Origin of the sequence: Paraburkholderia haematera (assembly GCF_905220975.1) — a bacterium.
Classification (GTDB): Bacteria; Pseudomonadota; Gammaproteobacteria; order Burkholderiales; family Burkholderiaceae; genus Paraburkholderia; species Paraburkholderia haematera.
This window is the reverse complement of record NZ_CAJNBK010000004.1, coordinates 57,672-173,014: the sequence shown is the minus strand read 5'-3', so window position 1 is coordinate 173,014 and position 115,343 is coordinate 57,672. Positions and strand designations below refer to the sequence as shown.

The following is a 115,343-nucleotide window of genomic DNA, read 5'->3' as shown; positions in this document are numbered from 1 at the left end:
CGGCAAGGGCATGAGCGTGGTGCTCTCGCGTTCGTACATCATTGGCTCGGTCATGCTGTGGATTGCTTACTTCATGGGCCTCGTGATCTTCTACGCCTCGATCAACTGGATGCCGATCCTGCTGAAGGACGCCGGACTCACGCCGCAACGCGCGACGTTGATTTCCGCGCTGTTCCCGCTCGGCGGCGTGGGCGCCGTGCTGTGCGGCGTGCTGATGGACCGCTTCAACGCGAACCGCATCATTGCGGCCTGCTACGCGCTGACCGCTGTGAGCGTGTACTTCATCGGCCAGGCGGTCGGCAACGTGGGCGCGCTGGTGTTCATCGTGTTCGTCGCGGGCGTGCTGATGAATACCGCACAATCGTCGCTGCCGGCGCTGGCCGCCGCGTTTTATCCGACTCAAGGTCGCGGCACGGGCGTGGCGTGGATGCTGGGGATCGGCCGCTTCGGCGGGATCGCGGGCTCGTTCCTCGTGGCCGAGCTGACGCGCCGCCACTTCACGTTCGGCGGCATCTTCGCGACGGTCGCGGTCGCGGGCCTGATCTCGTGCGTGGCCTTATTGATCAAGCAGGCAGCACGCCCGCATGTGACGGCCGAGGCTGGCGCGAAAGCGGAGTCGTTTGGGCATTGATCAGGAGCCGCGCAATCCCGCAGACGCAGGCGGGTTGAATGGGCCGCTACAGGCGGCCCATTGACTTGCTGCTCTTACTGGTTGACGAAAATCAGTCCGTGCGGCGTGCCCAAGCCCGTGAAAACAGGCGTCATCACCCCGGTGGACGTATTCGTTTGCAGGAGGGTGCCCTGGCCCGCGCTGTAAGCCGTGCCGGCCGTGAAGCCTGCGGTTGCATCGATCCGATAGATCAATTGCGCCTTGTTGTCGGCCAGCAGCATGAACGAATTTCCTGACGGCGCCCAACGGGTGTCGTCAACAGGCCACGAATTGCCATACAGCGTCAACGGCAGCACGCTCACCGACTGATTCGCACCGGGGTTGGAGACGAACACCAGTTCCGAATCCTGCTGGCTATCCACGACCAGGTTGCCGCTCGGATCGGCCGCCATCGAATCCGGGTCGGTCATATTGAGCGTGACTTGCGTATTGGTGGGGATGTTGTTCGCTGTCGCGTTGCCCATCAGCACGGGCGTCAGATGGAACGTCTGATGGTCCGAATTCAGCGTGACGCTGTACACCGCCGGCACCGTGCTCACACCGTTGGATGCCGTCGCGGTGGCCGCACCCACGTTCGGATTGGACGCGCTGGTATACACGACGCCGTTGAGCATCTTCATATCGTCCAGGCCGCCGCCGTGGATCGGCGCCGTATCCGGCGTCAACGTCGTCTGGGTATTCGCCGTGGTATCGATCACGATGATCATCGTGTCAGCGTCTTCGTTGGTGCTAACCCAAATGGTGTGCGAATCGTATTCCATCAGGCCGTCGGGGTGCCCCGGCACATTGAATGTGCGCACAACGTTACCGCTCATGTCGTACTCGATTACCTGGCTCTGCGGCGTGGTGCCTGCGACGTTGGTGCCATCCGGATTGTTATTGTTGTCCTGAGCGATGGCGAAGATATTGCCGCCGTGCAGAAGCAGATCGTCCGGGCGAAGCGTGCCGGGCGCCTTGGCGAACACCGAGATCTTGTAGCCCGACTGAGCCGCCGCGACCGATGAGGGAACAGGAATGCTCGATGACGAAGACGGCGTCGTACCCGAAGCGGTCGATACGTTGTCGCTCCCTCCGCATGCGGCAAGCACCGAGACCAAGCCCGCAATACACGTTATTTTGAATGAATTCATGGTATTTGATTATCGTCAGTGGGATATTCACTACCATATCTTTCGCACGCTAAGAATTCATGACGATGAGCCAACGAAACGCCTTCAATCGTTCGCAATTTTTATATCGTATTCCTATTTAATTGCCAGTTATTTCGCCCAACCACAGAAAAATCTCATGCACCTCGTCACGCATAGAAAAATCCTTGGCCGGACCATACAGCACCAACCTTATCTAAACCTTAAGCAAGATGCGGCCTGCCAAACAGCCACGAGTGAGCTAGCGCGGTTAAAAAAAGCGGCACGTCCCACTTCCCGATAAACTACGCGGCTATTTGATTCGTTCGATTGCCGCGATGGGAATACCACCGCTTGCGCACCGTCAACCATTTAACGCCAGGATTTTGGTCATGAAACGCGTAGTTGTATCGGCAGTACTCGTGGCGTGCCTCACCCAGCCGGCCGTGAAGGCCATTGCCCAGACAGTCAGCGATCAGTGTTTTGCGATCGGCGATATCGCCGGCCAGGTAGCATCGTGGCGGGCGCACAAAAAGACGAAAGAGCAGGCGCTTGCTCAAGCGGCAAAGTACTACAAGGGTGAGTCCGACCGGCAAGCGGTCGCTATCATCATCGATAAGATCTACAGCCCGGACGCGCCGCACATGACCCCCGACCAGGCCAGCATGGCGTTCACCTCGGACTGTGCAAACCAGCACAAATCGCAGGCACCCTCGAACTAGTGCCTGCGGTCCGTCCAGAGCATGTCGCTGCGCTGCCTCCAGAGCTACCGCTTGCGAAACGCATCCAGCGACGTCAACGCGTTCCCGTGAAAATCGAACAATGTGTTGTTGTCCCACTGATCGCCCGCCCCGACCTTCCAGCCGACGTTCGGCGTAGGGATCCATTCCGGCTCCCACCAGAACACCCCCTTGCCGTGACCGCCGGGTATCGCCTTCACGATGTCCATCACCGCGTCGATAAATTGCGTCTGACCAGCCGGTGTTTGCGGGAACGTTGTGGAGCCGGTGTTTGTCATCGCGTTGGGTTCCGAATCGCCGTCGCTGGTCGTCCACGGATAGGCGGTCTCGACAACCATCACATCCTTGTCGTAGCGGGTCGCCATATCGTTCGCATTGTTCTGCAGGTCGGCTAGCGAGCCTTGCCACTGCGGATAGTAGGACAGGCCGATCACATCGAACGTGACGCCGCGCTGTACCGCGCTGTCGAACCACCAGCGGCTTGTCGCGTTGTTGCCGCCGCTGTCGAGGTGCAGCATGACCTTGATCCGCTCATCGACCGATTTGACCGCGTCGTGCCCGGCCTTCAGCAACTGCGCGAGGTTGTCCCACTGGTCGTACTTGCCGAGCGGCCACAGCATGCCGCCCGTGATTTCATTGCCGACCTGAACCCACTCCGGATGCACGCCGTCGTGCTTGAGCATCTTGAGGACGTTCGACGTGTACCCGGACAACAGCGCACAGGTTTGCTCGATATCCTTGCCGGCCCAGTCATGAGGCGGATACTGCTTGCCCGGATCGGCCCACCAGTCGCTGTAGTGAAAGTCGATCAGCACGCGCATGCCGAGCGCGGCAGCGCGGCGAGCCAGCACGCGGACATGTTCGGCGTTGTTATAACCGGCTGCGGGGCTTTGGTCTGCCGGAAAAAAATTCGGATTGCCAGGATCATTCCATACTTTGATCCGGATCGAGTCGACGCCGTGACTCTTCAGCATGAAGAGACAGTCGAGCGGGATGCCCTGCTCGTAAAACTTCGCTCCATTGGCTTCGAGCTCCAGCAGCGTCGACACGTCCGCGCCTTTCGCGAACCCATGGCCACGTCCGAACAGGCCCAGTTCGCCGGCCACCGCAGGCACGCCGAGCGTTGCGCCCACACCGGCGGCCGCCCCAGCAGACGCGAGCCATCCCAGCATTTCTCTTCTGTTCATCTGTCATCCTCCATCGATTGAATGGCGGCTCTTTCAAAGGCCGCCTGTTCCGGGTTGAAGCGTTTGAATTTCACCCTCAATTTTTTTCGATACCGCCCTCTTCCAACTTGCTCACGCCTATCGATGCAAGCGGCTACGCGTTCCTCCACGCGCAGACATCGCCGGTTTTCAACAGCGAATGTCCCAGTACAAACGTCGAGTTGGCAGGTGCTGGCGCTTGCACCTGTTCCGGGCCGAAGTTGAACGCGAAGGTCAGATCGCCGCGCCGGCGAAGGCGCAAGCCGTCAGCCAGCCGTTGCGTCCCGACGCCGGCATCCTTCGCGGCCTGCTGCAAAATCTCGCGATGCAGCGCGTGCGACAACCAACTCGCCACGTAGCGAACCTTTCCATAAGCGAGGATCGCCGGCCACGAGTCGTCGAATTGCGCCTCGACGGTCGTCTCGCCATTGGCGCGAACGTGCTCGCGCCAATGCATCGCCTCACCTTGCGTGTCTCCAATCGAAAGCGCCGGCTTAAGCGTCGGGCGCAGCGTTTCGACTTCGAGCACCTGCATCGGCAGAACGCGTTGCAACGCGCCAGGCGGCAAGCTCGCCGGAATAGCAAAGGTCGGGGTCTTCGAGCCGCTCCTCGGACCGAATACCCATTGCGCCGAACTCCGCTCGATCTGGTCCACGAGCGTGTCGTCGACCACGGCGAGGCTCGGTACCACCACCAGTCTGTATGTCGAAAGGTCGGCCTTGCTCGACACGATATCGACATCGAGGCCCAGCTCACGCAGCGCCTCGTAGTAGTCAAACGCGAGCGTCTGATAGTCGAAGGTCTTGCCGTGACGCTGAATTTCGAACATCCACTGCGTCTCATAGTCGAACACGATCGCGGTGGCTGCGCGCGCCGGTGCGCCGAGCGCGGACAGTGCCGCGGACGAAGCAATTTCACGCGCCGCCTGCTGCACTTCGAGGCCGCCAGGCGACAGTTCGTTGTTCGGCAGATTGAGGCCGGAATGCATCTGTTCCTGCGCATACGGACACTGGCGCCAACGGAAATACGACACCAGCTCCGCGCCATGCGCGAACGCTTCGTACGCCCACAGCCTGACCATGCCCTTCGCCGGCACCGGATTCCACGGCGCCCAGTTGACCGGCCCTGCCTGTTGTTCCATCACCCAGAACCGGCCGGCGCCGATCGCGCGATAACGGTCATGATCGAAGGCGGAGACGTCAGGATGCGCGGTGCGTGCGTAACGTGCTTTCTGCTCGTCAGGCAACGCGATCGACTCAGTGCGCGCGATCGGATAGCTGTCCCATGCCGCCACGTCGAGCGCGTTGTCTTCGGCAAAGCGGTAATGATCGAAAGTCGTGAAGAAGCCCATGAAGTTATGCAGCAGATCCGCCCCGGGAGCATGCCGGCGCAGCACGTCGATCTGCTCGCGATGGAATCCCGCCACCTCATCCGACATGAAGCGGCGAAAATCGAGCAGATGGATCGGGTTGGCGTCGGTCGGTGTGAGGTTAGGCAGGCCGATTGCCTCGAACGACGGATACTCCATGCTCCAGAACACGTTGCCCCAAGCCTCGTTCAACGCATCAGCGCTTTCATAACGATGCCGCAGCCACGCCTGAAAACGCGTCAGCGCAGCGGGCGAATAGCTCGGCACGGTCTCGTGACAGCCGAGTTCGTTATCGGTCTGCCACGCGACAATAGAAGGATGCCGTCCGTAGCGCTCCGCCATCGCGGTGACAATGCGAACGCACTCACGCCGATAGGATTCGCTGGAAATGTCGTAGTGACGACGCGAGCCGAAATTCCAGCGCACGCCGTCCGCGCGCACCGGCAACGCGTCGGGGTACGCGTCGATCAGCCACTTCGGCGGCGACGCGGTCGGCGTGCCCAGCACGAGCTTCAGTCCGGCAGCCGCCAGCGTCTCGACCGCTTCGTCGAGCCAGCCCCAGGCGAATTCGCCGGCGCGCGGCTCCATCCGGCTCCACGCGAATTCCGCGATCCGCACATGCGTAATGCCGAGTTCGACCATACGTTTTGCATCGTCGGCCCACATCGAACGCGGCCATTGTTCCGGGTAATAGCAAACACCAAGTTGCATGAGAGAGTCTCTTTGATAGATGACGGCAAACGGGCGATCAGCCTTTGCTTGCACCGAAAGTCAGGCCGGCGACGAAATGCTTCTGCATCAGGAAGAACATCAGCACGGAGGGCAAGGCGGCAAGCACCGATCCGGCGGCGACGAGATTCCATGCCGTCGTCCACTGGCCTTTAAGCGCCGCGACACCCACGGTGATCGGCGCGGCCTCATCGCCCTGCGTGAGGCACAGCGCCCAGAAGTAGTCGTTCCAGACAAACGTGAATACGAGAATGCCGAGCGCGGCGAGCGCGGGCCGGATCAGCGGCAGGACGATACGCAAGTAGATCGTCCATTCGCTCGCCCCTTCCACACGCGCCGCCTCGATCATCTCGAACGGCAACTGCTTGATGAAGTTGCGCAGAAACAGCGTGCAAAAGCCGGTCTGAAACGACACGTGAAAGATCACCAGCGCCCACACGCTATTGAAGAGACCCACTTTCAGCGCCATATCGCGCACCGGAATCATCAGAATCTGGATCGGTACGAAGTTGCCGGCTACAAAGGCGAACAGCACCGCGGTATTGCCCGGAAACCGGTAGGTCGCCAGAGCGAAGCCCGCCATCGACGCCAGCACGATCGCGCCGATCACCGACGGCACCGTGATCAACACGCTATTGGCGAAGTAATGAAGCATCGGCGTTTGCGTGAGCGCCGTGCCGTAGTTTTCGACTAGCGCGAAATGCTTCGGCCAGCCCCAGTAGTCGCCTTGCGACAACTCGTCGGAAGAGCGGATCGACGTGACGAGCACGGCCAGCATTGGCAGCAGCCATACCAATAGCGCGAGCGGCAAAGACGCTTTGTACAGCGCGCGATTGAGCGGTCTCCAGCGTTCGACGGGAAGCGGATACATGACACGTGACTCCTGGAAATCAGCGTTCTTCGCGCAGCATGCGGCGCAGATGGAACACGATGTAGACGAGCATGATGGCGAACAGCACGACGGCAATCGCCGCGGAATAACCTTCGCGGTAGTACTTGATCGCCTGGTCGTACATGTAATAGGCGAGCACGGTTGAACTGTCGAACGGACCACCGCCGCTCATCACCGCGATCAGATCGAAACTGCGCAGCGCGCCGATCACGGTCAGCACGACGGCCATGAAGGTCGCGGGCCGCAGTTGCGGAAGGATCACGTGCCATAGCAGGCGCACGCCCTTCGCGCCCTCCATGCGCGCCGCCTCGACCACTTCCGGATTGATGCCGGTCAGGCCGGTGAGATAGAGCACCATGCAGAACGGCGTTTGTGGCCAGAGCGCGGCGAAGACGATGCCGAAGGTGACGGTATGCGGATCGCCGAGCACAGGAATGCCGTGACCGACGATCAATCGCAGCAAGCCGAAACCGGGATCGTAAAACCAGCTGAACACAAGCCCGACCACCACGCCCGAGAGCACGAATGGTGCGAAAAACAGCGACTTCACGACTCGCATGCCACGGATATGCTGGTTCAGATATAACGCGAACAGCAGCCCGAGCGGCGGCGCCAGGAGGAACAGCGCGAGCCAGATCAGGTTGTTCTGGAGCGCCGTATAGAAGGTGTCCGCGTGGAACAGTTCGATGTAGTTATCGAAACCCGCAAACGTCTTCGGTGTCATGCCGTCCCAGTTGTAAAAACTGAGCGAAATGCTGCTGACGATCGGGTAGACCACGCACAGGCAAAACAACGCACAGCCCGGCAACAGGAAGAAAAGCGCCGCGCGGTGCTGATGACGGCGCGTCGTAGAGACGTGCCGGTGCCGCGCCGTGGGTAAGCGGCGCGCTGCGGAATGAGACATGATCGGGCCTCGTCGGAGATCGAAGGCTGGCGCCAGTTGCCTACGCCACTGGCGCTGCGGGGCTTACTTCTTGTAGATGCGCTGGCGGGTTGCTTCGAGGCGAACGAGCACCGCATCGAGTTGCGACGGATCGCTGTAGAACTGTTGCATTGCCTTCATGCCTTCGTCGGCCATTTCCTTCTGCATATCACGATCGTAGAACTGCGCGATGCCGCCCTTCGTGCTCGCGAGCGTCTGGAAGCCGACCTTCGAAATCGGATCGTCAGGTTCGGTCGCCAGACTGTTCGACGGCAGCGTTCCCCAGCCCTTCGCGAGATCGGCATTGATCTCCGGCCGTTCCATGAAGGCGAGCAGCCTGCGGGCGTCGGCCTTGTTCCTTGCCTTCGCCGGAATCAGCAGGACGTTGACCGGACCGTCCTCGGCCATCGGCACGTTCGCGTCGACGACCGGGAAGCGGAAGAAGCCGGTCTGCGGTTTGACCGATGCCGGAATGCTTGCTGAGAAGAACGTGCCCATCAGCATCATCGACGCCTTGCCGTTCACGAGAAACGGTGCAATCGAATCGAGGTCGTAGGAGAGCGCGTTGTCGATGAAGTAGTGATCGTCGATCAGCGTCTTCCACGCGGCGTAGACCTTTTTAACGCGCGGATCGGTGTAGGGGATTTCACCGGACATCAACTGTTGATGGAATCCATTGCCGTTGATGCGCAGGTCGAGATAGTCGAACCAGGCCGCGAGCGTCCAGCTATCGCGCGCCGCAACGGCAATCGGCGCGACACCACTTGCTTTCAACTTCTTGCAGGCGTCGAGAAATTCATCCCACGTTTTCGGCTCGCCCTTGATGCCGGCTTTCTCGAACAGATCCTTGCGATAGAAGAAACCGTAGGCATCGTAGCCGAGCGGCGCGGCGTACTGCTTGCCCTTATACGTCGATGCTTCTTTCACCGACGCATACTGCTGCGACCAGCCGTTTTTGCTCCAGTCCGACGACAGGTCTTCAAGCAGGCCGCGTTGCGCGTAATACGCCATCCGCTCGCCGTCGTGCCACGACACGACATCCGGCGGATCGGTGGCGAGCCAGCCGCTCATCTGCACCTTGTACGCTTCCTCGGTGATGTAGGTCACCTTGAGGTCGACGTCGGGATTGGCTTTCTTGAACTTGTCGAACGCGTCCTGCCAGGTCGAGCGCTGATTGCCGCGCGCCGATACATTGACGCTCAGCGTGGCCGCGTCGGCCGCAGTGGCGCAGAGAGCGCCCGCGACCAGAGCGGCCGCAATCGACCCGTGTGCCAGACGGCGAAGGCGAAGAGAAATCATCTTATGTCTCCTTGACTACCTTGTTGGCTGACAGCGAACCGCTGCCAGACGATGTACCCGCTCTGTGGCGGAATAGGGTTTTGTGAACTCGGTGGTGCCTTGGGTTGAGATGCGCCAGGCAACTCAAGCGGCAACTCTCTCAGGCTCGAACGTACTGCGACGCAATGCAACGCCCTCAGCATCGAACAGATGACATGCGGCAGGCGGAACGTGAATGCAGATGCGCTCGCCCGATCCAATCAGCGTATCGCCCGGGGCCTTGGCGATGAGCGTGCCGGCCCCGTGATCCGCGTGAATATAGCTGTGCTCGCCGAGTCGTTCGGATAACACCGTGACGCACTGAATGAACTGCTCGTCGCCGGAGAAACGCAGATGTTCCGGGCGCACGCCGAGCGTGACGGGCTGGCCGCGCTGAAGACGTTGACCGTCCACATGAGCGACCAGCCGTTCGCCGCTTTCCGTCAGCGTGACAGCCACCTTCCCCGCTTCGATCGAATCGACCACCGCATCGACGAAATTCATTCGCGGCGAACCAATGAAGCCCGCCACAAAGCGCGACTTCGGATGGTGATACAACTCGAGCGGCGCGCCGGTCTGCGCGATGCTGCCGAAGCGCTCGGCATCTGCTCCTGCGTGCAGCAACACGATTCTGTCGGCCAGCGTCATCGCCTCGACCTGATCGTGGGTCACATAAACCACGCTCGCATTCGCGAAGCGCTGGTGCAGTCGGGCGATTTCGACACGCGTCTGGCCGCGTAATGCGGCGTCGAGATTCGACAACGGTTCGTCGAACAGGAACACGCCCGGTTCGCGCACGATCGCCCGGCCGATCGCAACACGCTGCCGTTGCCCGCCCGAAAGCGCTTTCGGATAACGGTCAAGGAAGGCGTCCAGTTGAAGAATGCGCGCGGCTTCACGCACCTTCCGGTCGATCACGTCTTTGGGTTGCTTCGCGAGTTTCAGGCCAAACGCCATGTTGTCGAACACGGTCATGTGCGGAAACAGCGCGTAGCTTTGGAACACCATCGCCACGCCACGCCCGGCGGCGGGCACATCGTTCATAAGGCGGCCGCCAATGTGCAGCTCGCCTTCGCTCAGGTCCTCGAGACCGGCGATCATTCTCAGCAGGGTCGACTTGCCGCAACCCGAGGGCCCGAGAAATACGCAGAACTCGTGCTGCGCGATCTCGAGATTCACGCGCCGGATCACCGGCGGATGGTCACCGTACGACTTCTGCACGTTCGTAAGACGAATCGTAGCCATGCTTCTGCCCCCCGGATTTAACCGCTTAAATTTCTATGAAAAATAAACGGCTGGCTCTTGTGCAGCAGGCATTTAATCGCTTAAATTCGAGTTTGAGGGAAAAAGTCATGGTGGGTGTCTCCGCTGTGTTTTCCAGCAAGTTATCAACGTCGCCGGTTGCTTGCAACATTTGAATTGCGCTCCCTGAATATGGGATAAACAGAACATGGTCACCCTTTCCGAAGTAGCAAAGCGCGCGCACGTTACCGCCGCCACCGTTTCCAACGTCCTGCGCAACCGCGAGAAGGTCCGCCCGGAGACGGCCGAACGCGTGCTGAAGGCCATCGCCGATCTCGGCTACCGGCCCAATCTGAATGCGCGCGCGCTGGCGGAGGGCCACTCGTCGACCTTGGCCTTGATGCTGTCGAACATCTCGAACCCGTTCTACCCCGAGTTCGTGCTGGCCGCCGAGCGAGCGGCACGCAAAGCGGGATACTTCCTGATGGTTTGCAATACTGACGATGATGCGGAGGTCGGACGTGCGTATCTGAACCAGATCGCCGGCACGCTCGCGGACGGTGTCCTCGTGATGAACACGGACATCAAGTTCAACGAATTGTGCGCGTCGGCCACGCACAGCGCGCCGATCTTGCTGGCGATGTGGGAACACCCGGAGACGCCGCCCGCGCTGCCCTGCATCGCCGTGGATTTCGCTCATGCGGGCGCGCTAGCCGCGAGGCATCTGCTCGAACTGGGTCACCGCGAGATCGGCCTGCTGATCGGCGATGGCTGCGGTGGCTTGCAGGATGCGCGCTCCAATGGATTTCGGGCGGTAATGCGCGAGGCAGGGATCGAAGCAGACGCCGCCGCGGTGCTGCAGATCCGCGACTCGATAGACGCCGGCTACGCCGCCTGCATGCAGTTGATGGCGAACCGCCCTCACCTCACCGCGATTTTCGCGACCAACGATCTGCTGGCGATCGGTGCGGCACAGGCGTTGATCACGCTTGGCCGATCGGTGCCGAACGACGTGTCGGTCATCGGCATCACGGACATTCAACTGGCGCACCAGGTGCACCCAGCGCTCACGACCGTTGCCATTCAAACGGCGAGCGTCGCGGAGTTGTCGATCAACAGTCTGATCCGTTTGATTCAGGCGCCTGAACAGCAGCCTTCGATGGTGCTTGCGCCGCCGCCGCAACTCATTGTGCGGGCCTCGACGGGGCCACGGCGCATGGGTTGAGGCGCGAGAATTTCGCGTACAGCAGGCTGCGCAACGCGAGCGTGGGCAGCCGTCCTTGATCGCAGCACGGCTGGCGTCGCCTTACATTCAGCAGAAAATGCTGCGTGAGGCCGAAAAAAAGCGCGCCACGCACCGTGAAAGCCTCGATTGGCGTTTTCGTCGACTGTCGCGCGCGAGTAGCATTGGAGCACCAATCGGATCGGCCTGATTTGAAGCCTGACATGAAATCTGAAGGAGCAACCCGATGTCTCTCGCATTGACCCGCAAAGACCTGATTCGCCCGCAAAATCTGATCGACGGCAAGTGGATCGAAGCCGTCGACCACGCGCGTTTTCCCGTCACCAATCCCGCCACCGGCGAATTGATCGTCGAAGTCGCGAACAGTGGCGCTTCGGACGCACGTGCCGCCACCGACGCCGCGGCCCGCGCTTTCCCCGCGTGGCGGGACAAGCTGCCGCGCGAGCGCGCGGAGATTCTGCGCCGCTGGCACGCGCTGATCGTGGCCAACACCGAGGACCTCGCGAAGCTGATGTCGACGGAACAAGGCAAGCCGCTCGCGGAAAGCCGTGGCGAAGTCGCCTACGGCGCCTCATACGTCGCATGGTTCGCCGACGAAGCGACGCGCATCTACGGCGATCTGATCCCACAGCAACAGCGCGGCAAACGCATGAGCGCGGTGAAGGAACCGGTCGGCGTGGTCGCCGCGATCACGCCGTGGAATTTCCCGCTGGCGATGATTGCACGCAAGATCGCGCCCGCGCTCGCTGCCGGATGCACGGTCGTGGCCAAGCCCGCGGAAGACACGCCGCTCACCGCACTCGCACTGGCAGCGCTCGCCCAGGAAGCCGGTTTGCCGGACGGCGTGCTGAACATGCTGTCGGCTTCGCGCGAGCAGGGCATTGCGGCGGTGGCCGACTGGCTCGCCGACGCGCGCGTGCGCAAGATCACTTTCACGGGTTCGACGCCGGTCGGCAAGCATCTCGCCCGTGAATCGGCGGGCACGCTCAAGAAGTTGTCGCTGGAATTGGGCGGCAACGCGCCCTTTATCGTATTCGACGACGCCGATCTCGACGCCGCCGTCACCGGTCTGATGGCCTCCAAGTTCCGCAACGGCGGCCAGACTTGCGTATGCCCGAACCGCGTTTATGTGCAAGCCGGCGTGTACGCGCGTTTCGCCGATCTGCTCGCGAAACGCGTCGCCGCGCAGAAGGTTGCGCCCGCAACCGATCCGGACGCCCAGATCGGCCCGATGATCAATGAACGTGCGATCGAGAAAATTGCACGTCACGTCGAAAACGCCGTTGAACACGGTGCAAAAGTGCTGACAGGCGGCAAGCGCCTAACCGGACTCGGCCCGAATTACTATGCGCCGACCGTGCTGACCGATGTGCAGGCCGGCATGCTGGTCTGTTGCGAGGAAACTTTTGGCCCGGTGGCGCCGCTGTTCCGCTTCGATGAGGAAGCCGAGGTGATCCGCCTCGCCAACGACACGCCCTTCGGCCTCGCCGCCTACTTCTATACGCAGGACGTGCGGCGGATTAATCGCGTGGCCGGCCAGCTCGAAGCGGGCGTAATCGGCATTAACGAGGGCGCCGTATCGAGCGAGGCCGCGCCGTTCGGTGGCGTGAAGGAATCGGGCTACGGCCGCGAAGGCTCGAAATACGGGCTCGACGATTACATGTCCATCAAGTATCTCTGCCAGGGCGGGCTGGATTAACACACTCCCGCGCTTGCAGCGCCCTGCTGGTCGCGCTCGGCCTAGCGATGCGCCGCTCCGTCGACGAAAGCGCTGAGTTCGCCGAAGTGCAGGCCACGCGCCGCGACAACCGCATGCCGATCGGCGTCGGCCCGCGCAGCGGAGCGCCTAATGCCCAGGCTTCAACGCCGCATACGTCCCCGGTGTGATTCCATAGGCCCGCTTGAAAAGCCGGTTGAGATGGCTTTGATCGTAAAAGCCCACGGCCGCGGCGGCCGCTGCCGCACTCTGCCCCGCCGCGAGCATGCGTTTGGCCGCGAGTAGCCGCACTTGCGTCGCGTAGGCGTGTGGCGGCAGTCCGAACTCTTTACAGAAAGCACGCGTGAGGTAATAGCGGCTCAGCCCCACCAGTGCCGCCAGTTCGTCCACCGGAATATCGCGCGCGTAGTTGGCGGCGACGTACTCACGCACTTGCGCCATCTTGTGCGCTTCGCGCCGGCCTTCGCCGGGCGCCTGCCGCGATTGCCCATATCGTCCGACCAGCATCCCCATCGCGGCCCACCAGTTCGCCTGCCGCTCCATCAGCGAAACCGCGCCATGTTCGTCGAGACTCGCATGCGCCTTGGCCAGCAGACCGGCCAAGTGCGGATCCTGATAGAGGCCCGGCGGAATCAGAAGCGGTCTGTCGGCGCGCGAGTCGGGCGAAAACACCGCGCCCAGCGCACCCAGGCCCTCCATGTCGAGATAAATGGCGCGATAAATCCATTCGCGGCCTTCCCACACCTCGCCACTGTGATACTCGCCCGGTCCGAACACGAGCACGCTGCCCGGTCCGGCGACGTCGCTGCCGGTGCGCGTATGACATTGGCCCGCGCCGGTTTCCGTCATGACAATGACGAGTTCATCGTGCAGGTGCCGGTCGAATTTGTGTTCGCCGTAGCGGGCACTCGCGAGACACGCGCCGTCGAGCGCGCTATCTCGCCAGCACACCACTTCCGGCTCGCTTTTATCCGATGTCTCCATGGGTCGCTCTCCGGAATGCCCGTTAAACCAGCTCTATTCTCACCCGGCGATTGCGGCGCCCCTTGTTCTCGATCTTCACGATCCGGATCGGTCTCGATTGCGCCGTATTGGTCAGATGCGTGCCGCCGCAGGCCTGCCGGTCGAGGTCACCGATTTCGACGATCCGCACCGTGCCGTCGGAGGTCGGCGGCGGCGCCACCGAGAGGCTGCGGATCAGGCCCTGCGTCGACTTCGCTTCCGCGTCGCTGACGTAGTAGGTTCGCACCTCCATGGCGCTGCGGATCACCTCATTGACGGGCTCCTCCAGCAGGCGCAGCGCGTCGTTATCCGCCTCTGGCAGATCGAAATCCATGCGGGCGGTGCCGTCGGCATTGATTTGCGCGCCGGTCACGAGCGCACCGGCGAAGCGCTGATAGACGAGCGCATTGAGAATATGCGTACCTGTATGAAGCTGGGCGACGGCGGCGCGCCGGGCCGCGTCGACGGCCACGTTCACATCGCCGCTCAGTTCGAGGGGCTCGTCGAGCAGATGCCAGAGCATGCCGTCTTCCGGTGCAATGCCGGTAATGCGGACAGTGCCGTGCGCGTGGGTCAGCGTCGCCGCGTCCGATACCTGACCTCCGCCCCCAGGGTGCAAGGCCGAGCGGCCCAGCACGACGGCGCCGGGCCGCGAGGCGATCACGCTGGTTTCGAACTCGAGTAAGTCCGGCTGCTCATGGCAAAGATAGTGCGGCACCTTGATTTCCTCGCATGAAATGACTGATTACGCCTAGCATACTCAGTCTTACGGGAGGTCGTCTTGGTTAAAAATGCCCTGTGCGGATTGGGAGCGGATCGAGGCCGCCCCATTCGGACCAGACGAAGCGCTCCGAAGCGGCCCGCCGGATGCTTCCGCGATTACACGGATAACGGCTGCTGAAGGAATTGGTAGAGCGGGTCCGGATCGCGCGACGAGATGCCGTTCTGACTCATATAGCTCGACAGCGTGCCTGACGCGTTTTGCGCCATCGAAGACGAATTTTGCTGCAGCGCCTGCTGGATCATCGCATCGGCCGCGCCTCACTGAACCTGTGCGGCGCCGCGTGCAGCCTGCGCTTCGCAGTAGGCCAGGTACTTGTCATAGGCCTGCTGCGGCGGCGTTTTGGCGTACTGCCCGTACAGACGGTCGATAAAGGTCGCCAATTCCGCCTGCGCGTACAGTTGCCGTTCGATCGGCATGGCTGCCGCCACGCGCTGCGCCTTGCGCAACTCGTCTTCCTTGCTGACGCCCGCATCGCGATCCTGCGCGATCAGCTTCGCGTTGTTCGCACGCATCGTGCAGACCTGGGTCATCGCGGACGAAGCCTGCGCCTGCGCGGACAACGGGCTCAGCGCCACGGCCGACGCGAGCAGCGCGGTCACGGCAAGGCCTCGTACGATGGGCAGAAGGCGCTCGCGACGTGGGTCGCTTCGGGTTACGTCGATCATCCGGTCCTCGTTGTGTTCAACGCGTTCGATGCGTTCGATGGTGAAAGCGTCCTGACGGGCAGCATCGCCGCCGCCGTTTCGTCGTCGGCAAAGCGGCTGATCGACAACACGTGATCCAGCGCCCAGACGCAATGAAACCAGCCGGTTGGAATCACCAGCAGATCGCCCGGCTCGAGCACGACGTCCACGCCTTTCGCATCGGCAAAACGTGGAAAGCGCCTCAGGTCGGGCGCGGCTACGTCGACGCGGCAGGGTCGGTAGGTGTTGAATGCATCGAGCGCGTAGACGGCGCTTTCCTGAGCCGGCGCATAGAGCCGCACGCGCTTGCGGCCGTGAATCTGCGCCAGAAACGAATTCGCCAGATCGCAGTGCAAGCGCGTGACCAAGACTGCGCCGCCGGCTCGCCCGAACCAGAGTTGCCCCGCGCCGAACATGTGCGTCGGCAGCATCGGCAGGGCAAAGCGCGCTTCCCATGCGGGCGGCAGCAGGCAGCCTTCCGTGTAAGTAGCGGCGCCTGCGTCGGCCACGCGATGCGCGGCGAAGCCATCGATAAAATTCGCGACGGTTTGAGGGAGGCCACTCGACGGATCCGCGCGCAGCACCGTCGTGCCCTCGAGCGTGCGCCAATCGTCGAGTGTCCAGGCGACTTCGGGCCAGTCCAGCAAGCCGCGCAACACCAGCGGGACGGATGCATCAAGGGTATCCGCGAGTGCCGCGCGCAGCTGCTCGTGCAGGTGGTCGTTGTTGCTGCCGCCGGCCTGCACGGCCGGCACCGTCGCCAGCACTTCGGGTGCGCGCCGCCGGGCTCGCCCCAAGGCCATGCGCGCCGCCGCCGAGGGCCGCTTGAGCAGTTGCAGCCAGTAAGCCGCAAGTCGCTCAGTGCCCTCGATACGTACACCGCCCAGCGCCATTGCCGCGGCACTGCGCGGATCGAAACCCGTGGGGTCGTCGAGCATCGCGCTCAACACAGCGCGGCTCAGTGTGATGCGAGCCGCGGCGTAGTTCGCACCGTCGGGCGGAATCGGTGTGGACACGATCATTGGAGCGAGCGTGAAACGGCGGCTGGCATCCGCGCAATCGCTGACGATCAGATCGACGGCCACCGCTTGCGGCGGCGCCACATAATGCTCACCGAGCCGCGCTTCCAGAAGCGCGATGAGTTCGACATGCGCCATTACGCTCACCATGGTTTGCGCCAATAGACCGCCTGTCCGTTGACACGCATAAGCGGCGCGTCGATGCGATGTGTGGCGCGGTATTCGTCCACGGCGCGCGCGCAACCGGTCGGCAGGCCGTAGTCGTCGACGATCACGAAGCCGCCGGGCGACAAACGCGGATACAGGGCGTCGAGCGCCACGCGGGTCGACTCGTACCAGTCGCCGTCGAGCCGCATCAACGCGAGACGCCCGATCGGCGCATCCGGCAGCGTCTCGGCGAACCAGCCCGGCAGGAAACGCACCCGGCGATCGAGCAGGCCGACGCGCGCGAACGCGTCGCGCACCGTCGCCAGATCGCTACGCAGCAGGCCGACCGCGCGCATCAGGTGATGCCAGATGGCATCGCGCAAATCCGTGGCGGGGTCCGGCGCGGGCAGGCCCGCGAACGAATCGGCTACCCATACGTCGCGGCCAGCGGCGCCGAACGCGGTCAGCACGGCGCGCATCAGAATCGTCACGCCGCCGCGCCATACGCCGGTCTCGATGAAGTCGCCAGGCACGCGTTCGTCGATCGCCACGCGCGCCAACGTCACGACGTTATCGAGCAGCACGTCATCGCACATCGTCAGACGGCGCGACTCGTGGTGCATGTGGTTGAGCGCGTCCGCCATGCGCGACGGTTCGATGCCGGCAATGTCAGCGGCCGAGCGGTGCAGCGGCGCGAGCCATTCGGCGAATACGCGGTCCGCGTCGGCGAGCCGTTCCGCGCAATCGTCGGCGGTGATCGGCGCGGCTCGGGCCGCGGCGGATTGTGCGAGGCCGTCCGTATCGGCGCCACCGCTGATGTAGCGGCGGATCATGGCCAGATAGGCATAGGCACGGTTGTCGTCGGCGGGCAGCATGAAGGGAAGCGGCTCGGAGTCGGACTTGGACAAAGAAGCGGAAGGGAGACTCGGAGGGTTTGGAAGATTCAATTCCATTGCCGGTTCGGGTAGGCGCTCGGGCCGTTATTGGACGCGCTGCGTGCGGAAGACTGCCGCGGGCAAGGTTGAGCGCGGCAGCAAGCCCGAACCAGTATCGGCCGATGTGCGCCCCCGCCTGGATGAATCACGAACGCATGCATGCTCATGCGAACCACCGGGGCGCGTTACGCCGAGGTGTCGATGCTCTGACGCCTTGACGCCTTGACGCCTTGACGCCTTGACGCCTTGACGCCTTGACGCCTTGACGCCTTGACGCCTTGACGCACCAGTATGTGAGCCCACTCCCCTTCTCCCGCCTCACCGCGTGCGGTTTTCAATGCAAGCTTTCGTGTCGCGCCACACAGCGGCGTGCCGGATCAGGTGTGATGGCAGCATCGCCCGCACGCCCCCTTCGCTAATGACTGGTTTCCCGCCCCGCTCTGCGCCGTTACCGCGCCCATCGCCGATCTGCCTCGTAGCAGGCGCGCTGCTCGCGCTCGCCGGCTGCGCGACCCCCCCCAAAACGCCACCGCCGACCGCCGACGAATCCTTGCCTGTGGCCTTGCGCGCCAGCCAGGACGAGGTGCTCCAGGAAGTCATGACCACCCACGGCGACGAAACCTACGTATGCCGGCGCGTCAAGGCCAGCCCACCCGCCAGCGGCGCCACCGGGCAACCGGACACCCTCCCAGGCGTCGCCCGCGACGGTACGCAACTGCTCTGGGATCCTTTGGGATCCGAAGCAATCCTTGTCGACGCCGCCGGCCGAAGTGCCGGCACGGTCGCGCCGGGCCGCTACTTTCTCTCCTACGACGGCAGCTACGTGATCGGCAACGTCACCGCCGAAAGCCAGGTGGGCGCCAATGCGCTGACCTGGGCGCGCTACACGGCCCGCTTCGTCGCGGCCCCGCGCCCCGGCGAAGGCCGTTTCGCCGACGTCAGCTCGATCCAGCGCATCGACACCTCGGGCGGTTTGCCGCCGCAACCGTCGTGTGAGCTCGAAGGCGCGCATCTGCTCGTGCCGTACGGTGCGACCTATATGTTCTACCGCGCCAAAGGCCTCGCACCGGTCGCCTTGTCGGCGAATCAGGCCAGGCAGTAATCGAGGAGTCGACGATGCAATTCGGTTTGTTCATGACGTTGCCCGCCCCTGAGCCCAAGCCCGCAGCCGAGCTTTACCAGCGCGCGATCGCGATGGCCGAGGCCGCCGATACGCTCGGCTTCAGCCACTTGTGGCTCGCAGAACATCACTTCACGAACTACTCGCACTCGTCACGGCCGCTGATGCTGCTCTCGCACATCGCCGCACGCACCCGTCATTTGCGCCTCGGCCCGGCGATCGTACCGGTGCCGCTGCATAATCCGCTCGTGATCGCGGAAGAACTCGCCACGCTCGACGTGCTGAGCGGCGGACGTGTCGAAGCCGGCCTCGGCAGCGGCTATCAACGCTATCAGTACGAGCGCTTCCAGCTCGTCAAAGGCGCGACCTCCGCCCGCGACGACGAAGCAATCGACGTGCTATTGCAGGCACTACGCGAACCCGTGTTTGAGCACCATGGCGAGTACTTCAACATTCCCCGCACCGGCCTCGTACCGCAACCTCTGCAACCTGCGATGCCGGTATGGCTCGTCGTCAATTCGAGCCGGCGGGCGTCAGTCGAGCAGGCGGTGCGGCGGCGCGCGAATCTCTTCACCGGCGTGCTCGAACCCATTTCGAAACTGACCGACGTACGGCGCCACTATCCAGACCTCGCTGATGCGCTCTCGACTGTGCGCATCGGCACGCAGCGGCCGGTGTTCGTCGCGCAGAACGAAGCGCAGGCCCGCGAGGCCGTCGAGCATGCGCGCTGGAACGGACGCGCGACGCTGCGCCTGCGTCACGACATGGGCGACGTGGTGAACGGCATCGTGCCGGACCAACCGCTGCCCGACGAACCATCCGACGACGCGCTGCGTAACGATTTCCTCGTGATCGGCACCGCCGACGAATGTATTCATCAACTGCGCCGGATTCAAGCCGGCCTCGGCTGCGATTACTTCAGTGCGAGCTTCTGGTTCGGTTCGATGCCGCATGAAATGGCGATGGCGTCGATGCGCCGGTTCGCACGCGACGTGATGCCCGCATTCGCCGGCGAAGCGGCTGCGGCGGACCCCCAGCAAGCGCCGGCACCGCGTCCGCAATGGGAATCCACCCTGGCGTGGTGAACGCATTCAGCGCGCATGAAGCGCGTTCTTGCGAACGACGTTTGCAGCCGCCACGTTCGCATCCGCGGTCCTCACTTCGGACTTCCAGCACCGCAATGTGACGTGGCGATGAAAATTCGTCATCGTCGGCGATCGGCCGATGCGACCGTCCTCACCTGGGAGACCGCACGTGGCATTCGGGATTCGCAACCCTTTCTCACGCGGCACGCAGCCAGTTCCGCAACAGCAACAGCCTGCCGGCCCGCAGGCGAATCAGCCGCCGACCGACGCGCCGCTGCCCGACACGCGCGTGGTTGGCGGCCCGCTCGACAAGCTGCGCGCCTTGCGCCACCATCTGCCGGGCGCGTCGGTGCCGCCCCAGGCTCCGCAAGGTGCGCAAGGGCAGCCGCAGAATACGCCGATGCCGCAAGGCTCACCCCTCAACGACCTGACCGGCGGCGGCGCGAACCGCACCTACTCACCGTTCCACGCGCGGACCACCGTGCGCGCGTCACGGCCCGCGCCAGAAATCGCGCTTGGCCCCGGGCAGACTCGCACGCCGAAGGCCAACGCAAGCACGCCGCTTGGCGTGAAATCGCAGCACAGGGCCAACGTGAAGACGTCGGTCGGCGAGAACGAGCGCGCCGAGCCGCAAGCGCACGCCGAGTTGCGCAACGTGGCCGATGCCGACGAGCATCTCCGCGCGAGCTTTCCGGCCGAAACGGGCACCCAGTTCGCAACCGATCGTGACGCGCTGCTGAACGACATTCGAGAAGCGATTCCGCAAAATCAGCGCGGCAACCCGCCGCTCGCGAAGGCGCGCTTTCTCGGTCACGCGCTTGCCGAAGCAACGGGCGGCAACGTGCAACGCGCGAGCGACGTGCTCGGCGTGCTGCAAGGCAGAATCCAGCAACCCAATGCGCAGCAGACGCGCGATGCGTTCGCGACACGCTGCGCGATGGCGCGCTCGCGAGCCGCGTTCGGCGCGCTGCGCGACGTCGAGACAGCGCCGGCGATGGGCGGCAATATTCAGGCGCCCACCGACCGCGACCGCAAGGTCCACGAGGAAGCCGACTGGCAAACGTGGCGCGCCGCCGGCACGCTGTTGTCGGCATGGCCTACCGGCATGGAAAAACCCGGCTCGTTGCGCGAACTCGGCGAAGCGGCCAACGCCATGCTGCCAGCCGCCGAACGCGACGCCAACACGCAGGTCGCGCAAAGCCAGCAGCAGTCCGCAATCAGCCTGGCGCTGGCGCCGCATGCGCAGACCGCGAAGGCGATGCTGTGCGGCAACGCGTTGCTCGGCAATCCGCACGCACAGCCCGAAACGCGTTTTCGTTCGGCGTACCTGGCGCATCGCAACGGCATTGCCGAAGCCGATGTCGGTCAGGTCCAGAACCGCATGTACTCGCTGGTCAAGCACGCGCAGCGCAACGCGACGTCGGCGCGCACTGGTTCGTGGATGAACAAAACAGCGCAGCGTTTTCGCAGCGGCGTCAAGCAAAGCTTCGGCCACGACAAGGACCCCATCTCGGCGCTCGGCATGGGCACTGCCGGCGGTCTGATGGATCATCCGAACAAGGACTTCAGCACGCTGCAATCCATCGACGCGGTGGTCGACACGCTGAATACGCAGGTGGTGAGCGCGCCGCACCGGCGGGTCGGCGAAGCGCCGGACAACGCGACGATGACCGCCGCCGTGCGCGCCGCCGCGCTGCGCCAGTGGAAGGCGGGCATTGGCACCAAGGGCTGGCTGCGCGACGATACGAAATTCGGTCGCCTGCAACGCAAGCAGATTGCCGGCGACGTGGCGACCGCGCTGCACATCGACAAGGATGCGGTGCGCAACAGCCCGGCGTTCCGCGATCTACCCAAGATGAACGCCGAGACGCTGGGTAACTGGGCAACCGACGCGCGCGCGACGATGGACACGCCGATCGGCTCGACTGGCCGCACGCTCCGCGAAAATCTCGACCGCATGCAGGCGATCCGCCAGGATCCGGTGGCGACGCCGGCCACGCCGCAAGGCAACATCGATTCGCTGTGCCATCTGGTCGAAAACGTGCCGAAAACATGGAGCGTGCAGATGTCGAGCGGCGGCGTCTATGGGCTCGACGCGAACATCTCCGAGAACATCGCGACCGCGCTCGGCCTCGTCGGCGCGCCAAGCGCGTCAGTGGCGCCGGACGTGCGCTATCTGAAAGGCCGCCATGCGGTGCTCGAAGTCGGCTCCACCTCGCATCACGGCGAAATGTTCATCGGCACCGACAACCGCAAGTCCGCGCACATCGGTGTGGGCGGCTTCATCGGCTGGTCGCTCGCGGGCGGCAAGGCGATGGCGAGCGGCTACGGGTCTCTGATTGGCGGGCGCGACACCAGCAATCCGCGCGGCGTGGTGATCCGCACGCCGTTCACCCAGACCGGCAGCACCGACCCCGAGGCGTGGCGCGGCAAGATGACCGACGTGGTACGTACGCTCGGCAGCTCCGGTACGGGCGGACAAATGCCAAGCACGAAGGACGAAATGTGGAACGGCATGGCAGACAGGTTCTTTGCCGATCCGGACGTGTCGATCGGCTGGGTCGACAACAAGAGCAGTTCGAACTACGGCGCATTAGCGGTGACGGGCGGTGCGCGTTATGTGACCCCGGCCAACGTCAAGTTCGGGCCGCTTGTGACAGCCGAAGGCGTCCTCAGCAAGAGTCAGGCCCACGCGACCGATCAGAGCGGCGCGCGCAATGTCGACAAATCGAGCAGCAGCCATCGCGCGGCGCTCAACGGCAGCGCCACGCTGGTGGCGAGCGCGCCGCCCGTGCCGACCGGCAACTTCGGTCCGTTCAACTCGCTGTCGTTTTCGAGCGCGCCCATGGTCGGCTTCGGCACGACCTTGATGCAGACCGGCACCGGCTCGACGCTGCGGCTCTACGAAGAGAACGGCGACATCGTGCCCGAGCGCACCTATCGCGACACCGAGTTCACCTCCGTCGGCAATTACCTGCAATACATCGACAGCCGCAATGCTTCATGGGCGCATTCGATGAATAACGACCAGGCGGCATTGGACACGTATCAGAGCAAGGTCAAGCTCAACGCGACGCGCGGCAATCAGTACTATGGCGAGCGGCAGCGCATCGTGCCGCAAGCCGCCGCCGAAATCAACGCGTATCGCGGCACGCTGCGGATGTTCGAGCAGGGCGGACGCACGCCGACCCAGCACGAGCAGCAGGAAATGCTGCGGATTCGCGGCAAGATCGCAAGCCTGCTCGAGGCACCGACAAGCTGGACGAATCATGCGCTGTACAGTTACGAGTCGAATTCGGCGTCGCGCACGTCGGGGCTCTCGTATGTCGGCACGGCGCAAGCGGTCAAGCAGGTCAGTGCGCAGCGGGAACTCAGTTTGCTGGAGACGCGGGTTTGAGTTGAGCGCGCCTAGCCTTCGAGCACGGCGCGCACCCGCTCGCCCATCGCGTCGAATCGGGCCCGTTGCAAGCGCGCGTAGTCGCCATAGGCGCTAACCAACTCGCCGCGCACACCCTCGTCCTGCAGCGACGCGATGGCCGCGAGCGCGGCCTGCGCGCCGTCGCTGTCATCGCAGGCCGCGCTCCATGACGCGCAACCCGCTTCGCTCAAGAGACGCTCGATGCGCGCGTCCATCGACAGCCCGAACACCGGTACGCCATGCGAGATCGCGAGTACGGCCGCGTGATAGCGGGTCGTCACCACACACGCGGCATGCGCAACGGTGGCGGCTACTTCGTCAAGCGTGTGCGGGCCGCGCACGATAATATCGATTGGGAATGGCACGCGGGCCGCGAGATCGGCACACGCGCTGCGGTCGAGTTGCTCCATCCCCACCAGCGTCGGCGTGTAACCCTGCGCCTTCAGGCCCACAGCGATCTGCGCGAAGCGATCGAGATAGGCGTGATAGGCCTCGGCGCGCGCCGCGTCCCAACTGTGAAAATGCAAAGGCCCATAGCGCAGCGGCGATGACTCGCCGCGTGCGTCGAGTTCGCGCGCCCGAGCCGCGTCGGCATGCACCGGCCACCAGAACGGATTGTTCGGACATAGCGCGACACGTCGCGGAGCGGACGCCTCGTTGCGTGCATCGGCCGGCGCCCGATATGTCCACGCGGTATCGGCGCCCCCTTGCGCGACGACGCCGAGCGACGCGAGTTGCGCACGCGCCGCGTCGTTGCGGCAAAAGATCTCGCCGGCCTCCGCATTGCGTTCGACAAAGCGGGTCAGCGCCACGCTCATCGTGCCGCTATCGACGCCATACGCAATCGCCGGCCGCCGATGCGCGTGCGCGAGCGCAATTCCGCCGATCAGCACGCCTGCCAGCGAATCGGAAAACTTTGACGTGTACGTCGAGCCTTCGACGTTCAGCACGAGATCGGCATCGCGCACGGCGGCGTCGAGCGCGTCGGGCAGGTAAGGCAGCGAAGGCGTGAGCCGCGGCGTGCCTGCCAGCAGCGGATGATCGAAACAGTCGCCAAGCGCGAACAGCGTGATGCGGGGCTCGCACGGTGCGAGCAGACGGCGCAACTGGGCAATCGTCTCGATCGTGCGCAGATCGGCGCCGGTGTTGCCCGCCCCGCTGTAGCCGAGCAGCAGCACGCGCGGCGCGGCGCGATTAGCGTCATGAATGGCGTCATGATGGGCGCCGGGATCGCTGCGGCCGGGCGCGCGCCGCGCCGCGTTGATGCGTTGCTGCATGTCGTCGAGAAAGACCTCGTCCGGCGCGGGTGCGCCGGCATATCGATTCAACGCCGCGAGCGAGCGCTGCAGCGGACTCTCGACGATATCCCAATCCATCATGCCGCTCCCAGCGCTTGCGCAAGTTGTTGCATTTGCAGCGCGCCCGAATACGGCTCGACCGCCACTTCGACAATCGTCACGCCGGCGTGAGCGCGTGCCTCGGCGAGCGCCTGGTCCAACGCATCGCGCGCCTCGACACGGCAATGCGCCAGCCCGAACGCCTGGGCCAGTGAGCCGATATCGAGCTGGTAGGGATTGCGGATCGTGCGCCGATAGGCTGGCGCGTGCGCGATCGGCAAAAAATCGAAGATCGCGCCGCCACCGTTGTCGACCACGCAGATGCAGGCCGGCGTGCTCACGCGTTGCGCGCTCGCCAGCGAGGAAAGATCGTGGATCAACGCCTGATCGCCGAGCAGCAACAGACCTGCTTCGCGGCGCGCGAGCGCTTCGCCGAGGAACGTCGCCATCGTGCCGTCGATCCCGCTCACGCCGCGATTTACATAGATGTCCTGGCGCGCGGCGCGCACGTCGTAGCCGATATCGGCGTGACGCATCGACATGGAATTGCCGAGATGGACGAAGCCGAAGCCCGGCGCCGCCAGCACGCGATGAACGGCAGACACTTCGCCCCAGGCGAGCGCTGCGACGCAAGCGCGCCGCTCGCGCGCGCCGTAACTGGCGACGCTCGCCCAGCGGTCGCGCCAGGCAAAGGCGACGGGCGCAGCCGGTTGGGTCGATGCGTTGAGACTGGCGTGGGCATGCGTACGCGTTTGTCCATGCACGGCTTCGCCCAGCGCCGTGGCGATCCCATGCAGCGTCGCGTGAGAAGGCGCGACCAGCACGTCACGCGGATCCAGCGCCGGGTGCAGATAGTCGTGCCTCACACGGCAAGGCGCGATTTTGATCGTGGGCACGTCGGCATGCGTTTCAAGGTACGCGTGCAACACCGGCATGACCGGTGCGAAGCCGAAGCGCACAATCAGTTCCGCGCGCGCCGATTCCATTCGCGCAGCGCCGCCGAGTACATCGAAGGCATTGACGATCAAGGCGCCCTGCGCACCGCGCGCGGCCGATTCCGGCGCCAGCGCGGACGGCCCCGATCGCAGCCCGCTGCCCGCATCGGCGAGGACGGGAAAGCCGCTCGCTGCGGCCAATGCGAAAATTGCCTCGGGTGGCACGCCCGGTTCGGGGCCGACCACGATCAAGCCGTCGAGGCCGTCACTGAGCGGACGGCTGCCGCGCCTCGCAAGCACGCGGGCCATAACGCGTTCGACGATATGTGCGGGAGACGCTTCAGATGCGGTGAGCTCGACGTGGGGAGACGCGGGGCGAACATGCGAAGCCGCAGATGCCTGTGCAGCATGGATGGCATCATGTGGCGCCATCGCTGTTCGCGCAGCGTAAATAGCATCACCCTGTGCCACCGTTGCTCGCGCCGCACGGACCGTCTCGAACGAAACCGGCTGCGTTTCGACCGCATCGTAGACACCCGCCAGCGGGACGTTGAGATGCACGGGACCGCGCGTCGGCCGCTTCGACGATGGGTGTGCATCGACACGTGACAAGCTGTCATCAACGTCGGCCACGCCGTCGACGATAGCGGCAAGCCCAGCCGCGAGCGCGTCACGGGCTTGCGTGAGCGCCTGCAGGGAATCTTCTGGATCGGCGAGATCCACCTGCGCGCGCACGAACGCGCGGGTCGCGCCGAGATGATCGGCCATCTGTCCAAATCCGCTGCCGCGCAATGCACGCGGCCGGTCGCACGTCAGTACGACGAGCGGTACATCGGACGCGTCCGCTTCGGTCAACGCCGGCAATACATTCGCCACCGCCGAGCCGGAAGTCGTGACGATCGCAACCGGTTCGCCGCTCGCCTTCGCGATCCCGAGCGCCACGAACGCGCCACTACGCTCATCCGTGCAGACCATCTCGACGGCGATTCGCGGATGCGCGTCGAGCGCGAGACACATGACGCTCGCGCGTCCGCCGGGACACAACACGGCATGGCGCACACCGGCCGTACTCAACATCTCCACAATGAATTCCACCCACACCGCGTTAAGCGACTCGCCGCTTGCCACGCCGGCTTCAGCTAACAATTCACTCAACGATCCGCTGCCCGTAGCACCCGCTTTGCCGAGCCATTCGCAATCCGTCGCCGCGGCTTCGCCACGCGATCGATCCCCACTCGCTGTCACATCAAGAGCGAAACCCATCAAGCCACCGCTTGCGAGGTGCCCGCCACCGGCGTAATCGCAATCGTGCGAGCGGGCGCACACGCCTCGCCCCGCTCCGCTGCGATCAACCGCTCCATCACGCGCCGCGCGCGAATCGCACCGGCGTCGATCGGCAACAGCGCCGGCTGCATCGCCCAGAAGTCGCGGTCGCCGAGATTCTTCTGCTGCGCTTCGAGCATCGGCAGATCCTCGAGCTCGAACGGCTTCATCAGCCCTTCGACGGCATAGCGCACCAGTCCGCGCGCCGCGTCGCCCATTTCCTTCGGCAGACCGAACGCGAAGAAGTAATGCGTCGTGCTGGCGGTTTCCGGCGTGAGCCAATGCGCGGACGGCGCGATCAGCCCCGCTTCGCGCGGCATCCCGGCAGCGGTCACGCCGACCACGATCGAAAGCAGTCCGGGCGGCGTCCAGCGCACGTCCATCCAGCGATCCACCCGCGTGCCGGGCGGAATCCCGAACCCTTGCGCGACGAACGGTTGCAGCGCTTCGTCGTAAGTGCTGCGGCGCACCCAGACGATGTCGTCGAGATTGCCCGACTGCACGTCGCCGCGCGCAATCGCCTCGCTGCCCAGCGTATCGGGATGAAGAAACTGGAAGTGGCTCAGATCGAGCAGATTGTCGGCGCTTAGCTGATAGTGCGCACGCGTATGCAGATAACCGTCGTGCGTGACGTTGGCGGCGGGATCGACGAACGGGAACGACGGCAGCAATCCCGCGTCGGCGCGTGCCGGGTCGCCCGGCCAGAACCAGATCGCGCCGTAGCGTTCGAGCGACGGGTACGCACGCACCTTCGCGCCCGCCGGCACCCGCCCGTCGCCATGCGGATTGTGCACGCACTGCCCGCTCGCGTTGAAGCGCAGGCCGTGATACGGACATTCGAGCACGCCGTCGACGATACGGCCTTGCGACAGCGGTGCGAAACGATGCGCACAACGATCGTCGAGTGAGATCGCGCGCTGTTCGGCATCGCGATACAGCACCACGGGCCGGCCGAGCAGCGTGCGCGACAACGGAGCCTCGGCGCGAACCTCGTGTGCGAAAGCGGCGACATACCACGCGTTTAACAGAAAGGACATGAGCGCACTCGCGATGGAATCAATACAGGAAAAAAGCACCGCGTGGCGCCGCCGCACGGCCGTCCCATGCGAGTGTAATTAACCGGCTATCCCACAGATTCAACAAAGCTCATGAAAATGCGAAGCCGCTTTGCTTAAAATACGCTTAGCAAATGCTCAACAAAAGTAAATACGGCTTGCAATGCTGAAAGGTACTGCGAACCTTGCTTCGCGTGCGATTCACGGCGATGCGGGTCTCTTTTACCCACCTTCATGAAGGTCGAGGTAATTGATACCGTAATTGCGAATAGCCACGTATCTCCCGGCTAATCTCCGCCATCCTTACGCTTATTCACCCGATCGAAACGACGCGAAACAAATTACCAATCTTTCATGCTATTTCAATGCATCTTGGGGTGAAACAATTCGTTACAGCCCTGATATTTTAAGGGCCGTAATTTTCGGGACAAGCAATGCGGTTTGGGAAGCAACCTTATGCATCCGTCCCGGGAGGGCATGTTGAAATTCGCCGTGATGACCACCAGCAGCAGTCTGTTCAATCTGATTTGCCAATGCTTTCGCGACGATACGATCGAATGCTGCCGCTTCCTCGATGACGTCGCGCTCTCTCGTGCGATCTATCGGGAGGACTATCACGCCATTCTGGTCGACGCGGCAACGGGAATCGATGCGACGCGCGCGGTGTTCGCGCGGCGTGCCTGCTATGGCGACCGCCGCGCACCGTTGATCGTGATCGGGACCTTTGCCGATCGTGACAGCATCGAACGCGCCTTTGAAGTCGGTGCCGACGATGTGGTGCTCTCGCCGATCGACCAGGGAGAACTCGAGGTACGAACCTACCAGGCGTTACGCCGGTTCCAGTCACCGCAACCGGTGCAATCCGAAGATCGGGCCGGACTCGGTCCCTATCGCCTCGACCGGCGTACCAGCACCGTGCTGGTCGACGAACGCGAAATCCGCTTGACGGTACGTGAATTCGCGATTGCGTGGCTCCTGTTCTCACGCGCCGGCGAGTACGTGAGCCGCCGGCAGATTGCGGGGGCGATCTGGAGCAGCACGGAAGATATCGTAGGCCGCACGCTCGAACAGCACATCTACAAGCTGCGTAAGAAGCTGGGCCTGAATGGCGCGTCAGGCGTGCAGCTACGCACGATGTATGCACACGGATATCGCGTCGAGTTGTGCGACGGCAAGGCGGAGGCCGAGGCAATCTTGCCTGGCCTGGCGCCGGCTGCGAAAACGGTCGATGAGATTGCGGCGATCACCGAAGCGGTGGATGCGATTACGGCAATCACAGAAGCGGCCGGGATCGCCCGCGGCGATGCGACCCGTGATCGCGTCGGCCAAACCGCGCGTCCTGCCCGCACGCTCGACGTGCATGCAAAGGACAGTGAAGCCGCGCGCAGCGCACAACCGTGGGGTCAGTATGCAGCCATGTGGCACAGCGGCGTAGCGCACATCGTGCACCCGCCGGTTGCGGGCTTCGCGGCGTGTGCGGTGGAAAGCTCGGGGGCCGAAGCGTCGGGCGCCGCCGCGTCGTCCGCGTTGATGTCGTTTTCGATTCCCGCTGCATTGCTGGGCGGCAACTCGCGTCGCCGCTAAGCCACCGAGAAGGAAGCATGCAGTCGATCAACGGCTGCTAAAAAAAGCACGCGGGACAAGAGGTGGCATCTGCCGCCCTTGCCCCGCGCTTCAAAGCCCTCCGCTTTATAGCTCCGTTTCTATAGCTCCGTTTCTATAGCTCCGTCTTTATAGCCCCGCTTACAGATCCAGCACGCGCGGCGACAACAGGAACACGCGTTCCATATGCGAGCGCGAGTCGTTGTTGTTGCGGAACAGCGCGCCGATGAGTGGAATCTTCGACAGGCCCGGCACCCCGGTCACGCCGTTCGAGTTGTTATCCACGCTGTAGCCGGCGATCAACAGGCTCTCGCCCTGGCCGACAAAGGCCTGCGTATTGATCTCGCTGCTGGTGATCACCGGAATGTTGTCGACCTGCTGTCCGGTCAGTTGGCCGTCTTCGATATGCACCTCGAGCTTGATGCGGGTCTGGCCGTCTTCCTGCACGACCATCGGCAGCACGCGCAGCGAAACGCCGGTCGATACGCTGTAGAGATCGGCCGACGTATAGCCGGATACGCGCACGAAGAACTTGGTCTTGTTGTCCATCACGGCTTCGACGTTGTCGAGCGTCGCGACCTTCGGCGACGCGTCGATCTTCGCCTTCGAGGTGGACTGCATCGCGTTGACGCGCGCCATCAGATAGCGGCCCGCGTCGCCGAGCACGGCGGTAATCGAGGCGCCCACCGGCGTCGCGGAGACCACCGTGGTGCCGTCGGCCAGCGTTGTGGTGCCGAAGTTCGGATTGATCTGGCCGTTCGCGTAGCTGTTCTGCTGGTACGTTCCGGTACCGGTCTGGAAGTCGAGATGGCTGTTGTGCGCACGCCAGTCCACGCCGATCTGCGCGAGCACGTCGTCGTCGATTTCGATGATGTGCGCTTCGATTTCGATCAGCTTGGGCCGCGTGTCGAGCTGATCGATCAGCGTCGCGTACTGGTCGATGCGCTGCGGCGTATCGCGGATCAGCACCGAGTTGGTGGTCTGATCGGGTTGCATGATCGGCAAGGTCAGATCGCCGCCGCTCGGCTGGCCCGTTTGCGAGGCGCCAGGCGCGTTCCCGTAGCCGACATTGCCCGTGCTGCCGTAGTTGGACGGCTGCGCGTTGCCGACGAGGCCGCCGAGCGTTGAACCTGTGCCGCCCTGGCCATCCGCCATGTTCGGCGGCAACGGCGGTGGGCCGCCGCCGTTGGTGGTGCCGCTTACGTCGTTCATCGGCGGCACGCGCTGCATGTTCGGCGACACCGCGGTCTGCGATTGCCCGCCGCTGCCCTTCTCCTGCTTCGCGTGATACATGTTCGACAGCACGGTGGCCACGCCCGGCACCGTAATCGTGTTGCCGTCGATCTGCACCTTGTGATCGGCGGCCCACGCATGCTTGAGCTTGAACACGCGAATCACGGTGCCGCTGCGGCGGCTCGCGTTGTCGTCGAGGCGTCGCGCAATCTCGCTCACCATCTGCACATACTGTGGCGGACCGTTGACGATCGCCGTGCCCGCGCTTTCGTCGTAGACGACCGGGAAGCGCGCGTCGTCGACACTCATGGTGTGCAGCGCGGCGCGCAGATCGGACGCGGAGGCGTGATCGAGCTTGATCACCTGATGCGTCACGTCGTTGGCGCTGCTGATCGACAGCACGCTGCCGTCGTAGAACCAGACGAAGCCGAAGGTTGAAGCGAGCGTGTCGAGAAAGCGTTGCGGCGACATATCGAAGCGGCCTGTCACCGCGCCCTGGACATTGCCCGCGATCGATGCGGCCACGCCCTGGCTCGCGGTGAAATCGCGTAGCACGTCTTTCAGGTCCTTGCCTTCCACGGCGATATGCACCGTATTGCTGCGCCATCGCACGGGGGCCGCGTCGGCAGGTTGCAGCGCGCCGAGCGTCAGGGACGCCGCGAGCCACGCGGCGCAGAACAGCGTCTTCGATTTCATGGAGTCGACTGGATGAGGGTGATGGAAAGAACCGCGAAAACCGTACCGCGCAAGCGTGGCAAAAACCGCAGTAAAAACCGCCGAAAAAACCGCCGAAAAAACCGCCGAAAAAACCGCAAGCGCACTATCGTTCAAGCGTCTCGGAGGGCGCTTCATGAAACTGCTTGCGATAACCGTTCACGAGCGTCGAGCGGTTCTGCACGCCCCATTTACTCGCCGCGCCCAACACGCCACGATCGCTCGAATACGACCGGTCGGTGAGTTCCGCGCGAATCCGTTCCATGCGTTGACGGCGGATCAATTCGGTCGGCGACAGCCCGAGAAAATTCTTGAACGCGCTTTGCAGCGCGCGCTCGGTCACGCCGATTTCGGCGGCCACCTCGCGTACCGAGAGATCGCGCCGGTCGAGGTTGTCGAGCACGTAGCTGTATGCGCGGCGGTACTTGGCCGGCAAACGCGCGCCGACATCGTCGAGTTGCGGCGAAGCTTTCGCGCTGCGCTGCAGGAATGGCGCGCGCGCCTGCGAGTCTTCGCGCAGACACTGCATCGCCACCAGCGCATAGCGGCTATAAAGTTGCAGCGACTCCTGCGCGCGCCCTTCTGCCTGACGCGTTTTGGCGCTGCAGTAGAGATATTCGAGCTGACGGTGGCCCGTGGTGCCGTTGCGGCCGATCTGATGCAGCGGTTCGAGAATCGCGCAAGCCAGATGCGGCGCCGCGCCGGCCAGCGTCGCCAGCGCAATTTCGAGGCGCAGCGTGCGCTGATAGTCGCCGAGGCCCTGTTCCCGCGACCAGTTCAAATGACGCTGCAGTTCGCCAATCGCATCGCGATCCGCGCAGGCGGCGAGACGCAGTTGTTGTAGATAGTCGATGCGCGCGCGCAGCAAGGGCGCACGCACGCCGAACACCGCCCGGGCGAGACCGTCAACGCTCGCATCGGCGCCCTGACCCGGCCGCGGCGCGCGTTCGCTCGACAAACCGGATTGCCAGTAGACGTGATCGCGCAGCGCAGTCGCATTACGCACTTCCATCTGCACGGCGAGGTCGAAGCGCAGCGTCCCGAGTAGCGCGTGCCAATGGCCCGCAGCATCGTCGAGATCGCGATCTACCCGTTCGAACAGATCGTCGAGCGCGTCAGCGGCTTCGCTGGTGCGGCCCAGTTCATAGAGTACGCAAACAATCCCGAAGTGCGCTTCCACAGCACGCGCCGGTTCGATTTCAGGCTCGTCGGCGACACGCGAAAAACACGCGAGCGCCGTGCCGAGCCGATGCCGGAAGAAAGCCTGCCATGCGGCATTGCGGCACGATGCGGTGCGGATCGCATGCTTCGACGAACGAATCAGTTTTTGCGAGCGGCGGTAGTTCTCCTCCGCCTCGACTTCAATGCCGAGCATCAGTTGCAAGTCGGCATGCAGTTGCAGTGCATGGGGTGCGAAATCGGCGTTACCGGCTTCGTCGGCCCAGCGGCTCGCCAACTGACTCGCGGCGTTCAGCTTGCCGTCGAGCAGCGTATCGAGGAAACGACCGGACAATTCCGTGTGAGCACTAGGCGCGGGCGTCGCGAGTGCGGCTACCGCGGGGAAGTAAAGCATCGAGAACATGGACGACTCCTCTGAGTGCGGGAACGCGTCGCACGCGGCACGCGCATTGCGTCGAGTGGAGTCAATGTAGCCAGGCGCATGAAGCGAAGTTTCAATTAATCTGAGTTTTGCCTGGCATTTGAGAAGGTTTGAGATTTGGTGCATCCGGCGCACTCGGCGCACTGGTCGCACTCGTCGCCTTGGCCGATTCGTTGAGCGCGCGAAACTGCGCCTCAAGGCCACGCAACGTCACCTGATCGCGCACCTGGTCGACAAAAATACCGACGAACAACGCCAGCATCAATACTGTTACCGCACCTTTGACCGGCTGGCTCAGCGTCATCAGATCGAGCTTCGAGGCGGATTTCGCGGCAAAACCGAAAGCAAAGTCGACCAGCAGCAGAATGAACATCATCGGCGCGGCGAGCTTGGCAATGGTCTGCATCAGCGTGTCGGTCTGCGTGAGTACGAACGATTCGAGTATGTTCGACACGTTCGGTCCCGCCGACACGATCGGCCACCAGTGATACGACTCATACAGCGTACCGAGCAGAAAAGTCATGCCGCCGAGCGCCCAGAATGCAACGGAGGCGATTTGCCCGAGCAGCGTGGCGGTCGGCGTGGATTGCTCCTGGCGAGTGGGGTTGGTGATCTGCACATTGTTGTAGCCGGTCAGATCGTCGATATAGGTGCCGGCGCCCTCCGCGACCCAGAACACGATCGAGGCCGCGAAACCGAGCACGAGTCCGATCAGCGCCTCGCGCAATCCGACTTCCAGCAGCATGACGCCGTGCAGCGATTGCATGAAGGCGACGGGCTGACCGTAGGCCACGTAGGAACTGAACAACAGCACAATGGCATTGCGCACCACACCTTGCAGCAAACCGTCCGCAGTCGGCGGGAAAATAAACATCACGATGAACAGGCGCAGCGAGCACACACCGACCAACGTGATGTAGCCGACCAGCAGCGTGCCGAGTTGCGGCAGCGCGGAAAAGATATCGTTCATGCGTGCGCCCCGCGCGCCTGGAAACGTCGTGCGAGCGCGGTTTCTTCGGCCTCTTCGTCGCTCGCGTCGCTGGCGGCGTTCTCCTGAACACGGCGGATATCGCGAATCCGCTCACCGCACAGGTCGATGCGGCCTTGATTCAAGGCGACGTCGCGTTGCGTCTGCGCGATCGCGGCGGCATTGTCCTGCACCGCGGCTTCGGCTTGCGCGAGTTCCGCTTCGAGCACGCGCAGCCGGTCGTTCACCACGCCGATGTACAGGCGGCAATTGTTCAGATCGTCGAGCGAGAATGGCTCGGTGCCGGTCATCATGCCGTCGATGCGATGCTGGTAGAACTGCAGCACGCCGGTCTCGTGCGCGACCTGCTCCGCCTTCGCGTCACGCGCGGCTTCGAGTTGCAGATGCGCGTTGCGCTGCGCCGCGAGCGTGGCACGCAAGGTTTCGTCGAGGCGGCGGCGCCGCGTGCACGAACGTTCGAGCGCGACGATGCGCCGTTGTTGCATCCCCAGAGACCCCGCCGTCATCAACCGAGCCCGCTCAGGTCGTACAACAGCGCTTCGGTTTCGTTCGGTGCGGCATAGTCGCCGGTCCGTTGAGACAGGAACGCCTTGATCGCGTCGGCCTTGGCGATGGCTTCGTCGGCGAGCGCATTGGCGCCGGGCTGATATTCGCCAATCTGCAACAGCATCTCCACCTCGCGATGCTTCGCCATCAACTCGCGGATCCGCGCCGCGGCCTGCACATAATCATTGGGCACAACTTGCGGCATCACGCGCGACAAACTGCCGAGCACGTCGATCGCGGGGTACTGGTTCTTCGCCGCGATCTCGCGCGACAAAATCATATGGCCGTCGAGAATCCCGCGCACTTCTTCGGCGATCGGATCGCTGCCGCTGTCGTCTTCGGCGAGCACAGTGTAGAGCGCGGTGATCGAGCCGGTCTCGCCCATTCCCGCACGTTCCAGCAGGCGCGGCAATTCGGCGAAAATCGATGGTGGAAAGCCGCGTCTCGCGGGCGGCTCGCCCGCTGCCAGACCGATCTCACGGCCGGCGCGCGCAAAGCGCGTCAGCGAGTCCATCATCAGCAGCACGCGCTGGCCGCGGTCACGAAAGTATTCGGCAATGGCGGTCGCCACGTAGGCCGCTTTCGCGCGCTCCATCGAAGAACGGTCCGAGGTCGCGCACACCACCACCGAGCGCGCCATGCCCTCCGGCCCAAGAATCAGCTCGACGAATTCGCGCACTTCGCGGCCGCGTTCGCCGATCAGCGCGATCACGTTGACGTCGCATGAAGCGCCGCGCGCGAACATGCCCAGCAACGTGCTTTTACCGACGCCGGCAGGCGCGAAGATGCCCATCCGCTGGCCCTCGGCAAGCGTCATCATCGCGTCGACGGCGCGCACGCCGGTCGGCAACGGCGCTTCGATCATGCGGCGGCTCATCGGATCGGGCGGTGCCGCAAAAATCGGCCGCAGGGTGTCGGAATGAATCGGCGGACCGCCGTCCACCGGTTCGCCGAGGCTGTCGATCACGCGGCCCAGCAACATGTCGCCGACTTTCACCGCCAGCGAGCGGCCGAGACCGATCACCTGGGTCGAACGCGAAATGTGTTCGAGGCGCGAGAATGGCGACAGCAGCGCCACGTCGCGCGTGAAGCCGATCACCTCGGCATGCTGAAGCAGGTTGCCGTTCGGCGCGCGCAACTCGCACAACTCGCCGAGCGACAGATCGAGACCGGCCACCTTGATCAGCGTGCCGATCACTTCCAGTACTTTGCCGGTGCGGGTAACGCCCGGCACGGCAAGAATCTCGCGTTCGATCTCGTCGGTGAGGCGGTCGAAATCAACCGTGTGGGTGAGCCATGGCGTGCTCATGCGGCTTCCTCGTCGTTGCGAATGGCATAGCCGCCGGTGTCGTCGCCTGGGCCGTCCGCTGCGGGATCATCGTTCTGGGCATACGCGTCGGCTTCTTCCACCGAGCGCTTCAGCGCGCGTGACACGGCACTGCGCATGGCGCGCAATTGCGTGTCGAGACTCGCATCCACCGTGCCGAAATCGGATTCGCACACGCAGCTACCGGGATCGAGCCGTTTGTCCGCGATGACCGAAAGCGGGATGGGCTGCCCGAGATCGCGCCAGCGGGAGGCAAGCCGGTCGAAGGTGGCTTTGGCCTCCGTGTAGTCGTCGGGATGGACGGCGACGCGCAGATAGGTTGCGCCTTCCACGATGCGGTCGACCGTCGCGAGTGCCCGTTCGAACAGCGCCTCGTGACGCTCCACGCGCACGATCTGCTCGACCGCCGAGGCGACGATCTGCGCAAGCCGCTCACGCATGCGCATCTGCAACTGGCTTTGCGCATTCGCGACGTCGGCAAGGCGCTGCATCCAGTCGGCGAGCGCGCGATCACAGCCGTCGCGGTAGCCCTGCTCGCTGGCGGTGTCGTATTCGCGCTGCGCCTGCTCCGCGATCTGAGCAGCCTGCGCGTGGCCGGCTTCGACAATGCGCGCCGCTTCGTCGCGCGCGTCGGCGAGCAGTGCGTCGCGTTCGGCGGCGAGCGCCGCATAGGCCTCGTCGATCGAGACCAGCTCGCCAAAGGTTGCGCGTGGAATCACATCCGCAGCCACGCCGACTCTTGCGGGAGAACCGTATGCATCGATTTCTCCCAAGGCGGAGCGCGCGTGCTTCAACCAAATAGCCATGCAAACTCCGGTAGCAGATCGGACAGACGCGCGAAAAGCCGTGCCGAGCCGGGCGCATCGAGCCCTTCCGGCACGGCCGCAAGCCATGCGGGAGTCGGCAGCACGCGCGGCAACGCGAGCCGCAGCAGTGGAAACGGGACGCGCGTGCCGTCGCCTGGTGCGCTTGCACCGCTTGCGCCGCCTGCGCCGTTCGCTGCATGCGCGCCGCCCAAATCGCGCAACAGCAGCGCACAGCCTTCCACCGCGAGCGTCCCGGCATCCAGCGCCGTCAATGGCGGCATCGCGGCCCGCGCGGCGAGGAGCGCGATATCGGGCGCATCGGCAAGATGCGCGTCCTGCGTGAGACGATCGATGCCCACACCGGTCCACTCCGACAGTTGCGAGCGCGTGCGTTTGTCGATCAGACGACGCGCTTCGGCACGCCGGAACGACAACGCACGCATGCGCAAAACTTGCAGGGCGTGGTGGACCGGCAGCACGTCGAGCAGCACCGCATTCGGCTGCGCGGTGCCGGCGGGCGTCGGTTTCAGCGCGGTTTGTGTAAGCGTTGCGAACGAAGGGGGCTTGACGCCCGCGGCCTCGGCAAGCGCCTGCGAACAGCGTTCGACTGCTGCCGCCCCCGCGCGCGTGAGCGCGCCGCGCCAGCACTCAAGTTGCGCCGCGTTCGCGCCGAGCATCGCGGCGTTCCACGACGGGTCAGCCCAGTGCGCCGCGCTCGCGAGGTTGCGGCGATACGAATCGAGCGCCGCGGCCACGCGCATAAAAGGCAAATCGGTCGGCGCGTTCATCGTAGCCGCGTCGCCGGATCAGTTCGCGGGGCGCAGACGGCGCAAACGCGCCAGCAATCCAGCGAAGCGGCCGCTCGCGGGCGCGCCCGCTCCGGCAGCACCGCCCGCCTCTCCGGCAGGCCGGCCCGTCAGCACGCCACGGCGCGCCAGCACCAGCAGCGCCGTTGCCGCCAGCACCACCACGCCGGCCAGTACGCCGATCAGCCACGCCGGCATGCTCGTGCTCTGCGGCAATTGCGAGTATTCAACCGGGTCCGCCGCGACCGCGGTCACGCTGACCTGATCGTAGGTCAGTCCTTCCACGCTGTGCATGACCAGCGTCTTGATCTGCGGCACCAGTGCGCCGATATCGGAGTCGCGCCGGTACTTGATGAACACCGCCGCCGACGAAGGCTTGATGGTCTGCGCCAGCGGATCGTTGTTCGGCAACACGATCTGCACGCGCGCCACCAGCACGCCGTCGATCTTCGACAAGGTCGACGACAACTCCTGGGACGTGCCATAGATAAAGCGCACGCGCTCCTCGGTCGGTGTCGACACGAGGCCGTCTTTCTTGAACAGCGCGCCGAGGTCGTCGAACTTGTTATGTGGCAAACCGCGCGCGCGCAGCACTTCCATCGCGCGCACCATTTGCGCGTCGTCGACGTCGAGCGACCAGGTCTTGCCCGCGTCCGACGTATCTTTCGACGCATCCACGCCGCGCTCCAGCAGCGCGACCACCATCTCGTTGACGTCCTGCTCGGACAAGTTGCCGTACAGCTCTTTCTTGCAGCCGCTCAGCATCACGCATAGCGCGAGCACACAGAGCAACGGCGCGGCGCGGCGGCGGATCGGCAGTCGGTCGAACATGGTGGCGGCGTCTCGCATCGTGTGCACACGGTTCGCCCATGCGCCGCGCCACGTTCCGGGTAGCGAGCGCTCGGGCGTGCAGGTGCGTTACTGGTTCTTCATCAACGTTTCGATCGCCGATTTCGACGAATCCACCACGCCCATCTTCGCTTCGAGATCGAGCTGCGTGCTGGCGAGTTCGAGCGTCATGCGGATCGTGCCCGCGCTCATTTCGTTCATCGTCATGGTCGGCGCCTGCTGGGCGAGTTGCAGCGCGTCGTTGACCGTGTGCTGCAATTCGGCGTCCTGCGAGGCGACCAGCTTCGACGCGACCGCCGTGCCATCCTGCTGCGGCGCGGCGGGCGCGCTCATCGGCGCCTTCTGCATCAGTGACTGGAACTTGTCGGCCAGTTCAGGGGTGGTCTGCGCGGCAGGCGCGGCGCCCGCGCCCGCACTTTGGGACATCTGCTCGAGCGAGGCCTGCAAGGCGGTCGTGGTGGCATTGACGGTCATGTCCGGCTCCAGAAACGATCAGGCCCGCAGGAACGATTGATGCGCGTAGTCGGCTGCAGCCGGGGCAGCCGGGGCGGGTGCTGCCGCCGTGGCGTGGTCTGCCGGCGCTGCATGCTCCGCACTTTCGGCGGTTTGCGCGTCGAACTCCGTCAGCGCCTCGATCGATTTCGGCGTGACGAACTGGCCGCCGGCACGCTTCACCTTCATCGCGTTCAGCAGGTCCTCGCGAGCTTCGAGCGCGCGCACCAGCGATTGCGTATCGCGGGTCGGATTGTTTTCCATCGCTTCGGTCGCGCACTGCTTCCAGTCCGGATCGCCCTTCGCGGACAGGCAAAACGCGAGCAGCGCCTTGGCATAGCCGAAGCGCGGCGCGTTCTCGCCGACCTGGCGTAGCACGTGAATGGCGTCGTCCCAATGGCCGCGCACCATGTGCAGAATGCCGTCAAGCGTGTCGATTTCGGCAACGCGCGGACGCAGCACGCGCAGCGCGTCGAGCACGAGTTCGATGTCGTACGGATCGGCCGATACCTTCGGGAAGTTGCTGAGCAACGCGGTCGACACGGTTTCGATCAGGCCGCCGACGACATCGGGGCTGCAATTCAGGTAATCCGGCGTGCTGGCGGTCATGGCGATGGGCTCCTGACTGAAGCGTTGAGGTCGACCATGCCGTTCGCAGCCGGTCGGGAAGGATGACGCAAACATAACAACCGGCGCGCGGCGGCAAACCGTGGGATGCGAAGTGGCCGCATGGGATGCGAAGCGCACCGGCGTACTTCGGAATGCGTGCGCCCGCTTCGCCTCGCCCGGCGCGCGCAGCAGGCCCGCGCGCTATCGTCGGCCGGGATAGGCGGTGCTCAGTTCGCGTTCAGCGCGCGAACGCGCCGCGAATCCTTCCCGCCCACGCCCCTCCTCACATCGCGACCGAGCCGACATGAGCGACGAAAAAACCGAAGAGCCCACCCAGAAAAAGCTGCGGGACGCGCGCAAGGAAGGCCAGGTGTCCCGCAGCAGCGACTTGACCGATTCGATCTCGATGTCGGCGGTGGTGCTTCTTCTGATGGCGGGCGCCAGCCACTTCAGCGACGCGATGCGCGAAACGGTGCTGATCGCCACGGGCTTCGTCAACGGCGACCATTCGCTGACCAATATGCAAACGCAGTTCTACAAGATGGGCGGCCTCGCGTTGTCGGCGATCGTGCCGTGCGTGTGCATTGCGGCGCTCGCGGCGATTGCCGGTTCGATCGGCCAGGTCGGCATGCAGATCGCCACCAAGCCGATCACACCCGATCCGAAGGCCGTCAGCCCGATGGCGGGCCTCAAGCGCATCTTTTCGGTTCGCACGCTGATCGAGTGCGCGAAGATGATCGTCAAGGCGGCGATCGTGTTCTGCGTGATGTGGCAGACCATCAAGTGGCTGTTTCCGCTGATCGTCGGCTCGCTGTATCAGCCGCTGCCGGAACTCACGCGCATGTTCTGGGACCTGCTGCTGAAGCTCTTCATGGTGGCCGCGGCGGTGTTCGTGCTGGTCGGCGCGGCGGACGTCAAGCTGCAAAGCTTCATGTTCATGAAGAAGATGAAGATGTCGAAAGACGAGGTCAAACGCGAACACAAGAACCAGGAAGGCGATCCGCGCATCAAGGGCGAACGGCGCCGCCTCGCGCGCGAAATGCTGAACGCGCCGCCGCAATCGAAAGTGGGCATGGCCAACATGATGGTGGTCAACCCCACACACTACTCGGTCGCGGTGCGCTACGCCCCGGACGAACACCCGCTGCCGCGCGTGATCGCCAAAGGCATGGACGAGGCCGCTGCCGAATTGCGGCGCGCGGCGCGCGATGCGGGCGTGCCGATCATCGGCAATCCGCCGGTCGCGCGGGCGCTGTACAAGGTCGGTGTCGATCAGCCGATTCCCGAAGAACTGTTCGAAACGGTCGCGGCGATTCTGCGCTGGGTCGATGCGATCGGCGTGCGGCGCGTGGATAGCGAGTGGGCGCCCGACAACGATGCGCGCGCCGATATCCACGCCGATGCCAACGCCAACGGCGCAGTCACGCATCACGCCGGGCCGCCGCCCGCCCTCCACTGACGAGACCCTCCATGCTGAAGACGCTGAAACTTCCTGCCGGCGGTGAAATCGGTATCGTCGCGCTGATCGTCGCGATCATTTCGCTGATGATCCTGCCGTTGCCGCCGGCGCTGATCGACATCCTGCTCGGCGTCAACATCACGATCAGCGTGACCCTGCTGATGGTGACGATGTATGTGCCCGACGTGGTATCGCTGTCCGCGTTCCCCTCGCTGCTGCTGTTCACCACGCTGTACCGGCTCTCGCTGAACATCGCGTCGACCAAGTCGATTCTGCTGCATGCGGAGGCCGGCCATATCATCGAAAGCTTCGGCGAACTGGTGGTGGGCGGCAATCTGGTGGTCGGGCTGGTGGTGTTCGTGATCATCACAACCGTGCAGTTCATCGTGATCGCCAAGGGTTCCGAACGGGTCGCCGAAGTCGGCGCGCGCTTCACGCTCGACGCGCTGCCGGGCAAGCAGATGAGCATCGACGCCGACCTGCGCGCCAACCTGCTGAGCGCCGAAGAAGCGCGCCGCAAACGCGCGACGCTCGCCGTGGAAAGCCAGTTGCACGGCGGCATGGACGGCGCGATGAAGTTCGTCAAAGGCGATGCGATCGCGGGCTTGATCATCACGATGATCAACATCGTCGCGGGTATCGCGGTGGGGGTTGCGTATCACAACATGAGCGCGGGCGAAGCGGCGAACCGCTTTTCGATTCTGTCGGTTGGCGATGCGATGGTGTCGCAGATTCCGTCGCTGCTGCTCTCGGTTGCGGCCGGCGTGATGATCACGCGCGTGGCCGACGAGCGGCAAGCCAAGCCCGGCTCGCTCGGCGATGAAATCGGCCGCCAGCTCGGCTCCAGCTCGCGCGCGCTGTATTTCGCGGCCGTGTTGCTGCTTGGCTTCGCCGCAGTGCCCGGCTTTCCGGCTGCGCTCTTCCTGCTGCTCGCCGGCACGCTTGCATTCACCGCATGGCGTCTGAACGCAAAAAAGCCGCAGCAGCAAAACCACGAACGCGAATCGCTGCACGCCATGCAACGCTCCGGTTCAAAGATCGACGTGCCGGCGATTCTGGCGCGTGCGCCGCAGTTCACCTGCCCGCTCGGCGTGCGCATCGCACCCGATCTGGTAGCACGGCTGACCATGCCCGCGCTCGACAAGTCGTTCGAAACCGAACGCGCGCGCTTGCAGGAAGAGCTCGGCCTGCCGTTTCCCGGCATCACGATGTGGACGTATGCCGCGCTGCCTTCGTCAACCTGTCAGATTCTCGTGCACGATGTCCCGCAACTGACCATCGAACTTCCCGCCGGCAAAGTGATGCTGCCCGAAGCGAGCCGTCTCGCGCATTCGGCTGCGCCCGTCACGCTGACGAGCGAGGAGAGCCAGGCGCTGGACGCGCTCATTGCACAAAGCGAGGCCGGCCCGCCGATCGACGCCAGCGGCGCACCGACGCGCTGGCTCGAAGAGCGCGCGGTGCCGCCGAAAACGTCGGTATGGCGCGCGGAACAGGCGATCGCGCATGCGTCGGTGGCGCTGATGCGGCGCCACGCACCGCTCTTTCTCGGCATTCAGGAAGTGCAGTGGATTCTCGATCAACTGGCGGGCGACTATCCGGGTCTCGTTGCCGAGGTGCAGAAGGTGCTGCCGCCGCAACGAATCGCCGACGTGCTGCGTCGCCTGCTCGAAGAACAGATTTCGATCCGCAACGTGCGCACGATCATGGAAAGTCTGATCGCGTGGGGACCCAAAGAAAAAGACATGCTGATGCTGACCGAGTACGTACGCGGCGACCTCTCGCGCTTTCTCGCGCATCGGGCCGCGAGCGGCGAGCGGACCTTGTCGGCGGTGCTGTTCGACATGCCGGTCGAACAGCACATCCGTCAGTCGATCAAGCAGACGCCGACCGGCAATTTCCTCGCCTTGCCGCCCGATGAAGCCACCTTGCTGATCGACAAGATCCAGTCTTTCGTCGGCGCCGTGCCGCGCGAGGGCGTGGCGCTGGTGACGTCGATGGATATTCGCCGTTACGTGCGGCGCATGATCGAAGCGCGGCTCGGCTGGCTCGCGGTGTATTCGTATCAGGAACTCGGCGAACACGTCGAATTGCGGCCGCTCGGCCGCGTGTCGATCTGAGGCCCTGGCGATGACGCATATCGTCTCGCGCCACGTGCGCGTCATTCCCGGCGAGGCGGATAGCGACACGCCCGAAGACATCGGCGCGCGCGCCGGCTCGCGTGGATCGGGTGGACGTGGTTTCGACTACGCGTCGCTGCTCGGACGACGCCGCGCGTTGCATCGGCTCAATAGCAACGCGAACGCCGACGAGCACGCGGGCTCGCAAGGCGGCAGCGATGCGGATGCCGTTGAAGACGCTACCGATGCCACTGCGCCATCCGCACCGCGCCTGTTCGCTCGCGGCGATGACGATGGCGATGCAGCGCAGGAAGCGTCTGCGTTATCCGCATCGGGTAGTGATGCGAATCCTTCGGCAAGCGCGGATAGCACGCCCTCGGCCGAACGTCTCGCCATCGGCGCGCGCGTCGCCGATGCCGCGGCGCCGGTCGTGACGGCCGTCTACCGGCAACAGCAACGCTTCGTGCAACTGCTCGGCTCGCTCGCTCGCGAGATCGGCGCGTTCTGCGGCGACCCTTCGATTGCCGAAGCAGGCAACTGGGAAGTGCAGTTGCCGCTCGATCAGAAACTGCTGCCGCAAACCACGCTGTACCTGACGCTTTCGCGTTTCAGTCTGCAGCTTCGGTTCGACACGCCGGATACGGCGACACGGCAACTACTCTTGGAACACAGCGCACTGCTCGAGCGAGAACTCGACGCCTTGCTGCGCGCGTGGGGTGAAGCCCGCGAAATCGAACTCACTGTCTGGTGACAGATCCCCTGCGCATGACCTATCCGCTCGACGAGCCGACGACCGAAGACGAAGCCGCGAACGATCCGCACGCCACGCGTGGGCACAAGGTGACGGCATTGGCACGTGTGGCGGGCGATGCGGCGCGTGAGCGCGCGGTCGCGATTGAGCCGTCGAGCAAAGCGGGAAATATCGCAAGCGGGCATACGGCGGCAGTGGAACCGACGAGCATGCCGGGCGATTTTGAGCGTGCTAGCTCACATTCAGCGAACGCCGCAGCGGCAAAGACAAAGGAACTCGGCGCGGCGGTTACCGACGCTTCAATCACTTCAATCGCTCCGATCGCGCCGCTGCGCTTGCGGGCCATCAGCCCTGCCTCCGCTCGCGTGACGCGCACGCTATGCGATGCACGGGTCGCCGGTTTTCTGCATGCGACGCTCGGCATCACCGAATGGCAAGCGGCTGTGGCCGATTGCAATACCTTTGATGCGGCTTACGCGGACCCAGGCGTAATCGAACTGACGCTCGCGCCGGCTGACGGCATGTCGGCCGTTGGCATGCGCGTGGCACTCGATCTGCACGCCTATACGCCGCTCGCGATCACCGCGTGGCCGGATACCGACGCGCTCAGCGCGAAGCCGCCTGCCGACGTCGCATTACGCCAGGCGGTCGCGGGCGTGGTACTTGAACCGCTGTTCGAGCGATTGATCCGTGCAGGTTTCAGGGACCCACGCGTGGTTGCCGTGCGGCGTGGGCGTCTGGGCGATTCGACATCGTCACGCAAGCCGGCGGGCGAGGCCTCTGCCATTTCACCCATCGTGACGCTCTCGTTCGTGCTGGATGAACGCCGCTATCAGGTCGCGCTCAGCGCCGATCCCGCGTGCTATGACGTGCTCGACCGATTGCTGCGTGTGGCACCCTCGCCTGCTTCGGTTTTATCGCCCGCAGCGGCGGCCGCTTCAGATGCTTCGCCTTCGTCTGCGTCCGATCGCGCTTCGGAAACCGCCGTCGACCTCACGGTCCCCGGCAGCCTGATTCTCGGCGTCAAGCGCTTACCGGTCGACACGCTGCACGCGCTGGAACCCGGCGACGTGCTGTTGCGCGCCGCCTTCCCTTCGTTCGATGCCACGCTGCTCGATGCATCGAGCGTCCCCTCTTCGCCCCACGCACGACCGCGCGCTGTCGCCGCGTGGGGAACCCCCGGGCTCACCCGTGTGTGCGCCGCTGTGGAAATCGACGGGCAGTCGCTCGTCATCGTCAAGGAGCCGAACATGTCAGAAGAGCTGGACCCGGCGAGCGCCGACGCCGGGCTCGCCATCGACGACCCGGCCGATCCGATCCGGATCGGCGAACTCGAATTGCCGGTGCAGTTCGAAATCGATACGGTGGCATTACCGCTCGCCCAATTGTCGGCGCTCGGCCCCGGTTACGTGCTCGAACTGCCAGTACCCGTGGCAGACGCACAATTGCGGCTCGTCGCGCACGGACAAACCATCGGCTATGGCGAGCTGGTGACGGTCGGCGAGCATCTCGGCATCCGCATCATTCGCATGGCGCACAGGCATGGTCCAATTCAGTGATATCACCGGGCTGCTGCTGGTCGTCGTCGCGATCAGCCTGCTGCCCTTCGTTGCCATGGTCGTCACGTCGTACGCGAAAATCGTCGTGGTGCTGGGCCTCCTGCGCAATGCACTCGGCGTGCAGCAGGTGCCGCCGAACATGGTGCTCAACGGCATCGCGATTCTGGTGTCCATCTACGTGATGGCGCCGATCGGCATGCTCGCCGCGAAATCGCTCGAAGGCCAGCAACTTGCGTCGCAACCGTCGCAGGCGCTAATTCAGGCATTCGGCGCGGCGCGTGAGCCGTTCCGCGCGTTCCTCGTCAAGCACACGAACGAGCGCGAAAAGCGCTTCTTTCTGCGCTCGGCTTCCGTGGTGTGGCCGAAAGACGAAGCCGCGCTGATCAAGGAAGACGATCTGATCGTGCTGGCGCCCGCGTTCACGCTGACGGAGATGACGGACGCGTTCAAGATCGGCTTTCTGCTGTACATCGCGTTTATCGTGATCGATCTGATCATCGCGAACGTGCTGCTCGCGATGGGTTTGAACCAGGTCACGCCGACTAACGTGGCGATTCCGTTCAAGCTGCTGCTGTTCGTCGTGATGGACGGCTGGTCGACGCTGATTCACGGTCTCGTGATGTCGTACAAATAGCGCGGCCATTCCAGGAAAACCCAGATGGAAATCGATTCGCTGATCCGCTTCACCACCGAGGGCATGCTGCTGTGCCTGACCGTTTCGTTGCCGGCAGTGATCGTCGCGGCGGTGGTCGGCCTCGGGGTGTCGTTCCTGCAGGCGATCACCTCGATGCAGGACCAGACGCTGTCGCACGCGGTCAAACTGATCGCGGTGACGGTGGCGATCGTGGTCGCCGCGCCGCTCTCGTGCGCGGCGATTCTGCACTTCGCCAACGAAATGATGCAGGCGGCCGTGCCGCTGTGAAGCGGCGCACTGCCTGACCCACCTGCGAGGCGATCGACATGAGCCGCATCTCTCATCAGGGCAGCGACACGGCGGCGGCCCAGGCACAGCACGTCGCCCAGTCGCAGCAGAAAACCGCCAATGCGCAGGGCGCGCGCAACGGCGCGCAATTCGCGGCGCTGTATCGCGGCACCACCAATTTCACGTACGGCAACGACGCGCAACGTGGTCCGTCGGTGAGTTCCGTCCGCGCCAAACGAATGGCGGATCAGTTGGCTCGCAAGCGCCGCGCCGCCAAAAAACAGCGCAGCAACGCCGGCGGTCTCGACGACGACGGCCCGGACGACGCCGAAGCGCATCACGCCGAGGGACAGAAGGTCAACCGCGACGGCGGCGGGCGCGGCGGTGGTGGCGGCCATTCGCAAGGCGACCATGGCGACGAGCACGGCACGGGCGCGGCGCCGGCGATCAAGGCGCGCGGCGACCGCAGCGCCGTGCCGCCCCCGCCTTCAGGCAGACTCGACGCGGTCGCCGCTCAATTTTCCCAGCCGGGGCAGGAAGGTGCGCGCGCCGCCGCGGTGCGTGACGCGTGGCGCGGCGACATGCTGAATCTGCGCGACCAGTTGGCCGCCAATCCGCAGATGCCGATCGATTCGCGCGTGCTTGAACAGGCGATCGATCTGCTAGGCGTGCAGCAGAAAATCGGCAGCATCGCCGCGTCGCAGCCGGGTGCGGGTTCCGGTGTGGCCGCGTTGCGTGAGCGCGCGGGCGGGCCGGCCACTCACGGGGTGACGCGGATGCCGCCGCCGGAACGGGTGCAGCGCTTCAACCTGCTGTTTCCGCTGCTTTGGCTGCACGCGGACAAGCCGTCGAATGCCGCGCAACTCGCCCGCTCGATCGATACCTTGTGCGTGATGCGCAGTGGCGCGCTCGGGCGGGGGGCGGAATCGGGCAAGTCCGGTGCATCCGGCACAGCCGGTTCTACCGCCGAAGGAGACGCCAAAGCAGACTCTAGAACAGGTGCCGATGCGGCCACACCCGGTGCGCCGCCGCCCCATTCTGCCCCGCCGCCAGGCCCGCGCCGCGCCTTCCCGAACGGCGGCCGCTAGCCGGTTTGCCGCGCGGCTTCGCATCCCACGCGGTGCCTTCGCATCCGCTCCGGGACCTGCCATAACGGGCGGCTACATTAAGGTCGATCGGACCGGTCGCGCCGTGCACCGCGCACGCCCCGGCCCTCTTCCCACCCACCCTGTGCGAGCACGATGAAACTGCTGCGGATACTGACGGGCGTCCACGCGGGAGCGCAATTGCAGCTCGCGCCGGGCACGCATCGCGTCGGCGCCGACGACGATGCCGACATCCGCCTCACCGACTGGCGGGGTGCGGATGCGCTGCTGCACGTCGACGCGAGCGGCGTGGTCAGCGCGCAGCGCGTCGCGGCCGCGGCCGCACAAACGGCAGACGCAGCGGGCACGGTGGGCCCGGCAGATCCGGCAGAAGGTCAGCCCGCACAGTCGGCCGTCGCGGAAGAAGTGGTGCTGCTGGTGGACTTCGTGCCGATGCAGTTCGACGACATGATCCTGTGCGTCGGGACGGACGACGCCGTCTGGCCGTCCGATCTCGACCTGTTGTCGATGCTGCTGACGCGCCCCGCCGAAGCGCGCTTCGCGGCCGAACGCAAGAAGCGCCACCGTTATGTCGGCGCCGTGCTGGCGTGCTTCGCACTCGGTATCGTGATCGTCGCCGGTTCGCTGCTGACCACCACGCAGATGAGCCGCGCCGCCCTGCCGCGCAATGCCGACGACCGCGCGCAACGCGTCAGCGAGGCGCTGGCCGCGGCCCACGTGAGCGGCTTGCAGGCGCACGCGGTCGGCAACACCGTGGTGGTCACGGGCATGGTCACGAGTCCCGCCGACGACGACGCCGTGCGCAACCTGCTCGCGCGGATTTCGACGACCGGCATCTCGCGCAATTACGACGTCGCGCAAAACGACGCGCGCAGCATCGAGGATTCGCTGGGCGTAGCCGGCGCTCACGTGCGCTATCTCGGCGAGGGCAACTTCGCGGTGACCGGCGCCGTCAGCAGCCGCGCGGATCTCGACGCGGCGCTCGCGCGGGTGCGCGCCGATCTGGATCCGAACGTGAAGAACGTGCTGGTGGAAGCCGCCGAAAACGCCAACGTCGCGGCGGGGACCACAGCCTCGGCGTCGTACTCCGAAATGATTTCCTCCGACGACGTCCGCTATGCGCAGACGCCGGACGGGGTCAAGCATATCTATGCGGTCGATCCACCGGCGTCGGATAGTGATGCGGGAACCACGGCGAATACGGCAACGGGCGCAAGCGGCGTGGCGGTTGCCAATGGCAACGGCAATGGCAATGGCAACGCAAACGCAAGCGCCGCCGCTCAAGCCAGCGGCACCGCGACGGTGAATGCAAACGCCACGGCGAACGGCAACTCAAACGCCGCCCATGCGGCAGCCGCGGCAAACACCGCAACCCGATCGAACCCAACCAACGCCTCGATCGTCGACAACGACACCATCACTCGCAGCGCGGCCAGCGTCGTTCCGCTGCCCAACCCCGCCACACTGCCGCCTGCGCAGCCGCGCAGTCCGAGTTGACCCATCACCGGCACATCGCCCCGTTCAATCAGGAGATCGACATGTACGAGCAGCTCGAAGCCCACGCCAGCGAATTCAACGATTTGCAGAAGACGCTAGCCGATCCGGCCGGCGCGCCGAAAGTGGACGCGATCCGTCAGGCGCTCGACGCGACTGCGCAGCGGATCAGCGACACCCAGGGCGCAACCGACCTCGATCGCAACAATCTGGCGAAGCTGTATCGCGGCTTTCTCGCTGCGTCGCGCGTGATCGCGCGGCTGCAGGAAAAACGGGCCGGCACGCACGCCTGAAAGGGCGCGCGGCGGCTCACCGTGAGCCTCGCTCAGCGCGCATCACGCGCCTGGCTTACGGGCAAAGCGCTTGTTGCGGCGGCCCGCTCTCGCGAGCAGCCGGCGCGGCGGCAGGTCTCGATATAGGCCACTTAGTCTCTACTCTCTACCCATAGTCACTGGAGGTTTTTATGTCCGTAGGAAGCGCAGGCGGAATGATGGCTGGTCTCACGCAGGAAATGGACCAGATGACGATGATGTCCGCCCAGATGCAAGTTCAGCAAAGCATGTATGCATCGGTGGCGAACATTGCGAAGAGCGGTGCAAACAACGTCAAGGATGCTTCGCGCGGCGGCTAAGCATCGCAGCCGCGGGCCGCTCGCCGATGGCGGCGGTCCGCACACGGCCGGTCCCGTTTCGTGCGGAGTCCGGCCGTGTTTTTCGCGGCATTCCCGGCGCTCGCCGGGTGCAAGGCGCGGTTCGCATCCGCACCGCGCTGAACCCCGCGCGCATCGCCCAAGCAAGGTACGAGGATGAGCAGCGAGCGTTACACCAGCCTGATCATGGACCTGTGCGCGACCGTCGGTCTCGGCGACGCGGACCATGTGCTGCGCACGCGGTCGATCGAGGTCGAAGGCTTCGACGTGCGGCTCGATTATTTCGAGCGCGACCTCGACGCGATGTACGCGAATTTTCATTTCGGCACAGTGACGGCCGGACGCACGCTCGTCGTCTTCCGGCTGATGCTCGAAGCCAACCTGCTGATCTATGCGCAGGACCAGGCACAATTGGGGCTCGACACGGACACCGGCGGCGTTGTGCTGGTGCTGCGGCTGCCTTTCGCCGACGATCTGAACGGCGAGGGACTCGCCGATCTGCTCGCGCACTACGCGGAACATGGCCGCTACTGGCGGCAAAACATCGTGGAATCGAACGACGAGATGTTTGAAGGCATCGCTTCGGGGGAGTTCTTCTGGCTGCGGGCCTAGTTCGCCTCTGGCGCGGACTCGATGCAAGCCCGGCTCCCGCATCGCGGTCCGTCAACGAATATAGCGCCTCACGGCAGGCGCATTGCTTCAGATCGAAAGCCGTTCCGGCGACGACGATCCGCAGGTCCGCGCACAGCGGACCTTGCTACGTGCATCACCCCTTCGACGCCTCTTCGACATTGTGCGCGCCCTGCTTGATCAGCTCCGCGATCTGGTTGACCGCCGCCTGCTCGAATTGCATCACGCTACCCAGCACGTTCATGCCTGCCGAGGCCAGGCCGGAGGCATCGTTCGCGACGGTCGCCGCGCCCTGCGCGAGTCCGCCGAAGCGGCCGGGCCGACCGGGTTGGCCTGGCATGCCGCCCGGCATTCCGCCCGCGCCTTGCTGGGTCACCGGGGGTTTAGCCGAGAACGACGTACCCTTGCGTTTGCCGCTTGCCTCGCTGCTGTTGTTGGCGACCAGTTGGCTGAGATTCGCATCCGCTTGCTGACTGGCGTGCGCATTCCCATCGGCGGGTTTGCGACCGCCGCTGGCCGGCGACGACGGCGTGCTGGCGTCGGATAGCGGCAGCGTGCTGCGCGAGCGTGAAATCGATGGGGAATCCGGCATGGTGCGAGGCTCCTGATGAAAATGCGCGCTACGGTCACGAAACGCAAAACGGGGATGTCGAACAGACGTCCTGCTCGACCTTACAACCGGCGTACGACGCGCGCGGCCGGGACGCGAAAACGTGTGCACCGGCGCGAAGCTGAAAACAGAGCACGGCGGGGTCGAACGCGCAGCCGCGAGCGCAGCTGTGAACATTCGGGTGAGCACTGCCGTAAGCGCCACCCGCCACACGCCCGCCCCGCGCCGTTCATCCGCACCCCGGTCTTCGCGCCCTCTTACGCCGGTTCGCGGGCCGTCGCGCGCGAGTCACACGCGAGCGGCACACTACTTGGGTTCGCCGCTCATTCGGAGTCCGACTCATGCGCTTCACCCCGCTCGACAGTATGGAAACGCCTTATCTGCGGCTGCGCCCGCTCACCCTCGCCGATGCCCCCGCCCTGTTCGACCAGATGCTCGGCGACGCCGACACAATGCGCGACCTGCCCGTGCCGCGCCATAGCGGCGTTTCGCAAACCGCCGAATTCATCGACGAGGCGCTGCGCGGCTGGGACGACGGCACCCTGATTCGCTACACACTCGAATGCAAGGAGACCGGCCGGCTGACCGCGCTGATCGAGTTGAAGCCGACGCTGCCGCGCGTGGAGATCGGCGTGATCATCAGCCGGCATGGCGGTGCCCGACGCCGCCGGGCAGGCATCCTTGCGCTGCAGGAATTGATCGACTGGCTGATCGAGCAAGCCGGCGTCTACCGGATCTTCGCGTGCTGCGCCGTGGACGGCGCCGCGCACAGTTCGATGGAGCGGCTCGGCTTTGTCAAGGAAGCGCTGCTGACGAATCATGAGCCGCGCCCGAACCGCGGCCTCGCCGCCGCCGACAGCTATCTCTATGCCTTGACGCGACCCGCGCCGGTACCGCCGGAGCCGGCCAGCGCCGGTGTTGAGTGGCTGCGCAACACGATGCAGTGGAGTCTCGCGGACGCCTGACGCAGCCGGACCGCCTGGCAGAGGCACCAAGGACGCATCGAGCCGGAACGAAGAAGTGTTCGCAACATCAGCAATTGTTCACTTCTCGGGCGATAATACAAAGGTCAGACGAATACCGCACCGCGGCCGTTCGTTACGCATGCCTCGCGAGTCCCTCTCGCCGGTGGACCGAAACACAACTACGCCGGAGACCCATCATGTCGCTACCGCGGCTCACCGGTCAGGTGATCGCCTTCTCGCGATTCTGGCTCGCGCGCGAAGTGGGCCTGCTGATGGCCGACGGCGCCGTCATCGAACTCGGCGCGCGCCCCTTCGCGATGCTCGCCGCCCTGCTCGAGGCGCGCGGCCGGCTTGTGTCGACCGCCGAGTTGCGCGAAATCGTGTGGCCAGGCAGCAATGTCGACGCGAACACGGTGCAGGCGCAGATCTCCGCGATTCGCCGCGCCCTCGACGACGAGCGCGATCTGATCGTCACCGTAGCCGGCCGCGGCTACCGTTTCGCGGGTGAAATCCGCGTGCTCGACACACCCGACACCGGACTCGATCTGCCCGTGGCGAACACCGGCAGCGTGGCCGCGTCGCTCGCCACCTCATTTGCGGCGGCGGCCGCAGCCAGCCCGCTGACCACCGCCGGACTCACGTTCGGTTCGCCGTACGGTTCATCCTATCGCGCGACGTGGCGCAACGCCGTTCCAGCCGCCCCTCGCACCACGTTTGCGAATGTCGCGCCGTCCGCCACGCTGACCTCAGTCACGGCCGCATCGAGCCTCGCCGCCGCGGCAGCGCCGGCCACCTCCGCTTTTCCGGTGTTGATGCCGACTAGCGCCGTCACCTCGCTGCGCGCGCAGATCATCGACCCGTCGCCGTTCATCGGCCGTCATGCCGAGTTGTCCGAATTGCTCGCGCTGGTGCCCGCGCGCCGCATCGTTACGCTGACCGGCGCCTCCGGCGTGGGTAAAACGCGCCTTGCGATCGAAGCCGCGAGCCACCTCGCACCGCATTTTCCGGACGGTGACTTTTGTGCCGCGCTGGCCTCGCTCGCGCAGCCCGACCGCGTCGCCAATGCGATCGGCGCGGCCGTCGGTCTTGAAGCGGATGGCGAGTTACCCATGGCGGCCAGTCTGGCGGCGCAGATCGGCGAGCGCCGCATGCTGCTGATCGTCGACCACTGCGATCATCTGAGCGAAGCGGCCGCCGCGCTCATCGACACGCTGGTGGCCAACACGGGTGGCTTGCATGTGATCGCGACGTGCGAGTCGCCGCTCTTCATCGGCGGCGAAACGACGGTGCCGGTGGCCGCCTTGCGCGCGCCGCCCGAACAGATCGACGGCACGCCCGCCACACTCGACTACGACGCGCTCCGGCTGCTCTTCACCCGGCTCGCGCATTGCCTGAAAACGGCCGCCTTGCATGCGCCGCTGCCGGAGGTGGGCAGCATTGCGCCGGCCACCTTCTCGGCGGCCGCGCTGATCTGCCGACGCGTCGACGGCGTGCCGTTCGCGCTCGAACTCGCCGCCGCGACCATTGCCGGCCAGGTGCGCGCGGGCGTGCCGCCGGAAGGCGCGATCGTGGCGTTCGCGCACGAACTCGACACCGTCATGACCCATCGCAGCGGCGGCCGCCGCATCGTGCTGCCGCGCACGGCGATTGTCCACGTGATGCTCGACCTGTCGTACGCGGCGCTCGAAGCGCCGACCCGCACGACGCTGCGCCGGCTGGGCATTTTCGCTACCTCGTTTTCGCACGACGCAGCCTGCGAAATGCTCGGCGCGTTCGGCAGCGACTACGGCTTCGGTCCACCCGAGCCGCGCCTGCTGGAACGCCAGCTTCATACGCTGATGGACGCGGGCCTCGTGAATACGGTCGACTGCGACGGCGCCTTGCGGCTGCGCTTGCCGCCCGCCGTGCGCCGCTTCGCGCTCGACGCGCTGGAGCGCAATCGCGAAAGCGCGGAGGCCGAACTGCATCATGCGCAGTTTGTCGCCCGCGACATGGCGCGCCGTTTCGGCGCGGGCGTCGCCGTGGCCACCGCGCACAGCCGCCACGATATCGATGCGTTGCGCGCCGCGCTGGAATGGGCCGTGTCCGTCGACAAGGTGGATCTGTGCACCGAGTTGCTCGACAACACGGCGCCGATCTGGGTGGCACTCGCGCTCGTCGACGAATACATCGGCTGGGTGCGTGCGGTGCTGGCGCGGGTGGACAGCGTGTCGATGCGGCGTATTCGCGACGAGATGCGCCTGCGTGCCGTGCTCGCACGCGCGTTGATGCTCAAGCGCAGCGCATCGAACGAAATTGTCGGAAACTGGCAGCGTACCTACGAACTCGCCAATATTTGCGCCGACACGCCGTATCGTCTGCGCGCGCTGTTCTGTCTCGTGATGTGCGCGCTCGACGCCGGCGAGGTCGAGCAGTGCCGGCGGCTCTCCAGCGAGTTCAGCGAGATCGCACTGGCGGCGCACAGTCCGGCCGTGAGCATCAACGCGCGGCGCATCGAGGGCATCGTCAAGGCGTATGCGGGCGAATTCGACACCGCCATCCGCCTGCTCGCACCGGTTGTCGGATTCAACGACGAAGCCGCCGACGAGATCGACGAAGACCTGAGCCGCGAGGCCAATGCGGTGGCCACCAGCTACGGGCTGTCGTTGCATCTCGTGGCGCGGGCGATTCATGCCGTCGCGCTGTGGCTGGTCGGCCAGCCGCAGCGGCCCGCGCCGCTGCGCGTCACGATCCGCGATCCCGCCGACGAAAGCGAACCGCTTGCGGGCTGCATTGCGCTCAGCCTCGCCTGCGCGCTCGCCGCACTCGACGACGACATCGCGCTGACCGAGTCTTGCGCCGCGGCCCTGGTGACGCGGGCGCGTGCAGCGGGCGTCAAACGCTGGCTGCGCCTCGGCCTCGATTTTCAACTTTGGCTCGACGCCCGGCGCGGCGACCAGGAAGCCGCGCGGCGGCTGATTGCCGGTGCGGTGAAGCGAATCACGCGCGAGCGCATCTATGTCCCCGACATCGCCTTCATCGCCACGCTCCTGCCGCGCATCGCGCTGCAGGACGAACCGGAACTCGCGGCCTCGCTCTGCGCGACGCTGCGCGAAGCCGTGAGCCGCAGCGAGCGGACCGGCGAGCTCTGGTACGTGCCGGAACTGCTGCGTCTGAACGCGATGCTGCGTCTGCGCGGCGGCGAAGATCCGAGCACGGTGCGCCCGCTGCTCGAAGATGCGCTGCGACGCGCGCGGCAGCACGGCGCGCAACGGCTCGACCTGCGCATTACCGTCGATCTCGAAGCCCTCGATGCATCGGCCGCCGTGGGGCTGCTTCGCGTGAGGTGACATCGCTTCGCACCCTGCCTGGGGGTGTCACACGCGCTCCATACCGTGACTTCAACTGCCGCTCGTTGAACGCCACGCACCATGTCCGACATCCACGCAGTACCGCACCTGCCTCATACGCCCAATACGGAAACGTCCGAGGCACCCGGTCATCAAGCCGGCGAACCTGCCGTACCGCCGGCCACAGGCGCACCGCAGGCTCGGCCGCTGGTCGACGAGACGCTGCTGGGCAAGCTGGGCAATAAGCTCTCGCGGACCGGCGCACGGTTACGCGCGAGCAAGTTCGACATCAGCACCGCGCTGTCGCAAGCGAGCCGGCACGGCAAGCCGTTTGCGCCGGCGGATTTCACCGCGAACGGCGAGCGTTATGCCGCCAAGCCGGTCGTCCCTTCGACCGCGGCGGGAACGCCGCTGGTCAAGAGCGAGCGGCAAAGCCGGCAGGCGCTTGGCAAGACGGCGCGCGCTTCGTCGTCTTCGGCTTCGGCTTCGGCGTCCTCCGCCTCTGAGGCCGGACGCGCCGCAGGGCCCGAAAACGAAGCATCGACGATCCCGTTCGACGCGATGTCAGGCGAGGCCGCGTTGAGCGACTACGTGCGCCGTCAATTACCCGGCCCGTCTGGCGATCTGCTCTCACAAGCCGATCTGTCGCATCGGCTGGCCGCGCTGAGCGGCCCCGATGCCGCCCGCGACACCCACCGCGGCGCGCTGCTGGCTCAGGCGTTGCATGGCGCGAATATCCGCGACGCGCGAAGCGCCAACGACATGCTCGACGCCCTCGAAAACCTCGACTTCGCGCACATGGACACGGCCCGGTCGACGACGCCCGCGGAGGCCGGCGCCTGGCAAGTCGCGCGAACGCTGGCGCGCACCGATGCCGGCTTCGACGCGCTCAACCAGTTGCGCCATGGCGGCCAGCCGCCGCCGGGCCATGCATCGACTCAGCTGGCGCAACGCATGATGCTGCAGGCCGCCGACGCGCTCGACCCACCGCTGCACGGCGCAGGCCCAGCGCAGGATCCCGCGCCAGCCGCGGTCGCCGCACGCTCAAAGCCCGCCGACGGCACGCCGCTCAACGAAACCCCGCTCGCGTGGCAGGCCTACAACGCTGCGTCGACCTTGAGCACGCAAGGGCGTGATGCGTTGAACGCGGATCAGAAAGGCGCGTTCTTCGCGTGGCGCCAGAACTTTCGGGAAGACGGACGCGGCAGCGAGTTGTCGCAGGCCCGTGAGCGTCTGAACAAGTTTTCCGCGAAGACCATCGACCGGGTCGGCGAAAACCGGTGGAAGACGTTCTTGCCGCGGCTGGTCGGCAAGCGCAGCTCGCCGCTGTCGGCGCTGCGCTTCGGCACGCAAGGTGTACCGCGCAAAACGATCGGCGCCGAGCAGGGAAAACTCGAGGAGGCGATGCGCGGGTCGTTGGAACCGCTCTGCGAGCGTCCCGAGATGCGGGCGGCGGCGGCGCTTTCGCATGCGCGTCCGGAGCAGTCGATTGCCGAGCTCGCGGCGCTGCATGTCTGGCTCGAATCGGGCGGCTTTCCGAACGGCAAGCTCGATGCCGATCAGTTGCACAGGGTCACCGAACGCGCTCAGCAACTCTGCGCGGAGTTGCAGCCGCGCGACGTCGGTTCGCCTGCCACGCTCGCGCGTCTGCAAACCGAAACCACGCGCTGGGCCAATGCCGATCCGCACACGCTCGCGCGCAGCAAGCCGTTCAAGTCGATTGCCAAACAGCCATTCAATCCGGAACGGCTCGCCTCGTGGGGCAAGGTCGCGAAGGTGCCCGCCGATTCGCCGTTCTGGTCCCATGTATCGACCCTCAAGGACAAAGCGCGGCCACCCGCGCCAGCCGCGGATGCGGACAGCACCGGCGCAGTCCGGCAAACGCTCAAGGACGTCGCGCACGATCTGCAATCGAGTTCGCGCCTGCGTCTGACCGACGGCCGCCGCGTCGGCCTGAGCACGCGCGGGTTGTCGGCGAATCTCAGCAAGGTGCTGCACACCGGCGGCGTGCCGATCGCGCCACGTCTCGATCTGCGCGCGTCGAAAACCCGTGAAGCGGTCGTCGAACTGAGCCGTGGCACGCACGGCGTCGAGATGTTCGTCGGCACCGCCAAAACGCAGGTGCGGCATGCGGGTGTCGGCGTGCTGGTCGGCTACGACATGGACGTCGGCCTCACCCAGATGCGCGCCGGCCTGACCACCCAGGCCGTATTGCACTCGCAGGAGTTGTCCGAACCGAGCGGCGTGTCGCTGCGCGTGGCGCGCCGCGTCAATCCGAACGGCACCGGCTACGACGACGGCGCCATGCGCGAAAAACTCGAAGGCATCATCGACCATGTCTTCGACGAAACGACCCAGGCGCATGACGCCAACTCGGGCGGCTCGCGCGGCACCTGGAACCGGCTCGCCGAGCACTATTTCGACGACCCGGACGTGTCGGTCAGCTGGACCGATACGGTGGCGCGCACGGTCAAACGCGGCGCCTCCGCCGATGTCGGTTTGTCCGTGAGCGTGCCGAAAACCGGTTCGCCGTTTCGCGCGGGCCTGAACGCAGGCATCGGCTACGAGAAGACCGCGAAACAGACGCTCGACTCGAACGAGCAAAGCGGGCGCATGCAAGTCGAGCAGCATCGGGTGGGTGCGGGCTCGCGGCTGATCGGGCGGCTGAGCGGCACCGTCAGCGCGACACAGGCGGTCGGCGCGCACAGTTCGAGTGTGGGCATTGGCCTCGTCTCGCTCGACGCGCCATCCGCGACCGTGACCTTCAACGACGACAGCCACCTCGCCAAAGTGCAACTCGTGCGCGAAGACGGCGCGCTGATGCATCGCGCGTGTCTGCTCGACACGGAGTATTCGAGCGCCGAAACCTACACGCGCGCGCTCGATGCGAGCCGTGACCAGTGGATCGGCCTGTTCACCGAGCAGGTGAACGACGAACAGGAAGGCGAGCGGCAGGACGCGCTGCTGAACGGCAGGCCCGAGCCGCAGCTACCGCCGGCGCGCACCCTCGCCGAACAACGGCTCGACCGGCACCTCGGCGACGTGAAGGCGAACCGGCGGCCGAACCAGACTTATTTCCACCGCTATCGGCTCAAGCGCGGCGCGGCGAAACAACTCGATATGCTGGCGGCGATGTCGAAGCAATTGCCGCCGGGCGAGCAGGCGGCGGGGCATGCGCAAATTGACGGGAAAGTGGACGCGATTCTTAACGATCCGGCTTCGTGGATGCCGATCGAACTGAAGGTCAAGGAGCGGACCACCAGCACGCGGAGCCCCGGCTTGAATTTCGCGCTGCAGTTGAACACGCAGACGAGCGCGACGGGAGACCGGGAGTTGTTTGCGGAGAGTATTCCGTTTGCGCTGGTGGATCGGCTGGATAGTTGAGGTTACGGTTGGAGCGGGCGTCCCGCGGGGACATACGGGTCATTTATCACGCTAAGGCTGAATACCGGTCATCACCTCGTCCATCAACGGCATTGCCGATCGATGACATAATTCCCTCGCCGATGTTTGCAACGCAACCATCACTTTTCGCCCCCAAACAAGGAGATTCAAATGAGCAAGGGATATTGGGTGACCGTGTATCGCGCGATCAAGGACCCGTCGAAGCTGGCAGCGTACGCGCAGCTGGCAGCACCTGCGGTGGCAGCCGCTAGCGGCAGATTCATCGTGCGCGGAATGGCCGACGAAGTTCGTGAGCAAGGCCTGAAGGAACGAACTGTCGTGATTGAGTTTCCGAGCTACGAGCAGGCCGTTGCCGCCTATGAAAGCGATGCCTACAAGAAAGCGCTTGAGGCCTTGGGCGATGGCGCCGAGCGCGATCTGCGTATCGTCCGCGGCGCTGAGTAACGCGCACGATTCGGCGGATATGCCCAGCGCGAGACGTTGCGCTTCCGAGCAGACCGGCCAGCAGAATCTCTCAGCGAATGCGCCGGTCAACCGCCACGCTTGACCTTAATCGGCTCGATCGGCTCGATCGGCTCAATCGGCCGCCGCTGCCTGCACGAGCGCGCCGACGCCATCGATGGCTTTCATCAATTCTGCAGGCGCGCCATGCCGCGCCTGCAGAATCGGATGTAAGCGTAGACATGGGTTCCTCCAGTATTGACGATTGTTGACAATAGACAACGTGCCACGTTATGGTCAAAGAAGCCGACGGTCCGTTATCCCATCCATTGTTTTACTCGCCGATCATGACCACGCCAACCACGTCTAGCGCCATCGAACTGCTGCAGCGACATTCCCTTGCGACGCTAGTGCAGGAAACGCTCGAACGCAGCATCGTCTCGGGAGAATTCGCTCCCGGGGAGAAATTGAACGAAGTCGAAGTTTCCACGCGCTTGAACGTGTCTCGCGGGCCACTGCGCGAGGCGTTCCGTGCATTGGAACAAGCAGGTCTGCTAAAGACGGAGAAAAACCGTGGCGTCACGGTACGCGCGCTGTCGCTACGCGAAGCCGAAGAGATTTATGAAGTGCGTGCCATGCTGGACGAATCGGTCGTCCGGGCACTGGCCAATCGCATGACGCCCGAAACGCTTGCAACGCTCAAAGGCATCATCACGTCGATGAAAGCCGCGAAGAAGGATCACGACCTCAAGCGCTATACGGCACTGAACGTCCAGTTGCACGATGCCATGGTGACGGGTGTCGGCAACCAGCACCTGATCGACACCTATCGGCATCTCGTGCGCCAGCTTGGCTTGCTCCGCCAGGCCGCAATCGAATCGGAAAAGAGTGCGCTGGCGACGTCGGTCACGGAACACGAGAAAATCGTCAACGCGCTCGCCAAGGGCGATGCGGAGCGCGCCGTCACGCTCGTGCGCGAGCACGTCGCGCACGGCCTCGCGAGAATGCGGCGCGCCCACGAGCACTGGGCAGCGTCCGCCAACACGACCGGCAACACCTGAGGCCAACCCTGACGGATGTGCACGCGCCCCGCGCTCAATGCTGCGGGGCCGCCCTCGTACTAAGCCTTATCTGACTTCCCTGCAGCATTGGCGAGCTTGCTCAGCCATCGGTCGACCATCCACGGCTGCTTATCTTCGTCTTCCGCGCGCTCCTTGCGCCGAATCGCGTCACGTACGGTAATCGAGCCCACGAAGCGGATCGGTTCGGGCGGGAAATAACCCAACGGTCCGTTCGTCAACGGGCTGCGCGTCCATTCATTGTCGAGTTCGAGCAGCAGCGAAGACAGGATCTGGCCACCCATATAGGTCGGTCCCACACCGTTACCGGAATAGCCGAATCCATAGAGCACGTTCGGCGCGTCGTCGAGCCGGCCGAAAAACGGAAAGCCCGTCACCGAGCGATCCGACGGGCCGTTCCAGCTCGCCGTCACCGGCACGTCGCGCAACGCCGGGAAGAAATCGTGCAGGCTGCGCGTCAGATCGGCTTCATACGGCGAGCGCTGATCGAACACCGGCGCGATCCGGCCGCGCCAGGCAAACGTATTGCCGCCCTTGCCGAGCATCAGCCGACCGTCCGCCGTGCTGCGGTAGTAGTAGACGAAGATGCGTGAGTCGAGCACCGATACCCCATCTTTCAAGCCGATTCGATGCAGCAACTCCGGGCATTTCTCGGTGACGATCATGTCGCTGGAGACAACCGCCAGCGTGCGTTCGAACTGCCGGAAGCGGCTCGCCATCCATGCATTGATCGCGAGCACCAGTTTGGGCGCCGTGACGCTGCCTGCAGGCGTACGCACGGTCACGCGCTCGCCCGAAGTGAAGTCGAGCATCGGCGTGCGTTCGAAAATTCGAATCCCCATTTCGATCGCGACACGACGCAATCCGCGCACGAGCTTGCCGGGATGAACCGTTGCCGCGACCGGCGAATACACGCCGCCGAGATTACGTGCCGAACCGGAGCGGCTCGCCACTTCGTCCGGTGCGAGATGTTGATACGAATTGATGCCATGCTCGCTCAATGCGTCGATCACCGGGTCGAGCAGGCCGATCTGTGCACGCGAGGTCGCCGTGTAGAGCGTACCGTCAAGCCGAAGTTCGGCATCGACGGCATGCTCGACACAGAAGTCGCGAATCTGCCCAACAGCAGCTTCGGACGCTTTCACCAGCCGGATTGCCTCGGCCTCGCCAAACAGACGCCGCAGCGTGAAGAACTTCGTCGACCACGTCAGCAGACAGCCGCCGTTGCGCCCGCTTGCGCCCGCACCGCACAGGTCGCTCTCGATGATCACGATGTCGAGATCGGGTTTTTTCTGCTTGGCCTGGATGGCTGTCCACAAACCAGTGAAACCACCACCGACGATACAGACATCGGCTGTCGTCGTGCCTTGCAGGGCGGGCGCCAGTGAACCATCGGCGAAGAGTGCTTGTTCAATCCAGAACGGACGCATGAATTGCTCACATTGATACAACGGTTTAACGCCACGCGGTGAAAAGAAAGGCTTCTCCGCGCTCTTGTTTCAGCCACGGCGCGAGGTGCGCCATGCCTGGGTCCTGCGCAATACGCCATGCGACACGCAGGCAAACAGCACACAAGCGAAGGCCGCCGTCACGAGGACCAAGGTAGCCATCGCCGCGGCCGGCCCCATCTGTCCAGCGTCGTCGAGATTGAGAATGGCGACGGAGGCCGGCTGCGTGTCCGGTGAATAGAGAAACGCGACTGCCGACACCGTCGTCATGCCGTTGACGAACAGATAGCGTGCGATCTGCAGAATCGACGGCAGGCACACAGGCACGGTGACGCGCAAAAACGTCTTGTAGAAAGGCACTTTCAGCGAAGCCGAGACCGCTTCGAACTCGTTGTCGATCTGACGAAGCGCGGTAACCGCGGTCAAGTGGCTCGACGAGTAGTAGTGCACCACGGTGACGATCGCGAGCAGCGCGAGCGTGCCGTAAAGGCCGTTCAAAGGATTGGCTGGCGAGTTGAACAGGAAGATGTAGCTGATGCCGAGCACCAGACCCGGCACACCCATCGGCAGGATCGCGCACAGATTGATAAACCCGCGTAACCAGCGCGGCCCGCGCGTCTTCTCGACCAGATACGCGCCGCCGAACACGATGATGGTGCCGCCGATCGCCACGCACGCGGCCATTTTCAGGCTGTTCTTGTACGCATCGAAAATGCCGGCGCCAATCAGTCCCATCTTGTAGTGCCGCAAACCAAGACTCATCTGATACGGCCAGAACTTCACGAACGAAGCGAACACCGAAATACCGACTACCGCCAACAACAGCATGCAGACGATCGCGCAGTACCCGAGCATTGCCGTGTCGAAGCCGCGCGCGGGTTTCGGCTGGTAAGGCGTCGAACGCGCGCCGAGTTGCGATTGCTGCTTGCGGCGAATGAAGAAGTCGACGGCGAACGCAACCAGTGCTGGGCAGAGCAGCAGCAGGCTGACCACCGCGCTCCGGTTGAAGTCCTGCAAGCCAATGATCAGCTTGTAGATGTCGGTGGAGAGTACCGAATACGGTCCGCCGATCACGACGGGCACACCGAAGTCGTTGATGCAGATCGTGAACGAGACCATCGTCGCGCTGATCAGGCCATATTTCGCGCCCGGCAGCGTGATCGTGAAAAATTTGCGCGTGCGGCGTGTGCCCATTGCGTCGGCCGCTTCGTATAAGCGCCCGTCGGACAGCGATAGCGCCGTCACAAGAATCATCAGTACATGCGGAAACGCGGCGTAAACGAGACTGCATACGATGCCCGGCAGCCCATAGATCGAATGCCCGTGAAGCAGGGGCTTCAGGATGCCCGAGTTACCGAACCAGTAGATGAACGACACGGCGGACAGCAGCGTCGGCGCGAGCAGCGGAAGCAGCGCGACCGTGCGGACGGCGTTCTTCATCGGCATGCACGAGCGGGTCAGTGCATATGCGAACGTAAACGCCATCGGAATCACGATCGCCGTCACGAGGCACGCCACCGTGACCGAATGCAGGGTTGACGTCCACACGCCGGAATTCACCAGATAGCCGGTGAAATTCGCCAGTCCGACAAAGTGACCGTCTGCATCGACAAAGCATTTGCCGATGACCAGGGCCAATGGGACCAGCAGAAACATGCCGAGAAACGTGGACATCAGCACGAGGGCCAACTGCGCGATCCAGTCATGCCAATGGCTTTTCTGGCGCACCTCGGCGTGACCTTCCTCACCGCTACGGCGCTCGATCAGAACGGCGCTCATTGGAGTCGCTCCTTCGCGGCGGAGAAGACGCACACGTGTTCGCGGTTGATGGCCAGATTGAAACGCGACCCCGGCTGCAGACGGGTGCGATGCATTTCATGAAACGACAGGTCGGCGACGATCTCCTGCTCGCCCAGCCCGTCCACCTTGAAGCTGACCCGGCAGAACGCGCCCAGGAATTCCAGTTTCTCGACAGAAGCGGGCAGCAGGTTGTCCGCCTCGCTGCCCGGGGCGCTGAGGTGAATGTCTTCCGGCCGCACGAACGCCGACACTTTCGAACCCAGAGCGGCACGCTCCGAACCGCACCCATAGCGCAGCGCGATGGAACCCGCCTTGAGACTGCCGTCGCGCGCCACCTCCGCCGGAATCAGATTGACCTTGCCAATGAAATCGGCAACGAATGGCGATGCAGGCTCGCGATAGATTTCGAGTGGCGTGCCGATCTGCTCGATCACGCCCTGATTCATCACCACGATCCGGTCGGCCATCGAAAGCGCTTCTTCCTGGTCGTGCGTCACCATGATCGTGGTCACGCCGAGGCGCTGCTGCAACTGGCGGATTTCCTGGCGCAACCGCACACGCACGCGCGCATCCAGCGCCGAGAGCGGTTCGTCGAGCAAAAGCAGGCCCGGTGAAGTGGCGAGCGCGCGCGCCAAAGCGATACGCTGCTGCTGGCCACCCGACAACTGGTTCGGATGCTTGCGCTGCGCATCCGGCAAACCGACCAGTGCGAGCAGTTCGTCCACACGATCGGCGATCGCCGCGCGCTTCATCCTGCGATTCACAAGGCCATAGGCCACGTTGTCGAAGATGGTCAGATTCGGAAACAGTGCGTACGACTGAAACACAATGCCGTAGTCGCGAAGTTGCGGCGGCAGACGCGAAATATCGCGGCCGTCCTGCATGATCTGACCGGCGCTCTGCGTTTCCAACCCGGCAATGATACGCAGCAACGTGGTCTTGCCACATCCCGACGGCCCGAGAAAGCAGAGCATCTCGCCTTTCTTTACGCCAAGATTGATGTCCTCCAGAACCGGCGTGTCGTTGAACCGCTTATAGACCCGCTGCACGCTCAAATACGCTGTCATCTGCTCCTCCGCTTCCTTGCCCGCGTGGCGGCGACGCACTGCCGCTGCATCGCCGCATTGTTCGGGGGCCGCGCGGCGCGCGCCCCGGCGCTCGTCAAGACCTGGCTGAACCTGGTCTTACTTCTGCTCCTTGTTGCCGTAGCGCTTTTGCCAGTCATCGAGAATTGCGTCGCGGTTCTTTGCGGACCAGGTGAAATCGTTCTTCACGAGCAGTTCTGAATAGTTATCGGGGATGCCCGAGAGTTTCTTTGCCACGCCGGGGTACGCGACAATCGCCCACCACTGCGCGGTGATTTCATTGGCTTCCTTGCTGGCCATAAAGTCCGCGAGTTTTTTGGCTGCGTCCGGCTGCTTTGTCGTCTTCATGATGCCGGTCGCTTCCATGTCCCAGCCCAGCCCTTCTTTCGGGAAGATCAGGTCGATGGGGGCGCCTTGCGCCTGCAACTCGTGCCCGCGGAATTCGAACGAGATACCGATCGGAAATTCACCGGTGCCCGCCAGCGTGCAGGGCTTCGAGCCCGAATGCACGTATTGCGCGACGTTCTTGTCCAACGCGTCCATGTACTGCCAGCCCTTGTCCTTGCCGAAGGTTTGCAGCCATGACGTGACATCGAGATAGCCGGTGCCGGACGACACCGGACTCGGCATCACGATCATGCCCTTGTAGACCGGCTTGGTGAGGTCTTCCCACGACGTCGGCTTAGGCAGGTGGCGCTTTTCAGCTTCGACGCGGTTGTAGCAAACCGTCGCGCCCCATACGTCCATACCGACCCAGTGCGGCGGGGTATTCGCGTCGCTGTACTTGCGCGTCAGACTGTCGAAACCCTTCGGCGCGTAGGGCATCAGCATGCCCTGCAGATCGAGCAGCGTCAGGCTGGACGCCGCTAGCCCGAGCACCACGTCGGCACGCGGATTGTTCTTTTCGGCGAGCAGTTTGGCCGTGACCGCGCCAGTCGAATCGCGCACCCAGCGGATTTCGATATCCGGATTGGTCTTTTCGAACGCGTCCTTGTACGGCTTCATTGCTTCGTCTTCGAGCGCCGTATAAACGAGCAGCTGCGTTTTCGCGTGCGCGAACTGGACTGCGCCGAGTGTGACGGTGGCGGCCACCAGACAACGTAGCGCCATATTCAAACGACCTCTGCAAGCTTTAAACCCCGACTTTTCCTTCATTTCCAGACCCCTTGAGAAAGTGGCGTCGCGGCCAGCGACGAAAACGACCGGTGCTACGGGACCACAGCGTGTTGCAACCCTCCTGACGACTGCTTTCGGCGACTTGAAATAGTTGTCTGTTGTTGACAATCTACAAAGCATCAATTTTAATGTCAAGTATTGCCTCACATTGCCACACAACGCCACATCGCCATCACCCGACTTACCTAGCCAAGAGGACACGTCATGAGCGCAACACCGGTTTCCATTGAAGTGAACGGCCGCACCTACAACTGGATGCGCCGACCCGTCGTCGTGGTCTGCGTAGACGGCTGCGCGTATGAATATCTGGAGATGGCGGCGGCGGCAGGGGTCGCGCCCTTTTTGGCCACGCTGCTGCGTCCCGGCACTTCGCTCAAGGGCGAATGCGTGGTGCCGAGCTTCACCAACCCGAACAACCTGTCGATCGTGACAGGCGTGCCGCCCGCCGTGCATGGCATTAGCGGCAACTACTTTTTCGATCGCGACAGCGGCACCGAGGTGCTGATGAACGATCCGAAGTACCTGGTCGCCCCTACCGTGCTCGCCGGTTTCGCCGAACAGCGGGCGAACGTGGCGGTGGTCACGGCAAAGGACAAACTGCGCCGGCTGCTCGGCAAAGGTCTGAAGGGCATCTGCTTCTCGGCGGAGAAAGCCGACGAAGCGACACTCGAGGAGAACGGTATCGACAATCTGCTCGAGCTGGTCGGCCAGCCAGTGCCGAGCGTCTATAGCGCGGAATTGTCGGAGTTCGTATTCGCAGCCGGCGTGCGGTTGCTCGAAACCCGCGATATCGATCTGATGTACCTGTCGACCACCGACTACGTGCAGCACAAATGCGCCCCCGGCACCCCCGGCGCCAACGCGTTCTATCAGATGATGGATGGCTATCTGCAGCGGCTCGACGCGCTGGGTGCGATCGTCGCGCTCACCGCCGATCACGGGATGAACGCGAAGCACAACGAAGACGGCGAGCCCAACGTGATCTATCTGCAGGAGCGCTTCGACGAGTGGCTCGGCGACGATGCCGCCCGCGTGATCCTGCCGATCACGGATCCCTACGTGGTGCATCACGGGGCGCTCGGATCGTTCGCGACGGTCTATCTTCCCGCCTCGGCCGACCTTGAAGCGACGCGCCGCCGGCTCGCAGCGGAGCCCGGCATTGAACTCGTGCTGACGGGTGCGGAAGGCTGCGCGCGTTTCGAACTTCCGCCTGCGCGCATGGGCGACCTCATCGTGATCTCAACGCGCGACGTGGTGCTTGGCACGCGGCGCATCAAGCACGATCTGTCCGGGCTCGACGTGCCACTGCGCTCGCATGGCGGTCTTGCTGAACAGATCGTGCCGCTCCTGTTCAACCAGCCCGTCGCGAAGTCGGTCGGCGAGCGGGCACGGCTGCGCAACTTCGACATTATCGATATCGCACTCAATCATCTTCAATGACCGGGGATCGGAAATGAACGCTGTGGCTGAAATGAAGGTTCAATGGCAGGTGCGTCATGAAGCGTTGCGCATTGGCGGCGAAAAAGTCTTTCGCGACGAAGTGATCGAGGTGCGCAACCCTTACGACGGTACGCTGGTCGGCACCGTGCCGAAAGCGACGCTCGAGGACGTGCGCCGCGCGTTTGAATTCGCGCGCGCGTATCGCCCGGCGCTAACCCGCTATGAACGAGCCGCAATCCTGCGCCGCGCGGCCGATGCAGTGCGTGCACGCACCGAAGAAATCGCCGCCCTCATCACGGCGGAAGCCGGCTTGTGCAGGAAGGATTCGATCTACGAAGCCGGCCGCGTCGCGGATGTACTGGTTTTCGGCGCCGGCGAAGTACTGAAGGATGACGGCCAGATTTTCTCGTGCGACCTCACGCCTCACGGCAAAAAACGGCGCGTCTATACGCAGCGGGATCCGCTGCTGGGCGTGATCTCCGCCATTACGCCGTTCAATCACCCGATGAATCAGGTCGCGCACAAAATCGTGCCGTCGATTGCAACGAACAATCGCATTGTGGTGAAGCCGTCGGAGAAAGTGCCGCTGTCATGCTATCTGCTTGCCGACATTCTCCATGAGGCAGGCTTGCCCGTGCAGATGCTTCAGGTGTTGACGGGCGACCCGGCGGTGATTGCCGACGAGTTGATCACGAACCCCGCCATCGATCTCATCACCTTCACTGGCGGCGTCTCGATCGGCAAATCGATCGCCTCGCGCATGGGTTACCGGCGCGCTGTGCTCGAACTGGGCGGAAACGACCCGATCATTGTCATGGAAGACGCCGATCTCGACGAAGCCAGTTCGCTCGCCGTGTCGGGCTCGTACAAGAATTCGGGCCAGCGCTGCACAGCCATCAAGCGCATGCTGGTACACGAGTCGGTTGCCGACCGATTCACGGATCTCGTTGTGGAAAAGACTCGCGCCTGGAAGTATGGCAATCCGGCGGATAGTTCAGTCGATATGGGAACGGTGATCGACGAAGCTGCCGCGCAGTTCTGCGAACGGCAGGTCAACGACGCCTTGTCGCGCGGCGCCCGCCTGCTTGCGGGCAACCTCCGCGAGGGCGCACTTTACTCGCCGACGGTTGTCGATCGTGTCACACCCGACATGCCGCTCGTCAAGTACGAGACGTTCGGACCCGTATCGCCGATCATGCGTTTTGCCAACATCGACGAAGCGATCCGCATGTCGAACTGCACGGACTACGCGTTGTCATCGTCGGTCTGCACGAACCGGCTTGACTACATCACGCGGTTCATCACCGAACTGGAAGTGGGCAGCGTGAATGTGCGCGAAGTGCCCGGCTATCGGCTCGAACTCACGCCGTTCGGCGGCGTGAAGGACTCGGGACTCGGCTACAAGGAAGGGGTGCAGGAGGCGATGAAGAGCTTTACCAATACGAAGACCTACTCGCTGCCATGGTGAGTGCGAATGAGTGCGAGATGAGTGCGGGTTAAGTGACGGGAAGCGCTGACGCGCTTCTCGTCATTCAACCATTCTGCCTGCAAGGCGACGGTTAAGGATTCCCTGACCCCAAGTTCAGCATCGACCGCCCGTTTTTTCTCGATCTCCCGACAGCACTGCGATAACTGGCCGAATACGATGAATACACGTCGATCGTCCTTGAGTTGAGTGCTGTCATGTTCCCCTACCTGTCCGAGCGAGAAAACTCTATCGAGCATATCAACGCGATGTGCCTGCACCTTTTCGACCTGTGGTGCGAAAGCAGAAGCGTCGCGCCGCTGGCGCACCTGCTAAGAGCCTGGCCGCTGACGAACAGCGATCCCGAGGCCCTCCGCCGCCTCGCCAATGCACTACGCGACCTCAGACGACACCACCTGTACGACACTAAAGGGGCCTCGTTTCAGGAGCTCTGCGAGGTATCGGATTGTGTCGAGGATCTGCTTGCCCTGTCGTCCCTATCGACCTGGGCGACGGGCAGCGCATAGCGCGACTGGAGACACCGGACCACGCGCAATGCAATCGGTAGGGGAGGACAGCGTGCATCTCAACGAAATCAGTGATGAAGAATGGCGGCAACTGGCGCCCGTTCTGTCGGATACCGCCGTCGTTCATGGGCAACGCGGCCGCCCCCGCGCACAGGTTCGCCTCGTGGCCAATGCCGTGCTGTGGATACTCACCACCGGTGAATCGTGGTCCCGGTTGCCGGGCACCTATCCGTCGATACCGACATGCCGGCTCCGCTTCGAAAAATGGCGTTCGAGCGGCGCGCTGGCGACCATGCACAAGCTCCTCTCGGACGCCGGCCGCACGCTTCGTTGCGGCCCGGACGGACGGCCGGAAATCCGCCATGCCACGCCACGCGTCATAGACCGTCAACCCAAGGACGAAGGCCTTCGCCAGGTGTTCTGGAAAGACCAGGCGTCGTGGCAAACACCGCGTGACACACAGCCGCCACATCATACGGTGGATAGATTCGCCCAGATTGCACGGCAGCTCCCGAATATTTCGCGCACCCTGCCTGAGCGCATTTCGCCCCACGCCCCGATCGAACGCCCCCAGTCCATTCTCCGGACCGCTTCGCCCTGGATGGGTCTTGCTTCGAAAGGAAAGTGCGAATTCGACCCGCGCGGCTATGTCATCTACCTTGCCGCCGATCCGGTGGCCAGCGCCCGGTTCCGCGGATGGGCCGAGATCGTGCGGGACGCGCGGCGGGTCGCCCGTTCCGGGCTGATCGGCCCAAGCTTCAGGAACATCGAGGCGGCACAACAGTACGCGTTCGAATGGGCGCGGCGTTGGATCGACGAGGCAAGCGGTGATAACAGCGAGCACGTCGACGAAGTCGGGAGCGATGTCTGGCAGCGAAAAGTCCGGTCCGGGTGAACGGTCCATCAAGGGCGCCCCCGTACGGCTGATAGTGGAACCGGAGCCAACACAAAGATGTCCGGAACGCCGTCAGAGCATCCAGTATTCGTCTGGAATTCTGCGGTCCGCCTCGGAGAGATAGGGGTTATCCAGTTGAAACGTCTTCCGCAATGCGGGCTTTGTGCGGACCAGTGCATCCTGAATGTAGGGATGCGAGTTGAACAATCTCATGTAAGCACCCTCGCGATACGCCTGCACGAGACCTTGCTCGATCGTATCCGCCAGCGCTTCATGGCCCGTTGCGATATAGAAAATAAAATCCGATCGATACTTCAGCATCAGCCGTTTCTCGACCACCAGATCAGGCTCACGGTGCTGGCGTGCCTCCAGTTCGGCGAACGCTTCAATCACGCCTCTCGGAAAATAGTCCACCCGCCCGTTCTGGGTCATCTCGAACATCGTCTCGTATGTCGACGTCTGAACATTCAGACCCGCTTGCGTGAGGATATCGGTATCGATCCATCCTAACCCCTGGCCGCACGTGAACGCCTTCAAATCCGACAAGCGCTCAATTCTGTCGAAATCCTTTTGCCGATCTTTTCTTATGACGAATACCCGATAGCCGATCAATCCGCGATGGATAGGAATCCGCACGACATTAAGGCCGCGTTCAGCCTTTGCCTCCATGCTGGTCCAGTGCAGATTGATGGTATTGCTGCCGTTCGCCAGTTCGGCCAGCGCACGGCCACGCTCCATGACAATCTCGGCCTGCCGCGCCGTATAGGAAGTATTCGCCGTTTTCATCGCCAGATCGAGGACGGCGAGCGCAAACGCGGCATGCACGTCGCCGCCAGGACGAATGCGCGGATAGACGATATCGAAGGGCGCGGCCCGCGCCGCACGCGAGCCAAGCGCTACGCCTGCGGCACCCAGTGCGGCCAGAACAAAGCGCCTGCGATGCATGGGAGGATAGTCTCTCGACACGGGATGATATGCGCCCGGACTGGCGCATTTCCGCACAGGCTTCAACCTGAACGGTCTTTCATCGTGCCATGCGTGACACATACTGGCAAACCGTGCTTTCCCGCTACCGCAGCAGGCGCTTTACTGTGTCTGACGTGTCAATGAACCATGCCAAAGATTGCGTTAACACCCTCCGCGGGTGTCAATCCCACATTGAAATAGCCTTCCAGCCTCAATGCGGTCGCGTGGTCAAGGATGAAAGGCGGCCGGATGAAGCCGATCGCAAACGCATGGTCGTACCAATCGCTCATCCACGCGCGCAATTCCGTCTCGTGCCCCGACAGCTCCCCCGAGTGTTCTGTGCTCATCCGTGATCTCCTTTGTCCGGCCCCCGTCATGTCACGCCACGAGCCGCTCGAAGCCCATTCTGCCCTGGTTGTCCCCGGGCGGAAATACGTGCCAGGTACCATCGCCGTGCCGGTAGAAGAACAGCACGATCGGACCATCGGGCCGTCTGATTTCAATGCAGACCCGGCAGGTCAGACCGTCCTGCGAACCGTGCAGCGCGAGCAAACGGGCCGGCATTGCGCCCGCGGTTGCCTGCAATTTTTCGCGCAAGCCGCGCAGTGAGCTTTTCATCGCAACCACGTCTACCTCTCGCACTACTCGTTCCCATCTGACAATCGTGGGGCAACGGGAATAATTTTTCCGTCAGCAGCGATGGATTGTGCATTCAGGAAACACTGGTTCAAGGCTCAGGATTTCCCTAAATTTCCTTGATGTTTGCTAAATGCACGGTTACTCCGTGATCAACCCGTGCCGGATTGCATATCGGATCAATTCAGCGTTGTTGTTGAGGCCAAGCTTTTGCATCAGGCGCATCTTATGGGTGCTGATCGTCTTGGCACTGAGCGAACACGATTCGGCAATCTCATTGATGGCGTTGCCGGCAGCCAGCATTTGCAACACCTGGAATTCACGGTCGGACAGAACCTCGTGCGGCGGCGCATCGCTGGAATGGGTCTCGAAGACCATGGCATCGACCAGCTTCGGATCGATAAAGCGCCCTCCTCCAGCCAGCTTGCGGATTGCTGAGAGGAGAACGTCGGGATCGCTGTCTTTCGTCACATAGCCCGTTGCCCCGGCGCGCAGCGCTCGCGAAACGACCTGCGCCTCGTTGTGGATACTCAGCACGAGGATGGGCAAAGTGGGCTGCTCGGCACGTACGCGCCGGATCAGATCCACGCCGCTGATTCCCGGCATTGTCATGTCCAGCAGCACAAGATCGAATCGCTTCGTACGCAGCCGCTCGAGTACCTCTGAACCCTGCGCGGCCTCGGCGGCGACGACAATGTCCGTTGTCGTTGCGATAATCTGTTTCAAGCCGCCACGCACCACTGCGTGGTCGTCAGCAATCAGGACGTTGATCATTTTTTTCCCCGCCTGCAAGCGGAATGTGAATGGAAATGGCCGTACCCATGCCTTGTGCACTGTCGATCGTCATCGCTCCGCCGATCAGGCGGGCACGCTCCTGCATGCCGAGGAGACCGTACGAATAACCGGTACTCGCGATGGCTGGATCAAAGCCGCAGCCGTCGTCGCTCACGTGGAGGTCGAGCGTCGCCGCGGTGCTGGTCAGCGTGACGTCGACCCGCGCCGCATTGGCATGGCGCCCAACGTTGGTCAGCGAGGCCTGAACAATGCGAAACACAGCGGTCGCGCAAGCCTCCGGCAACACCGGCTCGCCCCCGTTGATGTGCAACTGGCAAGGAACGCCGTTGCGGCGGACGAAGTCTTCAACCAGCCACTCCAGCGCCGAGACGACCCCGAAGTTCAGCGCCACCGGCCGCAGATGATTCGCGACATTGCGGACCATCCAGATCGTTTTCTCGACCAGTTCACGCATGTCGTCGGCCTTGCGCATCGCGTCGGGATCATGGCCGAGACGCATTTTCAGCAGCGAAACGTCCATCTTCAAAGCCGTCAACAGTTGGCCCAGTTCATCGTGAATTTCCATCGCGATGCGCTTGCGCTCTTCCTCGCGAATCGCCTCCATGTAAGCGGACAATTCACGCAACTGATTGCGCGATTCGAACAACTCCTGCTCGATACGCTTGCGCGACGTGATGTCGTTCAGGCCAACGTAGATCGCCGGCGTTTCGCCGAAGGTCGCCACGCGCGCGGTTGCCATGGCCCAGAACGCCGAGCCGTCCACGCGCCGCAGGTGGACTTCACTGTTATTGAAGCTGCCCTCCCTGCGCAGATGCGACACGAGGCGGTCACGATCATCGGCATCCACGTAGAAATCAACGATGTTGGTCAGCATGCCCGAGCGCGAATTGAGACCGAACAGTTCACGCAGCGGTTCATTCGCGTACAGAATGACGCCTTCGGGCATTGACGTAATGCACAGCGGAATGGGGCTGGTTTCGACGATAGTGCGAAAGCGCGCCTCGCTCGCCTGCAATTTCGCTTCGGCCCTGCGGCGCTCGTCGACCTGAGCGGATAGCCTCGCGTTCGACTCGGCCAGTTGCCGGGTGCGCTGATCGACCTGCTGCTCGAGTACATCGCGCGCGCGCGACAATTCGGCCTCGGCCTGCTGACGTACCGCCACTTCATTCAGAAGCTGGCGGTTCTGCGCGATCAACTGCCGGTGCATGACCCGCAGGGCGAGATGGGTCTCGATCCGGGCCATCATTTCGTTGACGCGGACTGGCTTCGCCACGTAATCGACGCCGCCGGCCGAAAATCCCTCGACCATGTCGTCGCCGCCCGTCAACGACGTCATGAAAATCACCGCGATATCACGCGTGCGCTCATTCGCCTTGAGCCGGCGGCAGGTCTCGAAGCCGTCGATACCCGGCATCTTCACGTCGAGCAGGATCAGGTCGGGTTGCGAAAACAGCGCGCGTTCGAGTGCCTCTTCGCCATCGAGTGCGACGAGTACCCGAAAACCGCGCTCTGTCAGGCTATCGACAACCACGCCAAAATTCGCCGGCGTGTCGTCCGCAATGAGGATCGTCGGCCGCTCGGCGGCATTTGCGTTGGGATCGCTCATGGCTTGGACTCGACATTCAAGTGTCGTTCGACGAACTGAAGTACGGCCTTCGACTGATAGTCCCGGGCGAGCGCGCACAGCTGCGCCGTGAATGACTGATAACGCGGATCCCGCGCCGCCATGGTCTCGGCCCAGACAATGATTTCTTGCATGTCACCGAGACGCGCAAGGTGATGCAGTTCTTCCATCTGTTGCTGAGGCACCGCCGCAAGACTTATCTCAGACGTAGTGAGGCGCGTGGACGCTGGCGGCGACGCATGAATCCACGTCAATCCGAGCAAAGTGGCGATCTGGGTCAGCAGTGATTCGAGGTCGACCGGTTTGGAGAGGAATGCGTTCACACCGGCGTCTATGCTCATCGCCCTGTTGGTTCCGGAAGGACTGGCCGACATGGCAATGATCGGGACGTGCGCGAACGCCTGCAATTGGCGCAGCTTGCGGGTCAGCTCGAGTCCGTTCATTTCGGGCATCACGATGTCCGTGAGAATGAGTGCCGGGTGTTCGCGCTGCGCCTTCTCGAACCCCTCGAGACCGTTTTCCGCTTCGACAGTGTCAAAGCCAAGACGACTCAGAAGATCCACCACAATCGCGCGATTGACCGCGACGTCATCGACAACCAGCACCTTCCTGCGCGGCCCCTCATAGCCCATCACCGTATCCGGAGCCGGTGCGGCGGCGGCTGTCGTGCGCGACGTGGGCAACACGCTCGCCGCCGGCAGTTCGAACCGGAAAGTACTGCCCTGCCCGGTATGGCTTTCGACCTCGATCTTGCCGCCCATCGCACTCACGAATTCCCGGCTGATGGCGAGACCCAGGCCGGCCCCGCCCGCACGCCGGTCGGCCGCGCCAAGCTGCTCGAATGGTTCGAAGATCGCATTGAGCTGGTTGGGACCGATGCCGATCCCGGTATCACGCACTTCGAAGCGGACACGGTTCGACTCAGAACTCGAAATATGCAGGCTGACGCAACCAGAATCGGTAAACTTCACGGCGTTTGCAAGCAGGTTGAGCACCACCTGCCGCAACCGTCGCTCATCGGCGCGCACGCCGGCAGGCGCATCCCCAGCGATTTCGCAGATGAAGCCGAGACGCTTTTGCTCCGCCTTCACGCCAATGATTTCCCGAATGACATCGACAAAGCCCGCCAAGGGCACGTCGCAGATTTCGACACGCAGCTTGCCCGCTTCGATTCTCGCGAAATCGAGCGTGTCTTCGATCAACGTCAGGAGGTGTTCGCCGCTATTGCGGATCGCCTCAACGCGTTCGCGTTGCCGCTGGCTCAGCATGACATCGCGCGCCAGGATCTGCGCATAGCCGAGAATGCCGTTCAGCGGTGTCCGTAGTTCATGACTCATATTCGCGAGGAATTCACCTTTGGCCCGGTTGGCCGCTTCGGCCAGATTGCGCGCTTCCCGTTCAGCAGCCGCATCCTGTTCGTCGCGATACGCGCAGTACAGGCGTTCGCCCATGGCATTGAATGCGGCCGCCATACGGTCGAGCTCATCCGGCTCGCTTTGTTTGCGCCTCTGCAAACGGAATGGCTGGGGCGTTTCACGGAAATCGTAGTTTTCCACCGTGCGTGCAATGGCCGCAACGTGCCGCATCACCAGACGGGACAGGATGTAGACGATGAACAGCGAGATGAGGAAGGTATTGGCGGCCTGTGTAACCAGGATCATCGCGGCGGTTCGCATCAGATCATGGTAAAGATCGAGAAGTGTCGCTTCGACGTAGAGTTCGCCGATCTCCCGCTCTTTGCCCTGGACTTTGTAGACCAGCGGAAACGCGCGGGCGACGACCGGGCCGGCCGAGCGCTGACCGGCGCTCAGGTAGGCAGATTGCCCGTTGGTCCCCGGCTCGCGAATTTCCACGGCCCGGATGTCGGCGAGACGCAGAATGCCGTTCAACTCCAGTTGCAACTGGGCATGGTCGAGGCGCCAGAGCGCTTCGGCGAGGCTGTCGCGATTGCTGCGATCAATGTCCGCAAGGCGAGTTTCGATCTGCTCCACCCCGCGGTAGTAGTCGCGGTAAAGCTGCAGTCCGGTCAACAACACCGTGACCACGCAACTGACGAGCAATACGGTAACGAGCAGCCGCAATACAAGGCTACTCCGGAAGCCGTTGATCGAACTCCACCATGCATCGAACAGGTTGTGCTTCATACATCCCCGCGAGTGCTACGGTTTTCGTTTCGTCTATTCTGCACTCGTTGCCGCAGCGGGATACTGACACGTCCGCCGCCGTATCGGCGGGGTGGCGATTTGCCGTTTGCCTGCCCGTTCCCCTGGTCGTTCGGGTTTTTCCTGGGCCCGGCCGGCGCTCACGTTGCGTGAAACGTACCCCGACTCTTCTAAAGAACGCTTACATCACGTATGCAGCCCGCGCCACCGGCGGCGCATCGTCTACCACCTTGCGCAAATAGATCCGCGGATACAGCACAATCTCGTCGATGCATGAAGCCAGCTCGCAGAGGATTGGCCAGATGCGCCCGCTGAGCGCGCCGGGATCCGTCCTGCCCAGTTCGCGCAATCCGTCCGCCAACCGTTTCACGGACGCGTGCCCCTTATCCGGCAACGGCCAGCAGTGCAGCAGATAGCCGAGCGGTATGACGCTTCTGCTTTCACACCACGTCTCGAACAGACGCTGACACGCGGTGTTCAGGCGTTCAAACGCGTGTTCGTGGTTCTCTGGATGACGGCTCATGACAGGCCCAAGGGTAAAGACGGCGATAAAACCATCCTAGGGAGGTCGGCAGCGCTACGCAGTCAGGAAGCGCGGAAAAATGCACTTCCGGTCTGCTGAATATGCCGTCAGGAAATCCTGAATGCCGGCGCCGGGTAGTCGCCCCGTTTAGCCGGTTCAGACAGGCCAACCGTCACCACGGCTTGCGCGACCGGCTGGGCGCGCACGGCACTAGCTCATCCAGTACTTGTCCGGGATCCGGCGATCCCCCTCGGAAAGGTATGGATTGTCGAGCACGAACATCTTGCGATTCGCGAGGTCGGCCCGGGTCAGTGCGTCTTGAATGTAGGGATGGACGTTGAACAGCCGCATATACGATCCGTCGAGATACGCCTTGACGAGCCCTCGATCGATGGTCTGAGCCAGGCTTTCGTGCCCTGCGGAGACGTAGAAAATGAAGTCCGACCGGTATTTCAGCAGCAAGCGCTTCTCAACGACCAGATTCCGCTCCCGATCTCGCGGCTCGTCCAGTTCCGCGAACGCTTCAACCACACCGCGCGGAAAATAGTCGAGCCGGCCACCCTGAACCATATCGAACACCGTTTCATAGGGAACCGTCTCGATGGTCAGATCGGCTGCTCTCATGATGTCTGTGTCGATCCAGCCGAGCCCCTGCCCCCCTGTCAATGCCTTCAGATCGGACAGGCTCTGCACCTTGTCGAAATCGGCTTGACGATCTTTTCGTATGACAAAAACCCGATACCCGATCAGCCCGCGATTGATCGGAATCCGTACTACGTTCAAGCCTCGTTCCGCCTCCGCGCCCATGCTCGTCCAAAGCAGATTGATGGCACGGCCTGAGCCAGCCAGTTCCGCCAGCGCACGGCCACGCTCCATCAGGACGTCAGCCTGCCGCGCCACATACTCGGCTCCCGCGGCTTTCATTGCGAGGTCGAGTACCGCCAGCGGGAAGGCCGCTCGCGCCCGATCTTCGGGCCGGTAATGGGGATAAACGATTTCGAATCGGTCTGCCGGAGCTGCATGCGCGCGAAGCGTCACACCTGCCGCACTCAGTGCTGCCAATACAAAACGCCTGCGATGCATAGATAGTGTCGACACATGAGCGACGTACCCGTACTGCCGCGAATCGCTCAGAATCACGCCGGGTCAAAAAACCATCGTGTCACGATTCGTGTAAGCATACAAATCCGTTTCACTTGCAAAGCACGACACAAAGCGGCACCGAAGATTCGAGCCGAAGCAACTCGATTTATTCAGATTCCAAAGCATCCAGAGGTGCTTCCTGCTCGAACATAACCTCTGCTCGAAGACTATCCAGATCCCGCCCGAGCGTTGCTACCGCGAGCCGGTCGACAATTTCACGCGATCCGATTCAATTTCGGCGTACGAAAAGCGTGCAGCTTCATCAGGTAGCGCCGCACGCAATGCGGATGCCATCAAGACTCGGACGTTCGCGTATCCAGAAAACGGTTCCGTGGCTATAAGCCACAAATAAAACCGTCCAGGCGGTTTGTTATGATAGCATCAATTCTGCATTCTTGAATATGACTGGCTGCTCCGTGATGCAACCAGGCACGCGTCGACTGTGGCGACTCATCGACCGCCGCACTCCCAAGCCCTTTGGTGTACATCAAGCTAACCCAAATTCTTAACGAAGGACGTATGGTATGAAAGGCTTGCGACCCACGATGATTCTGTCGGCCGTTTATGTGTGCTTTCTGGTCGGCTGCGTCTCGACAGAGGAGGTGATTAAACCCGAGGATATATCCGACTTCAACCCCGGGGTGACCACGCAGCAGCAGGTGCTTGCCAGACTGGGCACGCCATCGTCGACGTCCAGATTGCCAGATGGATCGAACTTTCTTGTCTATGCGTTCTCGGAATCAAAGTCGCTCACGGCAACGTGGTTGCCGGCCGTCGCTCCGCTTGTCGGTGAGACTAACGTCCGTAGCTCCGCTATCAGCTTCCAGTTCGGACCGGACGGCATACTGAATAGCTCGAACACAGTTTCCTCGCGGCTCGGTCCGGTGATACATCGGCAGCCGTAAGCACATTAGTGCGGGAAGGTGGTTTAGCCCGAAGGTGAAAGTCGGTGAACTCTTGATAGAATGGCAGGTCTCGCAAGGGCGAGATTTATTGATCTCGCGGTTTTTTTGCACGGATGTTAGCCGGACTACGGTTCGTGCGGATGGCCCTCACATTTCATAGGAAGACATGGACAATCCTACCCGTTCGGAGCGATCCCGAAACACCGCTATCAAGGCGGCATTCGTAATCCTGACGAGGGATGGTCCAGGCGGACTTACCTTCGACGCGCTGTCTCGCGAAAGCGGGATCAGTAAAGGCGGGCTACTACATCAATTCCGTACGAAGGGCGATATCCTCAAGGCGCTACTTGCCTACCAGCAAGATCATTACAGGTCGTTCGCCGATAATTTCCTGGCCACTAAGGGCGATTCTCTTCGTGAACCAACGCTTTCGTGTCAGATTGCGGTAACCCGGGAATCAATTAATCAACCACACTCCGTGGCGAGGGCGATTCTAGCCACCCTTGTGGAAGATCCAACTTTGCTCAGTGAAATTCGCGATGAAGACGCTGCGCAGACACGGAAGATACGGAGCGAGGCCGAGGATCCAGACATGGCGCTCTTACGTCTGATCGCAGCACGAGGTTTGGCTTACACCACACTCCTGGGGCTTTCTCCAGTTTCAGACAGACAACGAGAGCGGCTATTTAAGTTGTTACTCGACGAAGATCGATGGACATCTGACCGTCCTTCCGAGTCTGAAAAGACTGCGGCGTAGACATTCCCGCCAAGACTTGACACTCGCGTGACGAATTGACGACGTGCGCTACGGGTGGCGGCGAATCCGCTGCGGTGCCCTCCCCGTATATCGCACGCCGCGCGCACGTCATCGGCACGCACGCACGCACGCACGCACGCACGCACGCACGCACGCAAATTACCACGGCTGTGTTTTCACATGACGTGCCGAGGCTTACGAAAGAGTTTCCGCCTGTGGATTATGTTGAGGTGAGCAAAGCCCCCGCTCACTGAACCGTGACGGATCCGCCCTAACTCGAGATATCGATTCGAGAGGCCTCTCCCACATTGACATTCCCGGCGACGCGAACGTCGCGGTCATATGTCAGCCTGACAGATCAGAAATCACTAGCGTACTCAGCGTGCGGGCATGCGCTGCTAATCCAGCGACACAACGCGATCTTCTTCGGCGGGCTCACACCCATCAGCGATTGGAGTCCATCCTCGGTGCACGACGATTCGCTTATCGGCATAGCAGATCTCAATTCGCTCACTATCAGGTTGCCGGTCTCGAACGAACGTCTCGACTGTTGATGGAAGACTGACTTTCAGCTGCATTGCAAAGATGTCTTCCTGCGGATGATCGTCGAGATGAACGTGTGGCACGAACGTAGCCGCGAACATCAGCAAATGCGAATCAACATCGACCGGCTGGGGGGTGTATTTGGCCTCCCGCAGCCAATTCTGTGCTCGCTCGCGCAGCTCTCTGCCTCCATCAATATTGCCCCATGACAATGCAAGCAGTTCTGCAACCCACTGATTGCAATTCTGATAACGAACGCTGAATGGATAGGCATTGGCACTGTAGGTCGCCGCCAGAAGCTGTAGTGCGCGTGATGTATCGAGCGCGGTATTCCGTAGCGCATCACCTGCACCTACGGGCAGCTGCACGATCGAGATATAGCCATGCGATACATCATCAATACCCATCACGAATCCAGCGAGGCCCTGGTCATAGAGACGGGGGCGTCCCTCGTCACAATCGTAGTAGAGCTGACGGACCATCCATGTGCCGGATTCTTTGCGCAAGGCAACGGCAGCGTGAGAATAGCGAATACCAAAACGCGACAGATTAAGGCCCGAACGGCTAATCAGCACTGCTCCGCTGTCCGTCGCCGCAACTTCCTGACGAACGACTGCCGCAAACCGCAACAATTTATCCTGCTGCGCTGCCGTGAATGGCTGCGAGCGGCCGCAAAAATTCGATGCCGTCGACAAGGCGGGCTGGGCCGCCACTGCCATCGACACATGAGCCGGACCAACGATCGCAATCGCGAGTACCGAGATCAACAAGCGGCGCAGGTTCACATACTTCTCACGGCATGCGGTGCAAGCTCATCGTGCCAGTCGTCGGCCAGCACAAGATAAAACGCTTCGCGCGTATCTGCGCGCGCGAATTCGTAACCGTACGGCCGATGCTGCGTATGCACGAGATCGCCTCGACCAAGGCCTTGCTGTGCAAACACCTTCGCCGGCAGATCGAGCGCAATGCGTTGCTGCGTGTGATCGGACACCATCGTCACCGTGAGGTGATCGGTACGCCCTGTCGCTTCGGCAACGTCGACGATACGATAGTCACCTTCCGCAGTCTTGTCATCTTTCGAGCTGTTGCTCGATCCGTGCAACGAATCCGAAACACTGCCACTCGATGCCGAACCCGCGCTTGAGGCAGACGAGGTAAAACTCTCTGCATGGACATGACATGCAATCCCCGCGGCTACGGCGAAACTGGTAAGACGAAGGCCGAAATAAAAACGCATCAGGAACTCCTTTTCCAACAATAATTGATGAACAACCGTCGGGACATATTGAGCCCGGGACCGCAGTTCGAATTCGAACGCGAGGTAATACAGTGCACAAAGCCCACCACTGGACCAAGCTCAGCATCGTGCACACAGTAGTTCGAGGTAAGCTCCGCCAACGCCAAGGGTAGGAAGCGAGGTTGATCCGAAACCCCATCGCGCACGGGTACCTCTCGCCGAGAGTATAAAACCGTCCAGACGGCTTTTATAGTAAATTTTGTAATTGTTTGATACGCATGCTGTCATTGCCCGCGCATACTGGCGTAAAGGCCGTCAGCTTCGTCGGCTCGACGTAGAGCCTCCCGTCGGCGCAATGGCCCGGGGCCACCTCCTTTGCGACGCGCAACGCGTTGAGCCGATGCTACTGTCGTCGTGACATGGTCCCCTCCTACCCGCGCACCCATCTTCCTACCCATCTTGTGAAAGTGCATGTCCTGGCGGCCCACCGTCATCGCGCCCGGCCCGCTGACGGCGTAAATCTCAGTTCGCTAGTGCGCTGACGATCGATGGTCTAAGTGGATCAAGGTGCCCCTCATCCTCATACCGGCAGCTACGACGGCGTCAAAGTAGCGAATAATTTCACCAGGCTTTCAGCGTGTATTGCCGCTCGCCGACAAAGCCACCGGGCGCGCCCAAAGGAAGCCCCCACGTTCAACCGTCCGTTGGCGCAAGCTGCGGGCCGAAAGACACCCGACATGTTTACGCCGGTAACTCAAGCCTTGCGCGCACCTGGTACATTGATGCCATGCCCGCTTCCACCAAGGCAAGTCCGCCTTGCTTTCGATTAGCTAACACTATGCCAGAAGGGCATTGATCTGTGACAACGCACGAGAACCATGGCATGTTCTCGAAAACCCAGCAGAAAATGACGCCCCGCCCGATCATCAACGGCAGCATCTGTTTGCGGAGATACCTATGAGCGAAGCCGTGTCCAAGCAACCCAAGCGCTCCCGACGCGGGCTCATTCTGTTTGCGGTTGTTGTGCTGGCGCTAGTCGCGCTTGTCGTTGTTCACCTGTTGACCCAGAAGAAACCCTCGCGCGACGTCGCACCCATCGTCGTCACTGTGGCGAGCGCTACACTCGGCTCGATGCCGGTCACGTTGAGCGAACTCGGCACGGTCACCCCGACTGCCACCGTGACCGTGCTGCCGCAGCTAAGCGGCTACCTCACGGCCGTTGGGTATCACGAAGGCGAGGAAGTACAGAAAGGCCAGTTCCTCGCCCAGATCGATCCTCGCCAATATCAGATCAGCAAGCAGCAGGCTCAGGCAACACTCGCGAAAGACCGCGCATCACTTGCCCAGGCGCGTGCCGATCTTGCCCGCTTCACGCAGTTGAACGAGCGCAAGTCGATCGCCCAGCAGACCTTCGAGGATCAGAAATTCCTCGTGCAGCAGGACGAGGCCGCAGTCCAGTCCGATCTCGCCAACATCGCCCAGTTCGACCTCGACCTGGCTTATTGCCGCATCACCGCGCCGGTCTCCGGCAAAGTCGGCCTGCGTCTGGTCGACCCGGGTAACTACGTGACGGCGTCATCGTCGACGGGGATCGTCGTCATCACCACCGTCAAGCCGACTACCGTGCAATTCACGGTGCCACAGGACGCGCTGGCCTCCATCGTGCAGCGCGTGAATGGCGGCGCTACGTTGCCGGTCACCGCCTATACCAGCGACAACGCGCGCGAGGTTGCCACAGGAGCGCTCTACGCAGTCAGCAACCAGATGGCCACGGCGACCGGCACCGTTACCTTACGCGCCACGTTCGCCAACGAAAACGAAGCGCTGTTCCCCAACGAGTTCGTCAATGTCAAGTTGCTGGTCGATACGATGCAGAATGCCGTGCTGGTGCCGACCCCCGCCGTGCAAACCGGCGCGCCGGGCGACTTCGTCTATCTGGTCAACGCGAACAACACCGTCTCGGTACACAAGGTCAAGCTCGGCCCGAGCGACGGTAAGAACACGGTCATCCTGTCTGGCCTCTCTCAAGGCAACCAGGTGGTCACGGACGGCACAGACCGCCTGAACGACGGCGCCAAAATCCAGGCGGCCAAGCCGAAGCCCGCGGGGGCCAATCCATCGGCCAGCGGCACCGCCGCGGAGCCTGCCACCTCCGCACCCGCTGCTGCGTCCGCGGCAGAGCCGTCGTCGGCGGCGGCCCATGCGGCTTCGTCGTAGCAGGCTCGCGCGCCGATGAATATTTCCCGCCTGTTTATTCTTCGACCGGTAGCCACGCTGCTGCTGATGATCGCCCTCGTGCTGGTGGGCCTCGTCGCCATGCGCGTGCTGCCGGTTTCATCGCTGCCCAGCGTCGACTATCCGACCATCCAGGTGCAGACGTTCTATCCGGGCGCGAGCCCGGACGTGATGGCCACCACGGTCACGGCGCCGCTCGAAGTGCAGTTGGGCGAGATTCCCGGCTTGCAACAGATGACGTCGTATAGCTCGGACGGCGCGTCGGTCATCACGCTGCAGTTCGATCTGTCGCTGAACCTCGACATCGCCGAGCAGAACGTCCAGCAGGCCATCAACGCTTCCAACAGCTACCTGCCCTCCGGCCTGCCCGCGCCGCCGACGTATGCCAAGGTCAATCCGGCCGACCAGCCGATCCTGACACTCGCGGTCACCTCGAAGTCGATGTCGCTGACCCAGCTTGAAGACATCGCCAACAACCGTCTCGGCACCAAGATTTCCGAAGTGTCGGGCGTGGGTGTGGTCACGACGAGCGGCGGCAATGTGCCGGCCATCCGCGTCGAGGCGGACCCGCACAAGCTGGCCGCCTACGGCCTGAACATCGACGATCTGCGCACGCTGCTCAGCTATGTCAACGTCAGCCAGCCGAAGGGCAATTTCGACGGCCCGGACCTCGACTACACGATCAACGGCAACGATCAGATCACCGATCCGAAGGACTATCTGGACACGGTGATCGCCTACAAGGACGGCGCCCCGGTGTTCATGCGCGACGTGGCGCGAGTCAGTCAGGCCGCCCAGGACGTGGAGCGCGGCGCCTGGTACAACGGCTCACCGGCCATTGTGCTCAACGTGCAGCGGCAACCGGGCGCGAACGTGATCGCGACCGTCAACCAGATCACGAAGCAACTGCCGCAGCTCGAATCCACGCTGCCGGCCGGCATGAACGTGACCGTGGTGTCGGACAGCACGGGCGTGATCCGCTCGTCGGTCTCCGACGCGGCGCTCGAACTGATTCTCGCCATCGTGCTGGTGGTGGCGGTGATCTTCGTGTTCCTGCGCAACGTGCCCGCCACGCTGATTCCGAGCATATCGGTGCCGGTGTCGCTGATCGGCACGCTGGCGGTGATGTACCAGCTGAACTACTCGATCGACAACCTCTCGCTGATGGCGCTCATCATCGCCACCGGCTTCGTGGTCGACGACTCGATCGTGATGATCGAGAACATCGTGCGGTATCTGGAGGAAGGCAAGACCCCGCTCGAAGCCGCGCTGGAAGGCGCGGGGCAGATCGGCTTCACGATTCTGTCACTGACCATCTCGCTGATTGCCGTGCTGATTCCGCTGCTCTTCATGGGCGGGGTGATCGGGCGTCTGTTCAGCGAATTCGCGGTGACGCTTGCCGTCACCATCGTGATCTCCGCGATCGTGTCGCTGACCGTGGTGCCGATGCTCTGTGCGCGCATGTTGCGCGCGCAGGCCGAACGTCATCCGAGTCGCTTTGAGCGGATCAGCGAGGGCCTGTTCAACAAAACGCTCGCCGCCTATGAACGCGGCCTGCGCTGGGTGCTGGATCACCAGGTGCTGACGCTCGTGGTGGCCGTCGGCACGGTCGTGCTGACCGGCATCCTGTACGTGGTGATTCCGAAGGGCCTCTTTCCGGTGCAGGACGTCGGTGTGATCGAGGGGATCAGCGTGGCCGACAACTCGGTGTCGTACGCCGCGATGGTGAATCGCCAGGGCGCGCTCGCCGATGCGATCCTGAAGGACCCGGATGTCACTTCGCTGACCTCCTACGTGGGTATCGACGGCACTAACTCGACGCTGAACAATGGCCGCTTCCTGATCAATCTTCGCGACCACGACAAGCGTTCCGACACGGCGCAAGAGATTGCCCGGCGTCTGCAACAGGAAGTCGCCCATGTGCCGGGCGTCAGGCTTTACATGCAGCCTGAGCAGGATCTGACGCTCGACACGACGGTCTCACCGAACCAGTACAGCTTCGTGCTGCGCGGACCGAGCCAGCAGGCATTCCAGAAGTACGTGCCGGAACTGATCGCGCGGATGAAGCAGATCCCGTCGCTCGCCGACGTGCAAAGCGACATGAATACCGACGGCCTCAGCGTGAACGTCGAAGTCAACCGGCAACTGGCGGCACGCTTCGGCATTACGCCCGCGACGATCGACAACGCGCTGTACGACGCGCTCGGCCAGCGCATCGTCTCGACTATCTTCGAACAGTCGAACCAGTACCGCGTGATTCTCGTCGCCAAACCGGAAGCGTTGCCGAACGTGCAGTCGATCGGCAACCTGTATCTGCCGAGTCAGACCAGCAGCACGGGCCAGGTGCCGCTGTCGGGCATCGCGAAGATCCAGATCACGAAGTCGCCGCTCGTGATCAGCCATCTGGCGCAGTTCCCATCGGTCACCATCTCGTTCAACCTCGCGAAAGATGCGTCGTTGAGCACGGCCGTCACGGCTATCCATCAGGCAGAACAATCGGTGAATCTGCCGCCGTCGATCACCTCGTCGCTGCAGGGCGCGGCCCAGGCATTCGAGGATTCGCTGTCGAGCGAAGTCTATCTGCTGATCGCGGCGCTGGTGGCGGTGTATATCGTGCTCGGCGTGCTCTATGAGAGTTTCATCCATCCGGTGACGATTCTGTCCACGCTGCCCTCGGCGGGTATCGGCGCACTGCTCGCGCTAATGATCGCCGGCAGCGACCTGGATGTGATCGGCATTATCGGTATCGTGCTGCTCATCGGTATCGTCAAGAAGAACGCCATCATGATGGTGGACTTCGCGCTGGACGCCGAACGCAATCACGGCAAGGCGCCGCGCGAGGCGATCTTCGAGGCGTCGCTGCTGCGTTTCCGCCCGATCCTGATGACCACGCTCGCCGCCATGCTCGGCGCGCTGCCGATGCTGCTCGGCACCGGCACGGGTTCGGAATTGCGCCGGCCGCTCGGGCTCGCGATCATCGGCGGTCTGACGCTGAGCCAGATGCTGACGCTCTTCACCACGCCGGTGATCTATCTGTTCTTCGACAGAATGGCCGAGCGGACGAGACGCTGGCGCAACCGCAATAAACCGGAGAATTCGCCGGGAGGCGGGGCGGAGGACGCGCCTTGAACATCTCGGCGTTATTCATCCGGCGGCCCGTCGCGACCACGCTTCTGGCCATTGCAATCCTGATCTCCGGGGCGCTCGCCTACTTCAGGCTGCCGGTCGCGCCGTTGCCGAACATTGCCTTTCCGGTCATCGTGGTGCAGGCGAACATGGCGGGCGCGAGCCCGGACATCATGGGGACCACGGTGGCCGAGCCGCTCGAACGGCGGCTCGCCACCATTGCCGACGTTGAAGAACTGACTTCGATCAGCTCCGTCGGCTCGTCGTTGATCGTGGTCGAGTTCGGCTTGAAGCGCGACATCAACGGCGCCGCGCGCGACGTCGAAGCGGCCATCCAGGCAGCGCGCGCCGATTTGCCGACTACGCTGCGCAGCAATCCGAGCTATCGCCAGTACAACCCGGCAGATGCGCCGATCATGGTGCTCTCTCTGACGTCGGACACGCTCACCAAAGCGCAGCTCTACGATTCCGCGGATTCGGTGATCCAGCAGCAGCTCTCGCAGGTCAGGGGGGTGGGTCAGATCACGCTCGGCGGCGGCGCGTTGCCCTCGGTACGCGTCGAGTTGCAGCCAGGCAAACTGAGCAGCTACGGCATCGGCCTGGAAGACGTGCGCGCGGCGCTCAGCGCAGCCAACGCCGACAGCGCGAAAGGTCATCTCGACGAGGGCGACCAGCGCTACGTGGTCACCTCCAACGACCAGATTACGCATGCCGCGCCGTACCGCGATCTGGTGGTCGCCTACCGCAACGGCGCGCCGGTCCTGTTGCGCGACGTGGCCCAGGTCAGGGATTCGAACGAAAATATCCGCAATGCCGGCCTCTTCAACGGCAAGTCCGCCATTCTCGTCATCGTGTATCCGATGCCCGGCAGCAATGTCGTGAGCACCGTCGCGCAGATCCGCAAGGTCCTGCCGTCAATCGAGGCGACGCTGCCGAGCAGTGTGCACGTGGGCATCGCGATTGACCGCTCGGAGTCGGTCAGATCGTCGGTGGGCGACACGGAGCGCACCCTGTTCATCGCCGTGCTGCTGGTGGTGGGCGTCGTGTTCATTTTTCTGCAATCGCCGCGCGCCACGCTGATACCGGCCGTCGCGCTGCCGCTGTCGATCGTGGGTAGCTTCGGGCCGATGTACCTGCTCGGTTACAGCATCGACAACCTTTCGCTGATGGCGCTCACCATCGGTACCGGCTTCGTGGTCGACGATGCGGTGGTGGTGCTGGAAAACATCGTGCGTCACATGGAGTTGGGGCTCAGTCCGAAAGAGGCAGCCCTGAAGGGCAGCGGCGAGGTGGGCTTCACGGTGATCTCGATGAGCCTGTCGCTGATTGCGGTGTTCCTCCCCATCATGCTGATGCCGGGCGTGGTCGGCCTGCTGTTCCATGAGTTCGCGGTCACGCTGTCCGTCGCCATCCTGATCTCGCTGGTGATTTCGCTGACGGTCACGCCGGCCATGTGCGCCTATGTGCTGAGCCGCGACAACGCCGGGCATTCGAAAGCCCGTTGGGCGATGTGGGTCGAAAAACAGTTCGACCGCTTCAAGAATGCCTACGCGCGCTCGCTCACGGCCGTCCTGGACCATGCGCTGCTGGTCATCCTGCTGTTGATCGGCCTCCTGGTCGCCAACGTGTTTCTGTTCAAGCTGGTGCCGGCCACCTTCTTTCCCGAGCAGGACACGGGCATTCTGATTGGGCAGATCATCGCCGACCAGAGCATCTCCTTTACCGCGATGCAAAAGAAGCTCACGCAATTGCAGGAGATCGTGCAGAAGGATCCGGCCGTGGCCTCGGTAGCCGGCTTTACCGGCGGCCGCGCGCTCAATACCGCGAACGTGTTCGTCGAACTCAAGCCGCTGGCGGAGCGCCATGCCACGGCCACCGAGGTCGTGAACCGCCTGCGGCCCAAACTCAATGCGGTCTCGGGCGCCCGGCTCTTTATGCAGGCACAGCAGGATCTGCGAATCGGCGGACGGCAATCCGCCGCCGAGTACCAATACACGCTCACCAGCGACGATTCCGCCGCGCTGTTCAAGTGGACACCGCTACTCGTCGCCGCGCTCAGCAAGGAGCACGCGCAGATCCTCGACGTGAACTCGGACTTGCAGCAAAACGGGCTGCAGACCTACATCAAAATCAATCGCTCGACGGCGGCGCGCTACGGTTTTGCGCCCAACCAGGTCGACAACGTGCTGTATGACGCGTTCGGCCAGCGGACGGTGTCGACCATCTACAACCCGCTCAATCAGTATTTCGTGGTGATGGAGGTCGCGCCGGATTACTGGCAGTACCCGCAAACGCTCAACCAGATCTACCTGAGCACGGCGTCGGGCAACGCCACCGGCACGGCGGGCACACAGATGCCGGGCGCCACGGTGTCGGGCGTGAAGGCGGCGACCGAAAGTACGGCCACTTCGTCGGGCACGAACGCACTCAACTCGAACGCGCAAGCCAACGCGACCAACAACAGCATCGCCAATAGCAAGGGCGGCAGTTCGACCGGCAGTGCGGACAGCACGTCGGCTGAAACCATGGTGCCGCTGGCGGCGCTGGCTTCGTACTCGAACAGCCATACGTCGACGCAGGTGAACCACCAGAGCGGCCTCGTAGCCGCGACGATTTCGTTCAACCTGCCGGCGGGCGGTTCGTTGAGCAAGGCGGCCGTGTCGATCGACAACACGATCCGCGAGATCGGCATGCCGGCCAGCATCCACGGATCGTTTGCCGGCGCGGCGGCGGCCTACTCGCAGTCCATGGGGACGGTGCCGCTGCTGATCCTGGCGGCGCTCGGCGTGGTGTATATCGTGCTCGGCGTCTTGTACGAAAGCTCGATCCACCCGCTGACCATCCTGTCGACGCTGCCGTCCGCGGGCATCGGCGCGACGCTGGCATTGCTGATTTTCGGCACACCGTTCTCGGTGATCGCGCTGATCGGCATCATCTTGCTGATCGGCATCGTCAAGAAGAACGGGATCATGATGGTCGACGTCGCGATCCAGTTGCAACGCAGCGAAGGCATGCCGGCGAAGGAGGCGATTCACTCGGCTGCCGTGGTCCGTCTGCGGCCGATCATGATGACCACCTTCGCGGCCGTGCTCGGCGCGGTGCCGCTCGCCATCGGCATTGGCCAGGGCGCGTCGCTGCGCCAACCGCTCGGTATCACGGTGATGGGTGGACTGATCCTGAGTCAGGTCTTTACCTTGTACACGACGCCGGTGATCTACCTCTACCTCGACCGCTTGCGTTTCAGGCTGGTCGGATGGTCCGCCAACCTGCCATGGAATCGCGACGCGCAGCGACCCGGACAACCGGATACGAGGGCATGACCATGAAAAATTCCCGTAACCGCTTTGGGACGCTTCGGCCGCTGGCCGTCGCGACGCTGGCCCTGCTGGCCGGCGGCTGCACGGTCGGCCCGGACTACCACCGGCCGCAAGTCAACGTGCCCGCCACCTATTCGGAATTGCCGGGCTGGACGCAAGCCGAGCCCGCGGCGGAGAAACCGAAAGGCGACTGGTGGACGGCATTCAACGATCCGCTGATCGACCAGCTCGAACCGCTGGTGTCGGTGTCGAACCAGACCGTGCGCGCGGACTACGCGAACTATCAGGAAGCGCTGGCGGAAGTGCGGGTGGCGCATGCCAGCCTGTTTCCGACCATCGGCGTAACCGGTTCGGGCACCAAGGCGCGCAGCTCGGTCGGCAATGCCGCGCGCGTGGTCAACTCGGGTTCGCTGGAGGGCAACGTGAGCTGGGCGCCTGACCTGTGGGGCCAGGTGCGGCGCACGATCGAAGAAAACGCCGCGACGGCGCAATCGAGCGAAGCGACGCTCGCCAATGCGACGCTCTCCGAGCAGGTGGCGCTCGCCACGGCGATCATCGAACTACGCATCAGCGACGCCAATATCGACCTTCTGCAGAGGACGGTCGTGGCCTACCAGCACTTTCTGGACGTCGTGTCCGACCAGGACCAGGCGGGCACCATCCCCCCGTCCGACTTGATCACGGCCCGCACCCAGCTCGAGACGGCGCAGTCCAACCTGATCGCGCTCGGCGTGGCGCGCGCTCAAGACGCGCACGCGATCGCCGTGTTGGTGGGCAAGAATCCGGAAGAGCTATCGATTACGCACAGCACCACGATGCCGACGCTGCCTGGCGTGCCCGTCGGCGTGCCGTCAACGCTGCTCGAACGCCGGCCCGACATCGCCGTCGCCGAGCGCAAGATGGCGACGCAAAACGCGGCGATCGGCGTGGCGGTGTCGGCGTATTACCCGGACATTTCCCTCTCCGGGCTGGCCGGCCTCACGCAGTCGCCGTTGTCCGGTCTGTTCAACGTGGCCAACTACGTCTGGTCGCTGGGCGGCAGCGCCACCGAAACGCTTTTCGACGGCGGCTTGCGCAGCGCCGACGTCGACGTGGCGAAGGCGGCCTACGACGCGGCCGTCGCCAACTACCGGGGCACCGTGTTGACGGCGTTCCAGAACGTCGAAAACGACTTGAGCGGGTTGCGAATCCTGGCCGAGCAATCGGTCGTCCTGGAGGCGGCTGTAAAAGACGCAACCCGTGGCGCCGAGATCGCGTTCAACGAGTATCAGGCCGGCACGGTGGACTACACGACGGTGGCGACCGCGCAGGCTACGCAGTTGAGCACTCAGCAGACCGCGCTGAATGTTCAGGAGACACGCCTGCTGGACACGGCGTCGCTATTCGGCGATCTGGGCGGCGGCTGGTCGGCGGACCAGTTGCATGATCCGCGGCATCCGGAGAGGCAGGTAGCGCCCGCGCAGACGGGAGATTCGGCGGCGGCGGGCGCTGATGTGAAGGTGCAGTGAACCGCACGCCGTGCTAGCTGGCGTCGTGCTGCAGATATTTGTGGGCGAACGCGATCGCCATGCTGCCCTCACCGACCGCTGAAGCGACGCGCTTGACCGGGCTCAATCGCACATCCCCACAGGCAAACACGCCGGGAACACTCGATTCGAGGAGGTAGGGATCCCGGCTATGGGACCAGCGTCCTGCCTTAACGACGTCGTCACCGGTGAGAACATATCCGCGCCCATCGCGCGCGATTTCCGCCGGCAACCACTCGGTCTGCGCATCGGCGCCAATGAACACGAACAATCCACCACTGTCGTGCCGACGTACTTCTGCGCTCAGTCCATCGCGCACATCGATCGCTGTCAGATGGGTATCGCCGTGTGCGCCGACAACTTCCGATCGCAGTTGCACCGCTACGTTCGACTTCTCGCGAAGCTGCTCGACAAGGTAGCGGGACATGCTCTTCTCAATCGAATCGCCTCGCAAGACAAGCGTAACCGTGCGTGCATGATTGGCAAAGTACAAAGCGGCCTGGCCGGCCGAGTTTCCACCACCGATCAGATAGACGTCGAGTCCGTGAGTAGCACTCGCCTCGCTGCGTGACGCGCCGTAGTAAATGCCTTTACCAATAAACCGGTCGAAGCCGTCGATCGCGAGGCGGCGCCACGTGACGCCAGTCGCGAGAATGATCGTTCGCGCCCGGATGACGTCGCCTCCGTCGAGGTGGATGCAACGCCCGGCGACATCGATTCGATCGACAGACCGTGTCACCAGAATCTCTGCACCGAGCCGCCTTGCCTGCTGCAGTGCACGGCTCGCCAGTTCGTCGCCCGACACACCGTTGGGGAAGCCGAGGTAATTCTCGATACGTGAGGAGGTTCCGGCCTGCCCGCCTGGCGCTTCGCGCTCCAGCACCACAGTACGCAAGCCTTCCGACGCACCGTACACGGCAGCAGCGAGACCGGCCGGCCCGCCCCCTATGATCACCGTGTCGTATTCGGCCAGGCGGGGCTGCGTCTGCAGACCCAGCAACCCAGCAAGCTCGCGTGTCGCAGGTCGGCTCAGCACCGTCCCGTCGACCAGCCGCAGCACCGGGCAATCCTCCTCTGGCGGGCAGGTTCCAGGCCAGCGCGCCGCCAGTTCGGGCGCATCCGGTGTCATCCAGTCGTAGCTGATCTGGTTGCGTGCGAGGAACTGCCGCAACGCGGTACAAGCGTTGTCCCAGCGACTTCCAATCATGGTCACGCGGGGCTTGGGCGGCTCGGCGGAGAGGCCTTGCAGCCCGCCGATGCGCTCGCGCGCAAGGGTGCCCATCCTGAACGCAATCTCTGGCGACGCGGCAGCAAGTACGTAGTAACGCTGAGCATCCACGCGCATGACACGCGACGGCTCCACGGCCCGATAGGCGCCTGGAAACGGCGAACTCAGCGCGAGCGGTACTTCTCCAAAAATGGTTCCGGGCAGACGCCAGCCCAGCGTGCGCTCGATACCGTCGAACGTCTTGATGACTTCCAGCTTGCCGGCCAGAACGGCATACAGCGCGCGCTCTCCACCTTCATGTACCGCGAATTCACCCGCACACAGATGCAGGTCCGCCGAACTGTGCGCGAGATGCTCCAGTTCGTCGTCAGCGAGTGTTGAAAACAGGGGAATCGCCCGGATGTCGTCGATCGTCAGCATGGCTTCGTCCAAACGGGCAATTGAGGTGAAGTTCGGTTCCAATGGCTTCAGGTCGTCCTGGCCAGAAGAACTTGCGCAAGGAGACGGTTCGGCCACTGGCGTTCGACCCGAGGCGGGCACATCGCCGTTGGTCTTCCCGCACCGAGCGCATCAATACGGCTCGAAGTTATGCGAACGCATACCACAACCGCGCGGGAGACAGCAGGCAGACCGAGCCAGTATATGACTTTCGGACGCGAACGTTTATTCGCTGGAGCCACCTCCCCGGTCCAAGCGCGGCGATCGCGTTCGTTCGATACAAACGCTCGTTTCGGCGGGGCTCTGAGCCCGTCGCAACGGTCCCCCAGGAATAGCGCTACCTGCATTTTTTCTGTTGCTCCGCTATAAATCATAGTAGGCGAGGGGTACGCATTTTCGCACCGGCGCTTCACGCGCCCGGCCCGGATATAACACCCGCCGCGGAGGCGCACCGTGTTTGACCGGACTCTTGCTCGAAGCCTGTTCCACGCTGCCGTGATAGCTGCGTCTATCTCTCTCTATCCTTGCCTGCAACCGATGGCGAACGCCGCGGGTACGGCTTCGCTGCCGGCGAAGGAAAAGCGGATCGCGCCGGCGAACGCTTCAGCACCGGTCGATTTTCCGACCATCGTTCAGCGCTACGGACCTGCCGTTGTGAATATCAGCGCGACTTCCCCGGAGCAGGAATCGTCGCAGACGCCCCTGCCGGCAATCGATGCTGACGATCCGCTTCTATCATTCGTCAAGCGCATGGTGCCGCGATCGCAGGCCTCTCAGGACAGTTCGCCACGCGCCATCACGGGTACCGGCTCTGGTTTCATTGTGAGCCCCGACGGCCTCATTCTGACCACCGCTCATGTGGTGGATCAAGCCGACCAGGTGACGGTCAGACTGACCGATCGACGTGAATTCAAAGCGAAGGTCCTGGCGGTCGACACTCAGAGCGACGTCGCGGTCATTCAGGTCGATGCCACGAAGCTTCCGACCGTCAAACTCGGGGACTCGTCGCGGGTACGCGTCGGTGAGCCGGTTCTGACGATCGGGTCGCCCGACAGCTTCCAGAACACGGTGACCGCTGGCATTGTCAACGCCATCTCTCGTACGCTCCCGGACGGGAGCAGTTTTCCGTTTTTTCAAACCGATGTCGCGGCCAACCCGGACAACTCCGGTGGCCCGCTGTTCAACCGTGCAGGCGAAGTGATCGGCATCGACGTGCAGACTTATGCGGACTCAGACATGCACCCGAGCCTGACCTTCGCCATTCCGATCAACATGGCGGCCAAGGTGCGATCGCAGGTACTAGCCCTGCGCGCGACATCGCCGGGTGGCCTTGGCGTGGAGGTGCAGGACGTCGGACCCGGGTTGGCGGTGGCCTTCGGTCTGCCGCGCCCGGCAGGCGCGCTGGTCAATTCTGTCGCGCCCGGCACACCGGCCGCGTCGAGCGGGCTCAAGCCAGGTGACGTCATCATCCAGATCGGCGACAAGACGATTGATCGCTCGGCCGAACTCGGCGAGACTGCCAGCGATCTGCTACCCGGGACGAAAACCACACTCAAGCTGATCCGCAATCGAAGGCTGATGACGACGACGGTCATGGTCGGCGCGTCCGCGGAAAGCCCCCCACCTCGACAAACCGATGGCGGCGCAACGGATCGCCTGGGCCTGGTCATGCATCCGCTGAGTGAGGATGAGCGGCGCGCCCGTGACCTTCCCGTAGGTCTGATGGTGGACGGGGTCGATGGTCCGGCGGCAAGCGCCGGCATTCAGCCCGGCGATATCGTTCTTTCGCTCAATGGCACGCTGGTCGAAACGCAGTCGGAAGTGGCCTCGCTGGAAGCAAAGGCAGGCAAGGAGATCGCGGTGCTCATACAGCGCAACAACGCACGCAGCTTTGTTTCAGTCAAGCCTAGATGAAAAGCCCGGCGTGGGCAGCATGGGTGTCGCGGGAAAACGCTACGACGACTTGCCGATTACACGCCGGTGCCGGTGCAGGTGCCGGTGATCGTGGCGCTACTTCGGCGGGATATGAAGCGGCGTGGGCTGCGTGAGTACCTCTGGCTTGAGGATCTCGTCGAGTTGTTGCCTGGACAGCAGTCCCCGCTCGAGCACGATGTCGTAGACGCGTCCGCCCGTGGCATGGGCTTCCATCGCGACAGATGTCGCGTTGGCGTAGCCGATGTACGGATTGAGCGCCGTCACGATACCGATCGAGTTCTCGACCGACGCGCGCAAGCGAGCCTCGTTGGCGGTAATTCCTTTGACGCAGCGCTCGGCGAGTGTCAGGCAGCCGTTGCGCAGGTGCGTCACGCTCTTGAACAGGCTGTGCGCGATGATCGGCTCGAAAGCATTCAACTGGAGCTGACCGGCCTCGGCCGCGAAACTTACGGTGACATCGTTGCCGATGACCTCGAATGCAATTTGATTCACTACCTCCGGGATAACCGGGTTGACCTTTCCCGGCATGATGCTCGAGCCAGCCTGCATGGGCGGGAGGTTGATCTCCCCAAGACCCGCGCGTGGACCACTGGAAAGCAGACGCAAATCGTTGCAGGTTTTCGAGAGCTTCACTGCCACGCGCTTGAGCACGCCGGACAACTGAACGAAAGCGCCACAGTCCTGCGTCGCTTCTACGAGGTTGGGTGCCGTGACAAGCGGAATACCCGTAATTTCTTTGAGGTGCTTCAGGATCAGCGGTGCGTAATCGGGGTGCGCGGTAATGCCCGTTCCGATCGCCGTCGCGCCCATGTTGATTTCGCAGATCAGCAAAGCCGCCTCTCGAAGCCGTTCCTCATCCTCTCCGAGCATCACCGCGTAGGTGCTGAACTCCTGACCGAGCGTCATCGGCACGGCATCCTGCAATTGCGTACGCCCCATTTTCAGAACGTCCTTGAACTCCAGCGCCTTTGCTTCAAAAGCGTGTCGCAAAACAGACATTGCCTCGATGAGACCGAGGATGCCGAACCAGGTCGCGACTTTCAGGGCCGATGGGTACACATCGTTAGTGCTCTGGCCGATGTTGACCTGTTCGTTCGGATGCAAGTATTGGTATTCGCCCTTCTTCTTCCCCAACAGTTCCAGCGCGCGGTTGGCGATGACCTCGTTGGCGTTCATGTTGGTCGAGGTCCCGGCGCCGCCTTGAATCACGTCAACCACAAACTGATCATGCAGCCTGCCTCTCAGCAATTCAGCGCAGGCACCGACGATCGCCTCACAACGCGCCTTGTCGAGCAGACCCAGTTCATGATTCGCCTGTGCGGCGGCCTGCTTGATGCACGCCAGTGCCTTGATCAGCTCCGGGTATACGGAGATCGGTGATCCGGTAATTGGAAAATTTTCCAGCGCACGGAGCGTGTGAACGCCATAGTAGACGTCAGCGGGAACTTCACGATCGCCAAGCAGATCATGTTCGGTTCTAAAGAAAGTTTCGGCAGCCATGGACATGCTCCTCAAGCGGAAATGGAGTTGATTAGGGTTGAAGACAGCCGTTGAACAGCACGCCCAGGCCCCACAGTCAGAAGGTGCCGGAGAAGGCCTGCTGGACCTTGCCGGGGTTCGTTATGCCGTTTGCGATGAGTAACTGGGTGAGCAACCGCGCCTTTTGCGGATTCAGATCGAGTGAGACGACGAAGCCGCGCTTGTCGTCTTCGACCTCCACGTTTCTGTTGACGAACCCAGACATCACACGCGTCGAGCGAACAACCACAATACCCTTTTTCGCCGCCCGGTCGAGGGCATCCAGCGCTTCCCTGGAGGCATCGCCATCACCCTCGCCCGCCAGTACGATACCCTTTGCTCCATCCGCAATAGCATGGTCAATCTGGACTCCATCCATGTTGCTGTGCGCATAAACGATTTCTACGCGCGGTAGGCGACCATTCGTTGGCAGGCTAAAGGCATCACGTGTCGATGCAAGCACAGGTGCAACAAAACGAATGCTCGCCGGGTCGACATAGCCAATCACACCCGCGTTCGGCGAAGCAAACGTCTGCACGGCCGTCGTGTTGGTCTTGGTAATCCAGCGTGGTGCGTGAATCTGGTCATTCATGACCACCATCACACCCCGACCTCGGGATTTCGGACTCGCTGCGACTTCCACCGCTTCGTAAAGATTGTTGGGCCCATCCGCGCTCGTCGATCCGTCCGGTCGCATTGATCCGACAAGGACCACCGGTTTGTCCGAGCGCACAACGTTTTGTAGAAAGAACGCCGTTTCTTCCATCGTATCCGTGCCGTGGGTGATCACGATCCCATCGGCTTCGTTTCGATCGAAAGCCTCCTGGATTCGGTGCGCAAGCCGCAACCAGATCTCGTCGTTCATATCCTGCGACCCGACATTGGATATCTGCTCGGAGTTGATGCTTGCGAGTTTTTCAATGCCCGGAACTGCCCGAACCAGTTCCTGGCCCTTGACGTTTCCCGAGTTGTAGCCAATAGCTGAACGTGGGTCAGTTGTGCCGGCAATCGTGCCGCCGGTTGCCAGAACAAGGATCCGGGGCGATCCGGCTGCCGGACTCCCCGCCGCAGGGGCTGCCGCCTTATCCGATGTTGTGTCCGCAGCCCACACGCTGGCGCCATATAAGGAACCGGCGCAGATGAGAAGCGCAGCGGCAACCGTTGTGCTTGACCTGCGCAGACAGGCAGCCTGCTGAAGGGTAGTCTTGATGTTCATATTCCGTCTCCTAAAAGTATTTAACCGCGCAAAAAGGACGCCACCTATGATCGCCATCATTTAGTACTACTTTTATATTGGCGCCCACGTTCTACTCGATAGGTTCGGCAAAGATCAATGGACCCACGTGGGTGTCCAATGTCTCCGCCGAACATTGTTACCCTGCCTTCGTTGCGTATGCCGCGTTAGTCAGCAAGCGTGACCGGGTTAGTCTGCTGAGCGGGCAATCGGCCGTTCCGCTGCCGCCGTCGCGAAAGCCACGCATTGCTGTGCAAGGACATCGGTCGGATCGACCAGACTGACGCGTGTGCCTGTCGTGCCTACGAAACTACTTTGTGGCAATAAGAGCGGTAACTCGGTACAACCCAGTATGATGACCTCGACGCCTTCCGCAATGAGTCCGTCAATTGCAGCGGAGATATCGTCGAGACATTGCCCGGTGGTAAATCCCGCTTTCACCCCTTCCTTGCCGTAGATCGCTTCCATCACCCGGGCCTGCAATTCCACGCCAGGCACGATTTGCCGCAGCCCTTCTGATTCCAGGGCTTTCTCGTAGACGCCGCTTGCGATCGTCCCCGAGGTTGCCAGCACGCCAACCGAGGAAAGCAGCGGGAACATCTCCCGGAGATGGCGGACCGTCACCGTCAGCATATTGACGATCGGTATGCCCAGATACGGTTGAATGCGTTCTACGAATGCATGAGCGGTGTTACACGGAATAGCGATGAGGTCCGCGTCGCCCGACTCGAGCTTCTTACAGGTCGCGTAAAGCGAAATAGTCGGGTCGGGCCCGTCACCAATCAAGTTTTCCGTGCGGTCGGGAATCTGGGGATTCTGTTCGATCAAAAGCCTGATATGGTCCTGATCGCGATTCGCCGGCGTGTTGCGTACGATCTTCTGCATGAAGTCCACCGTAGCCGCAGGCCCAACCCCACCGACTACGCCCACCTTGAAAATGGATTCGGGCAAAACGTAATCGCCCGCTAGCACGTATTGCGCATATGCAAGATTCGAATCGATCAGTGGCACTCGGAAAGGGCCCATTTCTTCAGCCACGAGTGCAATCTCCGTCAGACCCGGCACAATGATATTTGCACCTTGCGCGATGAGGTCCTCGCACGCCTCACGCAGAAGATCGACGGGCCGGCCACACAGGTTTCCGCTCTTGACGCCGTCAATCCCGTAGACAGCTTCGGTGACGAGATCGACGCCGTCATGTGGGCGGGGGTGAATAACCTCAAATTCCGGCACCGCGAAATACTTTTCAAATAACCCTTTTCGACGGGTGTAGTCCGAAGTCAGCACGCCGATTCGCCGGGCAGTCGGAAACTTCCTTCGAACATGGCTGCGGATCGCCTCGACCATATCGACTATCTGCAGGGACGAGTTGGCCTTCAGTTCATCGATAAACGTGTGACTGAGGAAGCACGGGAGTACCACAGTCGTCACCCCCCTCGTTTCGAAGCCACGAATCATGTCGAAAATGTAGAGCTTCCGTTGAGTCGTCGCTTCGCCACCACTAGCCGCGCCTCGGAAGGGATGCTGCTCGAAAATGACGTCGACGTGCTCCGCGTCGCTCGACGCGGGCGTCGATTTGACGAGCTTGAAAAAGACGTCCGCGCTTGCCAGCGGACCCAGGCCGCCCACGACGCCGAATTTTTTCCCGCCGAGCACACCTGCGCCGATCATTTTGTTTCGCCTCGCAGTTGGCCCAAGGCAATGCTGCTCTCTCCATCGTTCAGCTTGACGAGCCGCTTCACTTCCCACTTTGCAATGACAGCCGTCGCGATACTGTTACCAATCACGTTCGTGGCAGTTCGCCCCATATCGAGAATCTGATCAATGGCGAGAATCAGTACCACACCAGACGGCGGGAGGTGAAACATCGGGGCAACAGCAGCGACCACCACCACGGATCCTCTTGCGACACCTGCCATTCCCTTGCTGCTCAACATAAGGACGAGCAACATCATGATTTGCGTGCTTATCGGCATGTCGATGCCGAATGCCTGCGCAATAAAAATCGCGGCAAACGCCTGGTACATCATCGATCCGTCGAGATTGAACGCGTAGCCGAGCGGCAACGTAAAGCCAACGACCTTCTTGTCAATACCGAACGCTTCAAGCTTCTCGGTGAGACGCGGATAAGCGGCCTCACTGCTCGCGGTCGAAAAGGCGAGCATTGCGGGTTCCCGTACAGCCCTGAGCAACTTCCAGATCGATTTCCCCAAAAAGACGTGACCCACGAGGATGAGGGCAATCCACAGCAGGACGAGACCGAGGTAGAAGCTACCGACGAGCTTTCCGTACGTGGTTAGGACATCCAGGCCGTTCACCGTAATCGCAGATGCAAGGGCGCCGAAAACACCGATGGGTGCGAGTCGCATCACATAGTCGGTCAGCTTCAGCATGGCCGGTACGAGCGCATCGATGGCGGCGATCAGCGGTGTGACGCGCGGGTCCTTTTTGATGGCACTCAGGACGACGCCAAACAGGACGGAAAAGACGAGAATTTGCAGGATGTCATTTCGAGCCATCGCATCGATGATGCTGGAAGGAAACGCATGCGTGACGAAGTCCTTGAAGTTCAGACCCGCGGTGTTGAGACCGGTGGCTACATCGGAACTGGTCTGCGTCATATGCAAACCGGCGCCGGGCTGCAACGCATTCGCAAGGACGAGGCCAAGCGCGAGCGAGCAAAGCGAGGCGCACACGAACCATCCCACCGACCTGAACCCGATTCTGCGCACGTCGCTCGTCCCTTCCATTCCGGCGAGCCCGGACACCAGCGTGGCGAAGACGAGCGACGCGATAATCATCTTCACAAGGTGCAGGAAGATATCGGTGATGATCGAGAAGTACCCTGCGATTGCCTTCGCTTCTGCAGCACCGTCGACACTCCGATGGCACACGTAACCGACCATGACGCCGAGCGCCATGCCGACCAGAATATAGAACGTTAGGCGGTTTTTCATTTCCATCAGTCCGAGGATTGCGCACAAAGGTCTAAAGTGACCACGGTACGCTGGCAGGAGGCAAAAACGTCGTTAGCGGGGCGACGTTTCTGTGTATGGGACGGATGATAGAGATGATCGAAAAAGGCTCAATGCGGGTCCTGCATGGGGATATGCGAAACTCGCATAACGCGGGATAACCCCTAATCGGCGGCCGGCGACGCGGCGCGAAGATGGCGCCAAAGCGTGTCTAAAAACTCATTACGGTTCGAGGCATCGCGGTAGACACGAAGTTCGACTTCAAGATTCCATGCGTCCCGGCCCGCCGGAACCAGTTCGCCCGCGTCGAGCTCGGCGACAATCGAGCTTTTTGGAAGCCACGCGACTCCCTCGCCTTCCAGGACCAGTTTCTTGAGAACCTCGGCCATGTCGGACTCGTAATGAGGCCGCAAGGCTGGGGTTGCATCGACCCGGCTCAGGAGGACTGCGAGGCAGCGGCCGAAATAGCTGGTTTCCGTATACGAAATCAACGGCAATGAGTGGCTCGCCGTTCCTGGCAACCGGAACGCGGGCGCGCCACGAGGGTTTGGCCGGCAGACAGGCATCAGCACATCGACGCCTACGGTGAGATGCTCGTACCTGATCGGATCGAGATGGAGAGGCAGCTCCGGGTGATGATAGGCAAACATCAGTTCGCAGTTGCCGTTCACGAGCATCAGGATGGAGTCGTGGACATTGGTCGGTATCACCCGGGCGCGTACCTCCCCGAAACGGGCAGTGAGCGCCTTTAACCAGGCAGGCAGGAAACTTAGCGCGATCGTATGGCCCGCTGCAATCTGCAAGCCTTTGCCCGCCATGCGTTGGTCAATACGAATGATAGATCGCGTATCAAACAGCTTTCCCAGTATCTCTACCGCCGCCTCCCGAAACAGTTGTCCGGCCGGCGTCAGCGTGGGAGGGAAGCTGCTGCGGTCAACGAGATCCGCGCCAACCCACTGCTCAAGTGACTGAATGCGCCTGCTGAATCCCGACTGCGTGACATTCCGAAATTCCGCCGCCCGCGAGAAGCTCTGATACTGCGAGAGCGCGATGAAGTCCTCAATCCACTTGATTTCCATGTCGGATCCATATTATGTGCGGCGATGGAGCGTGCCTCGAAGCGATGGTGTGATTCTACGCTGGCGGATGTCTCGGACACGTCGTGAAACGCGTCCGATTTCAAGTCGATACGCGGCCTTATGTTTGTTCAGCGGCAACGCCGAGCGCGCGAGCGCATAGCCTGCCCGGCGAAAGTAGCGAGCGCGTGAAGCGGGCAACCTTTAGATAGTCCTGGGTGCGCCGTGCCGATGGTTCGAGACTTGTGTCATTCTCGCGGGGAATCGAAAGGGAAAATTGATTGATGTGTATTCCGAATTAAAAATCGCTGCAAAGGAACCCGATTGGATTCCGAAAAATTAACCAATAAACTTCCAGGCTTGATACTTGATAACCCTATATCTTCCTTGCTGACGTACCGACGCAGAAATTGGCTCCCAATCGGCGATCAACGGTGCCCAGAGCGTTCTCATCCGCGCTTCATTGGCCGTTGCGGACATCCGGCGCTCGGAGGACAATGCCCTTGCGAATCTCTTCCGAGGCTACGCAATATGGCTAAATTTCAGCCTGACGGATGGCATACGGTCACGCCCCGAATCGTCGTGCAGGATCCGGAAAACCTGATCACATTCATCAAGATGGTGTTTCGGGCACAGGGCGAATTCCGTCACGGACTGCCTGCCGAAATCATGATCGGCGATTCCGTCGTGATGGTTAGCGGCGGAGACGGCCTTCGCGATCCAATGCCGGCATTTCTGTATGTCTACGTTGAGGATGCCGATTCGACCTTCCAGCGGGCGATTGCGGCGAATGCGATCTCGCTCGAAGTTCCAACCGACATGCCATACGGCGACAGGCGAGCGATGGTAAGAGATCCGTGGGGAAACACATGGCAAATTGCCACACATCAGCGCGACCTCCCGGCTGACGAGATCCGGTCAAGGTTGGGCAACGACGGATAGGCAGAGGTATTTGGCACTTTGCAATGCACCTGGTTTTCGCCTTGGGCGACAGGCTGTCGGCAATTTAGCCCGCCGCTCGACCGTCCGCTCGTGGCCGACAATGGTCTGTTGACTGCTGCGCTCTCTGCATTGCCCAAGATCCTCATCGCGTTGCCGGTGCTTTCCAGGTGTCTCTTTTCGACGCACACGGGTGGGGACCGACCGGCTGCTTTCCCGTCACCAGGACCCGTCGAGATGTCCCGCAAGGAAAAGTGCCAACTAACAGCGGCGATCTTTGCGGAGATACGCAGCGACCGCCCCTGTCAGCGCGATGCCGTGCAATTCCTCCGGCGACGCCAGATGCGCGGCGATAATCTCACGATTATCTAGCCGCAGCTCGGGCATGCAATCGAGGTGCAGTTCAAAGAAATGCACCCGGTCTCTTCGCCCGTCCCAAATGCCGCAGGCGCTGCCCGCAGGGAGTAATGTGTGCGGCGACAGGCCAATCTCCTCCTCCATCTCGCGCTGCGCCGCTGCGTCAGGCGTCTCACCGGGCCGGACACTACCACCGGGAAAATTCCACTCGGCCCGGTACGATGACTGCACAAGCAATAGCGCCCGCCCGACGTAGATTGCTACTAGTGCGCCCTCATGGCGAGGCCGTCGAAGGTACCACCAGGCGCGAGCGAACCAGAATCCGAGGCGAAGCGCCATGCGCCAGACAGAGTCGATCAGCGTAACCGGCCGCACTCGCTCAAGGCTCGGCATGAGGTCTCTCCTTTCCTTTCATGGTCAGAGGATATTCCGGGTCGCCGCGTCAGTGCGGCTTAGGTCATTCAGCGTCTTTCACGCCACTGCCTGGAAACCGTAGTTTAGCCAGCGGCCGCTCTCGCTCGGGAGAGCGATTGTCAATCATGACCGACTATGTCACAGGGAATCGATGAGCGCATTAAAAGGCTGAACACCTTCAAAGTGAAGTTGCGCGAGCGGGACCGCACGCACGACCAAACGGTGCGGACGGAGGTCAATAAAGAAACGGCTTGGGCGCGCAGAGAGATTGCTCAGCTTTTCATGACCAGCGCGAGCGAAGCGGAGAGAATCGATTTCGCCAGTTTGTCGTCGTCAACGGCGCGCGCAAGCGTAATAGCCCCCACGATGGTCGCGACGATACCCAGGCCAGCGTCTTTGCTATCGCTAGATGCGGCTTGCGTTATTCTTGACGCCAGTTTGCGCACGTAACCTGTAAGCAATTCCCTGACGTCCGGATTCGCATGCCGCGCTTCCCCGGCGAGCGCGCACAGCGCACATCCATTGCCAGGATTCCTCACATGACGCTCATTGAGGAAAACCTCGGCAATAGACTGCAGAGGCGTTTCCCCACGCTTTCCCGAACTGGTTACGTGAGACGCAATGCGCTTCTCGCTCTGACTAACCGCGTGCTCGAGCGCCTCCAGGATCAACGCATCACGCGACGAAAAATGGCCGTAAAACGCGCCGTGCGTAAGCCCCGCGCTGCGCATACAGTCGGCGACGCCGAGCGCCTCGATGCCGTCTTCGCGAATCTGTCGTGACGCGTTTTCCAGAACCCGCTGCCTGCTCTCAGCCTTTTGTGCCTGCGAATAACCCATTTTTTGCCTCATCACGCTTGACAATCTGCATGATGCGCATAATACTGAATTTCTGCATGATGATCAACATACAGAATGAGGTGTTGACGATGCTCATGCCAGTTCGGATGCAGCGTCTGTCCTGCGCTGCTTAACAGGGATTCTTTGCGAGATTTTCGCGCCGCCAGCAGGGGCGGCTTTGGACGTGATCTCGCGGCGTAATACACAGGAGAAGGCTATGCGTTTTACTGGAAAGACAGCGCTCGTCACTGGCGGCAACAGTGGCATTGGCTTTACTGCGGCGCAGCTTTTGATCGCCGAGGGCGCCCGTGTTGCGATCACCGGCCGCGATCGCGCGAAACTGGATCAGGCAGTATCCGAGCTCGGCGAAAACGCGCTTGGCATTCAGGCCGATCTTGATGATGAAACCGCAATCGAGTCGATGTTCAAGCAGATCCAGGCAGCATTCGGGTCCCTCGACATCGTGTTCGCCAACGCCGGAATCTCCGGTCCGACGCCGCTCGGCGGCACGACCGCTGCTGCATTCGAAGCGATTCTTCGCACCAATCTCACCGCTGTTTTTCTCACGGTTCAATCGGCCCTGCCGTTGATGAGCGCCGGAGGGTCGATCGTATTGAACGGTTCCGTGATGCGCGAGTTGGGCTCGCCCGGGTCGGCCGCCTATTCCGCAACGAAGGCGGGCGTTACCGGCATGGCAAAGGTGTTTGCGTCCGAACTCGTGCAGCGTGGCATTCGCGTCAACACCGTGATTCCCGGCGGCACGCGCACACCGATCTGGACGCGCGGCGCACGGGCCGGCGCAACGCTCGACGGGACCGAAGAAGCGTTCGCGCCGCGCATTCCGATGGCTCGCCTCGCGACACCAGAAGAAGTTGCCAAGGCCGTGCTGTTCCTCGCGTCCGACGATGCATCGGGAATCACGGCGGCGGAAATCGTCGTCGACGGCGGCACGATCGGTGCGCCGTGGGGTGCACCTTTGTTCCGCAAGGGGTGAAGGCGCTCGACTTTCCGGTAGCGGGTCGACCAGCTTAGGACAGCGACGCGCAGTCCTAAGCTGCCGGCTAGTTTGCTATCGCCCGAGCATCCGACGCTAGCAAACTACGCAACGCGGCGGGACCGTTCCTTCGCCACGATCTCCTCGATGGAGGCGATGGCTCGGCGTTGTCTCGTTGTTGGGATAGTCGCGTGAGATCGCGCGATGAAGAATGCAACACCGCTCTATCACGGCCACCGCTTTCTAACGGCCGTCATCAGCAGCGCTGTGCGCTGGTATTTTCGGTTTCAGTGATGGCAAGAGTCTCGCCAATGCCATTTCCTGATCACGACCCGCTACGCCGATTGTCATTTTCACACTCGTTCAGACGGCCTTGCGCAGGAAGCCCTGATTACCACCGTTGCGATTAGGCGCGAAGCCGTTGGCCAGCAGAGTCTCTTCCGCCGTGTCGTAGAACACGCCGATCTTGCTGATTTCGCGCGCCTCCTGGGCGGTAGCCACCTCGCGGCCGAACTCGCGCGAAATGCGCACCAGTTGCTCGATCTGCTCGACTGTGCTCATCTTCTTCGTGCGCGCCTGGTTCCAGAGACAGTCTTCGGTGCCGCAGCGCACGTGCAGGCCCAGCGCAATGCCCATCATGTTGACCGGCAGTACGTTGCGCACTGAGCTCTCTACTGTCAGCACTGCGCCGTCCGGCGTAGCGCGCACAAAGTTGGCCAGGTTGTAGATATTCGGTGCGTCCATACCGCCGCTGATCGCCACCCAGTTCATGACCAGCGGGCCCTTATAGATGCCGCGCCGAATCAACCGCTCCACCGACTCGAAGCTGTTGATGTTGTAGCACTGGAAAGCGCTCTGAATGCCGGCTTCGCTCAGGCGTCGAATGTGCTCCTCGGCCCAGCCGGGCTGAGCCGGCACCGTCATCTCCTTGTAGGCGTTGAAGATCGCGGGATTTTCTCTCGACGTGCCCTCGAAATCCGCCAGCTCCGCATGTTCGGTGACGTTCATCTGCGAGGTGTTGATCGTCACCGTGACCTGGTCGGGCTTGGGATCGAGCTCGGCCAGCATGTGGCGCGTGTCGTCACTCAGCCATTTGGCTGCGGCGCCTTCGGTCTCCGGCGCGAAGCTGATCGAGCCGCCCACCTGGATGATCATCTCGGGCACGCGGGCGCGTACGCCAGCGATCAGCTCGTTGAACTTCGACAGGCGCTTGCTGCCCTTGCCGTCCAGTTCGCGCACGTGCAGGTGCAGCACAGTGGCGCCGGCGTTATAGCAATCCACGGCCTTCTGGATCTGCTGCTCCATCGTGACCGGGATGTCCTCAGGAAAGTCGGAGGGCAGCCATCCTGGGGCATAGGGCGCGGCCGTGATGATCAGGGGTTGCTGGTTTTCTGGGTAGAGGGAACCGTCGAGAAAGTTCATGCCGCGTCTCCAAAGGCAGGTTGGAAGTAAGGTAGTCAGACCGCAGCGCCGGTGCTCAGGGTGCCGGTGAGGGCTGGCGCCACGTCCAGTTTCACATCGGAGATCCTGGCCGCATCCGCGTCGTAACTGCGCATTGCGATGACAAAAAACACCGCGGCCAATACGCTGCACAGAGGAATGAATGTCAGTGCGTGCTGCAAACCCCATTGGTCGGACAGGACACCCGCCAAAAACGGACCGACGGCCAGGCCAAATACGTTTTGAAACAGGGAAAGTACGGCCGCGCCGGTAGAGCGCACACCGGGGTGAATGACGTCCATGGCAACGCCGGCGACCACACCGACGGTGCAGTTCATGAAAAAGGCGCCAAGAATGATCAGCTTGAACTGCGTATCACCCGTGTATGTGCCGCCAAACGCCACCACGAAGATCGCCGATGTGACCACGCACAGGACGGACAGCGCGGGCAGCTTGTTGCGCGGTGTGCGAACTGCCAGGCGCCCTACCACGATGCCCCAGAACGTGCAGCTAAAGGCGCCGACCAATACCACCGCCGCCGCGGCCTTGCCTGCCGCCTCCGGGGCCATGCCGTGGAAGCGGTTCAGGTAGCTGGGCAGCCACGACCAGATGGCCGACACCGTAATCAGTTCTGCCGCCGCTCCGGCACAGAGCCACAGCAGTGTGCGCGTGCGCGCGAGCGTGCCAAAGATGTGCTTGAGCGTCCCACCCAGGGACTGGGTCACCTGCTTCGAGGCTGGCGTCAGCGCCACCGTCTTGTAGTCGCGCACGAGCAGATAAAGCAGTGCCAGCACGAGCCCAGGTACGCCGACCACACCAAAGGCGGCCTTCCAGCCCCACCTGGCCGCGATCATGCCCCCCAACACCACGCCCAGCACTGAACCCAGCGATGGAGCAGCGAAGAAGGCGCCGAGCACGGCGCTGCGCAAGCGCTTGGGAAACAGTGTCGAGATCAGGGCCGCTCCGACTGAACCGTAGCCGGTTTCACCCACCCCCACCATCGCACGCGCCGCGAACAATTGACTGAAATTGGCCGTGAACATGCACGAGATAGTGGCGAGGCTCCATGCGATCGCCATCACCACGATGCTCTTCACACGGCCCATTCGGTCGGCCACCAGCGCCACCGGCAATCCGCCCGCCCCCACCACGATGGAAATGATGGAAACCAGGGAACCCAACTGTTTGTCACTCAGATGCCATTCGCTCTTGATGTGGGGAAATAGCGAGACGATGACCTGTCGGTCGATAAAATCGAACATCATGAGCGCGAAGGTCAACGCAAATGCAAACCAGGCTTGCCGTCTGCTCGTCAGGTAGTCGTCGTTGTTACCGGCCTCCGGGCCATCGGGTATCACGTTCATGCTTGTCTCCTGATATTTTTTGAAATACCGGCCACGGCCCTGACGCTTCGCGTGTTCAGACGGTCCGGTTATCGATCGGACTCGTCAAGCTTGGTAGTGTGGGTGTGATGGGTTTCCCCCGCTTGACATTACATGACACGGACTTATCATTTTGTGCCAGTCTTCCATTCAGTTTTCCGATGTCGACACTTGTCCGCGCTGCGAGCTTAACCAACTACAACGAGGTCGCTCGTGCAGCCGGACTGGACCCGGTGCGGATGCTTCTTGACGCGGGCTTAAGTCCGGGCGTGCTGCGCGATCCGGACCTCATGATTCCGGTCGAGCGTGTCGGACAACTGCTTCAGGCGTCCGCTACTCTGTCAGGCAACGAGAGTTTCGGACTGTGCATGGCCGAGTCGCGCCTCTTGTCCAACCTTGGGGCCGTAGGCTTGCTGATCCGCGACCAGGCGACGCTGCGCGACTCGCTCAACATGCTGATGCGCTACCAGTCCTTGCTCAACGGTGCGCTGTCACTGGCAGTCGAGGAATGCGGCGAACTGGTCATCATTCGCGAGGTGGTCATTGCTGGCCGTGCGCATCAACCCACGCGCCAAAGGGTTGAACTGGCGCTGGGCGTCATGGTGCGGTTGATACGCCAACTCCTCAAGCCCGACTGGCAGCCGCGGCGCGTATGCTTCGAACATCCGGCGCCGCGCGACGCTAGTACACACCAACGATTTTTTGGCGGTTGCGTCGAGTTCGACTATGACTTCAACTGCATCATCTGCGCGAAGGACGATCTCGACGCACGCAACCCGTCAGCCGATCCGGCGATGGTGCGCTACGCGCAGCAGTTGCTGGACGCGTCTGTCTTGTCGCAGCAGGCGACCATGCTTGAGGACGTGCGGCGCACGATCCTGCTGTTGTTACCCAGTGGACGGTGCGGCATCGAACAGGTGGCCGAGCACCTCGGCGTGGTGGGCCGCACGGTCCAGCGCCGGCTGGCGGAACAGGGGCAGAGCTTTTCGTCGATCGTCAACGACGTCCGCAAGGAACTGAGCACGCGTCATGTCATCGAGAGCGATCGTCCGTTGACCGAGGTGGCGACTCTGCTCGGTTTTTCCGCGCCGAGCGCATTCTCCCGGTGGTATCACGGGCAATTCGGTTGCAGCGCCAAAGAGAGCCGCGCGACGCGCGGCGCAGTACGCGGCCAGACGACACACGAGGCTCGCTAACGCGTCGTGCGGCGCGTCCCTTGGCGCTTCGCGAGGCCGCCGTATGACAGCGCTGTATCGATGAACCCCCGCACGCAAGGCGAATGCTCGCGAACACGATACGCCACTGCGATTTCGACCTGGTCTTCGAAGTCGCTTAAAGGTTTGAACACCACGCCGGGTTGAGCGAATCCCTGGATGGATTGAGGCACAAGGGCTACGCCATAGCCCGCCGACGCCATACTGACCGCGGTAATGAAATCGTTGACCCGATACGCCGGTTGCGCATCGAACCCACCGACGCGGCCGAGTCTGGCGAGATCTTCCGCGAAGCCGGCAGCCTCATTGAACTGCGGCGCAATGAATGACAACTCCCGCAACTGGGAAGCCTTCACGGCTTTCACACGCGACAGCGGGCTGTCCGCCGGTAGAGCAATCAGCAGGCGTTCGCGCTGAACGACTTTGGCTGTGACTCCATCGGGATAGTGCGGGCGGGGCCGAATGAAACCGACATCGATGGTCCCGTCCGACAAACGTTCCAGTTGCGTCGGTGTTTCCATCGCCACGATGTGCATGCGGACGTCCGGGCTCGCCATCCTGAATGTCCTGAGCGTATCGGGCAGCAGCCCGGTCGTCACGGCCGAGCCGATATAGCCCAGCGCAACGTGACCTGCTTCTCCTCTTGCTACCAGACGCCCGACGCGGTCGGCGCGCTCCAGTTGCCGCAAGGCCGCCTTGGCTTCGACCAGAAAAACGTCCCCCGCATCGGTCAGCGTGATCGCCGCGCGTTTGTTGCGGTTGAGCAGCCGTACGCCGAGATCGGTTTCGAGCCTCTTGATCTGCTGGCTGAGCACCGATTGGGCGATATCGAGCCGGTCGGCTGTGCGAGCGAAGTGCAAATCTTCGGCCAATGCGACGAACAGTTTGACTTGCCGGCTATCGATCATCTTTAATCTCAATCTACGAATAAAAACGCAGTTTATACGTGTTTAACCAATCACAGATAAGGAGTCAAATAGCCATACTCTCTTCCCAAGGACACCTTCATGAGCTCCGTCACAGCATTGCCGATGGCCGCAGCGGTCGATTCGCAACTGAAGTTTTCGATCGAGCGTCATCCCCATCACGAACGTCTGCGTCATATCACGGTGCAACCTGACGCGCTGCAGAAATTCTTCTCTTCAGTCAAAGACATCGACCTCCAGAACCTCGAATACGTGCCGTTCATGCGCTTTATGGTTGCGGACGCGCTCGAGCGCGCAGTCGGCGACGGATTCGCCTCCGCGCTTCGGCAACTCGTGCGGGACCGATCCACCGGAGGATTCACGCTGGGCGTCCAGGACGCGAGCGCCGACCCTCGCGACTTCGTCCGTTTCGGAACGGCAGTCGGGTACCTGCTTGGACCGGCGAATCACGACGCGATGTCGGGCACGTATTACGCGCGCTTCCTCGTGAAGGACACGGACAACAGCGACTCCTACCTGCGTCAGGCATACCGCCTGTTCACGCTGCACACAGACGGAACCTTTGTCGACGAGCCGACCGAATGGCTGCTCATGATGAAGTTCGCGGAAGAGAACGCGGTCGGCGGCGAGTCGCGCTTCATGCATATCGACGACTGGAGCGAGCGCGACACGTTCCTCGACGATCCACTCGGCACCCGGCCGTTTCTCTACAAGGCGCCCGGTTCGAAGAACGTCGACGCGCAGATCGAACGCCCCGTGTTCTTCCAGAGCGAGTATGGCCTCGCGATGTCGTTCATCGATCAATTCGTGCAGCCCCGTTCATCAGCCGAGGCGGTTTATCTGCACGACTTGTCGGCTTCGATGGAAGCGTCGTCCGCGACGCGCGAAGTACCGCTTCCCGTGGGCGATCTCGTAGTCCTCAATAATTATTTCTGGCTGCACGGCCGGGCGCCGTTCCAGAAGCATCCGGCGCTTCATCGTGAACTGATGCGCCAACGCGGAGTGTTCGCACAATGACGACCGTCCAGCATCACCGCGGCTATGACGCGGACGTCCTGATTGTGGGCGGTGGCATCGTCGGCGTCTCGACGGCCATGCAACTGATCGAACGTCATCCGGGCCTGAGTGTGCTGCTGCTCGAGAAGGAGGCCTCACTCGCGGCTCACCAGTCCAGCCACAACAGCGGCGTGATTCACGCCGGCGTGTATTACGCGCCTGGAAGCCTCAAGGCCGACTTCTGCAGGCGAGGCGCTGCCGCGACCTATGAGTTCGCGCGCCGCCATGACGTGCGGGTCGAGCAATGCGGCAAGCTGATCGTCGCGACCGAACACGTCGAAATCGAAAGGCTGAATGCGCTCTACGCACGTTGCGAGCAGAACCGGCTCGAACCGCAGATGCTCGATGAGGCGGCGTTGAGGGAACTTGAGCCGCGCATCGCGGGGCGCGCGGCGATCCGCGTGGCGGCGAGCGGCATCGCGGACTATCCGGGCATGACCACGACGATGGCGCGACTCGCGCAGGAGCGAGGCGCACAGATTCTGCTGAACCAGCGTGTAGACGCGCTCCACGAGGACGAAAACGGCATTACCGCGGAGACATCGGGCGGCCGCTTCCGGGCGAAGCACGCCATCGTCTGCGCAGGCCTGATGGCGGACCGCCTCGCGAAGATGTGCAATGTCGATCTAGACTTTCGGATCGTGCCGTTTCGCGGCGAATACTATCGGTTGCCAGCGGCGAAGAACGACATCGTGAAGCACCTGATCTATCCGGTGCCAGATCCCGCGCTGCCTTTTCTCGGCGTGCACCTGACGCGCATGATCGGAGGATATATCACGGTGGGTCCAAACGCCGTGCTGGCGCTGGCGCGCGAGGGCTATCGCTGGCGCGATGCAAATCTGAAGGATCTCGCCGGCATGGCAGCGTTCCCGGGCTTCTGGAAGATGCTCGGAAAGCATGGCGCATCGGGGCTCATCGAGATGCGCAACTCGCTTTGGAAAAGGGGTTACCTCGAACTGTGCCGCCGATACTGTCCGGAACTCGAGCTGTCCGACCTCGAGCCTTACCCGTCCGGGGTACGCGCGCAGGCCGTGATGGCGGACGGCAGCATGGTGCATGACTTCCTGATCCGTTCGTCGCAGCGCAGCCTGCACGTATGCAACGCGCCTTCTCCGGCGGCGACCTCCGCGCTGCCGATCGGCGCCTATCTCGTCGACGAGTTCGACGCGCGTTTCGATCTTGCTCCACTTACCCGGTCGTATTCGTCCGACCCAGTACATGGTCTGGCGATCGGGTAAGCACACGGCCGGGCGACCTTCTGCATTGGAGATCGAAGGGGCACGCCTGTGCATGCCGTGCCCCATGCGTATGACTTTGGATCGCGGTCAGTGCACACGGTGCATACTGCAACTCAAGCTGCGGTATATTGAGCCGGCACAGGAATCTGAGGCTTGACCCATTCAATTCAGAAGCTCGTCAGCCGGGACTCTCGCCGCAAGGAGGGAGTTAAGCGATGCTGACGACGGAACTCAGGAGATAGCATGGCTGCCCCGTTCAATATGCCGGACGAGTTCGTCCAGGGTTTCTTCAAATCCGGGCAGAGCCTGCTGCACGCCTTCACCGGCATGAGCGGTGATGCACCCGCCAGCGCAGGAAGCACACCGGTGTTGGCATTGGCCCAGGCGCAAGCCCATTACTGGCAGCAGCAGATGGCCTTGTACATGGGCATGGTCGCAAGCGCTACCGGAAAAACCCTCGAGCCGACCGTCCAGCCCGAGCGCGGCGACCGGCGATTCAGCGCCGAGGCCTGGAACAACAATGCCTGGTACAGCCTTCTAAAACAGACATACCTGCTCAACTCGCGCCTGCTCAACGACATGGTCGAAGCGGCGGGCCTCGGTGAGAAGGAAAAGCACAAGCTGCGTTTCTACGCGCGCCAGTTCATCGATTCGATGAGCCCAGCCAACTTCGCCGCCACCAACCCCGACGCGATGAAAACCGCGCTTGAGACGCAGGGCGAGAGCGTGCGTGCCGGTTTCGCCAATCTGCTCGAAGACCTGAAGCGCGGCCGGATCTCGATCACCGATGAAACGGCCTTCGAAGTAGGCCGCAACGTGGCCGTGTCAAAAGGCTCGGTGGTGTTTGAGAACGAACTGTTCCAGCTGATCCAGTACGCACCGCTCACCGACGAGGTCGCCGAGCGGCCGCTCGTGATCGTGCCGCCCTGCATCAACAAGTTCTACATCCTCGACCTCCAGCCGGAGAACTCGTTTGTGCGTTTCGCGTGCGAACAGGGGCAGACGGTGTTCCTCGTGTCGTGGCGCAACCCTGACGCGGATCTGGGCCACATCACCTGGGACGACTACGTCGAAAAGGGCGCGATCAAGGCGATCGAGGTCGGGCGCGCGATCAGCGGCGCTGACAAGATCAATGCGGTCGGCTGGTGCGTGGGCGGCACGATCCTGTCGTCGGCGCTCGCGGTGCTGCGCGCGCGCGGCGACGATCCGGTGGAAAGCCTCACGCTGCTTACGACCATGCTCGATTTCAGCGATCCAGGCGATCTCGGCGTGTTCATTGACGAACAGGGCGTGTCACAGCGCGAGCAGACCATCGGACGCGGCGGCATTTACTCAGGTGGCGAACTCGGCTTTGTCTTTCAGACCCTGCGCGCCAACGATCTCATCTGGCCGTATGTCGTCAACAACTACCTGAAGGGCGGTGCGCCGCAAGCGTTCGACCTGCTGTACTGGAATGCCGACGGCACCAACCTCCCGGGGCCGATGTACGCCTGGTATCTGCGCAACATGTACCTGGAAAACAACCTGTGCAAGGCTGGGCGGCTCTCGATGTGCGGCACGCCGGTGGACCTCGGACAGATCGACATGCCGAGCTATATCTTCGGCACACAGGAAGATCACATCGTGCCGTGGCGGGGCGCGTATCGCTCGACGCAACTGGTGGGCGGCGAGACGCAATTCGTGCTTGGCGCGAGCGGACATATCGCGGGCGTCATCAATCCGGCATCGAAGAACAAGCGCAGCTTCTGGACCGACGGCTCGCTCGGCGATGACCCAGAGGCATGGCTTGCGACGGCGAAGTCGCAGCCGGGAAGCTGGTGGACGCACTGGATGAACTGGCTGAAACCGCATGCGGGCAAACAGATCAAAGCGCCTAAGCGGGCGGGCAATACGAAATACAAGCCGATCGAGCCAGCGCCGGGGCGCTACGTCGCGAGGCATCCGCCGGAAGTGATGGGCGTGTGACCGGCAAAGGTCTTTAGGCCGAGCGCCGCTGCGCGCGCGTTCTCGATGACGATCGACAGCGCCTCCAGAGTCAGGGGCGTAGTGCTGCGTCCGCGCGCGACGTCAAATGACGCCGTCAGCCTTCAGTCTGGAGAGTTGCTCGCCGGACAGCCCGAGCAACGTCTGGAGCACGTCGTCCGTGCCCTCCCCCAGTCGGGGCGGCGCGCTTCGTACCGGCAAGCGCGCGCCGTCGAAGCGCCAGGGCGGAGCGAGGACTTGCGTGCTGCCAACCTCCGGATGCGAATGCGTCGTCACGAGCCCGCCATCCTGCGCGCGCTTCGAGGTCAGCGCTTCGTGGAGCCCGAGAACTTCACCGCACGGAATGCCGGCCTGCGTAAGACGGTCGAGCAGACTACGGCGCTCTCTCCGCCCGATCTCGCGATCGATTTCGGGCACCAGCACCGCCCGATTCGCGGCGCGGCCGATATTGGTCTGGAAGCGATCGTCCTCGGCAAGATCGGGCCGTTCGATTACCTCGCGGCAGAAGCGCGCAAACTGGTTGTTGTTGCCGACCGTGATGACGAGCGGCCCGTCCGCGGCATCGAACACACCGTAAGGTACGATTGAAGGATGCGCGTTTCCGTAACGCGGCGTGTCCTCGCCCGAGATCAGCGCTTCCATCCCGCAATACGAAGTGATCATCAGTCCGCAATCGAACAGCGCCATTTCGATGTGGTGTCCCTTGCCGGTTCGTTGACGCT

General features: G+C 62.8%; 94 protein-coding genes and 1 pseudogene (2 of these 95 cut by a window edge). 42 read left to right on the top strand and 53 right to left on the bottom strand.

What is annotated here, in order from left to right; genetic code table 11:
• Positions 1-631: the final stretch of an MFS transporter gene (locus KHO23_RS10460; protein WP_211610943.1), read on the top strand. The gene continues 728 nt to the left of window position 1, outside the view; 631 of the gene's 1,359 nt are visible here — the last part of the coding sequence; its start codon lies off the left edge, out of view; the stop codon is at positions 629-631.
• Between the two features lie 74 nt (positions 632-705).
• Here the strand turns inward: KHO23_RS10460 and KHO23_RS10455 are convergent, their stop codons facing one another.
• The gene (locus KHO23_RS10455; RefSeq protein ID WP_211610942.1) at positions 706-1,800 is read right to left on the bottom strand and encodes a hypothetical protein; all 1,095 of its coding nucleotides are present in this window, start codon (positions 1,798-1,800) and stop codon (positions 706-708) included.
• A 389-nt stretch (positions 1,801-2,189) separates the two neighbouring features.
• Here KHO23_RS10455 and KHO23_RS10450 point away from each other — a divergent pair, with 389 nt between their 5' ends.
• Complete coding sequence (locus KHO23_RS10450) at positions 2,190-2,519, top strand: hypothetical protein (RefSeq protein ID WP_211610941.1); 330 nt, start codon at positions 2,190-2,192, stop codon at positions 2,517-2,519.
• Between the two features lie 44 nt (positions 2,520-2,563).
• On the opposite strand, the gene KHO23_RS10445 is transcribed toward KHO23_RS10450, so the two are convergent.
• The 6 genes from KHO23_RS10445 to KHO23_RS10420 form a co-directional block, all read right to left on the bottom strand.
• Positions 2,564-3,724 (bottom strand): glycoside hydrolase family 53 protein, encoded by a 1,161-nt coding sequence (locus KHO23_RS10445; protein ID WP_211610940.1) that lies wholly within the window; start codon positions 3,722-3,724, stop codon positions 2,564-2,566.
• Positions 3,725-3,857: 133 nt separating this feature from the next.
• The gene (locus tag KHO23_RS10440; protein WP_211610939.1) at positions 3,858-5,822 is read right to left on the bottom strand and encodes a beta-galactosidase; all 1,965 of its coding nucleotides are present in this window, start codon (positions 5,820-5,822) and stop codon (positions 3,858-3,860) included.
• A gap of 37 nt (positions 5,823-5,859) precedes the next feature.
• Entirely contained in the window at positions 5,860-6,711 is an 852-nt protein-coding gene (locus KHO23_RS10435) for a carbohydrate ABC transporter permease (RefSeq protein WP_211610938.1), read from the bottom strand.
• 19 nt (positions 6,712-6,730) lie between these two features.
• Positions 6,731-7,636, bottom strand: a complete 906-nt coding sequence (locus KHO23_RS10430) for a carbohydrate ABC transporter permease (RefSeq protein ID WP_211610937.1) — start codon at positions 7,634-7,636, stop codon at positions 6,731-6,733.
• A 63-nt stretch (positions 7,637-7,699) separates the two neighbouring features.
• Positions 7,700-8,953, bottom strand: a complete 1,254-nt coding sequence (locus KHO23_RS10425; protein ID WP_211610936.1) for an ABC transporter substrate-binding protein — start codon at positions 8,951-8,953, stop codon at positions 7,700-7,702.
• A 123-nt stretch (positions 8,954-9,076) separates the two neighbouring features.
• Positions 9,077-10,216, bottom strand: a complete 1,140-nt coding sequence (locus KHO23_RS10420) for an ABC transporter ATP-binding protein (RefSeq protein ID WP_211610935.1) — start codon at positions 10,214-10,216, stop codon at positions 9,077-9,079.
• A gap of 205 nt (positions 10,217-10,421) precedes the next feature.
• Between KHO23_RS10420 and KHO23_RS10415 the strand changes: the two genes are divergently transcribed.
• Positions 10,422-11,438 carry a LacI family DNA-binding transcriptional regulator gene (locus tag KHO23_RS10415; RefSeq protein WP_211610934.1) on the top strand — a complete coding sequence of 339 codons (1,017 nt, stop codon included), beginning with the start codon at positions 10,422-10,424 and terminating at the stop codon, positions 11,436-11,438.
• 244 nt (positions 11,439-11,682) lie between these two features.
• Complete coding sequence (locus KHO23_RS10410; RefSeq protein WP_211610933.1) at positions 11,683-13,155, top strand: NAD-dependent succinate-semialdehyde dehydrogenase; 1,473 nt, start codon at positions 11,683-11,685, stop codon at positions 13,153-13,155.
• 147 nt (positions 13,156-13,302) lie between these two features.
• On the opposite strand, the gene KHO23_RS10405 is transcribed toward KHO23_RS10410, so the two are convergent.
• From KHO23_RS10405 to KHO23_RS10380, 6 genes are all read right to left on the bottom strand, one after another.
• Positions 13,303-14,157 (bottom strand): AraC family transcriptional regulator, encoded by an 855-nt coding sequence (locus KHO23_RS10405; RefSeq protein ID WP_211610932.1) that lies wholly within the window; start codon positions 14,155-14,157, stop codon positions 13,303-13,305.
• Positions 14,158-14,179: 22 nt separating this feature from the next.
• Positions 14,180-14,893, bottom strand: a complete 714-nt coding sequence (locus KHO23_RS10400; protein WP_211610931.1) for an alanyl-tRNA editing protein — start codon at positions 14,891-14,893, stop codon at positions 14,180-14,182.
• Positions 14,894-15,054: 161 nt separating this feature from the next.
• Positions 15,055-15,201, bottom strand: coding sequence for a hypothetical protein (locus KHO23_RS10395; protein ID WP_211611200.1), 147 nt, complete (start codon positions 15,199-15,201; stop codon positions 15,055-15,057).
• A gap of 15 nt (positions 15,202-15,216) precedes the next feature.
• Positions 15,217-15,624: a hypothetical protein gene (locus tag KHO23_RS10390; protein ID WP_211610930.1), complete on the bottom strand. Its 408-nt coding sequence runs from the start codon at positions 15,622-15,624 to the stop codon at positions 15,217-15,219.
• Positions 15,621-16,811: a cupin-like domain-containing protein gene (locus KHO23_RS10385; RefSeq protein WP_211610929.1), complete on the bottom strand. Its 1,191-nt coding sequence runs from the start codon at positions 16,809-16,811 to the stop codon at positions 15,621-15,623. The genes KHO23_RS10390 and KHO23_RS10385 overlap by 4 nt, the downstream gene beginning before the upstream one ends.
• Positions 16,805-17,683, bottom strand: coding sequence for a TylF/MycF/NovP-related O-methyltransferase (locus KHO23_RS10380; RefSeq protein WP_211610928.1), 879 nt, complete (start codon positions 17,681-17,683; stop codon positions 16,805-16,807). The genes KHO23_RS10385 and KHO23_RS10380 overlap by 7 nt, the downstream gene beginning before the upstream one ends.
• Before the next feature lie 397 nt (positions 17,684-18,080).
• Here KHO23_RS10380 and KHO23_RS10375 point away from each other — a divergent pair, with 397 nt between their 5' ends.
• The 3 genes from KHO23_RS10375 to KHO23_RS10365 all read left to right on the top strand — a co-directional run bounded on the left by KHO23_RS10375 (position 18,081) and on the right by KHO23_RS10365 (position 23,345).
• Positions 18,081-18,845: a DUF3455 domain-containing protein gene (locus tag KHO23_RS10375; RefSeq protein WP_328821958.1), complete on the top strand. Its 765-nt coding sequence runs from the start codon at positions 18,081-18,083 to the stop codon at positions 18,843-18,845.
• A 14-nt stretch (positions 18,846-18,859) separates the two neighbouring features.
• Positions 18,860-19,948 carry an LLM class flavin-dependent oxidoreductase gene (locus tag KHO23_RS10370; RefSeq protein WP_211610926.1) on the top strand — a complete coding sequence of 363 codons (1,089 nt, stop codon included), beginning with the start codon at positions 18,860-18,862 and terminating at the stop codon, positions 19,946-19,948.
• Between the two features lie 169 nt (positions 19,949-20,117).
• The gene (locus KHO23_RS10365) at positions 20,118-23,345 is read left to right on the top strand and encodes a hypothetical protein (protein ID WP_211610925.1); all 3,228 of its coding nucleotides are present in this window, start codon (positions 20,118-20,120) and stop codon (positions 23,343-23,345) included.
• A gap of 11 nt (positions 23,346-23,356) precedes the next feature.
• Here the strand turns inward: KHO23_RS10365 and KHO23_RS10360 are convergent, their stop codons facing one another.
• From KHO23_RS10360 to KHO23_RS10350, 3 genes are read right to left on the bottom strand one after another with little or no spacing between them, the layout of a single operon-like run.
• Positions 23,357-24,745, bottom strand: a complete 1,389-nt coding sequence (locus KHO23_RS10360; RefSeq protein ID WP_211610924.1) for a polysaccharide pyruvyl transferase family protein — start codon at positions 24,743-24,745, stop codon at positions 23,357-23,359.
• Positions 24,742-26,901, bottom strand: a complete 2,160-nt coding sequence (locus KHO23_RS10355) for a thiamine pyrophosphate-binding protein (protein WP_211610923.1) — start codon at positions 26,899-26,901, stop codon at positions 24,742-24,744. The genes KHO23_RS10360 and KHO23_RS10355 overlap by 4 nt, the downstream gene beginning before the upstream one ends.
• Positions 26,901-27,998, bottom strand: a complete 1,098-nt coding sequence (locus KHO23_RS10350; protein WP_211610922.1) for an aromatic ring-hydroxylating dioxygenase subunit alpha — start codon at positions 27,996-27,998, stop codon at positions 26,901-26,903. Before KHO23_RS10350 ends, KHO23_RS10355 begins: the two co-directional genes overlap by 1 nt.
• A 495-nt stretch (positions 27,999-28,493) precedes the next feature.
• Between KHO23_RS10350 and KHO23_RS10345 the strand changes: the two genes are divergently transcribed.
• Complete coding sequence (locus KHO23_RS10345; protein WP_236066784.1) at positions 28,494-29,600, top strand: response regulator transcription factor; 1,107 nt, start codon at positions 28,494-28,496, stop codon at positions 29,598-29,600.
• 159 nt (positions 29,601-29,759) lie between these two features.
• On the opposite strand, the gene sctC is transcribed toward KHO23_RS10345, so the two are convergent.
• The 10 genes from sctC to KHO23_RS10295 form a co-directional block, all read right to left on the bottom strand.
• Positions 29,760-31,547, bottom strand: coding sequence for a type III secretion system outer membrane ring subunit SctC (gene sctC, locus KHO23_RS10340; protein ID WP_211610921.1), 1,788 nt, complete (start codon positions 31,545-31,547; stop codon positions 29,760-29,762).
• Positions 31,548-31,671: 124 nt separating this feature from the next.
• Positions 31,672-33,147 carry a helix-turn-helix transcriptional regulator gene (locus KHO23_RS10335; RefSeq protein ID WP_211610920.1) on the bottom strand — a complete coding sequence of 492 codons (1,476 nt, stop codon included), beginning with the start codon at positions 33,145-33,147 and terminating at the stop codon, positions 31,672-31,674.
• 91 nt (positions 33,148-33,238) lie between these two features.
• Positions 33,239-34,135 (bottom strand): type III secretion system export apparatus subunit SctT, encoded by an 897-nt coding sequence (gene sctT / locus KHO23_RS10330; RefSeq protein WP_211610919.1) that lies wholly within the window; start codon positions 34,133-34,135, stop codon positions 33,239-33,241.
• Positions 34,132-34,638, bottom strand: a complete 507-nt coding sequence (locus KHO23_RS10325; protein WP_211610918.1) for a type III secretion protein HrpB7 — start codon at positions 34,636-34,638, stop codon at positions 34,132-34,134. Before KHO23_RS10325 ends, sctT begins: the two co-directional genes overlap by 4 nt.
• A 20-nt stretch (positions 34,639-34,658) precedes the next feature.
• A complete protein-coding gene (gene sctN, locus KHO23_RS10320; protein WP_211610917.1) occupies positions 34,659-36,008 on the bottom strand; it encodes a type III secretion system ATPase SctN in 1,350 nt (449 codons plus the stop codon).
• Positions 36,005-36,832, bottom strand: a complete 828-nt coding sequence (sctL, locus tag KHO23_RS10315) for a type III secretion system stator protein SctL (protein WP_211610916.1) — start codon at positions 36,830-36,832, stop codon at positions 36,005-36,007. Before sctL ends, sctN begins: the two co-directional genes overlap by 4 nt.
• Positions 36,817-37,620 carry a type III secretion protein HrpB4 gene (locus KHO23_RS10310; RefSeq protein ID WP_211610915.1) on the bottom strand — a complete coding sequence of 268 codons (804 nt, stop codon included), beginning with the start codon at positions 37,618-37,620 and terminating at the stop codon, positions 36,817-36,819. Before KHO23_RS10310 ends, sctL begins: the two co-directional genes overlap by 16 nt.
• 18 nt (positions 37,621-37,638) lie before the next feature.
• The gene (sctJ, locus tag KHO23_RS10305; protein WP_211610914.1) at positions 37,639-38,469 is read right to left on the bottom strand and encodes a type III secretion system inner membrane ring lipoprotein SctJ; all 831 of its coding nucleotides are present in this window, start codon (positions 38,467-38,469) and stop codon (positions 37,639-37,641) included.
• 87 nt (positions 38,470-38,556) lie between these two features.
• Entirely contained in the window at positions 38,557-38,961 is a 405-nt protein-coding gene (locus tag KHO23_RS10300) for a type III secretion protein HrpB2 (RefSeq protein WP_211610913.1), read from the bottom strand.
• An 18-nt stretch (positions 38,962-38,979) separates the two neighbouring features.
• Positions 38,980-39,588, bottom strand: coding sequence for an HrpB1 family type III secretion system apparatus protein (locus KHO23_RS10295; protein WP_211610912.1), 609 nt, complete (start codon positions 39,586-39,588; stop codon positions 38,980-38,982).
• Between the two features lie 304 nt (positions 39,589-39,892).
• Between KHO23_RS10295 and sctU the strand changes: the two genes are divergently transcribed.
• The 11 genes from sctU (at position 39,893) to KHO23_RS10240 (ending at position 50,257) form a co-directional block, all read left to right on the top strand.
• Positions 39,893-41,047 (top strand): type III secretion system export apparatus subunit SctU, encoded by a 1,155-nt coding sequence (gene sctU / locus KHO23_RS10290; protein ID WP_211610911.1) that lies wholly within the window; start codon positions 39,893-39,895, stop codon positions 41,045-41,047.
• An 11-nt stretch (positions 41,048-41,058) separates the two neighbouring features.
• The gene (gene sctV / locus KHO23_RS10285) at positions 41,059-43,164 is read left to right on the top strand and encodes a type III secretion system export apparatus subunit SctV (RefSeq protein ID WP_211610910.1); all 2,106 of its coding nucleotides are present in this window, start codon (positions 41,059-41,061) and stop codon (positions 43,162-43,164) included.
• 10 nt (positions 43,165-43,174) lie between these two features.
• Positions 43,175-43,915, top strand: coding sequence for a type III secretion system protein SctP (gene sctP, locus KHO23_RS10280; RefSeq protein WP_211610909.1), 741 nt, complete (start codon positions 43,175-43,177; stop codon positions 43,913-43,915).
• Complete coding sequence (sctQ, locus tag KHO23_RS10275; RefSeq protein WP_211610908.1) at positions 43,912-45,474, top strand: type III secretion system cytoplasmic ring protein SctQ; 1,563 nt, start codon at positions 43,912-43,914, stop codon at positions 45,472-45,474. Before sctP ends, sctQ begins: the two co-directional genes overlap by 4 nt.
• A complete protein-coding gene (gene sctR / locus KHO23_RS10270) occupies positions 45,458-46,108 on the top strand; it encodes a type III secretion system export apparatus subunit SctR (protein ID WP_120296023.1) in 651 nt (216 codons plus the stop codon). The genes sctQ and sctR overlap by 17 nt, the downstream gene beginning before the upstream one ends.
• Positions 46,109-46,132: 24 nt before the next feature.
• Positions 46,133-46,396, top strand: a complete 264-nt coding sequence (gene sctS, locus KHO23_RS10265) for a type III secretion system export apparatus subunit SctS (protein WP_091792697.1) — start codon at positions 46,133-46,135, stop codon at positions 46,394-46,396.
• Between the two features lie 38 nt (positions 46,397-46,434).
• A complete protein-coding gene (locus KHO23_RS10260) occupies positions 46,435-47,484 on the top strand; it encodes a hypothetical protein (protein ID WP_211610907.1) in 1,050 nt (349 codons plus the stop codon).
• 153 nt (positions 47,485-47,637) lie between these two features.
• Entirely contained in the window at positions 47,638-48,999 is a 1,362-nt protein-coding gene (locus KHO23_RS10255) for a type III secretion protein (RefSeq protein ID WP_211610906.1), read from the top strand.
• Positions 49,000-49,040: 41 nt separating this feature from the next.
• Complete coding sequence (locus tag KHO23_RS10250; protein WP_211610905.1) at positions 49,041-49,289, top strand: type III secretion protein; 249 nt, start codon at positions 49,041-49,043, stop codon at positions 49,287-49,289.
• A gap of 170 nt (positions 49,290-49,459) precedes the next feature.
• Positions 49,460-49,627 carry a hypothetical protein gene (locus tag KHO23_RS10245; protein ID WP_211610904.1) on the top strand — a complete coding sequence of 56 codons (168 nt, stop codon included), beginning with the start codon at positions 49,460-49,462 and terminating at the stop codon, positions 49,625-49,627.
• 174 nt (positions 49,628-49,801) lie between these two features.
• Entirely contained in the window at positions 49,802-50,257 is a 456-nt protein-coding gene (locus KHO23_RS10240; RefSeq protein WP_211610903.1) for a CesT family type III secretion system chaperone, read from the top strand.
• 154 nt (positions 50,258-50,411) lie between these two features.
• On the opposite strand, the gene KHO23_RS10235 is transcribed toward KHO23_RS10240, so the two are convergent.
• The gene (locus tag KHO23_RS10235; protein ID WP_211610902.1) at positions 50,412-50,867 is read right to left on the bottom strand and encodes a hypothetical protein; all 456 of its coding nucleotides are present in this window, start codon (positions 50,865-50,867) and stop codon (positions 50,412-50,414) included.
• Between the two features lie 359 nt (positions 50,868-51,226).
• Here KHO23_RS10235 and KHO23_RS10230 point away from each other — a divergent pair, with 359 nt between their 5' ends.
• From KHO23_RS10230 to KHO23_RS10210, 5 genes are all read left to right on the top strand, one after another.
• Entirely contained in the window at positions 51,227-51,850 is a 624-nt protein-coding gene (locus tag KHO23_RS10230) for a GNAT family N-acetyltransferase (protein ID WP_211610901.1), read from the top strand.
• A gap of 197 nt (positions 51,851-52,047) precedes the next feature.
• Positions 52,048-55,179 (top strand): winged helix-turn-helix domain-containing protein, encoded by a 3,132-nt coding sequence (locus tag KHO23_RS10225; protein WP_211610900.1) that lies wholly within the window; start codon positions 52,048-52,050, stop codon positions 55,177-55,179.
• Positions 55,180-55,260: 81 nt separating this feature from the next.
• Positions 55,261-58,563 carry an autotransporter gene (locus tag KHO23_RS10220; RefSeq protein WP_211610899.1) on the top strand — a complete coding sequence of 1,101 codons (3,303 nt, stop codon included), beginning with the start codon at positions 55,261-55,263 and terminating at the stop codon, positions 58,561-58,563.
• Positions 58,564-58,734: 171 nt separating this feature from the next.
• Complete coding sequence (locus KHO23_RS10215) at positions 58,735-59,028, top strand: DUF1330 domain-containing protein (protein WP_211610898.1); 294 nt, start codon at positions 58,735-58,737, stop codon at positions 59,026-59,028.
• A 344-nt stretch (positions 59,029-59,372) separates the two neighbouring features.
• On the top strand, positions 59,373-60,086 hold the full coding sequence (locus KHO23_RS10210; protein ID WP_211611168.1) for a phosphonate utilization associated transcriptional regulator: 714 nt from the start codon (positions 59,373-59,375) through the stop codon (positions 60,084-60,086).
• Positions 60,087-60,145: 59 nt separating this feature from the next.
• Here KHO23_RS10210 and KHO23_RS10205 read toward each other — a convergent pair whose 3' ends face one another.
• The 4 genes from KHO23_RS10205 to KHO23_RS10190 all read right to left on the bottom strand — a co-directional run bounded on the left by KHO23_RS10205 (position 60,146) and on the right by KHO23_RS10190 (position 65,547).
• Positions 60,146-61,534 carry an FAD-dependent oxidoreductase gene (locus KHO23_RS10205; protein ID WP_211610897.1) on the bottom strand — a complete coding sequence of 463 codons (1,389 nt, stop codon included), beginning with the start codon at positions 61,532-61,534 and terminating at the stop codon, positions 60,146-60,148.
• A 69-nt stretch (positions 61,535-61,603) separates the two neighbouring features.
• Complete coding sequence (locus KHO23_RS10200; protein ID WP_211610896.1) at positions 61,604-63,331, bottom strand: putative 2-aminoethylphosphonate ABC transporter permease subunit; 1,728 nt, start codon at positions 63,329-63,331, stop codon at positions 61,604-61,606.
• A complete protein-coding gene (locus KHO23_RS10195; RefSeq protein WP_211610895.1) occupies positions 63,328-64,419 on the bottom strand; it encodes a putative 2-aminoethylphosphonate ABC transporter ATP-binding protein in 1,092 nt (363 codons plus the stop codon). Before KHO23_RS10195 ends, KHO23_RS10200 begins: the two co-directional genes overlap by 4 nt.
• A 117-nt stretch (positions 64,420-64,536) precedes the next feature.
• A complete protein-coding gene (locus KHO23_RS10190; protein WP_236066783.1) occupies positions 64,537-65,547 on the bottom strand; it encodes a putative 2-aminoethylphosphonate ABC transporter substrate-binding protein in 1,011 nt (336 codons plus the stop codon).
• A gap of 270 nt (positions 65,548-65,817) precedes the next feature.
• Between KHO23_RS10190 and phnA the strand changes: the two genes are divergently transcribed.
• The 4 genes from phnA to KHO23_RS10170 all read left to right on the top strand — a co-directional run bounded on the left by phnA (position 65,818) and on the right by KHO23_RS10170 (position 69,940).
• On the top strand, positions 65,818-67,053 hold the full coding sequence (gene phnA / locus KHO23_RS10185; RefSeq protein ID WP_211610893.1) for a phosphonoacetate hydrolase: 1,236 nt from the start codon (positions 65,818-65,820) through the stop codon (positions 67,051-67,053).
• 13 nt (positions 67,054-67,066) lie between these two features.
• Positions 67,067-68,521 (top strand): phosphonoacetaldehyde dehydrogenase, encoded by a 1,455-nt coding sequence (gene phnY / locus KHO23_RS10180; RefSeq protein WP_211610892.1) that lies wholly within the window; start codon positions 67,067-67,069, stop codon positions 68,519-68,521.
• A 215-nt stretch (positions 68,522-68,736) separates the two neighbouring features.
• Positions 68,737-69,045 (top strand): hypothetical protein, encoded by a 309-nt coding sequence (locus KHO23_RS10175; RefSeq protein WP_211610891.1) that lies wholly within the window; start codon positions 68,737-68,739, stop codon positions 69,043-69,045.
• Between the two features lie 52 nt (positions 69,046-69,097).
• Positions 69,098-69,940 carry a transposase gene (locus KHO23_RS10170; RefSeq protein ID WP_236066782.1) on the top strand — a complete coding sequence of 281 codons (843 nt, stop codon included), beginning with the start codon at positions 69,098-69,100 and terminating at the stop codon, positions 69,938-69,940.
• A gap of 72 nt (positions 69,941-70,012) precedes the next feature.
• Here the strand turns inward: KHO23_RS10170 and KHO23_RS10165 are convergent, their stop codons facing one another.
• From KHO23_RS10165 to KHO23_RS10130, 8 genes are all read right to left on the bottom strand, one after another.
• Positions 70,013-70,885 carry a hypothetical protein gene (locus KHO23_RS10165; protein ID WP_211610890.1) on the bottom strand — a complete coding sequence of 291 codons (873 nt, stop codon included), beginning with the start codon at positions 70,883-70,885 and terminating at the stop codon, positions 70,013-70,015.
• 158 nt (positions 70,886-71,043) lie between these two features.
• Positions 71,044-71,253 carry a hypothetical protein gene (locus KHO23_RS10160; RefSeq protein WP_211610889.1) on the bottom strand — a complete coding sequence of 70 codons (210 nt, stop codon included), beginning with the start codon at positions 71,251-71,253 and terminating at the stop codon, positions 71,044-71,046.
• Positions 71,254-71,284: 31 nt separating this feature from the next.
• Positions 71,285-71,524, bottom strand: a complete 240-nt coding sequence (locus KHO23_RS10155; RefSeq protein WP_236066781.1) for a hypothetical protein — start codon at positions 71,522-71,524, stop codon at positions 71,285-71,287.
• Between the two features lie 159 nt (positions 71,525-71,683).
• On the bottom strand, positions 71,684-72,316 hold the full coding sequence (locus KHO23_RS10150; RefSeq protein WP_211610888.1) for a response regulator: 633 nt from the start codon (positions 72,314-72,316) through the stop codon (positions 71,684-71,686).
• Positions 72,294-73,943 (bottom strand): response regulator, encoded by a 1,650-nt coding sequence (locus KHO23_RS10145; RefSeq protein WP_211610887.1) that lies wholly within the window; start codon positions 73,941-73,943, stop codon positions 72,294-72,296. Before KHO23_RS10145 ends, KHO23_RS10150 begins: the two co-directional genes overlap by 23 nt.
• Positions 73,940-76,105: an ATP-binding protein gene (locus KHO23_RS10140; RefSeq protein WP_211610886.1), complete on the bottom strand. Its 2,166-nt coding sequence runs from the start codon at positions 76,103-76,105 to the stop codon at positions 73,940-73,942. The genes KHO23_RS10145 and KHO23_RS10140 overlap by 4 nt, the downstream gene beginning before the upstream one ends.
• A 199-nt stretch (positions 76,106-76,304) precedes the next feature.
• Positions 76,305-76,646: a hypothetical protein gene (locus KHO23_RS10135; RefSeq protein WP_211610885.1), complete on the bottom strand. Its 342-nt coding sequence runs from the start codon at positions 76,644-76,646 to the stop codon at positions 76,305-76,307.
• 210 nt (positions 76,647-76,856) lie between these two features.
• On the bottom strand, positions 76,857-77,708 hold the full coding sequence (locus KHO23_RS10130) for a hypothetical protein (protein WP_328821957.1): 852 nt from the start codon (positions 77,706-77,708) through the stop codon (positions 76,857-76,859).
• A 605-nt stretch (positions 77,709-78,313) separates the two neighbouring features.
• Here KHO23_RS10130 and KHO23_RS10125 point away from each other — a divergent pair.
• Both KHO23_RS10125 and KHO23_RS10120 read left to right on the top strand, forming a co-directional pair.
• Positions 78,314-78,694, top strand: coding sequence for an outer membrane protein assembly factor BamE (locus KHO23_RS10125; protein ID WP_211610883.1), 381 nt, complete (start codon positions 78,314-78,316; stop codon positions 78,692-78,694).
• A 166-nt stretch (positions 78,695-78,860) separates the two neighbouring features.
• Entirely contained in the window at positions 78,861-79,451 is a 591-nt protein-coding gene (locus KHO23_RS10120) for a TetR/AcrR family transcriptional regulator (RefSeq protein WP_211610882.1), read from the top strand.
• Positions 79,452-79,849: 398 nt separating this feature from the next.
• Here the strand turns inward: KHO23_RS10120 and KHO23_RS10115 are convergent, their stop codons facing one another.
• Together KHO23_RS10115 and KHO23_RS10110 are read right to left on the bottom strand one after the other, a co-directional pair.
• Positions 79,850-80,779 (bottom strand): DUF2145 domain-containing protein, encoded by a 930-nt coding sequence (locus tag KHO23_RS10115; protein ID WP_236066780.1) that lies wholly within the window; start codon positions 80,777-80,779, stop codon positions 79,850-79,852.
• On the bottom strand, positions 80,776-81,231 hold the full coding sequence (locus tag KHO23_RS10110) for a hypothetical protein (RefSeq protein WP_211610881.1): 456 nt from the start codon (positions 81,229-81,231) through the stop codon (positions 80,776-80,778). Before KHO23_RS10110 ends, KHO23_RS10115 begins: the two co-directional genes overlap by 4 nt.
• 957 nt (positions 81,232-82,188) lie before the next feature.
• Between KHO23_RS10110 and KHO23_RS10105 the strand changes: the two genes are divergently transcribed.
• The 4 genes from KHO23_RS10105 to KHO23_RS10090 are packed head-to-tail and all read left to right on the top strand — an operon-like array spanning position 82,189 to position 91,417.
• A complete protein-coding gene (locus tag KHO23_RS10105; RefSeq protein ID WP_211610880.1) occupies positions 82,189-83,448 on the top strand; it encodes an efflux RND transporter periplasmic adaptor subunit in 1,260 nt (419 codons plus the stop codon).
• A gap of 15 nt (positions 83,449-83,463) precedes the next feature.
• Positions 83,464-86,595 carry an efflux RND transporter permease subunit gene (locus KHO23_RS10100; RefSeq protein ID WP_211610879.1) on the top strand — a complete coding sequence of 1,044 codons (3,132 nt, stop codon included), beginning with the start codon at positions 83,464-83,466 and terminating at the stop codon, positions 86,593-86,595.
• Positions 86,592-89,912 (top strand): efflux RND transporter permease subunit, encoded by a 3,321-nt coding sequence (locus KHO23_RS10095; RefSeq protein WP_211610878.1) that lies wholly within the window; start codon positions 86,592-86,594, stop codon positions 89,910-89,912. Before KHO23_RS10100 ends, KHO23_RS10095 begins: the two co-directional genes overlap by 4 nt.
• Before the next feature lie 2 nt (positions 89,913-89,914).
• Entirely contained in the window at positions 89,915-91,417 is a 1,503-nt protein-coding gene (locus tag KHO23_RS10090; protein WP_236066779.1) for an efflux transporter outer membrane subunit, read from the top strand.
• Between the two features lie 13 nt (positions 91,418-91,430).
• Here the strand turns inward: KHO23_RS10090 and KHO23_RS10085 are convergent, their stop codons facing one another.
• Entirely contained in the window at positions 91,431-93,083 is a 1,653-nt protein-coding gene (locus KHO23_RS10085) for an FAD-dependent oxidoreductase (protein ID WP_211610876.1), read from the bottom strand.
• A 471-nt stretch (positions 93,084-93,554) separates the two neighbouring features.
• On the opposite strand from KHO23_RS10085, the gene KHO23_RS10080 reads away from it, so the two are divergent.
• Positions 93,555-95,015 (top strand): trypsin-like peptidase domain-containing protein, encoded by a 1,461-nt coding sequence (locus KHO23_RS10080; RefSeq protein ID WP_236066778.1) that lies wholly within the window; start codon positions 93,555-93,557, stop codon positions 95,013-95,015.
• Between the two features lie 96 nt (positions 95,016-95,111).
• Here the strand turns inward: KHO23_RS10080 and aspA are convergent, their stop codons facing one another.
• From aspA to KHO23_RS10055, 5 genes are all read right to left on the bottom strand, one after another.
• A complete protein-coding gene (gene aspA, locus KHO23_RS10075; protein WP_211610875.1) occupies positions 95,112-96,536 on the bottom strand; it encodes an aspartate ammonia-lyase in 1,425 nt (474 codons plus the stop codon).
• 76 nt (positions 96,537-96,612) lie between these two features.
• Positions 96,613-97,770: an asparaginase gene (locus KHO23_RS10070; protein WP_211610874.1), complete on the bottom strand. Its 1,158-nt coding sequence runs from the start codon at positions 97,768-97,770 to the stop codon at positions 96,613-96,615.
• A 207-nt stretch (positions 97,771-97,977) separates the two neighbouring features.
• Positions 97,978-99,459 carry a cysteate racemase gene (gene cuyB / locus KHO23_RS10065; protein ID WP_211610873.1) on the bottom strand — a complete coding sequence of 494 codons (1,482 nt, stop codon included), beginning with the start codon at positions 99,457-99,459 and terminating at the stop codon, positions 97,978-97,980.
• Positions 99,456-100,745: a dicarboxylate/amino acid:cation symporter gene (locus KHO23_RS10060; protein ID WP_211610872.1), complete on the bottom strand. Its 1,290-nt coding sequence runs from the start codon at positions 100,743-100,745 to the stop codon at positions 99,456-99,458. Before KHO23_RS10060 ends, cuyB begins: the two co-directional genes overlap by 4 nt.
• Positions 100,746-100,927: 182 nt before the next feature.
• Complete coding sequence (locus KHO23_RS10055; RefSeq protein WP_211610871.1) at positions 100,928-101,842, bottom strand: LysR substrate-binding domain-containing protein; 915 nt, start codon at positions 101,840-101,842, stop codon at positions 100,928-100,930.
• Between the two features lie 528 nt (positions 101,843-102,370).
• Between KHO23_RS10055 and KHO23_RS10050 the strand changes: the two genes are divergently transcribed.
• Complete coding sequence (locus KHO23_RS10050) at positions 102,371-102,781, top strand: VOC family protein (protein ID WP_211610870.1); 411 nt, start codon at positions 102,371-102,373, stop codon at positions 102,779-102,781.
• A 258-nt stretch (positions 102,782-103,039) separates the two neighbouring features.
• Here KHO23_RS10050 and KHO23_RS10045 read toward each other — a convergent pair whose 3' ends face one another.
• Positions 103,040-103,528 carry an NUDIX domain-containing protein gene (locus KHO23_RS10045; protein ID WP_211610869.1) on the bottom strand — a complete coding sequence of 163 codons (489 nt, stop codon included), beginning with the start codon at positions 103,526-103,528 and terminating at the stop codon, positions 103,040-103,042.
• A 293-nt stretch (positions 103,529-103,821) separates the two neighbouring features.
• A complete protein-coding gene (locus KHO23_RS10040) occupies positions 103,822-104,388 on the bottom strand; it encodes a TetR/AcrR family transcriptional regulator (RefSeq protein WP_211610868.1) in 567 nt (188 codons plus the stop codon).
• Between the two features lie 217 nt (positions 104,389-104,605).
• Between KHO23_RS10040 and KHO23_RS10035 the strand changes: the two genes are divergently transcribed.
• The gene (locus KHO23_RS10035; RefSeq protein WP_211610867.1) at positions 104,606-105,382 is read left to right on the top strand and encodes an SDR family NAD(P)-dependent oxidoreductase; all 777 of its coding nucleotides are present in this window, start codon (positions 104,606-104,608) and stop codon (positions 105,380-105,382) included.
• A 204-nt stretch (positions 105,383-105,586) separates the two neighbouring features.
• Positions 105,587-105,673: pseudogene (locus tag KHO23_RS35745) on the top strand (IS6 family transposase); the annotation flags it as partial.
• Between the two features lie 72 nt (positions 105,674-105,745).
• Here the strand turns inward: KHO23_RS35745 and KHO23_RS10030 are convergent.
• Positions 105,746-106,804: a BKACE family enzyme gene (locus KHO23_RS10030; protein WP_211610866.1), complete on the bottom strand. Its 1,059-nt coding sequence runs from the start codon at positions 106,802-106,804 to the stop codon at positions 105,746-105,748.
• 35 nt (positions 106,805-106,839) lie between these two features.
• Positions 106,840-108,186 (bottom strand): MFS transporter, encoded by a 1,347-nt coding sequence (locus tag KHO23_RS10025; RefSeq protein WP_211610865.1) that lies wholly within the window; start codon positions 108,184-108,186, stop codon positions 106,840-106,842.
• A 179-nt stretch (positions 108,187-108,365) separates the two neighbouring features.
• Between KHO23_RS10025 and KHO23_RS10020 the strand changes: the two genes are divergently transcribed.
• A complete protein-coding gene (locus tag KHO23_RS10020; RefSeq protein ID WP_211611164.1) occupies positions 108,366-109,400 on the top strand; it encodes an AraC family transcriptional regulator in 1,035 nt (344 codons plus the stop codon).
• Here the strand turns inward: KHO23_RS10020 and KHO23_RS10015 are convergent.
• Complete coding sequence (locus tag KHO23_RS10015; RefSeq protein ID WP_211610864.1) at positions 109,397-110,326, bottom strand: LysR family transcriptional regulator; 930 nt, start codon at positions 110,324-110,326, stop codon at positions 109,397-109,399. The two genes, KHO23_RS10020 and KHO23_RS10015, sit on opposite strands and share 4 nt — an antisense overlap.
• 99 nt (positions 110,327-110,425) lie before the next feature.
• On the opposite strand from KHO23_RS10015, the gene glaH reads away from it, so the two are divergent.
• The 3 genes from glaH (at position 110,426) to phaC (ending at position 114,603) form a co-directional block, all read left to right on the top strand.
• A complete protein-coding gene (gene glaH, locus KHO23_RS10010; RefSeq protein ID WP_236066777.1) occupies positions 110,426-111,361 on the top strand; it encodes a glutarate dioxygenase GlaH in 936 nt (311 codons plus the stop codon).
• Positions 111,358-112,638, top strand: a complete 1,281-nt coding sequence (lhgO, locus tag KHO23_RS10005; protein WP_211610863.1) for an L-2-hydroxyglutarate oxidase — start codon at positions 111,358-111,360, stop codon at positions 112,636-112,638. Before glaH ends, lhgO begins: the two co-directional genes overlap by 4 nt.
• Positions 112,639-112,881: 243 nt before the next feature.
• Positions 112,882-114,603, top strand: coding sequence for a class I poly(R)-hydroxyalkanoic acid synthase (gene phaC, locus KHO23_RS10000; RefSeq protein WP_211610862.1), 1,722 nt, complete (start codon positions 112,882-112,884; stop codon positions 114,601-114,603).
• A gap of 102 nt (positions 114,604-114,705) precedes the next feature.
• Here the strand turns inward: phaC and KHO23_RS09995 are convergent, their stop codons facing one another.
• Positions 114,706-115,343, bottom strand: the 3' portion of a protein-coding gene (locus KHO23_RS09995) for a CaiB/BaiF CoA transferase family protein (RefSeq protein WP_211610861.1). It continues 571 nt past the right edge of the window; the window shows 638 of its 1,209 coding nt (coding positions 572-1,209); the start codon falls outside the window, past its right edge — the gene reads right to left on this strand; its stop codon occupies positions 114,706-114,708.

What these genes read in the sequence shown, in the direction of transcription:
- KHO23_RS10455 (WP_211610942.1), bottom strand. Translation starts at nt 1,800, where the DNA reads ATGAATTCATTCAAAATAACGTGTATTGCGGGCTTGGTCTCGGTGCTT.
- KHO23_RS10450 (WP_211610941.1), top strand. Translation starts at nt 2,190, where the DNA reads ATGAAACGCGTAGTTGTATCGGCAGTACTCGTGGCGTGCCTCACCCAG.
- KHO23_RS10445 (WP_211610940.1), bottom strand. Translation starts at nt 3,724, where the DNA reads ATGAACAGAAGAGAAATGCTGGGATGGCTCGCGTCTGCTGGGGCGGCC.
- KHO23_RS10440 (WP_211610939.1), bottom strand. Translation starts at nt 5,822, where the DNA reads ATGCAACTTGGTGTTTGCTATTACCCGGAACAATGGCCGCGTTCGATG.
- KHO23_RS10435 (WP_211610938.1), bottom strand. Translation starts at nt 6,711, where the DNA reads ATGTATCCGCTTCCCGTCGAACGCTGGAGACCGCTCAATCGCGCGCTG.
- KHO23_RS10430 (WP_211610937.1), bottom strand. Translation starts at nt 7,636, where the DNA reads ATGTCTCATTCCGCAGCGCGCCGCTTACCCACGGCGCGGCACCGGCAC.
- KHO23_RS10425 (WP_211610936.1), bottom strand. Translation starts at nt 8,953, where the DNA reads ATGATTTCTCTTCGCCTTCGCCGTCTGGCACACGGGTCGATTGCGGCC.
- KHO23_RS10420 (WP_211610935.1), bottom strand. Translation starts at nt 10,216, where the DNA reads ATGGCTACGATTCGTCTTACGAACGTGCAGAAGTCGTACGGTGACCAT.
- KHO23_RS10415 (WP_211610934.1), top strand. Translation starts at nt 10,422, where the DNA reads ATGGTCACCCTTTCCGAAGTAGCAAAGCGCGCGCACGTTACCGCCGCC.
- KHO23_RS10410 (WP_211610933.1), top strand. Translation starts at nt 11,683, where the DNA reads ATGTCTCTCGCATTGACCCGCAAAGACCTGATTCGCCCGCAAAATCTG.
- KHO23_RS10405 (WP_211610932.1), bottom strand. Translation starts at nt 14,157, where the DNA reads ATGGAGACATCGGATAAAAGCGAGCCGGAAGTGGTGTGCTGGCGAGAT.
- KHO23_RS10395 (WP_211611200.1), bottom strand. Translation starts at nt 15,201, where the DNA reads ATGATCCAGCAGGCGCTGCAGCAAAATTCGTCTTCGATGGCGCAAAAC.
- KHO23_RS10390 (WP_211610930.1), bottom strand. Translation starts at nt 15,624, where the DNA reads ATGATCGACGTAACCCGAAGCGACCCACGTCGCGAGCGCCTTCTGCCC.
- KHO23_RS10385 (WP_211610929.1), bottom strand. Translation starts at nt 16,811, where the DNA reads ATGGTGAGCGTAATGGCGCATGTCGAACTCATCGCGCTTCTGGAAGCG.
- KHO23_RS10380 (WP_211610928.1), bottom strand. Translation starts at nt 17,683, where the DNA reads ATGCTGCCCGCCGACGACAACCGTGCCTATGCCTATCTGGCCATGATC.
- KHO23_RS10375 (WP_328821958.1), top strand. Translation starts at nt 18,081, where the DNA reads ATGCAAGCTTTCGTGTCGCGCCACACAGCGGCGTGCCGGATCAGGTGT.
- KHO23_RS10370 (WP_211610926.1), top strand. Translation starts at nt 18,860, where the DNA reads ATGCAATTCGGTTTGTTCATGACGTTGCCCGCCCCTGAGCCCAAGCCC.
- KHO23_RS10360 (WP_211610924.1), bottom strand. Translation starts at nt 24,745, where the DNA reads ATGATGGATTGGGATATCGTCGAGAGTCCGCTGCAGCGCTCGCTCGCG.
- KHO23_RS10355 (WP_211610923.1), bottom strand. Translation starts at nt 26,901, where the DNA reads ATGGGTTTCGCTCTTGATGTGACAGCGAGTGGGGATCGATCGCGTGGC.
- KHO23_RS10350 (WP_211610922.1), bottom strand. Translation starts at nt 27,998, where the DNA reads ATGTCCTTTCTGTTAAACGCGTGGTATGTCGCCGCTTTCGCACACGAG.
- KHO23_RS10345 (WP_236066784.1), top strand. Translation starts at nt 28,494, where the DNA reads ATGTTGAAATTCGCCGTGATGACCACCAGCAGCAGTCTGTTCAATCTG.
- sctC (WP_211610921.1), bottom strand. Translation starts at nt 31,547, where the DNA reads ATGAAATCGAAGACGCTGTTCTGCGCCGCGTGGCTCGCGGCGTCCCTG.
- KHO23_RS10335 (WP_211610920.1), bottom strand. Translation starts at nt 33,147, where the DNA reads ATGTTCTCGATGCTTTACTTCCCCGCGGTAGCCGCACTCGCGACGCCC.
- sctT (WP_211610919.1), bottom strand. Translation starts at nt 34,135, where the DNA reads ATGAACGATATCTTTTCCGCGCTGCCGCAACTCGGCACGCTGCTGGTC.
- KHO23_RS10325 (WP_211610918.1), bottom strand. Translation starts at nt 34,638, where the DNA reads ATGCAACAACGGCGCATCGTCGCGCTCGAACGTTCGTGCACGCGGCGC.
- sctN (WP_211610917.1), bottom strand. Translation starts at nt 36,008, where the DNA reads ATGAGCACGCCATGGCTCACCCACACGGTTGATTTCGACCGCCTCACC.
- sctL (WP_211610916.1), bottom strand. Translation starts at nt 36,832, where the DNA reads ATGGCTATTTGGTTGAAGCACGCGCGCTCCGCCTTGGGAGAAATCGAT.
- KHO23_RS10310 (WP_211610915.1), bottom strand. Translation starts at nt 37,620, where the DNA reads ATGAACGCGCCGACCGATTTGCCTTTTATGCGCGTGGCCGCGGCGCTC.
- sctJ (WP_211610914.1), bottom strand. Translation starts at nt 38,469, where the DNA reads ATGTTCGACCGACTGCCGATCCGCCGCCGCGCCGCGCCGTTGCTCTGT.
- KHO23_RS10300 (WP_211610913.1), bottom strand. Translation starts at nt 38,961, where the DNA reads ATGACCGTCAATGCCACCACGACCGCCTTGCAGGCCTCGCTCGAGCAG.
- KHO23_RS10295 (WP_211610912.1), bottom strand. Translation starts at nt 39,588, where the DNA reads ATGACCGCCAGCACGCCGGATTACCTGAATTGCAGCCCCGATGTCGTC.
- sctU (WP_211610911.1), top strand. Translation starts at nt 39,893, where the DNA reads ATGAGCGACGAAAAAACCGAAGAGCCCACCCAGAAAAAGCTGCGGGAC.
- sctV (WP_211610910.1), top strand. Translation starts at nt 41,059, where the DNA reads ATGCTGAAGACGCTGAAACTTCCTGCCGGCGGTGAAATCGGTATCGTC.
- sctP (WP_211610909.1), top strand. Translation starts at nt 43,175, where the DNA reads ATGACGCATATCGTCTCGCGCCACGTGCGCGTCATTCCCGGCGAGGCG.
- sctR (WP_120296023.1), top strand. Translation starts at nt 45,458, where the DNA reads ATGGTCCAATTCAGTGATATCACCGGGCTGCTGCTGGTCGTCGTCGCG.
- sctS (WP_091792697.1), top strand. Translation starts at nt 46,133, where the DNA reads ATGGAAATCGATTCGCTGATCCGCTTCACCACCGAGGGCATGCTGCTG.
- KHO23_RS10260 (WP_211610907.1), top strand. Translation starts at nt 46,435, where the DNA reads ATGAGCCGCATCTCTCATCAGGGCAGCGACACGGCGGCGGCCCAGGCA.
- KHO23_RS10255 (WP_211610906.1), top strand. Translation starts at nt 47,638, where the DNA reads ATGAAACTGCTGCGGATACTGACGGGCGTCCACGCGGGAGCGCAATTG.
- KHO23_RS10250 (WP_211610905.1), top strand. Translation starts at nt 49,041, where the DNA reads ATGTACGAGCAGCTCGAAGCCCACGCCAGCGAATTCAACGATTTGCAG.
- KHO23_RS10245 (WP_211610904.1), top strand. Translation starts at nt 49,460, where the DNA reads ATGTCCGTAGGAAGCGCAGGCGGAATGATGGCTGGTCTCACGCAGGAA.
- KHO23_RS10240 (WP_211610903.1), top strand. Translation starts at nt 49,802, where the DNA reads ATGAGCAGCGAGCGTTACACCAGCCTGATCATGGACCTGTGCGCGACC.
- KHO23_RS10235 (WP_211610902.1), bottom strand. Translation starts at nt 50,867, where the DNA reads ATGCCGGATTCCCCATCGATTTCACGCTCGCGCAGCACGCTGCCGCTA.
- KHO23_RS10230 (WP_211610901.1), top strand. Translation starts at nt 51,227, where the DNA reads ATGCGCTTCACCCCGCTCGACAGTATGGAAACGCCTTATCTGCGGCTG.
- KHO23_RS10225 (WP_211610900.1), top strand. Translation starts at nt 52,048, where the DNA reads ATGTCGCTACCGCGGCTCACCGGTCAGGTGATCGCCTTCTCGCGATTC.
- KHO23_RS10220 (WP_211610899.1), top strand. Translation starts at nt 55,261, where the DNA reads ATGTCCGACATCCACGCAGTACCGCACCTGCCTCATACGCCCAATACG.
- KHO23_RS10215 (WP_211610898.1), top strand. Translation starts at nt 58,735, where the DNA reads ATGAGCAAGGGATATTGGGTGACCGTGTATCGCGCGATCAAGGACCCG.
- KHO23_RS10210 (WP_211611168.1), top strand. Translation starts at nt 59,373, where the DNA reads ATGACCACGCCAACCACGTCTAGCGCCATCGAACTGCTGCAGCGACAT.
- KHO23_RS10205 (WP_211610897.1), bottom strand. Translation starts at nt 61,534, where the DNA reads ATGCGTCCGTTCTGGATTGAACAAGCACTCTTCGCCGATGGTTCACTG.
- KHO23_RS10200 (WP_211610896.1), bottom strand. Translation starts at nt 63,331, where the DNA reads ATGAGCGCCGTTCTGATCGAGCGCCGTAGCGGTGAGGAAGGTCACGCC.
- KHO23_RS10195 (WP_211610895.1), bottom strand. Translation starts at nt 64,419, where the DNA reads ATGACAGCGTATTTGAGCGTGCAGCGGGTCTATAAGCGGTTCAACGAC.
- KHO23_RS10190 (WP_236066783.1), bottom strand. Translation starts at nt 65,547, where the DNA reads ATGGCGCTACGTTGTCTGGTGGCCGCCACCGTCACACTCGGCGCAGTC.
- phnA (WP_211610893.1), top strand. Translation starts at nt 65,818, where the DNA reads ATGAGCGCAACACCGGTTTCCATTGAAGTGAACGGCCGCACCTACAAC.
- phnY (WP_211610892.1), top strand. Translation starts at nt 67,067, where the DNA reads ATGAACGCTGTGGCTGAAATGAAGGTTCAATGGCAGGTGCGTCATGAA.
- KHO23_RS10175 (WP_211610891.1), top strand. Translation starts at nt 68,737, where the DNA reads ATGTTCCCCTACCTGTCCGAGCGAGAAAACTCTATCGAGCATATCAAC.
- KHO23_RS10165 (WP_211610890.1), bottom strand. Translation starts at nt 70,885, where the DNA reads ATGCATCGCAGGCGCTTTGTTCTGGCCGCACTGGGTGCCGCAGGCGTA.
- KHO23_RS10160 (WP_211610889.1), bottom strand. Translation starts at nt 71,253, where the DNA reads ATGAGCACAGAACACTCGGGGGAGCTGTCGGGGCACGAGACGGAATTG.
- KHO23_RS10155 (WP_236066781.1), bottom strand. Translation starts at nt 71,524, where the DNA reads ATGAAAAGCTCACTGCGCGGCTTGCGCGAAAAATTGCAGGCAACCGCG.
- KHO23_RS10150 (WP_211610888.1), bottom strand. Translation starts at nt 72,316, where the DNA reads ATGATCAACGTCCTGATTGCTGACGACCACGCAGTGGTGCGTGGCGGC.
- KHO23_RS10145 (WP_211610887.1), bottom strand. Translation starts at nt 73,943, where the DNA reads ATGAGCGATCCCAACGCAAATGCCGCCGAGCGGCCGACGATCCTCATT.
- KHO23_RS10140 (WP_211610886.1), bottom strand. Translation starts at nt 76,105, where the DNA reads ATGAAGCACAACCTGTTCGATGCATGGTGGAGTTCGATCAACGGCTTC.
- KHO23_RS10135 (WP_211610885.1), bottom strand. Translation starts at nt 76,646, where the DNA reads ATGAGCCGTCATCCAGAGAACCACGAACACGCGTTTGAACGCCTGAAC.
- KHO23_RS10125 (WP_211610883.1), top strand. Translation starts at nt 78,314, where the DNA reads ATGAAAGGCTTGCGACCCACGATGATTCTGTCGGCCGTTTATGTGTGC.
- KHO23_RS10120 (WP_211610882.1), top strand. Translation starts at nt 78,861, where the DNA reads ATGGACAATCCTACCCGTTCGGAGCGATCCCGAAACACCGCTATCAAG.
- KHO23_RS10110 (WP_211610881.1), bottom strand. Translation starts at nt 81,231, where the DNA reads ATGCGTTTTTATTTCGGCCTTCGTCTTACCAGTTTCGCCGTAGCCGCG.
- KHO23_RS10105 (WP_211610880.1), top strand. Translation starts at nt 82,189, where the DNA reads ATGAGCGAAGCCGTGTCCAAGCAACCCAAGCGCTCCCGACGCGGGCTC.
- KHO23_RS10100 (WP_211610879.1), top strand. Translation starts at nt 83,464, where the DNA reads ATGAATATTTCCCGCCTGTTTATTCTTCGACCGGTAGCCACGCTGCTG.
- KHO23_RS10090 (WP_236066779.1), top strand. Translation starts at nt 89,915, where the DNA reads ATGAAAAATTCCCGTAACCGCTTTGGGACGCTTCGGCCGCTGGCCGTC.
- KHO23_RS10085 (WP_211610876.1), bottom strand. Translation starts at nt 93,083, where the DNA reads ATGCTGACGATCGACGACATCCGGGCGATTCCCCTGTTTTCAACACTC.
- aspA (WP_211610875.1), bottom strand. Translation starts at nt 96,536, where the DNA reads ATGGCTGCCGAAACTTTCTTTAGAACCGAACATGATCTGCTTGGCGAT.
- KHO23_RS10070 (WP_211610874.1), bottom strand. Translation starts at nt 97,770, where the DNA reads ATGAACATCAAGACTACCCTTCAGCAGGCTGCCTGTCTGCGCAGGTCA.
- cuyB (WP_211610873.1), bottom strand. Translation starts at nt 99,459, where the DNA reads ATGATCGGCGCAGGTGTGCTCGGCGGGAAAAAATTCGGCGTCGTGGGC.
- KHO23_RS10060 (WP_211610872.1), bottom strand. Translation starts at nt 100,745, where the DNA reads ATGAAAAACCGCCTAACGTTCTATATTCTGGTCGGCATGGCGCTCGGC.
- KHO23_RS10055 (WP_211610871.1), bottom strand. Translation starts at nt 101,842, where the DNA reads ATGGAAATCAAGTGGATTGAGGACTTCATCGCGCTCTCGCAGTATCAG.
- KHO23_RS10050 (WP_211610870.1), top strand. Translation starts at nt 102,371, where the DNA reads ATGGCTAAATTTCAGCCTGACGGATGGCATACGGTCACGCCCCGAATC.
- KHO23_RS10045 (WP_211610869.1), bottom strand. Translation starts at nt 103,528, where the DNA reads ATGCCGAGCCTTGAGCGAGTGCGGCCGGTTACGCTGATCGACTCTGTC.
- KHO23_RS10040 (WP_211610868.1), bottom strand. Translation starts at nt 104,388, where the DNA reads ATGGGTTATTCGCAGGCACAAAAGGCTGAGAGCAGGCAGCGGGTTCTG.
- KHO23_RS10035 (WP_211610867.1), top strand. Translation starts at nt 104,606, where the DNA reads ATGCGTTTTACTGGAAAGACAGCGCTCGTCACTGGCGGCAACAGTGGC.
- KHO23_RS10030 (WP_211610866.1), bottom strand. Translation starts at nt 106,804, where the DNA reads ATGAACTTTCTCGACGGTTCCCTCTACCCAGAAAACCAGCAACCCCTG.
- KHO23_RS10025 (WP_211610865.1), bottom strand. Translation starts at nt 108,186, where the DNA reads ATGAACGTGATACCCGATGGCCCGGAGGCCGGTAACAACGACGACTAC.
- KHO23_RS10020 (WP_211611164.1), top strand. Translation starts at nt 108,366, where the DNA reads ATGTCGACACTTGTCCGCGCTGCGAGCTTAACCAACTACAACGAGGTC.
- KHO23_RS10015 (WP_211610864.1), bottom strand. Translation starts at nt 110,326, where the DNA reads ATGATCGATAGCCGGCAAGTCAAACTGTTCGTCGCATTGGCCGAAGAT.
- glaH (WP_236066777.1), top strand. Translation starts at nt 110,426, where the DNA reads ATGAGCTCCGTCACAGCATTGCCGATGGCCGCAGCGGTCGATTCGCAA.
- lhgO (WP_211610863.1), top strand. Translation starts at nt 111,358, where the DNA reads ATGACGACCGTCCAGCATCACCGCGGCTATGACGCGGACGTCCTGATT.
- phaC (WP_211610862.1), top strand. Translation starts at nt 112,882, where the DNA reads ATGGCTGCCCCGTTCAATATGCCGGACGAGTTCGTCCAGGGTTTCTTC.